We start from the raw sequence: 115343 nt of genomic DNA, 5'->3' as shown, positions 1-115343 counted from the left end.
CGCTGTATTTCTCATTTTTTATCCTTATCTTTGTTCCCGATTTAAGAAGCAATATGGCAAAGAGGAGCATCGTTTTTATTATAAATCCTATATCTGGAACCCAAAGTAAGGACAATATCATAGAACTGATTTCTCAGCATTTGGATCAAGATAAATTCAACTATCAGATAGCCCGGACCGAATATGCCGGACATGCTACTTTATTGGCACAGGAGCATGTTGAAAAAGGTTGTGATGCGGTTGTGGCTATTGGGGGCGACGGTACGGTCAATGAAATAGCCCGTTCCTTAGTACATACGTCCGTGGCCTTCGGTGTCATTCCTTGTGGATCGGGAAACGGATTGGCACGTCATTTACGCATTCCCATGGATCCGCTTGGTTCCATTAAGGTACTTAATCGTTTTGATATTGAGTGTCTGGATTATGGGAAGATAAATGATGTCCCTTTTTTTTGTACATGCGGTGTGGGGTTTGATGCTTTTGTAAGTTCCAAATTTGCTCATTCGGAGAAACGCGGAGTATTGACTTATTTGGAGAACACGCTTCGGGAAGGTTTGAAATATAAGCCGGATACGTACGAGATTGAGATAGAAGGAGAAACGTCCAAGTATAAGGCGTTCCTGATTGCTTGTGCCAATGCATCCCAATATGGGAATAATGCATATATTGCTCCTCACGCTTCCATGTCGGACGGTCTTATGGATGTAACGATAATGGAGCCTTTTACGGTTCTGGAAGCCCCTCAAATTGCCGTCCAATTGTTCAATAGGACATTGTTGCAGAATAATAAAATCAAGACATTCCGATGCAAAAACATCCATATTCATCGTGAACATCCCGGAGTGATTCATTTTGATGGCGATCCCATGTCGGCCGGGACGGATATTGACGTACAATTAATACAAAAAGGTTTGAATATGATTGTGAATACTCAACAAGCCTCAGACACTGCGTTTGGGCGGGTTGTTTCAGAATTATATGACGAACTGATTTCTTTGAGTATAAGCGTACGTAATCGAAATATCCGGCGTATAGACAGCTTTAACAAAGAAGTCATGAGACGCCTGAAATTATAATCAAAAATGTATGTAATATTCTTCTGTGAGCCTTTTGTACTCTTCCGTGTAAATACCATTCCTGTCTCTGATCATGAGCCGTGTGGTTTGAGGGTAAGGCGTACTTCCTTTTTTAAAGCTCAATAAGGCTCTTTTAGGCATACTCTCAGGCAAACTGTGTATCATACATCTTTTGTGGAGATTGAGTCCCCTCTCCCACGCCATTTGTATGAAAGCATCGGCTGACGATGCAGGGAGGACGACGTTGAAACAAGCTCCGTCGTTCAACCATGTATATGCGTTAGCGATGAGTGCATCGAAAGGAAGAGCGTCACTATGGCGTGCATAGTTACGTTTTTCTCCGGGGCATTGCAGTGAATTCGTGAAAAACGGCGGGTTACATGTTATCAGGTCAAGCTTTTTCTGAGGAATGTAAGTGAGAGCATTTTCTACTTCGAAATGCAGACGTTGTGACCAAGGTGTCTTTTTCCCGTTATCTGTGGCTTGGTTTACTGCTTCCTCGTCTATGTCTATTCCTATGATGTATGCGTTGCACTTTTGAGCTAACATGATGGCTATCAATCCGGAACCTGTGCCGATGTCGAGGATATATTTGGAATCGGGACAAACTTCCGTCCATGCGCCCAGCAGTACTCCATCCGTACCAACCTTCATGGCACATTTGTCGTGATAAATTGTGAACTTCTTAAAGTCGAAATGAGTTTTTGCCATAAAATTCGGGTGTAATCTTAGAGTCTATCCTTCGTTTTGCTTGCAAAAGTAGCAAATATTTGTTATTTCCACTGTATATCATACGTAGAGTACACTCTTTTTTTGTATCTTTGCCACGTTTTGTGAAAAAAGTTTTGTTCACTAAATCATTTAAGATTTTTAATATGCATATTGACGATAATCAGAATCCATTTTCATTGGTTGCAGATTTTGAAGGAGATGAATCCAGTGTTTTCGACGTGGAAATGGAGGCCACATTACCGATTTTGCCGTTGCGCAACATGGTGTTATTCCCAGGTGTGGTGATGCCTGTGGCAGTGGGACGGAAGTCTTCTCTTCGTTTGGCGAAAGCCGCAGATAAAAATAAATTGAACATCGGCGTAGTTTGTCAGTTGAGTCCGGAGACAGAGAATCCGGGGTTTGATGATTTGTATCACATCGGGACGATGGCAAAGATTATTCGTATTCTTGAATTGCCAGACCGGTCTACCACTGTTATCTTACAAGGTATGAGTCGTTTCGATTTGAAAGGTATTGTGTCCGACCAGCCTTATCTTACCGGTATGGTAGAGAAGTTGGAAGACACGCTCCCTTCGAAGAATAACAAAGAGTTCGAAATCTTGGTAGAAGCTTGTCGCGAACGTACGATGCAGTATATTCAGATGAGTGACCAGATGCCGAAGGAATCCATGTTCGCGGTGAAAAACGTGAGCAACAATATGTTTTTGGTAAACTTTGTTTGTGCCAATTTCCCTTTCCCTATTGTCCGCAAGATGGAGTTGTTGAGGGAGGGCGCATTGGATTTGCGTACGGTCAACTTACTCAAGCTGTTGAACAAGGAAATCCAATACTCGGAACTTCGGGCTGAGATTCAGCGTAAGACCCGGGAAGATTTGGACATGCAGCAACGTGAGTACTTTTTGCAACAACAAATCAAAAACATACAGGATGAACTTGGCGGTACGCCCCAGGATCAGGACTTGCACGATTTACGTACGCAGGCTCAAAAAAAGAAATGGCCGGAAGACGTTGCCAAGACTTTCCATCGGGAAGTGGACAAGCTTGAACGCTTGAACCCCCAAAGTCCGGACTATAATGTCCAACTCAATTATTTGCAGACGATGTTGAGTTTGCCTTGGCAGACTTATACGGAAGATAATTTGAGCTTGAAGAATGCAGAAAGAGTTTTGAACAAAGACCATTACGGGCTGGAGAAAGTAAAAGAACGCATCTTGGAGCACTTGGCCGTATTGCAGTTAAGAGGCGACCGAAAATCTCCGATAATCTGTCTGTATGGTCCTCCGGGTGTCGGCAAGACCTCTTTGGGCAAGAGTATCGCCTCGGCTTTGAAGCGGAAATATATCCGTATGTCTTTGGGCGGATTGCATGACGAGGCTGAAATCCGGGGGCACCGCCGCACTTATATCGGAGCTATGCCCGGGCGCATTATAAAAAGTATGATAAAGGCAGGCTCTTCCAATCCGGTGTTCATTTTAGACGAGATAGACAAAGTGACCCAGAATACAGTGAATGGCGACCCTTCTTCTGCTCTGTTGGAAGTACTCGATCCGGAACAGAACAGTGCTTTCCATGATAATTTTCTGGATGTAGACTACGATTTGTCCAAGGTCATGTTTATTGCGACTGCGAATAATATCGGTACTATACCCCGCCCCTTGCTCGACCGCATGGAACTGATAGAAGTGAGCGGCTATATTACGGAAGAGAAGGTAGAGATTGCTAAACGTCATTTGGTGCCCAAGGAAAAGGAAAACAATGGTTTGGCCGACCGGTCGGAAATCAAAATCAGCAAGCCGGCATTGGAGTACATTATAGAGAACTACACCCGTGAGTCCGGCGTGCGGGGATTGGAAAAACAAATAAATAAGGTGTTCCGTAAGATGGCATTGGAATACGCCCGAAACGGTATTTTCTCCTGTACGGACGTGAAAGTGGCAGATGTGGAACGCTTGTTGGGCAAACCCTTATATACTCGCGACAAATACCAGGGCAATGGTTATGCCGGTGTGGTAACCGGATTGGCATGGACCTCCGTTGGGGGAGAAATCCTCTTTATAGAAACCAGTCTGAGTAAGGGAAAGGGAAGTAAGCTGACGCTCACAGGAAATTTGGGCGACGTAATGAAAGAGTCGGCGGTGTTGGCATTGGAGTACATCAAGGCGCATGCTGACCATTTACATATTGATGCGCGGATTTTCGACCTGTGGAATATCCATGTGCACGTGCCCGAAGGAGCCGTACCCAAAGACGGACCATCGGCCGGTATCACGATGGCCACTTCTATCGCTTCGGCATTGACCCAACGCAAGGTCCGCCCGAATCTGGCCATGACCGGTGAGATTACCTTACGGGGGAAAGTGCTGCCCGTGGGAGGCATTAAGGAGAAAATCCTGGCAGCAAAACGTGCAGGCATCAAAGACATTGTTATGTGTGAGGAAAACCGCAAGAACATAGAGGAGATACCGGAAATGTATCTCAAAGGACTGTCGTTCCATTATGTGAACGATGTGTCCGAGGTGCTGAATTTCGCTTTGCTGGACGAAAAAGTAAAAAATGCCATCGAGTTTACTTTCGATGAGCCTAAGAACGAAACGAAATGAAGTTTGAACTCCAACATACAGACACCCTTACGTCGGCACGGGCCGGGGTGTTGACCACAGACCATGGCCCGATAGAGACTCCTGTTTTCATGCCGGTGGGTACGGTGGGTTCGGTCAAGGCTGTCCATCCGTGGGAATTGAAGGAAGATATCAAGGCACAAATCATTTTGGGGAATACCTATCATTTGTACTTGCGTCCCGGAATTGAAATACTGGGCAAAGCGGGAGGTTTGCATAAGTTCAACAGTTTCAACGGTCCTATTCTGACCGATAGCGGAGGCTTCCAAGTCTTTTCGTTGACCGGTATCCGTAAATTACGGGAGGAAGGGTGCGAATTCCGTTCGCATATCGACGGTTCAAAGCATATTTTCACGCCCGAGAAAGTCATGGACATCGAGCGTGCCATCGGGGCGGACATCATGATGGCATTCGACGAATGTCCGCCGGGCACATCCGATTACGCATACGCGAAGAAAAGTTTGGGGCTGACCCACCGTTGGTTGGACCGCTGTATTCGTCGTTTTAATGAGACAGAACCCCGATACGGTTACCAGCAATCGCTCTTTCCCATCGTACAGGGCTGTACTTATAAAGACTTGCGTATCCAGTCGGCCGAGTTCGTGGCGTCAAAGGAGGCCGATGGCAATGCCATCGGCGGATTGGCAGTAGGCGAACCGGCGGAGGTGATGTACGAAATGATTGAGATCGTCAACGGAATCTTGCCGAAAGACAAGCCACGTTATCTGATGGGGGTCGGCACGCCGGTGAATATCCTTGAAGGCATAGAGCGTGGAGTCGACATGTTCGACTGCGTGATGCCTACGCGTAACGGGCGTAATGCCATGCTGTTTACACAGAATGGTATTATGAACCTGCGTAATAAGAAATGGGAAGACGACTTTTCGCCTTTGGATCCGGACGGTACCTCTTACGTAGACAAGGCATACAGCAAAGCCTACCTGCATCACCTTTTCAAAGCTCAGGAGTTGTTGGCGCTGCAAATCGCCTCCATCCATAATCTGGCTTTCTATTTGTGGTTGACACGTGAGGCACGCCGCCATATCATAACCGGGGACTTCGCTTCTTGGAAGGCCTCGATGGTAAAACGGGTGGCCGCACGGCTATAATTAAAGAAGGACTGTATATGAAGTGGTATAAACGTCTCATTTCCAAGTTGGATATGTATCTTATCAAGAAGTTTTTGGGTACATATTTCTTTTCCATTGCATTGATTATTTCCATTGCCGTGGTGTTCGACTTCAATGAGAATATCGATAAGTTTACGACCAACCATGCCCCGTGGAAAGGTATCATTTTCGAGTACTACGCCAACTTCGTCCCCTATTTTTCCAACTTGTTCAGTCCGCTGTTCGTGTTCATCTCAGTGATATTCTTCACCTCCAAACTGGCAGAGAATTCGGAGATTATCGCCATGATGGCCGCCGGGATGAGCTTCAAGCGCCTGATGCGCCCTTATATGATTTCGGCTGCCATCATTGCAGTGATGACTTTCCTGTTGGGAGCCTACGTCATTCCTAAGGGAAGCGTCACGCGGCTCAACTTTGAGAACATATACAAGAAGAAGAAAAAGACGGAGTTTGCCCAGAATGTGCAATTGCAGGTCGATACGGGGGTTATTGCGTTTATCGAACATTTCGACGGACGCACCAAGACCGGTTATCATTTTTCGTTGGACAAGTTTGTGAACAAGAAGCTTGTGTCGCACCTTACGGCGGCTTCGGTGTCTTACGACACGCTGTCGGACGAGCGTTACCATTGGCGAATCAACAATTACACGCTCCGCGAACTGAAAGGCATGCGTGAATACATTTCCCATGGTTCGAGGATAGATTCCATCATCGCCATGGAACCGTCGGATTTCTTGTTGACACGAAACCAACAGGAAACCTTGACCAGTCCGGAACTGAAAGAATATATCGTCAAGCAGCGTGCCCGTGGCTCGGGCAATGTGAAACCGTTCGAGGTGGAGTATCAGAAACGGTTTGCCACCCCCTTTGCTTCGTTTATTCTGACGATTATCGGTCTTTCCCTTTCGGCGCGGAAGCGGAAAGGCGGTATGGGACTGTATTTGGGTATAGGATTGGCTCTGAGCGCTTCTTATATTTTGTTTCAGACCGTGTCGTCTACTTTTGCCATCAATGCAGACTGGCCACCGGCTTTGGCGGCGTGGCTGCCCAATATAATATTTGCCTTTATTGCGTTTTTCCTTTATAAAAAGGCACCGCAGTAGAGTGGATGTAGGATTTAAACACAAATTAGAACAGTGGATTTTTACGATTTAGACTTAAGCGACCAAGTGCTCGATGCCTTGGACGATATGAATTTTACCGAGTGCACGCCTATTCAGGAACATGCCATCCCCGTGATACTCGAGGGGCGTGACATGATCGGCGTGGCACAGACGGGGACGGGTAAGACTGCGGCTTTCCTGCTTCCCATATTGAGTAAACTGAGCGATGGCGGTTATCCCGAAAAAGCCATTAATTGTATCATCATGTCCCCCACCCGGGAACTGGCCCAGCAAATAGACCAGGCCATGGAGGGTTTTTCCTATTACATGAACGTGTCGAGCGTGGCAGTATATGGCGGAAACGACGGGATACGTTATGAGCAGGAGAAACGCGGATTGGCTATGGGAGCAGATGTGATTATCGCCACGCCGGGGCGCTTGATCAGTCATTTGAGTTTAGGCAACGTGGATTTGTCGAAAGTGTCTTTCTTTGTATTGGATGAGGCGGACCGCATGCTGGACATGGGTTTCAGCGACGACATCATGCAGATTGTCAAGTATTTGCCTCAAGAAAGGCAGACCATCATGTTTTCGGCCACGATGCCCCGGAAGATTCAAGACTTGGCACGCACCATTTTGCGCGATCCGGTAGAAGTGAAACTGGCCGTATCGAAGCCGGCCGACAAGATCGTGCAGTCGGCTTACGTATGCTATGAGGCACAAAAGGTGTCGTTAGTCAAAAAGCTGTTTGCCGAGCGGCCTCCGCACCGCGTGATTATCTTTGCGTCTTCCAAGTTGAAGGTGAAAGATATGGCCATTGCTTTAGGGCGTGCCGGATTCAAGGTCGGTGCCATGCACTCGGATTTGGAACAACAGGAGCGTGACGAAGTGATGTATAAGTTCAAAGCCCAACAAATCGACGTGTTGGTGGCTACGGACATCGTGGCGCGCGGCATCGACATCGACGATATCCAGTTGGTCATCAATTTCGATGTGCCTCACGATGCCGAAGATTATGTGCATCGCATCGGCCGTACGGCTCGTGCCAACAACGACGGAGAGGCTATAACCTTGGTGAGCGAGAAAGACCAGCAACGTTTTGCTTCCATTGAGCATTTCCTTGAAACCGAAATAGAAAAACGTCCCCTGCCGGAAGGGCTTGGAGAAGGCCCGGCCTATCGGCCGAAAGAAGGCGGTGAGAAAAGATATGGCGGACGTAGGAATCAGGGGCATAGAAACGGTTATAAAAGAAGAAATAAAAATCAAAGCAAGGAGGGACAATCACAAAAGAAAGCTCGCCCGAATGCAAATAGCAGAAGAAGCACTGCAAATCGGGACAAGAAAGCGAAACAACCCCAAGAAAAGAAAGCTTCCGATTGAATTTTAAGTCTTTCTTAAACTTTCGACAATTACCCTTTTCGGGAAGGATGATTGCGATTGGAAACGCTTCCAGATGGGTTCAGCACCTTTTCCGCATAAAAAAGACAAATCGTCCGTTTGCTTCATCGCGAAGACAAACGGACGTTTTTTTTATTTCTCTTTTTTCAGTAAGTCTCTGATTTCCGTGAGCAGTTGGATGTCGGCCGGAGGAGCAGCCGGAGCTTTCGGTTCCTCTTTCTTCTTTTTGTTGAGGGCGTTCATACCCTTTACCAAAAGGAAGATGGCCAGTGCAATGATGATGAAGTCCAGCGTGGTCTGGATAAAATTACCGTAATTCAGCGTGACGGCCGGCGTCACCTCTGCCCCGCCCTTCATGACTGCCTCTTTCAATGTGATTTTCAGGTCGGAGAAATTCACTCCGCCGATGAGCAAACCTACGGGAGGCATGATGATGTCCGCCACTACCGAAGAAACGATTTTACCGAAGGCACCGCCGATAATGATACCGACCGCCATGTCCACCACATTGCCACGCATGGCAAATTGCTTGAATTCTTGCAAGATTTTTTTCATAGTTTCCAGTTTTGTTTATGAATTACCGAGGCAAGTTAAGCAAAATTATTCCAATGGCCAAATTTCGGTCTCATTCTTTTCCTTTTCTTTTCCCTCTTATTGTTTTTCTTTACAGCCATGGCTTCGTGTTTTTTTGTTCTTCTTCTAAAATCATGATTCTATAAACCTTTGTGTAATAGATGTTTATAAATGCAAAATCAATCTCCTGAGATTGAAAAATCAATCGGCTGAGAACGATTTTCCGTTCTGCGGCAAACGATTTTTCATTCTCAGCCGATTGATTTTATGCTTTGAGGAAGGTGTGCGGAGAGGTTCATCGGATATTCTGAAAAACATACAGAACGGACGTACGCTCAATGCCTGAACCGGGAAATATCCACTTCCTTGATTTCCTTTTTCTTATATCCTCCGAAACGGAAACTGAAGTTCAGGGTGAACGTTCTTAGGTAAAAAGAGTTTTCCATTCTCACGTCCTGACCTCCGTAACGTAGGTTACATTCCGGCATACTTGTATTGAATATGTCACTGCAACGGGCAGAGAGTGTGGCTTTGTCTCCGGCAAAGGTCCATTTCACCCCGGCATCTACCGTACCCACCATTTTCAGGTCGTATGTGCCTTGTATGGCCGGAGTCTGCATGAATCCGCGCAATTCGAAAGTCAGATTCTTGTTCAGCTTGAACGTGTTGTCCCATTGGCACTGCAAAATCCACTTTTTCCGGTCAAAAGGAAGGTCGAAAAAGTCGTCGCAACGGTGGCGCGCGTATTGTTCCACCGCTACCCAACGGGAATCCCACCACGTTCCGACCCGGAACGGCACCGTGGCCATGAGACCTACGTACTGCGTGTAGTTCCAGTTCATCATCTTGTAAATCATGGCCAACCGTTCTGTGGACTGATAGGCCGTTTGCATGAACTGATCTTGGGTGTGGGAGAAGTATGCGCCGAAAACATACTTCTGCTTCACTACGTAATTGGCATTCACACTGTAGTTCGTCTGTGGGCGCAATCCGGGTGTGCCCCATATTTCGGAATATCCGTTGATGTAGCTGACGGAAGACTGCATTTCCCAATATCCCGGATAAGTCTTTTGGGTGGAGAGCGAGAGTTGCAGGATGTGTTCGGGAGTCTTCATGTAAGTGAGGGAAGCCTGAGGGTAGAAAGCCCATTTGCGGTAATTGCCGATGGAGTAATATTCCCCTGTGCCCGATACCGACCATGATATTCCGCTGGGGCAATCCTTTCCCAACGATACGTAGAAGTCCGCGGTCTGTTCTTTTAACTTGGAGTCCGTAGAGGGAGTGGCGATGTCGCCTTCCACTTCGGTGTAGGTTTGAAAGTCATGGTTATGGGTTTGGGTATAAGAGACGCCATATCCCAGATTCCATCCTTGGGACAGTTTGTGTTTCTGGTCGGCATACACGTTGTATCGGTCTATCCGTTGCCCGCCAGCCAAGGTGAAACGGTTCCGGTTGCCGTCGGCATACTCGGCGTGCATCCACCGCCGGTTGTCGGTCGTATAGTGCGTATAGTCCCCACCGGCATCCAGACCGAATCCCGAACGGAGGTGCAATGCGATGTTGTGCATCTGGGCTTCGCGACGGCCGTCTATGTCACTGGTTTGGAAATTTCCTGTCGTTTGCGCGTCCTCTTGTATATCCGGCATGTATTTGCCGGTGTAAGCCAAGTCTATGCTGCTGTTCTCGTCGAAGTGGTATTCTCCGGCCACCCGCATGTTATGCCTGTAAGATTTGTTGCGAAGCTGTTCGTTTTCTTCTATGGAATATACCTGTCCGTCCAGGGTGTGCCGTGAAAACAAGTTGTAATATTGCATCGTGTGTACACGGTCTATGCCGTACATGGCATCCAATGCCAGTTTCGGGGTTGAGAAACGGAAATTCCCGGTGGCATTGCCCGCGTTGAAGTAGCAGTTGTCATAACTTGCATTGACTTCGCCCTGAAAGGAATAGTCGTTGGGACGTTTCAGAACGACGTTCAGGGAAGCTCCTCTTACGTGATATTGCGGCGGAGTGCTATACATGACCTCCACTTTCTCCACGCGGCTGACCGGAGTATTCCGCAAAAGGGTCTCCAACTGTCCCGCATCCATTGTAGTGGGTTTGCCGTTCAGGATGACCGTGACATCTCCGGCACCGGCCAAGGTCAATTTGCCTCCTATCTCTTGCACGCCGGGCAACCTCTGCAAGGCCTCGTAGGTGTTGTTGACGACTTTGTCTCGGACGATTTGTTCCAAATCATAGTTCAACCTCCCCTCTTCCACTCTTACTATGGGGCGCTCGGCTTTGATCACAACCTCACCGATGGTGCGGTCAGCCGGTTGCAGTACGATGGTCCCGACATCCTTTCCCGTTCCGTTTACGGTTCGTGAACGATATAAAAGGTGTTGTACAATCAGGCGATACTGCTCCGGTTGGGCCGACAGGGTGAAACGGCCGTCGGCATCTGATACGGCGGCACTGACGAATATGGAATCTGGAGTCTGCAATACTACCGCAGCCCCTGTTACCGGGCTGGATTCCCGGTCCGTGATTCTTCCGGAAACGGTTTGGGCATCCAGTAATTGAATGCCCAAACCATAGCTCCCCAATAAAAGGACGCTTAAAATCTTGTGTGCTCTGTTCATGATGGTGTGGCAGGGGTTAATACTCGAGAAGTTCCATCGTCGGCTTGCCGTCGTATCCTACACAGATATTGACCATATAACAACTGGCGTCGTCGGGAATACATACCGTGGCATTGAAATGGCATCCGCGCGGACCGGCTTCGGAAAATACCATGTTCGACAGGATGGCCTGATTCAGGAAACCGCTCGGTACGAGCCCGGTGAAGCTTTTCCGGGTATAGTCCCGTGAAAACAAACACACCTTTCCTTTGTACACGCAGATGTGAATCACGTTGTCGTAGTACACATTTTCCACGGCGATACCCTCGTCCGTATAACTTGTCTTGTATACTTTCAAGCGCGAGGGGTTGACATAGACATAGCAGTGGTAACGCTCGCCGCCATGGAACACTACTGTGTCTTTTTTTACGACTTCATTGTAGGTGAGCGTGGCGGCTTGCCGATGGATGAAATAGATACTGTCGTTCGGGTCTTCCGATCGGACGAGCTTCACGACGTCGCCCGTGGCCGAATGGAAGTGGAAAAGGTGATTTCCCCTCTTGTCTATGGGATAAGCGGTCGTATCTCCTCCTCCGACCAAAAACAAAGTGTCCTTACGGATAAAAAAACGTACCGGTACGTTGGCCGTATCAGGGTAATAGATGGTGTCCCCTTTGGCGCAGAACGAAACGGTCTCGGTCTCCTGGTCGATCCAGATTCCCTGCAAAGCTTTTTTGGCCTCCTGGTCTTCCGGTTCGGGAGTATCCTTGTTTGGAGTCCGGTTGTCCCTTGTGCCGCAACTTGTCCATGCTGCCACGGACACTAAAAGACTACCGTATATAATATGATGTATCCATTTCATTACTTTCCGATACAATGGTATTCAAATTCGGCTTCGCGTACTTCGTCAGCGTCATATACGTTGCGCCCGTCGATGATGAGCCGTCCGCTCATCGTCTTCTTCAGCACGCCCCAAGCCGGCAGGCGGAATTCCTTCCATTCGGTCACCAAAAGCAGCGCGTCGGCATCCAATGCCGCTTCGTACATGTCGCGGGCATAAATGACCACATCGCCCAAACGGCGGCGGCATTCATCCATGGCTTCCGGGTCGTAGACACGGACCGTGCATCCGGCTTCCAGTAATTTCCGGATAAGAACGAGGGACGGTGCTTCGCGCATGTCGTCCGTCTCCGGCTTGAAAGCCAGTCCCCACAATGTGACGGTCTTGCCAGCCAACTCATGTTGCCATGCCGTGTCCAGCTTGTGGAAGAGGATGGACTTCTGGCGTTCGTTCACGGCCTCTACGGCTTTTAGTACTGTCATTTCGTAGCCGTTCTGTTCGGCCGTCTTGATGAGTGCCTTCACGTCTTTGGGAAAACAAGAGCCTCCGTAGCCGCATCCGGCATACAGGAACTTGCGGCCGATGCGGGTGTCGGCCCCGATGCCGTTGCGCACCATGTTGACATCCGCTCCCACGCGTTCGCACAAATTGGCGATGTCGTTCATGAACGAGATGCGTGTGGCCAACATGGAGTTAGCGGCATATTTCGTCATCTCGGCAGAGGGAATGTCCATGAATATCACTCGGAAATTGTTGATAAGAAAAGGTTTGTAGAGTTTGGTCATCAGTTCCTTGGCTTTTTCAGACTCCACGCCTACCACCACGCGGTCCGGACTCATGAAGTCGCTGATGGCGTTGCCTTCTTTCAGGAATTCCGGATTGGAGGCCACATCGAAAGCAATGTCGACTCCCCGTTCGTCCAACTCTTCCTGAATGGCGTGACGTACTTTCTGCGCCGTACCGACGGGAACGGTACTCTTGGTGACAACCAATTTGTAATCAGTCATATATCTGCCGATTGTTCGAGCAACTTGTAGGACGTATTTCAAGTCCGCGCTTCCGTCTTCGTCGGGGGGAGTTCCCACAGCACTGAATATCACCTGCACCTTGTCGAGCACGCTTTCGAGTGAAGTGGTGAAGTCCAACCGCCCTGCTTTTTGATTCTTCTGGACCAACTCCTTCAGGCCCGGTTCGTAAATAGGAATTTCACCTTGTTTGAGCTTTTCAATTTTATTCCGGTCCACGTCCACGCAAGTGACATTGACCCCTATCTCGGCAAAACATGCACCGGTTACCAAACCTACGTAGCCGCTGCCTACAATCGCTATATTCATACTTTCGTTGCTATTAACTGTAGGCAAAAGTAATGAAAAATAGAGCTATCAACAATACAAGCTGAAATATTTGATAACTTTTTCTGCAAAAATTAGCAATGTCCACGGGAAAGCCGTAAATTTGTAGTGTGAAAGAGTTAGTAAAACATATCGAGATATTGTTGCTGGAACACGATTGTGTGGTGGTTCCGCAAATCGGGGGATTCGTGACTTGCAATGCTCCGGCCAAATACGTGGAAGAAGAAAATCTGTTTTTACCTCCTATCCGTACGGTGGGGTTCAACGAACGTTTGAAGGCCGACGACGGATTGTTGGTTCGTTCATACGTGGAAGCATACGATTGTTCCGACACCGAGGCGAGAGCCATGCTCGGAGAACAGATCCGCGACCTGCAACAGGAATTGTGGGAGACGGGCACGTACGACCTTGGGAGCATCGGGGTATTGATGTTGGATGAGCGGAACAATGTGGAGTTTTCACCTTGTCAGGCCGGTACGGTCTGTCCGGCTTATTATGGTTTGGATGCCTTGCTGTTCGAACCTTTGCAAGCGGAAAAGGCGGTGGAAGCGTCATTGGCCGTCGAGGTGTCGCGTACGGTTCCCGAAAGAAAGCCCGAAGCGGCTGCAACCGAAAGCGAGCCTGTGGCACGCGGCGAAATCACCATCCGGCTGAAGACGGTGTGGCTGCAAAACATTGCTGCCGTGGCTGCCGTGGTGCTCTTGTTTTTCCTGATGTCTCCCGATGCCAAGAACACGGGAGTGTCTTCCTCGAACCAAGCTGATTTCGCCCGTCTGATGTGGATGCCTGCGGTACAGGAAACCGTACCCGAAGCTTTTGGTAAGCCCGAAGAGATACAGGCCAAGGGTATGGAAACGGATGTGGAAGGCGCGGGAACGGCCGTTGCCCGACCGGAACCCGTCCAAAAGACGGAGGGCGCAGCGGCAGTGAAAAGCGGTTATTGCGTTGTGGTGGCCAGTGCCATTTCGGAAAAGAACGCAGAGAGTTATGTCGAACGGCTTCATAAGGAAGGTTACAAAGAGGCGCAAGTATATAAAAAAGGAAATATGGTGCGTGTGGTTTTCCCGGGATTTGCATCCGAAGCAGAAGCGCATGCCAAGATGAACGTTTTGAGCGACCGGTCGGAAGAGTTTGCGTCTGCATGGGTTTATCATATCAAGTAAGGAATACAAGGAATGAAAAGAGTACGCTGTCCTAAATGTGATCATTACATCACTTTTGACGAAACCCAGTACGAAGACGGGCAGTCGCTTGTTTTCGAATGTCCGGAATGCCGCAAGCAGTTCGGCATACGCATCGGGGCATCCAAGTTGCGGGCTACACGTAAGGAAGAGACTGTGGACGAGAACGAGAACGACGACGCATACGGCAGTATCGTTGTGGTGGAGAACGTCTTCCACTATAAGCAGGTGCTTCCGCTGAAGTTGGGCGACAACGTAATCGGAAGGTACGTGAAAGGGACTGCCATTTCTACCCCCATCGAGACAGTAGACCCCAGTGTGGACACCAAGCATTGCATCATCAATGTGAAACGGGACAAGAACGGTCGTCTGGTGTACACCTTGCGCGACGCGCCGAGCAATACCGGCACTTTTTATATGAACGACATATTGACGGACTATGACCGTGTGAGACTGGAAGACGGCAGCATAGTCACTATCGGGGCTACCACGCTGATATTGCGTGCGGCTCGTGAAGAATAATTTTTATCTTATTTTTATGCAACCGGAATTGAGCAAGATGGTTGCCGCTACCCTTTCCATTGCCGAAAGACAAGTGGCACGCACCTTGGATTTATTGGAGGGAGGGGCTACCATCCCTTTTATCAGCCGTTACCGTAAGGAGATGACCGGAGGGCTGGATGAAGTGCAAATCGGAGAAATCAAAAGAGTGTATGACAAATTGGTCGAGACGGGCAAACGCAAGGAAACGATATTGGCTTCCATCGAGGCGCAAGACAAGTTGACCGATGAACTGAAACGGAGAATCGAGGCTTGTTGGAACGCTACGGAATTGGAAGACATCTATTTGCCTTATAAACCGAAACGTCGTACGCGTGCCGAGATAGCCCGGCAGAAAGGACTGGAACCCTTGGCCGTGATTATCGCCATGCAGCGTGAGGCGCACATACGCGAAGTGGCCGGATGTTATGTGAACGGGCAAGTAAAGGATGCGGACGAGGCTTTGGCCGGGGCTTCGGATATTCTGGCCGAACAGTTCAACGAGAACGAACGTTGTCGGAACTCCGTGCGCCAACAGTTCCGCCGTGGAGCCGTCATCAGTTCCAAAGTGGTGAAAGGTAAAGAGGAGGAAGGGGCAAAATACCGTGATTATTTTGATTTCAGCGAACCATTGAAGCGATGCTCGTCTCATCGTTTATTGGCTTTGCGACGCGGAGAGGCGGAAGGTATCCTGAAAGTGGCTATTTCGCCGGACGACGAGGCTTGCGTGGAAAGCTTGAACCGTTTGTGCGTCAAAGGAAACAGCGAATGCAGCAAACTCGTAGCTTCTGCATTGACAGATAGTTATAAGCGTTTGATTAAACCTTCCATCGAAACGGAATTTGCAGCCGCTTCCAAACAGAAAGCCGATGATGAGGCCATCAGGGTCTTCGCGCAAAATCTTCACCAACTGCTTTTGGCTCCGCCTTTGGGGCAGAAACGTGTGTTGGGTTTAGACCCCGGATTCCGTACGGGATGCAAGGTTGTATGCTTGGATGCCCAAGGGAATTTGTTGCATAACGAAGCGATATACCCCCACCCTCCGCGCAATGAATATGCACAGGCGCAACGGAAGTTGCAGAAATTAGTGGAACAGTACGACATACAGGCTATAGCCATAGGGAACGGTACGGCCAGTCGCGAGACGGAGAGCTTCGTGCAATCTGTCCGTTTCGACCGTCCGGTAGAAGCGTTCGTGGTGAGTGAAGACGGGGCTTCCATCTATTCGGCTTCCGAAATCGCCCGTGAGGAATTCCCGGAATATGACGTGACGGTGCGCGGTGCCGTTTCCATCGGACGCAGGTTGATGGACCCGTTGGCGGAATTGGTGAAGATAGACCCGAAATCCATCGGTGTCGGACAATACCAGCACGACGTGGACCAGATGAAACTGCGGGAAACGCTGAACCGTACGGTAGAATCGTGCGTGAATGCCGTGGGAGTCAACTTGAATACCGCGAGTTGCCAACTGCTGACTTACGTGTCGGGGCTGGGGCCGCAACTGGCACAGAATATCGTGGACTACCGCGCGGAAAACGGTCCCTTCCCCACTCGGCGGGATTTGATGAAAGTGAAACGCATGGGGGCGAAAGCCTTTGAGCAGTGCGCCGGTTTCTTGCGCATTCCGGGAGGTGAGAATCCTTTGGACAATACAGCCGTGCATCCCGAACGTTATGCCTTGGTGCAGAGGATGGCCAAGGATGCGGGGGCTTCTGTGGAAGAACTCATCCGCAACAAGGAATTGCGGCGGAGCATTCCGTTGGAACGGTATGCGACGGAGGATTGCGGCCTTCCTACGCTGAACGACATCATGAGCGAACTGGACAAACCGGGGCGCGACCCGCGCAGCAAAATAAAGGCCTTTTCTTTCGATCCCAATGTGCATACGATGGACGACCTGAAGGAAGGGATGGTATTGCCGGGCATCATTTCCAATATTACGAATTTCGGTTGTTTCGTAGACATCGGGGTGCACGAGAAAGGTTTGGTGCATATTTCGCAGTTGGCCGACCGCTATGTGAGCGACCCGAACGAAGTCGTTTCGCTCCATCAACAGGTGAACGTGCGCGTGCTGCAGGTGGACAAGGAACGCAAACGGATTGCATTATCATTGAAAATCTGATGAATTTATGAAATACAAGATTTTGGTCCTGGATTTGGACGGGACTTTGACGAATAAGAAAAAAGAAATCACGGCGCATACGAGGGAAACCCTCATCCGGGCACAGGAAGCGGGCGTGAAGATCGTGCTGGCTTCCGGAAGGCCCACCTACGGCATCGTCCCGTTGGCCGAAGAACTGCGCCTCGGGGACTTCGAGGGTTATATCCTGTCCTACAACGGAGGGCAAATCATTGATTGGAAGACCAAGAAGATGATGTATGAGAATGAACTCGACCCGAAAGTATATCCTTATTTATATGAATGCGCGAAAAAGAACGGTTTCGTAATATTGAGCTACAAGGACGAATACATCGTATCGGAAGACGCGGGGAATCCGTACGTGCAGCATGAGGCTTTTCTGAACAGGATGCCCAGCATTATCGTACCGAATTTCCTGGAGGTGTTCGATTTCCCTGTTCCGAAGTGCCTGATTGTGGGCGACCCGGAACCGTTGTCCGTGCTGGAGCAAAAGATGAAGCAAGATTTGGAAGGGCGGATGAATGTATTCCGTTCCGAACCGTTTTTCCTGGAATTGGTGCCCAATGGTATCGACAAGGCGCGGAGTCTTGCCGTCCTATTGGACGAGTTGGGCATGAAGCCGGAAGAGATGGTGGCTGTGGGTGACGGATTCAACGACTTGTCCATGATTCAGTTTGCAGGTTTGGGAGTAGCCATGGCCAATGCGCAGGATGTCGTAAAAGAAGCCGCCGACTATGTTACTCTCTCGAATGAGGAGGACGGTGTGGCTGCAGTGGTGGAGAAATTCCTGCTTTGTGTTTGACATTTTGGCAAAATGCCATTTTCCCCCATGTAGGATTGTGATATTTCGGGGGCAAGGCAGATGAAGACGAAAACAAGCGATTCTCGTGCGGTCTGGCGGAAACAAAAAGACAACTCCTCAGTTCTTTTCCTTGTATCCTGCAAGAAGAACTGCTGTCCTATGCCTTTCCTGTCGGGGTTCATGATAGCAAAAATCGTGTTTAAGCTTTCATCATGCCGCCCTTTCCACAGTATCAGGTACCGACCAAATAGAAAAAAACGAGGCGTTTTGCGCTGTTTCGTTTGCCGTTTTCAACTGTTTTAAGTGTCGGAATGCGGATGACCTCACTACGACTTGAGGAGATAAAAAATGTTTTCTGCGCCAAACGAAAAAAAGTTCGGCCTCGTTTGAACTTAAAAAACGTTTAATCGTATAAAAAACGAGGCCAAATTGTGAAGAAACGTATCTAAACTCAAACAGAAATCTTGTTTTTCCGTTTTTTCAGCGGCTCACGTCCTATCCGAAGAAACGCTTGAAACTTTCTTTTTGCATACGAAACCCTTATTTCCCTGCCATTTGTCCAAAATGAATGGATGGTGAGAAAAAGGCATCCCATTGCACGTGGTCTCGCATTTTTTATGTAATTTTGTTCTCAGTTTGTGCGGATTCCCTTTGTGTCCGTTAAGGCAGGCCGGCAAGGTCGGGCGGGAATCCGGACCATCCATGTGGAACTTTAAAAAAGCATATCAGGAATGAAATAAAAATAAACGACATATTTAAATATTAACAAAGCATTAGCTATTATTGCGTTCACCGAAAAGTGTAGGAAGCTCATTAGGAAATAGAACATGCAAATAATAGACAAGCTTGCCGTGGGAGGTTGAAGCTTACCAAGAAAGATAGGACTAATGTTTGCGCCGTCAGGGCGTGGACTTGTCTTGTTTTCTTGGGAGGCTTCCTTTTCCTACACTGCCTCGGTGGACGCACAGATAAGGTTCACGCCTTCTTTGTGTGTCCATGCGGATGATAGCAGATGCGTAAAAGCTATCATCTGTTATGAAAGAAAAAATCAGTAGTCTAACATCGAGCACTATCAGTGCGCTCCGGTTTCCGTTGACGGTAGGTGTCGTATTCATCCATTTCAACGTTCTTTCCGATAATTTGGCCGTGCGTGGCACCGGAAACGCCGAACACTTCCCCACGTGGCTCGTATGTATGTTCAACTTGTTTAGCGAAGTCCTGCCGCGCATTGCCGTACCGTTGTTCTTCATTATCTCGGGTTACCTGTTTTTCCGTTCGGGTTTCATGATACGGACTTACACAGACAAGTTACGCAGAAGGGTACGCACGCTCCTCGTCCCATATATCCTATGGAACCTGCTCTACTTGATCAGAACTGCTTTTCGGGACATTCCCGCATTCTCTGGCTTAAGCCACGACACAGCGCAAGCCAACTGGTCGTTGTCTGCGGTGTTGGCGTGTTTCTGGGACAAAAGTCGCGGTGTGTTCCCTGTACCTGCATCGTCATACATTTATCCGCAGGATTTTCCCTTGTGGTATGTTCGCGACCTTATGCTCGTGGTCGTATTGGCTCCTGTATTCTATTGGATGCTCAAAAAGGTTGGATGGTTGGCAGTTGTGGTTTTGGGTATGGTTTGGCTTGCCTTGCATTCCATTTGCAATATAACCTACTGGGGACAGTTCTTCACAGCGGCTTTCTTCTTCTCGTGGGGAGCCTGCTACGGTCTGAAAGGTATGGACTTGGTGGCCTCGATGCGCCACCGCACGTGGATAGCCCTGCTGTATCCCCTTTGGGCGGTGGCTGATATGCTAAAGGTGGAGGGTATATACGGTATTTATATCCACAATATCGGCATCATTTTCGGCATATTCTCAGCGGTCGTGCTGACGGCATACTTGTTGGAACGCGGTGTCATCCGGGTGAACAAGTTCTTGTCGGATGGCAGTTTCTTCCTGTATGCCCTACACGCTTTGCTCATGCTCGTCTTAGCAAGGTGTATCACAAAAGTATTTTTCGTGGACAGTCTTTTTTATACGGTTGCACTTTATTTCGTCGTGCCCTGCTTGACTACTGCCGTCTCATTCGGACTCTACGAGTTGCTTCGGCGATATACACCCCGGATTTGCGCAGTGTTGACGGGAGGGCGATGACGCTGTTCCGGTTTTCGTCAGCATAATGAAAAAATGCCGGAAAGGTTGGAACTTGAAACCTTTCCGGCATTTTCTGTGTTTACGCTCTTCTTTCCAGCATAACCACGTTTTCCACGTGCTGCGTATGCGGGAACATGTCCACGGGGCGTACTCCCATGATTTTGTATTGAGAATCCAGCAAAGCCAGGTCACGTGCCTGTGTGGCCGGATTGCAACTGACGTAGACGATGCGATGAGGTGCGGCAAATAAGATAGTCTCTATGACGTCTTTGTGCATGCCGGCTCTTGGAGGATCCGTGATGATTACGTCCGGTTGGCCGTGTGCCGTGATGAATTCCTTGTTCAGGATGTCCTTCATGTCACCGGCGAAAAACAGGGTATTGCCGATTCCGTTGATTTGTGAATTGATTTTGGCATCCTCAATGGCTTCGGGCACATACTCTATTCCGATGACCTTCCGGGCTTTCCCGGCCACGAAATTGGCAATGGTTCCGGTTCCGGTATACAAGTCGTAAACCAGTTCCGTACCGGTGAGGCCTGCAAAGTCCCGCGCTACCTTATATAATTCATACGCCTGATCGGTATTGGTCTGGTAGAAACTTTTCGGACCGACTTTGAACCTCAGATTTTCCATTTGCAGGTAAATGTGGTCGTTTCCCCTAAACGTGATGACGTCCAAATCGCCTATCGTATCATTGTATTTGAGGTTGTTTACATATAATAAAGAGGTAATCTCCGGGAATGTTTCGGCCAGATAACCCATCAATGCCTCGGCTTGCGCTTTTTCCGTATCGTCGGTGATGCAGAACTGCATAAGAAGCATCAGTTCGCCCGTATTGGAGTTACGGATCATCATGTTGCGCAATAGTCCGGCATGTTCCCGCTGATCGTGGAATGTCAACTGGTGCTCGTACCCGTAGTCACGGATGGCGTTACGGATACGGTTATTGATATCATCCATCAGACGACATTGTTCGATGGGTAAAATCTTGTCGAACGAACCGCTGGTGTGGAATCCTACGGCTCCGTTCTGCGTATATGCGTTTCCGGATGCGATTTCTTCCGGTGTAAGCCATCTCTTGTTTGAAAAACCGAATTCCAGCTTGTTTCGGTATTCTTCCGTTTTCACGGAACCCAATATCGGCTGTATGCCGTCGAGTTCCACCTTGCCGATACGTGTAAGGTTGTCCAGAACTTGCTGTTGCTTGTATTTGAGCTGCTCTTCGTATGGGAGACATTGCCACTTGCAACCGCCGCAAACTCCGAAATGCGGGCAGAAAGGTACGGCCCGAAGGGGAGAATATTGGTGGAACTTCACGGCTGTCGCTTCGCAATAATGATGTTTTTTCTTCTGGATTTTCAAGTCGACCACATCGCCGGGAACGACAAAGGGAACGAAAACCACCATGTCGTCCACCCGGGCCAGGGCTTTGCCCTCTGCTGCCACATCCGTAATTGTAATATTCTCTAATATAGGGAATTCTTTTCTTTTTCGGGTCATATCCGATGAGTTTATTCTGTTTTTTATTTTGATTTCAGGGGACAAAAGTAGCATTTTTTTTGCATTTTTTCTCGTTTTTCCTTTTGCAGCCCATTTTTTTTGAGTAGTTTTGCATTAATTCATTTTGTTAACTAATTCAAAAACAAGCTTTGAAAAATGAGTGAAAAAAGAGTTTATACTTTTGGTAACGGGCAGGCTGAGGGCAATGCCCAGATGAGAGAAAGACTTGGTGGCAAAGGTGCTAATCTCGCCGAAATGAATCTTATCGGTATACCTGTACCTCCCGGTTTTACCATTGCAACAGATGTTTGCAACGAATACTATGAAGTGGGGCAAGAGAAAATCGTAGAAATACTTCAAGCTGAGGTCAATGCTGCGGTGGCCCATGTAGAAAACTTGATGAACAGTAAGTTCGGAAGTACTGAGAATCCGTTGTTGGTCTCGGTTCGTTCCGGTGCCCGGGCTTCCATGCCGGGTATGATGGATACCATTCTTAACTTAGGTTTGAATGATGAAGTAGCCGAAGGAATGGTACGTAAGACGGGTAATCCTCATTTCGTGTACGATTCTTACCGCCGCTTTGTTCAGATGTACGGCGACGTGGTGCTGGGAATGAAACCGGTGAATAAGGAAGATATCGATCCGTTCGAAGCCATCATAGACGAAGTGAAAGCCATTCGCGGGATAGAGTTGGACAAGGATTTGTCGGTGGATGAGTTGAAAGATTTGGTGGCCCGTTTCAAGAAAGCCATCAAGGAACAGACCGGAAATGACTTCCCTACCGACCCGATGGAGCAACTCTGGGGAGCCATCTGCGCCGTATTCCGCAGTTGGATGAACGAACGTGCTATTCTTTACCGTAAGATGGAGGGCATACCCGATGAATGGGGTACGGCGGTTTCTGTCATGGCCATGGTATTCGGCAATATGGGCGAAACGTCGGCTACGGGTGTTTGTTTTAGCCGCGATGCCGCAACTGGCGAGAACCTGTTCAACGGCGAGTACCTTGTGAATGCCCAAGGTGAGGACGTTGTGGCCGGAATCCGTACACCCCAACAAATCACGGTAGAGGGTTCACGCCGTTGGGCTGCCCTGCAAGGTATCTCGGAGGAAGAACGTGCCGCCAAATATCCTTCGATGGAAGAGGCTATGCCTGAGATTTATAAAGAGCTCGATGCCATTCAGACTAAATTGGAAAACCACTATCGCGATATGCAGGATATGGAGTTTACAGTTCAGGATGGCAAACTTTGGTTCTTGCAGACGCGCAACGGTAAACGTACCGGTACAGCTATGGTGAAAATCGCCATGGACTTGGTGCGTGAAGGATTGATAGACGAGAAGACAGCATTGAAACGTTGCGAGCCTCAAAAATTGGATGAGCTTCTCCACCCCGTGTTTGACAAAGATGCGTTGAAGAAAGCCAAGGTGATTACCCAAGGGTTGCCGGCGTCTCCGGGGGCGGCTTGCGGACAAATCGTGTTCCACGCAGATGATGCCCAGAAATGGCGTGAGGACGGCCATCGGGTGGTTATGGTACGTATCGAGACCTCTCCCGAAGATTTGGCCGGTATGTCGGCAGCCGAAGGTATCCTTACCGCTCGTGGAGGTATGACTTCCCATGCGGCCGTAGTGGCTCGTGGTATGGGTAAATGTTGTGTGTCCGGTGCCGGTGCCATCAATGTGAACTACAAGAACAAGACAGTGGAGATCGAAGGCGTTGTATATAAAGAAGGCGATTACATCTCTTTGAACGGTTCTACGGGACAAGTTTATGCAGGAGAGATACCGACGAAAGCGGCTGAACTATCCGGTGACTTCAAGGCACTGATGGATTTGTGTGACAAATATACGAAGCTTCAGGTACGAACGAATGCCGATACACCGCACGACGCGCAAGTGGCTCGTTCTTTCGGAGCAAAGGGTATCGGTTTGACCCGTACGGAACACATGTTCTTTGAAGACCAAAAGATTGTGGCCATGCGCGAAATGATTTTGGCTGGTAGTGTGGAAGGCCGTAAAAAAGCTTTGGCCAAACTGCTTCCTTATCAGAAGAGTGACTTCAAAGGCATTTTGGAAGCTATGGATGGCTGTCCGGTGAACATTCGTTTGCTCGATCCCCCACTCCATGAATTTGTGCCCCATGACTTGAAAGGACAGCAGAAGATGGCCGATGAGATGGGTGTCAGTGTGGAAGAAATTCAGAAACGTGTGGAAAGCCTTGCCGAGAACAACCCGATGTTGGGTCATCGTGGATGCCGTTTGGGGATTACTTTCCCGGAAATTACCGAAATGCAGACCCGTGCCATTTTGGGTGCAGCCTGCGAGTTGAAGAAAGAAGGTAAGGACCCGAAACCTGAAATCATGGTACCGTTGGTAGGCATCCTTTATGAGTTGAAACAGCAGAAAGAAGTTATTTTGGCTACGGCTAAAGAAGTTTTCGCCGAAGAAGGTATCGAAGTGGAATTCGAAATCGGTACTATGATAGAGACTCCTCGTGCGGCTCTGACAGCCAACCGTATCGCTTCGGAAGCCGAGTACTTCTCTTTCGGAACGAACGACTTGACACAGATGACATTCGGTTACTCACGTGATGATATTGCCAGCTTCTTGCCGGTATATTTGGAAAAGAAGATTCTGACAGTAGATCCTTTCCAGGTGTTGGACCAGAACGGTGTGGGCCAGCTCATTAAGATGGCAGTGGAAAAGGGACGCAGCGTACGTCCGGACATCCGTACCGGCATTTGCGGAGAGCATGGCGGTGAACCTTCTTCCGTGAAGTTCTGTGCTAAAATAGGAATGGACTATGCATCTTGTTCTCCTTTCCGCGTGCCTATTGCCCGTCTTGCTGCGGCGCAGGCGGCTCTCGAAGATTGATTCAAATCCATTTGATTGCAATAATTAAAGAAATAGACCTGCGCATCCATTGCACAGGTCTATTTCTTTATGTATGTTCATAAGGGAATCGGTCGTTTTTTGTCGTTATTATCTGAAAACAATCTCTACCTTAGGGGCAAAACTCATACCTACCGCATCAGTTTGATGCGGACAACTTATGAACAATTTTTCTATATGACGCTATTTCTTGTAATTTTAATGGATTGGCGTTTGCCCGTAGAAGTAGCGTATAATCCAATACATATCCCTTTGTTCCGAGAGAGGAGACGTATGTGGTTGTCACCCATTTCGCAGGTTTCCGTTTGCAGAAGCACGCCGGATAACGAGTAAATACGTAATATTCCGGCTTCTTTGCTCTTCAAGTACAACTCTTGCCCGTGGCAGGAATAGCTGATGATGGGATTTACGGTATACTCTGTTTCGTTCCGACAGTCTTTGATGCCGTCAGGGCCGTCCGGTTGTACTTTCCGGATTATGACGAAAGGAAATTCCGAAAACACGCTTCCTTTCGTTACGCTTAAGGCTGGATCGTCGGCATCGGTTTCGAGAAAACCTGAGCCTGCGGTCGAAGAAAGACCGATGGCATACAGGTCTTCATCCGAATATTTGCGGAAGAGATTGAAGGAATGTTTGGAATAATCATTCTTTGTAGTCAGTGTTCCCTCGTCAGACAAATGTTTATTGTTATCCGTTTGGCTGACAAACATGTAACGGTCGCCATAAAGTGGCATGGAACGTATCCTCCACAAGAAAGAGCGGTCGTCGGTTTCGTCCAGACCGGTGAACGTAGCATCCGTATTCCTCAAGTACCGGCCGGTTTGCGGGTCTTTAATATAAAAACTGTCTTTGGCTTGCGGTTCGAGCGTATTGGTCTCATATACCGGCAGGTTGAAATGCAAAACGGTTTCGGCTTTCGAGCCTGTTTGTGAAACGCGGTGGAACATCAACGTGTATTCCATGCAGGTGTCCAACACTCCGACACACAAAGTATCGTTCAGATCGGCCACTTTTCCGCCTAAATCGTTCAGGTGGAAAGTCAATGTGTCGGCTTGTATGGTGTCTTTATCGAGTATCCACTTGTAAACGCGTGTGGAGTTGGCTGACTGGGCGAGCAGGGAGTTCGGCGAGGCGTACAAAGACACGGCTGTGTGGCGTGGCACGGCCAAGGTCGTCCCGCTATAGTTTTTATCGTCGCCATACGCAATGAACGGGTCTATTTCCGACACCTCCACGCGGAACGTTTGTTGTAATCGGGCACCGGCCTGATTGGTCATTGTCACCCGGTAATAAGCATTCGATGAAACGCTCGGCAGCGTCATCAGATTTTCGTTGTGGCTCAGTGCATTCCAATTCTGCCCATTGGTACTTTTTTCCCACTTCCATTCACGCACAGGAGTATCAATATACTCCATCCCAAATGTCAGTTCATCATATTTCTTCACGTAAATCAACGTGTCTGTTCCCGTGGTACCGTTCATTTTATAATAAGGAGTAAAGTTACCGGTCCATCCCTCCCCTTCCACATGAAGGGCGAACAACTGCGTGTTGCTCACGCCTTTTTCATTGGTATAATGCACACGGAAGGTACGCGAAGTATCCAACACGATGTCACGTGTGGAAGAAGTGCATGCCGGGTCATCGTCCCATGCCCATTTACCGGTATCCGTTTCTCCGTCCGGCAATAGGGCCGTCAGGGTCACGGTCGCCCCTTTGGGGATACAGTTCACGTCAGGCCGGTCGATTTCACGACCTTCATACGCGATTTTTCCACTCAGGACCGTGGGGACTTTAGTCTTGTCCTCCAACGGGTCGAGCGTACACATCAGGGTACTGAAACCCAAATGGTCGTATCCGCCGCTGTTTCCTCCGCCGAATCCACCTCCTGCGTCTATGCCGTTTTCGTTCATTTCGAGCATCTTTCTGGAGTAAGGCACCTCTATACCTCGTATGTTTTCATAGTAATTCACGATACGGGCTTGAGCCGGACGGTTGGTTCCCCGTCCTCCGTCCCCCATTCTCATGAAAGTCCCGTCGCAATTCGTATAAGGACTGTTTGGCAAGTCGTCCACTCCGGAATTATAGGCGTTGACGTATTCAAACCCACATACGATACGGTCGTCCTTCAGGGCATAAAAGTCATCGCCTTGGTTTCGCCCCGTGCCGCAAAGGTCTGCGGCCAACGCAAGCGCCATGGCAGCATGCCCTTGGTCGCGGTTGGATTCCTGCATCTGCCCGAAATAGCCGAAGGGGCCGCGTTCGTCCGGATGAAGTTTCCAGACCAAATGATGCAGCGACTCGCCGTAACGGTGGTCTTCCATATACTTATAATACTCCGTGGCTTGGTTGTAGATGAAGACATCGTCGCACAAGATACCGATGCTCATCGCACACAGCACGTTGCACAAGCCCCAATTCGACCAATAATGGTCGTCTTGTGTCCCGTTGCGTCCTTGCAGGAAACCGATTACCCCGTGGTACCACACTTTCAGCATCCATTCTTTGAATCGTCCGAAGTCCGTGGCATCCCATCCCGGATAGTCGCGCATCAGTTCGGCAGCGTTGGCAAACTGGTAGCCATACAGCCCGTATGCCAGACAGGCATTCGTGTCTCCGCTCACCTTCTTGCAGGTCTTGGCCCAAGCATTAAGGATTTGGACGGACTTGTCCGCATACGTCTTATCGCCGGATATGTGCCAGACCAACGCACATTGGTAAGCCGTGGCGGCATCCCGGTAAGCCAACTGGTAATTGTCCGGGTCGGGTTCCCAAATCGTCCGGCCTCCGCGTACGATTTTCTCGACCGGAGCAGCCTTCCAGTCCAAACTGACATGCGGGCTGGTCAGCAGTTTCCTGTAAGCGGAAGCCCAAGGCTCTTCGCCGGCTTCTACCTTGGCTTTTGTCCGGTCCAGGTCGGCCTGCGTATGCAACATGCCGGGATGGATGAAGTTTTGTGCATTCAGCCATAACGAACTGCACAGTGTCATGACTATCAAGTATCTTTTCTTCATGGTAAATGTTTTTAATGAACCGTGGCAAAGTTAGCAGGTAAATACCGTACGGGGACGGATGAAAAAAAGCATCTTTTATGTCGTTCTGAACCAAATGCGCCTGAAGGCTGCTTTTCAGCCACGGCATAAAGGAAAATGTCCGAAAAAGACGGCCGATTCAGTACGATGCAACAAAACAACCTATATTTTGAATCAAAATATCCTACGTCAGGTGGTGCCGATTGCCTATCTTTGTCTAATCATCATTTGTTATTTGAAAGAAAAGCCATGGATACCGTAAAACGAAAAGCAGGAAAGCGTGCCATAAGGACAGTCGTTCCGATGTTGTTCCTATTGTTGGCCTCGTGCCTCCACGCACAAGACCGTCAATACAAATTCCGCCTTATCGATGCTTCGGACGGACTTTCGGACGGACAAATCCGCAGCCTGACGATGACGGAAGAAGGTTGCATCGCCATCAAGACCGGTTTCATTCTGAACATTTACAACGGTGCCACGTTCGACCGATTCCCGTACGACAAGACACGTAAATACATTTGGGCATACGACCGTCCGCCCAAAGAGTATTACGACCGCGAAGGACGGATGTGGCTCAAAGAGTTGGGCTACCTGCTTTTGCTCGATATGAAGAGCGGGCAATATGATTATTCCGTCTCCGAGGTGTTGGCTTCCATGGGAATAAACCGGCGGCTGAAGAACCTGTTTATAGACGATTACAAGAATTATTGGTTCGTGACCGAAGACAATACCGTCTCCTTCTACGACGTGGAACAGGGGCGTTTGCGCACTATAGAGGATGGCGGCAGTGAATTTACCCGGAAATACGGCGTTCCGGTGGAAATGACGCAATACAAGAACCTCTGTTGGATTGTATATGAAAGCGGACTGATTCGCTACTGGGACTACTCTTCGGCCGAGTTCGTGTCGCAAGAGACACGTTTCCTGCATGTCATCAACCGGCTTACCGACCGCATCTACCTGCATCCGGATGCCCAGGGAAACATCTGGCTGATGTACAACAACGGACTATTCTTCTACAATCGCATGGAACGCACTTGGAAGGAGGCATGCGGCATAAGCGGACTTTCCAACTTCTTCACGTGCATGGATTTGGACCGGGACGGCAATGTGTGGGTCGGCACGTCCAAATCCGGCCTCCGCATCATCGATGCCCGGACGTTCGAGGCAACCACACTTCCTGCACTGGAACTGACCGACGGAGGGACATTGGAAAACGATATTTATACGGTATTTTCCGACCGGAACGGGGGTATATGGGTGGGCACCCTTTTTCAGGGCTTGTGTTATTACCATCCCAGCATGCAGAAGTTCTCTCTCGGTCACACCGTGAACCGCTATTCGTCCGTCACCAGCGAGAGCATCCGGTGCTTTTTGGAGGACGCCGACGGGTCTGTACTTATCGGAGGCGTTTTCGGCCTCTTCCGTTTCCGGCCGTCTACCGGTGCGATGGAGCAAGTATTCAAGGCCGAACCGAATGACATTTGCCTTTCCGTTTTTAAGGACAAGGGCGGACGTATATGGGTGGGTACCTTCCTTCACGGTTTTTATTGCATCGAGGGCGGACAGGTTCGCAACCTTCTCCGTTCTACGGTGAATTGGGAACAAGACCCTAACCAGAACATATCCCGTGCTTTGTACGAAGACAGCGAAGGCCGTTATTGGGCCAGTGTGACCGGCGGGGTCGGACGTTTCGATCCGGCTACGGGAAAGATTGCCTATATGTTGCACGACCGTCATCCCGAACTCCGTTCATACGCCGTGGTTCATGCCTTCTATCCGGTGGACGGCCATACGTTCGCCGCTTTGGGCAACAGCGGCATCTACTATTACGACACGCAGAAAGACAGCGTGTGGATTCCGGCTTTTCTGAAAGAACAGCGGTATGCCGACACCAAATATTTCTGCATGCTGAAAGACCGCCACGGCGTGGAATGGTTCGGGACGGAAGACGGCATCTTGGTGTTTGACCCTCGCCACAAGGAGGCCACGGTGCTGACCGAGTCTGACGGACTGCCCAACAATGCCGTCACGGCCTTGTTGGAGGACAACGAAGGAATGGTATGGGCTTCCACGCTGAACGGACTTTGTAAAATCGCACCTCGTGAAGACCCTGCCGGGAAAGGATTTTCCGTGGTGAGCTATGGGGAAACCGACGGGTTGCAGGGCGGCAAGTTTTATGAGAATGCGGCTTTGAAAACCCGGTCCGGGCTTTTGTTCTTCGGCGGGGCCCACGGATTCAATTATTTCAATCCTTCGGAAATCCGATACGACCGAAGCGACAACCATCCCGTCTTCACCCGTTTCTATCTGTTCAACAACCCGTTGAAAGTGAGTGAGGCATACAACGGGCATGTGATTCTGACGCAGACCGTGGACCGAACGTCGGAAATCCGGCTCCGTCACGACGAGAATTTCGTCATGATAGAATTTTCAGGCCTGAATTATGTCAACCCTTCGCACACTTACTATAAGTATAAACTGCTGAATTACGATAAGGAATGGAACGAGGTGGTGGCCGACGGGAGCGGACGCGCCACCTATACCGGATTACAGCCCGGCGAGTACAAATTCGTGGTCTACACCGCCAACGGGGACAAGATTTGGGGGAAGACACCGGCCGAAATAACCATTACCATTGCGCCACCGTTTTGGGCGACGGCATGGGCCATCGCGGTGTACGTCGTGCTGGCTGCCGGTTTGATGGTCTGGTCGTATAGAAGGTTCCGGAGGCGGGCACAGCTCAAAATCCGGATGGCTCAAGAAGCCAACGAACGGAAACAGCGCGAAGAGCTCGACCAGATGAAGTTCCGCTTCTTCACGAACATCAGCCATGAGTTCCGCACTCCCCTCACCTTGATTCTTACGCCTTTGGGGGCACTCATCCACGATACGGGCGAACCGGAGCTGAAAAAGAAGTTGGAACCTATTTACAATAATGCGCGCCGTCTGCTCAATCTGGTAAACCAGTTGCTCGATTTCCGTAAATTGGAAATGAAGGGCGAGCGTCTCAGGTTGAAGATGAACGACATGGTCTTTTTCTTGGAAGAAGCTGTCAGGCAGTTCACCGACTTGGCGGCAAGCCGTGAGATAGAACTTTCCTTCGAGCCTAAGGTGGAACGTCTTTTCATGAATTACGATTCCGACAAGATGTATAAGATGCTCAACAACCTGCTTTCCAATGCCTTCAAATTCACCTCCGCGCACGGGCAGGTACGGGTCACGCTGGAGAAGGTATCGGAAGACGGACGGCCGTATGCGGCGGTCAGGGTGGAAGACACCGGATGCGGCATTGCGGAAAAGGATTTGCCCTTCGTTTTCGACCGTTTTTATCAGACAGCCACGGAGGGACAACCGGCCGGGCAAGGCAGCGGTATAGGTCTCCATCTGGTGCGCGAGTACGCCAAGCTGCATGAAGGAAAGGTCACGGTGGAAAGCCGGACGGGAGAAGGCACGGCCTTCACCCTGTATATCCCGACCGACCTGCATGGCGGAGGGACGGCACCTGCGGCAGAAGAAAAGGCGGAATACCGGGACGAAGAGAGCGAAATCCACGACATGCCGCCCACGGAGACGGGACGGAAGAAGATTCTGGTGGTGGAGGACCACGACGAATTCCGTCATTTCCTGATGGAGCAACTGCAAAAGGACTTTTGTGTGGTGGAAGCGCGAGACGGCGTGGAGGGCGAACAGGCGGCACGGACGGAGTTGCCGGACTTGATTGTGTCCGACCTGATGATGCCCCGCATGGACGGCATGGAACTGTGCCGCAGGCTGAAAGGCGACATACAGACCTCACATATCCCGTTCATCCTGCTTACGGCCCGCAGTTCCGACGATTCGCGCATCGGGGGATACGAAGCAGGAGCGGATTCTTATATCTCGAAACCGTTCAACTGGGAAATGCTGCAAGTGCGCATCCGCCAACTCATCGAGCAGAAAGAACGGCGGCAAAAGATGTTCCGCAAGTCCATCGACGTGTCTTTCGAGGCCATCACCACGACTTCGATAGACGAGAAGCTGATGGAAAAAGCCTTGGAATCCGTCAAGAAGAACATCAGCAATCCGGAATATTCCGTGGGCGACCTGAGCTTGGACGTGGGGATGAGCAAGACCCAGTTGAACCGCAAAATGCAGGCCATTGTCAACGTCACGCCCTTGCAGTTCATCCGTTCCATCCGGTTGAAACGGGCAGCCCAGTTGCTGAAGGCCACCACATGCAGCGTGAACGAAATAGCGGACCTCACGGGATTCAACACCATCAAGTATTTCAACCTGCATTTCAAGGAAGAGTTCGGCATGACACCGACACAGTTCAGGGAAAAAGAAGGAAAGGCGCAAAATGACGTAACAATCGGCTGAAATCATCCCATTCCGTCGCCTGCCTTTAGGCTACTTTTGTGGTAGAAATCAAACGATGTGCCATGGAAGTAAGAAACGACGAAAAAGGACTGGCCGCGTGTTACGTACGGCAAAAGGAGGCTTTGAAGCATTATATCGCATCCCGCATCGATCGTCCCGACGAGGCGGAAGACGTGGTGCAGGATGTGTTTGAGAGACTGTGGAAGCATAAGGATTTCATAAGTCCGGAGGCTGTGGTGTCCTTGGCTTACAAAGTGGCACGTAACCTGATGGCCGACCGCCAACGAAGATACCGCAAGGAGAATGACGTGTGGGGCGAACTGTTTTACACGCAGGAGACCTTGCAAGACACGACGGAGGAAAAAGTCTCTTTCAAGGAATTGAAACTGATGTTCGACCGTTTGGTGTTTGCCCTGCCGGAAAAGCGGCGCAAGGCGTATTGCCTGTCCTTTTTTGAAAACCTCACCCCTTCCGAGATCGCCCGTGAATTGTCTGTTTCAAAGCGTACCGTGGAACAGCATATCTTATTGGCACGCAAGGATATTAAGACGCAGTTGCAAAAGGAATACTTCAGATATGGGTGAAGCGTTTGGAGGGACTTACATTTGTACGTTTTAAAGGACTTTAAGCTGTCAAAAAGACAGTTTTTCCGGAATCTCAGTATTTCAAGAAAAAGGGAAAAAGGGCTTTTTAGGGCTTTTCTCTGTATATTTATACGGTATAAATGCAATATTATGGCATAAATCCTGCATATTCGTGTATTTTTCTCAGCCGAACGGTAAATCGTTCGGCTGAAAGCGATTTTTCATTCTCAGCATGTTGTGCGCCCAAACTCTTCCGAAAGGGGAATCCGGAGGCTGAAAGAGGCAGGAAAAGGCCCTTTGAGGGGGGCTTCAGACGCTATCTGAAGAAAATCCGTTTCGCAAAAACGGAATCAAAGTGTTCCAGATATTCGCGTCCGGCTGACAGGCCGACCGCTTCCTTCCGCATCTCATTCCTTGCTGCCGGGCGAAAAGAAAGTAAAAACAAGTCTATGCTTACAGTAAGTTAAAATCCCGCCCTCGCGAGAATGCCTTATTTATTTCCGGCTTCGGACCAAAGGGCAAATACGCGATTCTCGTGAGGGTGGGATTGACAGATTGACAAAACGATAAAATGAGACAGAAGAACAAAAGGACAAAATATTTTGGCTTGCGCAGCCTTTTGTCCTTTTGTTCTTCTGTCTTATCCCTTTCGTTATCGAGACATCTACTTACATTCGCGTTTTATCCTGATAACCGTGAAGGAATAGGCCGGCATTTCATAGGGGAACTTCTCCCCTATTTCCATTGCGCTTTCCACCGGTACGGCATTCGTGTCGGACGGGCGACCCGAAAGGACGGTCTTCTGCCCTACGGCTTGATGTCCGGCTAACGACGGGATTTCCACATCCGTTTTGACCGCCACCGGGAGCAGGTTCACCAATTTCACGATAAGGTCACCGCTTTCGCCGTCTTTCACCACGGAAACGCCCACGCGGCTACGCACATCATGCCGCCGGTTATCCACCGTCAGCGTAGAGGGCAGGTACTTATTTCCGGCATGCTGCCCGTACATTTGCTGCACGTAATAATCCACAGTGGCTTTCACTTCCGTGTTGTTGAAGTAAATCAAATCCGGCCTCCATTGCGTATGCCCTTCCTTGGCCAAGAGCGGAGCGTATGATGTCATGCTCACCACATCGCCGTTGCGCTCTACCGAAGTCAGGAACAAAGCCGCTGCCAATCCCGTCTCGATATTGCTCGGACGTCCCGGGGCATGGGCCGCATATTCCCCCAAGTAGACCTTGGACTTATGTCGGTCATAATGGTCGTAGTAATCTTGGTTGTAAATGAACCATCCCGGCGTGTTGTAATTATGCTCGTCCACCATGGGTAGTTTCAAACGGTCGGCCAAAGCCCATCCTTCTTCATAGTCTGTCCCCTCGCTGAACGGCCCCGTCGTGCCGATGACTACGATGTCGGGATATTTGGCCTGGATGGCTTCATAAATCATCGTAAACCGTTCCGTGAACACGCGGCTGATGAGGTCTTCGTTGCCCAGTCCGATGTATTTCAGGTTGAACGGTTCGGGATGTCCGGCCTTGGCCCGTTCGCGTCCCCACCGTGTGGTTTTGGCATCACCGTTGGCATATTCAATCAGGTCGAGCACGTCCTGTATGTACTGCCCCATCTCCTCCATCGGGATGCCGCCCTGTTGCCCAAGGCTTGTCACAATATCTTTAGAGTGATGGCTCGGGCCTCCGATACCGGAGTTCTGGCAAGGCACGCCTGCGGCCACGACCGGCAGCGGTTCGGCACCGATGTCCTCGCAGAATTGGAAATACTCGAAGTAGCCCAAACCGCGCGTCTGGTGGTAACGCCAGATGTTGGCCGCCGGTTTTCGGGCTTCCAACGGGCCGATGGTCTCTTTCCAATGATAGATGTTGTCCACCCCGTCCCCATGGGCCAGACATCCGCCGGGGAAGCGGACGAAACGCGGACGGATGTCGGCAATGGCCTGCGCCAGGTCGGCGCGAAGCCCGTTCTTCCGTCCCTTGAACGTCTTTTGCGGGAACAGTGAAATCATGTCGAGGGCATACCGTCCGGCAGACTGCGGGATAATGACGAGCCGGGCCTGAGCCACGGTGGCCGTGGCTTTCAGCACGGCTTCCCGTTTCTTCCATGTTTTCGAGGACAGTGTGACGGTGGTCTCGGCCACGGTCTTTCCCTGCGGGTCGACCAGACGTACCACGGCTTTTCCGCCTCCCTTGCCGTCCGGCGTACGGGTGAAAAGCGAAAAGTCGTACTTCTCGCCTTCCTTCACCGCGATGCCGTCGAATCCCGTATTCGTGAAGCCGCCGCCGGGCTGCGCCACGTCGAGCACGGCGTAATGGGGATTGTTGGGATGGACGGGCTGTTCCGTGGACACGTCGAATGCCATGCCCTCGCCCTCCACGCTCCACGCATAGCGGCTGTTCCAGTTCCGGTCCTTGTTGCCGTCGGCTTCGGAGTATTCGAAATCCCGGTTCTGCACCAGTTCGGCATACAGTCCGCCGTCGGCTGCGTAATTCAAGTCTTCAAAAAACACGCCAATCAGGTTGTCACTGATGGGTTTCGCCCGGCCTTCGTCCACGGTAATCCGTGCATTGACCGTTTGCAGTCCGGCAAACCGGGCCGCGTCGTGCTCGGCACGCTCGCCCCTTTGGGCATTGAGGGCGGAACGGTATATGCCATGGCGTTCCAGCCCCTCAACCATACGGTAAGGCACTTTCAGGGCATATCCCGCAATCGTCTTGTCGCCGACTTGCACCGTGTCAACCACTGGCATACGGCCGTCTTTCACGGCAAACTTGCCTTGTTCCGTGGCCATGAAATATTCTTGGGGTGTCCATTTTATCAGGTCGGTGGACGAAGCATAGCCTATCGCGCTGCCTTCCGGGTCCAAGTCCCAGAAACAGTGCAACCTTCCGTCCTGCCGGTCTTGTATCAGGCGCGGCCTGTACATGTATTTCCAAGCACCGAAGTCGCACCGCATAATGACCATTCCTTCCGCCACGTCCTGCCAGTGCTCCCCGTCCGCGCTCCAGACGAACTGCATGCCGCGCCGTCCGTGGTCGTTGGTCGTGGGATAAGGGAAGACATAAACGGAATCGGGTTGTGCCGCCCGTACGGCACATGGCAAAGCCTGCATGAGGCAAAGTGCCATAAAAGGTTTCAGGATATTCATGTCTTCGGTCAATATAATGGGTAATTGTGAGAAACAGGGGTCATGATGAAGGTGAACTCATAATCTTCATACGGCAGGCGGAATTCCGGTTCGGGCATGGCACCCCAACTGTCGATACAAGCCAGCCCCATCTGTGCCTTGTCTATCAGAACGTTGGTCAGGTCTGCCTTTTCCACTTCCTGCGAATGTCCCTGCTTCTTCACCGGTCCTTCGTCCAACGATTCGATGGTGTAGTGCAGGGAGGAAGCCGAGAACGGGGCATCGGCCACGAACTGCAACCCCGTGCCTTTCACGTCGAGGACTTTCCACCAACGGATGTCTGTTTTCGTGCCCGTCTCTTGCGGACGGATGTAGGGATAGAACTGTTCGTCTACGGTCTGGTGATAAATGCCGAGGTCTGTGCTGTGGTTGCGGTTGCTGTAATTCTCCACCGGCCCGCGTCCGTAGTAAGAAACGTATTCAAAATCCTTGGGCATGACCAGTTGCATGCCGAAGCGGAACATGTCGGATGCCTTTTTTCCCTTGTCGGCCACCATCTTTTGGTTGACCTTTACGGCTCCCCGGTTGTTGATGGTATAGGTCAGGTAAAGCTTGGCCGACACGCTCCTCATGTCGTATTCCGCCGACACGACGACCTGTCCTTCTTTCGTTTCGTGTTTTAACGACGTGAGACGCAGGTCGGGATTTTTCCAAGCCGCATATTTGTGTTGCAGTTTGGCACCGTAATCATTGTCGGTCGGGGCGCGCCAGAAGTTCGGTGTCAGCGCACCGCCTTTCCGGATGAACTCCGTCCGGTTCACGGCATAGCGTTCCATGTATCCGGTCATCTTGTTGAAACGTACCCGGAAGTTCTCTCCCGTGATAATCAGATGGGCCAGATTACGGTCGTTGACTTGCGGGACGACATCCGGAATGTAACGCACGCTTTCGTTCTTCAAAACCATGTCTGGTGCCTGATAGGGCCGGAGTTCGATTTGTGCCTTGGCCACCACGTGACGCGCCGGAATAATGCCTTCTCTTTCCCGTTGCAGGTATCTCACGTTGAGCAACCATTCGCCTTCCCCATCAGTTCCGCCCCAGTCCAAGGTCATCGTGGCGGTTTGTTGCGGTTGGCAATCTATCCGTTCCACCGTTCCGCTGCGCATGACTTTTCCGTCTTTCAGTGTTTCCCACTCCATGACGTATGCTGAAAGGTCGCGGAAGAAATTCTCATTGTATATCTTGATTTCGCCTTTCGACAAATCTCCGGGCGTGGTCCAGATGTTCTGGTAGAAGTATCTCACTTCGTAGCTGTGCGGGTTCGGTACACGGTCGGGACCGAACAAGCCGTTGACCATGTAATTGTCGTCCTTGGTCTTATAATCGTCGAAGTCCCCGTCGTAACCGTATATCATTTCCCCGTTGCGGCCGGTCCATCTCGGCGACTGGTCCACCCAGTCCCAGATGAAACCGCCTTGGAACTTGGGATATTTCCGGATTAAGTCCCAATAGATGTTGAAGTCGCCCAAAGCGTTCCCCATGGCATGGGCATATTCGCACATGATGAAGGGTTTCTGTTTGTTGTCGTCCTCGCAATACTTGATGCAACGGGAGTAAGTGGGATACATCGGACAGTAGACATCGGTATTGGAACCGGTGTCGTAAGCTTGTTCAAAGTGGACGAAGCGGCTGGGGTCTTCCTGTTTGATCCAGTCGTAACAGGCCTCGAAGTTCGAACCGTCGCCACACTCGTTGCCCATCGACCACAAGATGATGCTCGGATGGTTGAAGTTGCACTGCACGTTGCGTTGGTTGCGTTCCAGATGCGCTTTCTTGTAAGCCGGGTCTTTGGCCAACGACTTTTCCTTGAAACCCATGCCGTGGCTTTCGAGATTGGCTTCGGCTACGATGTAAAGGCCGTAACGGTCGCACAGTTCATACCAATACGGATCGTCCGGATAGTGGCAGGTGCGCACGGCATTGACATTGAATTTCTTCATGAGTTGTATGTCTTGGAGCATCCTCTCGCGGGTGACATACGAGCCTCCGTCGGGATCCATCTCATGACGGTTTACTCCTTTGATGAGCACGGGCTGCCCATTTACCAAAAGTTGGCTGTCCTTGATTTCGATTTTCCGGAATCCCACTTTTACGGGTATGACTTCGCGGATGGCGTTTCCGTCTTTCAGTGTAGCCCTGAGGGTGTAGAGGTAGGGTGTCTCTGCCGTCCATTTATGCGGGTTCTTCACCGGCATGACGACGGATGGGGTTCCCGTTTCGCGGACTTCTTTCATGCAGACGGTTTCCCCGCGTGCATCGAGTAATTCGAGTGTAATGCGGGCCTTGCCCTTTACATCCATACGGACTTCCAGTGTCCCGTCCTGATACCGGTCGTCCAAGTCGGGAGTGACCCGAAGGTCTTCTATCCGCTTGGCGTGGCGCACGTAGAGGTAGCAGTCGCGTGATACGCCGCTGTAACGGAAGAAATCCTGGTCCTCCAAGTAGCTGCCGTCGCACCAACGGAACACTTGGAAGGCTATCAGGTTCTTTTGCCCCGGTTTCAGGTAAGGGGTCAGGTCGAACTCCGCCTCCATTTTGCTGTCCTCGCTGTAGCCCACAAACTTTCCGTTGACCCATAGGTACATGTTGGAAGACACGGCACCGAAATGGGCGATGATGTCTTTCCCTTTCCAGTCTGAAGGAATCACCACTTCACGGCGGTAGGAACCTACGTGGTTGTTTTCCGTCGGGACATAGGGCGGCTTCTTGAACGTGCGTCCTTCGTAGCCTTTCCATCCGAAATCCACTCCTGCGTATACCGGGACATCATAACCGTTCAGTTCCCACACGCCCGGAACCGGGAAATCCACCCAACCTTTGTCGTTGAAATCCGTCTTCCAGAAGCCTTCCGGACGTGCATCCGCATGTTCCACCCAGTTGAATTTCCAGTTCCCGTTCAGGCTCATGAAGTTTCCGGACAGTTCTTTCATTCCTTTTGCCGCCAGTTCCGTACTTTCATAGGCAAAAAAGTCGGTGTGCATGGGGGCACGGTTGACGGCATTGATCTCAGGGTCTTGCCACTCCTTGAATGTTTGTGCGTAGGCATGGCATGCGCATACGCCTAATATACCCAATAATATTCGTTTCATCGTATGTCGATTTTGTTTATAAATGTATATGATATGTTCTTTATTATAGACTTGGAACGACTTGTTTTATTGTGCCGTCTTCATTGAAAAACACGCGGTCCATGCAGACTTCGCGGTGATAACCCGCTTCACGCCCCATCGTGATGCCGTCGGGGAACTTGAAGCGGTGGTAGACGATGTACCATTCGTCCGTGCCGGGCACTTGCAGGAAGGATTGGTGGCCTGTGGCATAAATGCCTTGGTCGGGCTTTTTGCAGACTACCACCCGGCTTTCCGACGGGTCGATCGGGCCGACGGGGGACTTGGAGCGCACGTAACGGACTTCGTAGTCCGCGCTCCGCGTGTCGTTTTTAGACCATGTGAAATAATAGTATCCGTCGCGGTAAAAGACGTAAGGCGCTTCACTGTAATGCCGGTCGTTGTCGATGAGTATCTTCGTGGTGTTCGGTTTGATGGATACCATGTCGTCGTTCAGTTCACACACGGCCATGTAATAGTTGCCCCAGTACAAATAAGTCTTGCCGCTCACGGGGTCGGTGAAAACGTCTGGGTCGATATTCTGTCCGCGTTTCATTCCGCCCGGAAGTCCCTTCCCTATCAGCGGTTGGCCGCTGTCCTTGAACGGGCCGAGCGGATGGTCGGCTACCGCCACGCCCACTTGCTTCTCTGCCGTGTAGTAAAAATAATACTTGTAACTGCCGTCTGTTTGTTTTTTCTCGATGATACAAGGTGCCCATGCGTTCTTTTTCGCCCATGAAACCTGTCTCAAATCCAACACGACACGCTCTTCTTTCCACGTTTTCAAGTCGGCGGACGAGAAAGCCTTGAAGCTCGTGCCGCCCCATCCCGGTATACCGTCCGTCGTGGGATAAACGTAGTATTTTTGCGTTTGCTCGGAATACAGTATTTCCGGGTCGGCATAATAACCGGGGAACAGGGGATTTTTCTGTATGGATGCCGTGGAAACGTATTTCCGTTTGTTCTTGAGCCAGTAAGCTTCAAGCTTGTCGGCCTCCTCGGCTGTCAGATGCACCACGGCTCCATGCTTGGGAGCATTGAAATTCGTGGATTTCATCACTCCTTCGTTGAAACGTCCCAAGTTTTTAAACGTGATGAAGTCCGATGTTTCGGTAAAGGCGAAATTGTGCGGCGTGATGCTATATACATCGTACATCAGCACCCATTTGTCCTCTCCGAGGCGTTTCCATACCGTGGGAGCCTCGCAAGATTTCGGTTCAAAGTCGTACCAACGCGGATCGTATTCGTAGTCTCCGCTGATACGGTCGGAAACAGCCTGCTTGATACCCGGCTGTCCGTCGTGAGCCACGTAGAAAAGATGGTACTTATCTCCTACCTTGGTGATGTCGCCGTCGATGGCCGAAACCGTTTCGTCCGGGTATTCGTAGAGCAGTTGGGGCAGGCTCTCGATACGGTCGAAATCATCGTTTACGTACACGTAATACAGTTTGTTACGTTCGTTGCGGAAGCGCATGGTGTAGTAAATCATCAGTTTGCCCACCCGTTCGTCGTAGGCAATTTCGGGTGCCCATGCGCAGCCTATTTCACTCAATCCGGCCGTCAGTTGGTCGAAACGGATGTTGGCGCGTTTCCAGTTTACCAAGTCCCACGACTTCATCAGCACAAGCCCCTTATTGTTTCCCCAACCGTACATGTTGCGGTCGCGCTCCCACTCCGTTTCGCGGTAGCCGTCGCGGCGGGCAAAGACATGGAGGTCGGTCATGGCCAAATAGAATGCGCCGTCCGGTCCACGGTAGATATAGGGGTCGCGTATCCCTCTTTGGTAAGCAATCGTGTCGCCGGCCAAAACGGGTTCCCCGTCGTTCAGAGCCGTGAACGTGTATCCGTCGCGGCTCAATGCCATGTAAAGGCCGTGCGTTTCGTCCTTGTGGAACACCATCAGGTAGGCACTCAGGTCTTTCTCCTGCGGAACGGCGTTTTTATAACGGAACTGGCGGAAAGCGGCTTCACCTTTCCCCATGGAAACCAACCCTATACGTAAGGCATAGAAACCTTTATAGGCGTTGTGGTGCATGCCGGACACATCTATGCCTTCGGCCAGTGTGGTCCATTCCTTTCCGTCCTTTCCAACCGATATGGAGACGTGGTTGCCTTGGTTCTTTATCCGTACCGTGAACTGTGTGCCTAACGTGTTGGGTATTTCTGTCTTTTGTCCGGCGTGCCGGTAGACGGTGAATGTCTTGCCGTCCGACACCAGTCCGGCGTATGCTTTTTCGCTATAATAAAGCAGGAGTCCGGCTGTATTGTTTTTCCCGACCGTGACTTCAACTTGGGTTTCGTAGTTCTTGTCTTCTGCGGTAGCCAGCAACAAACGGGCGTCTGCCGGAGTCTTGCCTTTAGCCTTCAGCCGCAATGTCCGGTTTTCGAGGGTCACGGCTTTCGGGGCATATTCTTTCCAGAACGTCCATTGCAGCCCCAGTTCCGTCCCCTGGAAGTCGTCGGAAAGCTCCAGGCCGTGACGGATGGGAACCTCTGCCTTGGGAAACGTGCCTGTGGACTTGGCACGACACCATCCGTCCGGTGTCCACTCGATCGGTTCGATAAGGGTTTGACGCCCCAAAGTATGGTAACCTTTGGCGTATGCGTGGTACACCACCCACCAGTTTCCGTTTACATCGTCTATCAGTGTGCCGTGCCCTTTGGACCACCAGCTTTCCCTTTCACTGTAAGTGTGCACCAACGGGTTGAACGGAGAGTTCTCCCACGGACCGAGTACGCTTTTCGAGCGTGCCGTCACGACCATGTGACTGGTGCCCGGTCCGGCAGTTCCGCCTTCGGCCGACGTGAGGTAATAGTAGCCGTTGTGGTAGTTCAGTTTCGGAGATTCCAAATACATGCCTTCCGTCCGCCAGTTCCGGGGATAGGGCCAACCGTCGTAGACCTTTCTCACCTCGCCCACCGTAGACAATCCGTCGTCGGAGAGCTGCACAACTTTGCCTTCGGAGAGATACAAGTAACGTTTTCCATCCGAATCGGCCACATGCCCGGGGTCGATGCCGTCCACCTTCAAATCTTTCGGTGCGCTCCACGGCCCGCGGATGTTGTCCGCCCATATTACCCAGTTCGTCCCGGCAGCCGGATAATAGATGTAATACCTATTATTATACTTCACCAAATCCGGTGCCATGGCCGAGCCTTCCCATTGCGCCATGGCACGGCATACCGGTTCCCAATGTTCCAAGTCCTGGGAATGCCAGATGAGGAAGCCCGGCGCATAATAAAAAGGAGAATGCGTCATGTAGTAATCCTTCCCATCGCGCAGGATGGTGGGGTCGGGATAGTCTCCGGCAAGGATGACTTTCGGAAAGTCTTTTGCACAGACGGCCCAACTCAGTAAGGAGAACAAGACAAGAGAAACATACTTTTTCATAAATTCATCGTTGATTATTCTATTTCACTACGTATTTTTTTCCGTCCATGATGTAGATGCCCTTATGCAGACCGCGCAGAGCCTCGGACTTCCTTACTTGTCTGCGTACCATCCGGCCGGACAAGTCATATACATCCACTTCTTTCATCAGGTCATTGTTATCCATGGCGGGAGCCGAGATATTGTCGCCTTTGTTCGGACCTACGTAATAAAGGCGGAAATTATCGGCAAACCAATATTGTCCGTTCCCGGTAATGACGCCGCTTCCCTTGATACCGATGACCAGGCTTCCGTTTTCCACATAAATTTCCGGTATGACCGTGGTGGTAGACAACGTGTTTTGAGCGATGTCCCATGTGTCGGTATCGGCATTGAAAGCAGCTTCCGCGTATACGCTGTCGCTGAATACGTAAACCGTGCTGTCGTTTTGGTTGATGTCGGGTACAATCTCGGTAGACACATTGCGCGTCAAGGCATACAACTGCAACAGTTCCGGAGTCTTCGTACACCAAGTGGCAGCCTCCAAACGGTAAGCTCCATCGGGCAAAGCGACCTTGCTTTCTTGTGCCCCATAGTTGCCCAAAACTTGATGGTAATCGGTAGAAGAAGCGATGTTGTTGCTTTCTTTTCCGGACCAGCTCCAACAATACAACCAAGTGTCGCCGCTCGTCGCTTTGGTACGTTCCTGACTGTCAGCCGTCGTTTGGCACTCCCAACCGTTGGCTACGGTGTTGATTGGCGTATTATTGTCGTCCACTGCATTTTGATAGATATTCGGATTGACAATGAAACTCGTCATGTCCAACGGGTTTTCTTTGGCGCTTTCTTTCACGTCCTGTGTCATGGCTTCCACACATTCCATCTTCAACAGTTCCGTGAATTCGTCGGCATCGATTTGGTCAATCTCATCGCTTTTCAAAAGTGCCACCACGTTTTTATACGCTTCGCTTTCGGTCAATCCGCCGATTTGGTCGGCCAAGGTTTTGGCTTTACCCAACGGGAAGCAGAGCGCGATGGAAGCTTTCAAGGCTTCGGTCGCATCATTCAATACAGTTGTCTTCTCAACGATCCTTTCGTCCAAGTAATTTCCCCATGTCATCTTTTCCGCGTAAGCCGCAGCGTCCTCCAATGCCATGGAGAAATCGGCCGTAACCTTAGGTTGGGCTACAACCAGACCTTCATTTAATTGACTGTCCAAAACGGTACCGTTGCTTAAGAGAGGCGTGAGGGTTTCATAATTTGTAATAATCGTGTTGCCTTCTTCCAACATGCGGTCCATATCCTCGATGGCTAATTGTAACTCTTCTTGTGTTCCGGATTCGATGAAGTCGGGATAACCGTCTTCCGGATCCAAGGCAAAACCGAGTTCGTCGCTGTCGTCGATACCGGCTTCCACCATCTTTTCATGCAGCAGGGCCGCTTCATCCAGTCGGGCTTGCAGACGGTCGCGGTAAGCAGAGATTACATCGCTCTTGATGTAATAAAGGCGGAAGTTGTCGGCATACCAACTTTTACCGTTTCCACCTGTCGTGCCTACGCAAACCATACCGATGTGAAGTTTACCGTCGCGCACTTCGAAGTTCTCTGTTTCCGTCGTTGTAGCCAGAGCGTCGCGTGCTTCTACATAGGTGTCCCAATCTTCGTTGCTTTCCGCAAAGGCGAAATCCACGCTGTCTGTCGAGGCGTACAAGAGTACGTTGGTCGCTCCGGCGTTTGTATAAGTGGCTGCTTTCAATATGTACAGTCCGTCCGGTAACTTCACCGCTCCTTCTTCGTCGTTTCCTATAGTTTGGCCATAGCGTGAGGGGTTCAGACGGGAACCGGTCCAACTGTTGCAGTAAAGATCTGAATTACCTGTACCTTCGGTAGACGTGTACCACGTACCGTCCGCAGCCCCTTTGTCGCAATCCCAACCGGAAGGAGGAGCCATTTCCGATACGGTTTGGAATACGTTCGGATTGACAATGAAACTGGTAAGTTCTATCGGATTGTCATCGGATGCCGTAGAAAGGAACTCCGGCGTCATGGCTGTACGGCATTCTGCATTGAGAGCCTGTGCGGCCAAAGCCACATCGTCGTAAACCAATTCCGTGGAGGCCAACAATTCAGCTACTTTCTTGTAAGCTTCGGTTTCTGCCAAACCGCCGATACGGTCGGCCAATGCTTTGGCTTTCTGTAATGAATAGCTTAGGCTGATGTAAGCCACGGCATTGGATGTTGCCGTGTTCATGGCCGTAATGCCGTCGCCAATTGCTTCAGTGACTTCTTTCATTGTGGACAGTTTCAGAACCTCTTCCGCAGTTCCGATAGCGTCTTGCAGTTCTTGCTTTACGGCATCTGTCACATTATATGTTCCATCTTCCATTTGCGCCAACAGCTCGGTTGCTTTGGCCATGCTTGCTGTCAACTCAGCCCCCTTCGTACAAAGCCCTAAAGCTATGGCTGTGTTTTCTTCGAGGACAACGGATGCGGCGGCGATTTCCTTCTCCGGAGTGTTTTCATTGTAGCTGCCGTACTGTTCGACGAGGGTGCTCAACTCGGAGGCGGACGCTATACCCAAAGTTTCCAATGAATCGCGCAACGTTTCCAATTTTGAGATTTTGACGGAGAAGGCATCAAACGCGCTTCCCTCGAAATACAGTTTGAAGTTGTCCCAACAAGACCATGTTTTACCCGCATTGGTATTGGATGCAATCCCCATCAGCATGTCGCTTCCGTCTTGTTGTACGGTGAATGTCACCTCGTTCAGATAGCTTTCGGGGTATTTGGTCAGCCAAGCGTTCAGTCCTTCCATACCGTCGGGCCATCCGTTCAACTGGTTGGCTACACTGGCATCTGCAGGTTCGCTGTACAAGGACTTTAGCTTCACCGAATCCTTTCCTGCAAACAGGTAAGCATTGATAACTTCCGTGCCGGCGTTGTAGGCCGCTCCATTATCATTTCCGCCTGCACGGTGGAACCCTTGTACCGTAAGTTTGTAATGACCGGCTTTCAACCCTAATACGTTTTGCGAGGCAGAATTATAAGACTGGAAGAACTCTGCATTCAACCATGTGGCATTCACGCCGGGAAGCGCAGTCCCGGCGTCCCACCCGTCCGTCGTACCGGTGGAGAAGTCTGCATTGGTGATGTAAGTGTCTGTCACATCAATCCATTCTTGTGCATACACAGTTCCCGTGCAAAAAGCAGTCCACGCCATTGTGGCCAACAGATGCTTGGCCCCTCTGCGCGGCAAATCCTTAAAAAAGTCGTTTTTTCCCATAATAGTAAAAAGTAAGGTTCAATCTTTTTTCGGACTGTTACGGCTGAACCTGTTGGCCGTAACACCGATTCCAATCACGTTTTATATATAGGACGAACGACGGAGCGAAAATACCTAATTTGCCCTCGATTTTTAACATTTGGCTCGAAATGCCTCTTTAATTGTCAGGAGAAAGCGAAACATACCTGCTTCCTTTACTGTTTTTTTCGTACCTTTGCGCCCAAATTATTAAGGTAGGGTGTTTTTCTACATACCAATCAAACGTACACAAGAAGAAACCAATGGAAGCATCAAACAAGTCCGAATTAAAAGCAGAGTTGATATACGGGTTGAACGACCGACCGCCTTTGCGCGAAACTTTATTTGCTGCCCTACAGCATTTATTGGCCATTTTCGTGGCTATCATCACCCCGCCGCTCATCATCGCCGGGGCTTTGAAGTTGGATATCGAGACGACCAGTTTCTTGGTTTCCATGGCATTGTTTGCTTCCGGCGTGTCTACGTTTATACAATGTAGGCGAATCGGAGGTCTCGGTACGGGATTGCTGTGCATACAGGGCACGAGCTTTTCTTTCATCGGTCCTATCATCTCTGCGGGGTTGACCGGAGGCCTTCCCGTTATTTTCGGGGCTTGTATGGCGGCCTCTACGGTAGAAATGTTAATTAGCCGCTTATTGAAATATACCCGTAAAATCATTACGCCGTTGGTTTCCGGTATTGTCGTGACGCTGATAGGCATGAGTCTTATCAAAGTGGGGATTACGGCCTGCGGAGGCGGTGCGGTGGCCAAAAGCAACGGGACTTTCGGTAGCTTTGAACATGTCGGCTTGGCGGCTTTGGTTTTGTTGCTGATTATTTTCTTCAACAGAAGTTCGAACCGTTACCTGCGTATGAGTTCGATTGTCATCGGACTGGTCATCGGTTACGCGGTGGCTTGGTGTATGGGTTTGGTGGACTTTTCTTCGGTGCAGAGTTATGGAGGGTTCAATATACCTGTTCCTTTTAAATACGGCTTGTCTTTTGACTGGTCGGCTTTTATCGCTTTGGGACTGGTGTATTTGATTACGGCGATTGAAGCCTACGGCGACATCACGGCCAATTCACTCATCTCGGGAGAGCCGGTAGAGGGAAAGACGTTTGTGAAACGGGCTTCCGGAGGAATTTTGGCCGATGGGTTCAATTCTATGTTGGCCGGAGTGTTCAATTCCTTCCCGAACTCAGTCTTTGCCCAAAACAACGGGATGATACAGTTGACTGGAGTGGCGAGCCGTTACGTGGGATATTATATCGCAGGATTCCTTATTTTGCTGGGACTTTTCCCGGCCGTGGGTCTGGTGTTCTCTTTGATGCCCGAACCTGTATTGGGCGGTGCCACGTTATTGATGTTCGGCACAGTGGCTTCCGCCGGAATCCGTATTATTGCAGCTCAGACCATCGACCGCAAGGCCACGTTGGTGATGGCGTTGAGTTTTTCTTTGGGATTAAGTGTGGAATTGGTGCCCGAGATTCTTTCGCAACTGCCGGAAACGGTGAGAAACATATTCTCGTCCGGTATCACGACCGGTGGTGTCACAGCTATTTTGGCCAATGCCTTGATTCGTATTAAAGAATAGGTAGAAAGGAATAGAACGGATTTGGGCAAGGGTAAAAACAACCGGATAGAGGAAGAACAGCGTACGGTGGAATTGATGATTCGTCTCTACTGTCGCTACAAGGAAGGCCACAGGACTTTATGTCCGGAGTGCCGTGAAATGTTGGATTATTCCCGTGTACGTCTATCACGGTGTCCCTTCCAGAAAGATAAGCGTACGTGCCGTCTTTGCACCATACATTGCTACCGTCCGGACATGAAGCGACGCATCCGGAAAGTGATGCGATATGCAGGTCCGCGTATGTTATGGTATCATCCCCTGATTGCTTTGCGGCATTTATGGCGGGAATATAGGGGATAAAGCTACGATTATTCAGAAGGTTTTTGATAGTAATAATACCACCAATACGTATTTCCGTACATGCGTCGGCATTGGTTCGAGCGTTCCGTCGCATGAGTATATTGCATACCGTAGTGGAGGAAGTCGTTCAAGTTTGTTTCTATTACGCTGTTTTTGTACGTAATGGCCGGAGTGGTATGCAAACGGTTATATAGAATGAGAGCCTCTTTGTAATGTAACGGGAGGTTGTCGTTCACTTCATGGCAACGTGGCAGTACGGTGACAAAAGCATCAAGGTTCTTATCCAACAGATAGGCGCAAAGCAAGTAATCTTTTGCAGCAGCAGTGGCCGAAGGCCGTTGGGACAGAAGTTCGAGAAACCGGGTGTTGTCTTTCATATTTTTCCCCGGCTTTCCCCCTAAATGTTTGTATAAGGCCTTCGTCCAATCATGAGCGTAGGTTGTATCAGACAAACTGGGCAACAGGTCTTGGCTACCGTTATATTGAGGAAAATCGAAAAGCTTCTCGCCTAAAAGATTCTCACGGCTTAGTGCAAACACTCTCATGGCAGTCAGGCTCCGGTCTGTCTGCAATGATTGGGCTCCTACTTGCAACGCCAACGAGTCCTGCCCTTCGACGAGGTATCTCTCGGCTTTGAGCCGGTAGTGGTATACATCTTTCGTATTGGCTATGCTGTTTACCATGCAGAACTGCAACGCAAGCCATAGGAAATTCACCCATAGGAAGGAAAAAGCATTCTGTTTTCCGTTTTTACGGTCCGGGAAATGCAGAGCCATCCATGTCACAAGGATATACAAAAAAATACAGACCGTGAGCCATATCCAATTGGTAGACAATTGTACATTCCACCCTGTTTGAGGAACAATGGACGTAAGCAATCCCAACACGACGCACGACGGGAAATAATAGAGTGCATGGAAACGCAACGGATATACCATTATCCGCCGAAAAACTCCCTGCAATAACAGTAGCAGAAAGGTAATGATGACCGTTCCCCACAGCGGAGAATAGACGGTCTGCCCTTTCGACAACAAATGTTGTGCGGTAGCCAATAAATCAGCCTGCATCACAAACAGGTAAAGCAGGGAGAACAAGGTGAAAAGAGAACCGCATACCCATGAAATCATGCGTGCGGTTCTTTTCTTATATGTCGGTTTGTACATCCGGAATCCAGTTTCAGTTTATTTGTTTTTACTCTTATTTATTTTCCGTCTTTTTATCTTCTTGCGCCCTACGGAGTACCATGGCGGAACGTGCCGGAAGATAGAGTTTGAGCCATCCCTTTCCATCGCGGGCCAAAAGCGGGTCGAAGTTGGTCAAGTGGCGGAGGCTGTCATCATTCAATCCGTGTCCGCCGAATGCCGGCGCGTCAGTGTTCAGAATCACGTCGTAAGCTCCTTGAGGCACCATGAAGCCGTAATCCGTATACGAACGGGCATAGTTGAAGTTAAAGACAAATATGAGGTTATTACGGCTATAGGCCAATACCTGGTCGCCATCGTTATGCCAGATTTCCGTCACGGGAGATTTTTGGATATTTTTCTCCTTGCCGATAATATCCAACATCGCCTTGTCGAAGTCACCTAAGTAATGATAGCACAACTCTTTATTATCTACAAGATTCCACTGTCTCCGGGCATACTTGTGACTCCACCCGTTGCCCTCACGCGGAAAATCAATCCATTCCGGATGACCGAACTCATTACCCATGAAATTCAGATAACCGCCGTTGATGGTGGAAGCCGTAAGCAGACGAATCATTTTATGCAAGGCTATGCCGCGTTCTACGGCGTAGTTCTCATCTCCTTTTTTGAAGTGCCAATACATGTCGGCATCTATCAAGCGGAAAATGATAGTCTTGTCGCCCACCAAAGCCTGGTCGTGGCTTTCACAATAAGATATGGTCTTCTCGTCAGCCCGTCGGTTCGTCACTTCCCAGAACATGCTGCTGGGTTTCCAGTCCTCGTCCTTCTTTTCTTTAATGGTCTTTATCCAATAGTCGGGAATGTTCATGGCCATGCGGTAGTCGAAACCGTATCCGCCGCTTTTGAACGGGGCTGCCAATCCCGGCATGCCGCTCACTTCCTCGGCTATGGTAATGGCTTTGGGGTTGACTTCGTGAATCAATGCGTTGGCCAACGTCAGGTAACAGATGGCATTGTCGTCCTCATGCCCGTTGAAATAATCCCCATAGTTGCAGAACGCCTCGCCCAACCCGTGGCTGTAATAGAGCATAGACGTGACACCGTCGAAACGGAAACCGTCGAAATGGTACTCGTCCAACCAGAATTTGCAGTTGGACAACAGGAAGTGTATGACTTCGTTCTTGCCGTAATCGAAGCACAAACTGTCCCACGCCGGGTGTTCGCGCCGTCCGCCCGAATAGAAATACTGGCAGGGGTCACCAGCAAAGTTGCCCAAGCCTTCCACTTCGTTCTTCACGGCGTGGGAGTGCACGATGTCCATAATCACGGCGATGCCCATTTTATGTGCCTCGTCGATGAGTCGTTTCAGTTCCTCCGGCGTACCGAAACGGCTGGAAGCTGCAAAGAAACTCGATACATGATAGCCGAAACTTCCGTAGTAAGGATGTTCCTGTATGGCCATGATTTGTATGCAGTTGTACCCATCGGCAGCGATGCGGGGCAACACGTTTTCACGGAACTCATTGTAAGACCCGACTTTCTCTGCATCCTGCGCCATACCGATGTGGCATTCATAAATCAGCAAGGGAGCCGTATTAGGGCGGAAAGTCTTCTTTTTCCACACGTAAGGCTGTTCGGGCGCCCAGACTTGCGCACTGAAGATTTTGGTCTGTTCGTCCTGTACCACGCGGCGGCACCATGCCGGAATACGTTCGCCGCATCCGCCTTTCCAATGTATTTTCAACTTGTAGAGGTCGCCGTGTTTGAGGGCGTTGCCGCGCAATTTGATTTCCCAGTTCCCGGTGTCCTTTATCCTTTTCAACTGGTATTTCGGCGATTCCTTCCAGTCATTGAAATCGCCTATCAAATAGATTTCGGTGGCATGGGGCGCCCATTCGCGGAACACCCATCCCGTAGCCGTGCGGTGCAGGCCGAAATATAAGTATCCCGAAGCGAAATCCGACAAAGAGCATTTTCCATTTTGTGTGAGTTCGGCGATTTTGTCTTCCGCATGCCGGTGGCGACCCACGATAGCGGCTTCATAATCTTTCAGCCAAGGGTCGTTTTTAATAATATCCAAAGTCTTTGGAGTTGACTTTACCGTTGATTTTGCCATAATAAGAATAGAATTAAGGTGTTATTTTTATTGTTGATTCCAATCATCCGATACCGGAATTTTAAAGACGGCTTTCTTCAAAGCTGTCTGTGTTACGCCCGGCGCATGTGCGTCTTGCGGGAAAAAGATGGCAAACATGCCTTTCTTTACGGTGACGAAATTTCCGGAGCACTCTTTATAGAATGAAATGTCTTTGGTTTCATCGTATGACGTAGGCTTCAATTCTTTTAAGGGGGAATATCCCATGGTTTCATCGCCCGTAAGAGGTATTTGTATGTCTATCATTTTCTTGTGTGATTCGAGAACGGCTTGAGTCGGAGCCTTGGGCGGGATGGTCTGCAAATTTACGAAACATCCGTCGGCATCCCATTCAAAGCGTCCTTCCGGCAAAGCTTGCAAGTCATGGCTGTCCAGAAAGCCGACAACCGTCTTCAACATCGGGAGAAAACGGATATAATCTTTCAGATGTGTTATGTCGTCGATAATCATAATGTCAGAGTTTTATCGTTCTATCGGTGCAAATATAGACGTTTGTCCGGATATCTCACTCATGTTTCAGTAAATTTTTATGCCTTTGGAGCACTTTCAAGAGCTCTTCATGCACTTTTCCGTTCGAAGCCAATACTTCTTTGGCATCAGGACCGTTTGAGTTTCCGCTAAAGTCGGTCATTCGTCCGCCGGCCTGTTTCAGGATGATGTATCCTGCCGCAATATCCCATGGACCTAAGAAGGCTTCGATAAAGATTTCAAAACGTCCCGCCGCCACATAGCATAATTCTGCCGCAGCGGAACCCAGCATGCGTATGCCGCTTACGTGTCCATACAAATCACGCATCAGCGGCAAGATAAAAGGACTATAGCGTTCCGCCTTGTAGGGAAGTTCCGGCATGATAAAAGATTGGTCGAGCACGCTCTGGTCGCTGACGCATATCTCCTTACCGTTCAAGTAAGCCCTACTGTTTTTGTGGGCCCAAAAAAGTTCCTCACGGCCGCATTCGTACACTACACCCAACAGTATTTCCTCGCGGTTGCGCAGGGCAATGCTTACGCAATACGGCGTGCAGTCGTGAATATAATTGCTCGTCCCGTCCAAGGGGTCTACCACCCAACAGTATTCCTGTTCTTCCAGCGAACCGGACCCTTCTTCGGCAATAAAACCGGCTTCGGGGAGCAATTCATGCAACCTCTCCACGATACGTTTTTCAGATGCTTTGTCCACGTACGACACATAGTCATGCGCCGCTTTCTGCTCCACACGGCTACGGTCGAAAGAAAGCCGTTCCTTTTTTAAAAACTCACCGGTCTGTCTGGCCAGTTTCTTGACTTCCTCAGTCAGAAAATCCAAGTCCATTTATGTTCCTCCTATTTTACTATCACTCCGTGGCTGTATTCTCCTTTTTGGACGATATTTCCGTTTTTGTCTTTCATCACGAAAGGACCATCCTTCTCATTGTCCTTGAAGTTCCCCTCGAAGCGCATTCCATTTTCGTCCTCCATGATGCCGGGGCCATTCTTCTCTCCGTTCTTGAACATTCCTTTGAATTTCGATCCGTCTGTCATACGCAAGATGCCTTCCCCGTCCATTTGTCCGTCTTTCCAGCTTCCTTCATAGGTATCGCCGTTGCTCCATACATATTTTCCCTGTCCGTCGCGTTTGTTGGCTTTCCACATGCCGGTGTACGACGCGCCGTTGTGCCATGTGAACGTACCTTTACCGTCTTGGAATCCGTTCTTGAACTGGCCGACGTACTTGTTGCCGTTGGCAAAAGTGAAAATACCTTCTCCCGTGCGTTCGCCTTGCACGTAACCGCCTTCATATTGGTCGCCGTTGTGGAATTTGTACACCCCTTTTCCGTGCTGCACGTCGTCCACCCATTCTCCGGTATATTTGTCCCCGTCGGCATAGTTGAACGTACCTTTACCGTTGCGTTGGTTGTCTTTCCACATGCCGTCGTACCATGAACCGTCGTTCCAGTCGAAGATGCCTTTACCGTTTTTTTGGTCGTTGCTCCATTCTCCCCGGTAGAATGCCCCGTTGGCGTATTTATATTCCCCGTAACCTTCCCGCTTGTCGGCTTCCCAGTTGCCGTTATACACGTCGCCGTTGTAATAGTACATGGTGCCTTGTCCTTGTTGGAAGTCGCGGAACCACAGGCCTTCGTATTTGTTGTTGTTCATGAAATAATATATGCCATGCCCGTGTTGCTGGTCTTGAAACCATTCGCCTTCGTATTTTTCTCCGTCAGGGAATTTATACACGCCGTATCCTTGGCGTTTGCCTTTCACGTATTCGCCTTCATAAGAGTCTCCGTTTTTGAAGTGGGTGATGCCCTTGCCGTAAGGTTTGCCTTTGAACAGCTCCCCTTGGTATTCCGCACCGTCTTTAAAAGTATAATTCCCTATTTTGATTTCTTGGGCGTAGCCTTGCAGGACAGGCCATAACAAAACTATGCCGAAGAGTTTGTGTTTCAATCCCATTGCCGTATTGTCTGTATTTAGAATGTGTTATCGTTTGGTCCTGTTCTTCAGGAAAGCTTCGGCCGCTTCGAGGTCGGCCGGTGTGTCGATGCCGATGGTTTCTATTTCGCTGATGCCCACCTTGATGGTATAGCCGTTTTCCAACCACCGTAATTGTTCCAACGATTCGGCCAGTTCCAACGGCGATTGCGGCAGGGAGGTGAGTTCTTTCAACACGTCGGCCTTGTAGGCATACAAGCCGATATGCTTGTAGTACACATGCCCCTTCAACCACTCCGCTTTGTCCTTGTTGCGTTGGTAAGGAATGATGGAACGGCTGAAATAAAGAGCCTGCATCCGGCGGTTGACCACCACTTTGGGAGAGTTGACATTTTCCAAGGCAGGCCAACCGTCGGCCGGCGTGAAAGGTTTCACCAAAGTGGCGATTTCCGTTTGCGGATCTTCAAAACAAGCCTTTACGGCCTCCAACTGCTGCGGTTGGATGAAAGGTTCGTCGCCCTGGATGTTGACGACCACGTCGTATGGTTTGCCCTGCAATACGTAAGCCTCATAGCAGCGGTCCGTGCCGCTCTTGTGGTCCGCGCGGGTCATGACGGCCTTGCCGCCGAATCCTTCTACCGTCTTGAGAATCCGTTCGTCATCGGTGGCCACGAGCACGTCGTCCATCACGCCGGACACTTGCTCGTACACCCGTTGGATGACAGGCTTGCCGCCCAACATGGCCAAAGGCTTGCCCGGAAATCTTGTGGAAGCATATCGTGCCGGAATAATCCCTATGTAATTCATTTTTTAGCTATTAATAAAGTATGCCATACAAAAATACAAAAAGATTTTGTAAGGGAGGGTAAAACTCCTTATTTTTGTGAATAAAAAGAACGGATGAAGAAGTGTTTCATAGGATTGGGCAGCAATGAACGCACGGCGGCACAGCTTTTGGCTGCGCAGTCCGATCTGCGCAGGTCGTTTCCCGGCATCGTGTTCAGCCGTCTGGTGCGGACCGCCCCTGTGGGCTTCGATTCGCCCCGCATGTTTTACAATCAGGTGGCTTGCTTTACTACTCCGCTCACGGCATCGCAAGTCCGCGAATGCCTGAAAAAGATAGAACGTGACCACGGACGCACACCGGACGATAAGGCGCGAGGCATCGTGAAAATAGACATTGACCTGCTGTGTTACGACGGAGAAGTCCTCAAACCGCAGGACTGGCAGCGGGGCGATGTCCGCGAGGGGGTGGCGGAACTGGCCTCTTCCTGAAGGACGGAATGCCGACACATATTTCAAATCATAAAAACAAAAAAACGTATGAGAACAAGACTTTTATTCATGCTGTTCCTTGCCGGATGGGCATGGGGCACGGCGCAGGCCGCCACGGACGAAGGGCGTTACATTGAAGTGACCGGTACTTCCGAGGTGGAAATCGTACCGGACGAGATACATTACATCATCGAAATCAAGGAATACTTTGCCGAAGAATTCGACGGCAAATCCAAGGAGGAAGATTACCGTACGAAGGTACCCTTGGCCCAGATAGAGGAAGGGCTGCGGGAGGCACTCCGGGAAGCCGGTGTCCCGAATGATGCCGTGCGCATACAGGAAATCGGCGACTATTGGCGCGAGAGCGGACGGGAGTTCCTCGTCTCTAAGCGGTTTGACCTCACGCTGACCGACTTCAAGCAAATCGACCGTATTGTCCGGCATGTGGACACTAAAGGCATCCATACGATGCGTATCGGTGAGTTGAAAAACAAAGACATGCAGCTTTACCATCAAAAAGGAAAAATAGCCACCTTGATGGCCGCCCGGGAGAAAGCCGCTTATCTGGTGGAGGCATTGGGCCAGAAACTTGGAGGTGTGGAGCGCATCATCGAGAACGGAAACAACGGCTTTTCTCCTGTGCTCACGGCACAAAGCAACGTAAGTTCTTCCGACGCGGCTTCTTTCGATGGTTTTCGTACGATTAAGAACCATTATTCCATGTCGGTTCGTTTTGAAATTTTAGACCAATGAAAGCGGACTACGAAATCAGGCAAGAGACGGAGAAAGACTATCCGCAAGTTTTTAAGTTGGTGGAAGAAGCCTTCCGGGACATGAAAGAGAGCGACCATCGCGAACAGTTTCTGGTGGAGCGACTTCGGCATTCCCCCGCATTTGTTCCGGAACTTTCTTTGGTGGCCGACGGGGACGGCGGCGTGGTCGGCTACGGCCTGATGACCCGTGTGTCGATTCGTTCGGGAAAAGTGGATGCGGAATCCTTGGCGCTGGCTCCCGTAGCCGTACGGCCGGACAGGCAATCCATGGGCATAGGCAGCGCCCTGATTCGGGAGCTGCATGCACGGGCCGCCCGATTAGGCTACAAGTCGGCCGTCGTGTTGGGGCACGAAGGGTTTTATCCTCGTTTCGGATATAGGAAAGCTTCGGACTATGGGATAGCATTTCTTTTTGAAGTCCCCTCGGAATGTTGCATGGCTGTCGAGTTAGTGGTCGGAGGCTTGCGGGACATACGGGGCGTGGTATGCTATCCGGAAACGTTTATGGAGTGACGGGGACTGTCCGGGTAGGAATTGACATAAGAACAAAAGGACAAAAGGCTGCGCATGTAAGAAAATGATGTCCTTTTGTTCTTTTGTCTTATCCTATCATTCATTTTGTCATACTGTCAGAATGTCAAATCCGCTCCCGTGAGAATCGCGTGTATGGGGGCAGGGCAAGCCTCCGAAGATTTTAAGCGATTCTCGCGAGTTTTGCCTGATTCAAAAAGAAAGAAAAAATGTGGTCGTGCCTGTCATTTGGGTGGGTCCGGCAGTGTGTCCTGCCGCATGGTGCGCCGTTCCGCGTAAGTCGGATGGGACTTTTCAGGTACAGGATGTTGCGGTGTCCTTGTCGGCCGGACAAGGGCAAATAATTTTGCCATGCGCAGAAAAAGCCGGTAAAAAAGGCTGTGAAGCGACCCTCGGCTTTGATTTTCGGACGTGCGTTTTCACGTCTGCGCCAAATGAAAAATCGCTTTCAGCCGAATGATTTTCCGTTCTCAGTCGAACGATTTCATGCTTTCTACAAAAAATCCGAAAAAACTCCGCTTGTCACCTCTTCAACCCGTGCTTCTTCACAGGACAACCCCAAAAAGGAAGCCTTTTTTCGTGCTTCCCTTTCGGGGTTGTTCTCATGATTTCTATTCTCAAAAATGACCTTCTGTATCTTTTTTAAGGGTTTTGGCGACATTTTGTTTGCAAGACATGGCTTATTCGAAAACTTCGTCGATGCCGCCGTATTCCTCTACCGGAGCCTCTTCCGTCAGGATCGTGTCTTGACAAGGGTCGAATCCTTCGGGAATTTTAAACTTCTCGTCGGGGGAATATCCCAGGTCTTTGTCCTTATATACCTTTTGGAAGAAATAGGCGCAGACGGGTAAAGCCGAAGAGGCTCCCTGTCCGTAGGTCATGCTGTTGAAATGGATGTCGCGGTCTTCGCCGCCCACCCAGCAACCGGCGGAAAGCGACGGCGTGAAACATACGAACCAACCGTCGGAGTTCCGGTTGGTGGTTCCCGTTTTTCCTCCCATGTCGGCATTCACGTTGTAACGGAAGCGCATGCGGCCGCCCGTACCTCCGTTCATGACGCCTTGCAGCATGATAATCATCTTATAAGCGCTTTCCTCGCTGATGACTTCCGTCATGCGGGGCTGGAACTCCCCTACTACATTCCCTTCGTTGTCTTCTATCCGCGACACGAAAAGGGGAGCCGTACGAATGCCGCGGTTGGCAAAGGCCGTGTATGAACTGACCATCTCGGCCACGGAGATTTCACAGGGACCGAGGCACAGCGACATGGAAGGATGGATGTCACGGTTGAGCACGCCGAACTCGTGAATCAGCCTCACCAAAGCCGACGGGCTGAGACGACTCATCAGGTAGGCCGAAATCCAGTTGTTGGACTGGGCCAGTCCCCATTTCAGCGTAACCATTTCTCCGTATCGGGAGCGGCTGCCGTTGCGGGGTGTCCAAGGCTTGCCGGCCACGATATACGTCTGTTGTACGTTCGGCGCAAGGTCGCAGGGCGACATGCCGTTCTCCATGGCCAGCGTATAGAGGAAGGGCTTGATAGTAGACCCGACCTGACGGCGGCCCACTCCGGCCATGTCGTATTGGAAATAGCGGTAATCTGGTCCGCCCACGTAGGCTTTCACATATCCCGTGCGGGTATCCATACACATGAATCCTGCACGCAGGAAACTTTTGTAATAGCGGATAGAGTCCATCGGCGTCATAATGGTATCCACTTCTCCGTGGTAAGAAAATACGGTCATTTTTTGTGGCGTATTGAATGCCTTTTGGATGTCCTCCTCCGTCGCGCCGCCTTTTTTCATCTTGATGTAACGTTCGCTCTGTTCCATCGAACGGCGCATGATTTTTTCCACTTCTTTCGTAGAAAGTTGGTTGGAGAACGGGCGTGTCGTCTGGTGACGCTTTTCTTTGTCGAAGATGGGTTGCAGGTAACCGGCTACATGCTCTTCCACGCTTTCTTCCGCATATTGTTGCATGCGTGAGTCGATGGTGGTGTAGATTTTCAGTCCGTCCGTATATAGGTTATAAGGTGTACCATCCTTTTTCCGGTTCTTGTTGCACCATCCGTATAAGGGATCGGTTTCCCATGCCAACGAATCTTCATAATATTTTTGGTCTTGCCATGAAGCATAATCGCTTCGGTTGGGTTCTTTGGCCATCAGCATCGTGCGCAGCCGCTCGCGCAGGTAAGTGGCCAGTCCTTCCTTGTGGTCCACGCGGTGGAAACGCAGCCCGATGGGCTCCAGCTTGTGCAACTCGGCGTCTGCTTTGCTCAAATATCCGGCTTTGACCATCTGGTCCAGTACCACGTTGCGCCGCTCACGGCAACGCTCCGGTTTCCGCACCGGATTGAAATAAGACGGGTTTTTACACATTCCTATAAGCGTCGCCGCTTCGCAAACCGAGAGGTTCTGCGGTTCTTTGTTGAAGTATGTGCGGGATGCCGTCTTGATGCCCACGGCATTATGCAGGAAATCGAAGTAATTGAGGTACATAGTGATGATTTCCTCTTTGGTATAGTATCGTTCCAGCTTGACTGCAATCACCCACTCTATGGGTTTCTGCAAGGCGCGCTCCATCGTACTCTGTGCCACGTCGCTATAAAGTTGCTTGGCCAGTTGCTGGGTAATGGTACTTCCTCCCCCGGCATTGCTCTGTCCGAGTAAGCCGCGTTTCACTACGGCCCGCGCCAGAGCGCGGTAGTCGATGCCCGAATGGTCATAAAACCGCTCGTCCTCCGTAGCCACCAATGCCTTGACCAACCAGGGGGAAAGGTCGTCGAAGCCCACGAAAATACGGTTGGCCCGGCTGTACGACCAGGTTCCCAAAAGTTTACCGTCGGCCGAAACGGCCTGTGACGCGTATTTATTGACGGGATTTTCTAATTGATATAAGTTCGGCATGTATCCAATCCATCCGTGCCAGATGGCGTAGAAAGCCAGGGAAACAGCACTGATGCAAAGAAACAAAATCACCCACAAAGTGATTACAAACTTCTTCCTCATAAATCTTTTTCTTTCATTTATCAAAGTGGTAAAATGCAAAATTACAAATAAACTTTATAATAGGCTGTCTATTTGTGGAAAAGTTAACGAAATGATGTGCAGTCCTCTTTCGTTCCACTTTTTTTATGTAACTTTGAAAGCTGAAGAAATTCTATATTTAAGCAAAAAGAAATCCGAAATGGAAAACAGGAGTTTGGTGACTATTGCAGACCATTCCAAAGAGAAGATCATGTATCTGCTTCGAATGGCCGGAGAGTTTGAGAAACATACCAACCGGAAGTTGCTGGAGGGTAAAGTCGTGGCTACTTTGTTTTTTGAACCGTCTACGAGGACACGGTTGAGTTTTGAAACGGCAGCGAATCGTCTGGGAGCGCGCGTCATCGGGTTTACCGACCCGAAAGTGACCAGTTCCACCAAGGGCGAAACCCTGAAGGACACCATCATGATGGTAAGCAATTATGCCGATTTGATTGTCATGCGGCATTATCTCGAAGGGGCGGCCCGTTATGCTTCCGAGGTGTCGCCGGTGCCCATTATCAATGCGGGCGACGGGGCCAACCAGCATCCTTCGCAGACCATGTTGGATCTTTACTCTATTTATAAGACGCAAGGCACGCTCGACAACCTGCAGATTTATATGGTAGGTGATTTGAAATACGGACGTACCGTACACTCTTTGCTGATGGCCATGCGTCATTTCAACCCGACGTTTCATTTCATTGCTCCCGAAGAGTTGAAGATGCCGGATGTGTACAAGCAGTATTGCGACATTCATCATATAAAATATGTAGAACACACGGACTTTACCGCCGACACCATTGCCGGGGCGGACATACTCTATATGACCCGTGTACAAAAGGAACGGTTTACCGATTTGATGGAATATGAGCGGGTGAAGGACCTCTACCTGCTCAAACTTTCCATGCTGAAGAAAGCCAAGGACAATATGCGTATCCTGCATCCGCTCCCTCGCGTGAACGAAATCGAGTATGCCATCGACGACGACCCGCATGCTTATTACTTCGAGCAGGCTCACAACGGCCTGTTTGCGCGGCAGGCTTTGATATGCGATGCCTTGGGGCTGACCTTGGACGATGTGATGAACGACCGGACGATTATTGACTAAAATACCGTAAGTATACAATGAAAAGACAAGAACTTTTGGTGGCCGCACTCGAAAGCGGTACGGTGATAGACCATATTCCATCCAGCAAGCTCTTTGAAGTGGTCAACCTTCTCCACCTCGAACAGATGAAGACTTCCATTACCGTGGGCTACAATCTGAAGAGCAAGAAAATGGGACATAAGAGCATCATAAAAATTGCGGGCAAGTTCTTCTCGGACGAAGAACTGAACCAGTTGGCCGTGGTGAGTCCGAATGTGACCTTGTGTATTATCCGCGATTATGAGGTCGTGGAGAAGAAGGAGGTCTTCTTGCCCGAGGAGTTGAAAGGCATCGTGAAATGTGCCAATCCCAAATGTATTACGAACAACGAACCGATGAAGACGTATTTTCACGCCGTACCGGGTAAGGAAGGTGTGCTTCGTTGTCATTATTGTAATAAAGAGGTGGATTTGGATCACGTCAAATTGGTATAATCCTTTGGGCCATGAAGCAAGACTGGAAACCCGGAACGATGATTTATCCCCTGCCCGCCTTGTTGGTCAGTTGCGGCAGTACGCCGGAAGATTATAATTTGTTCACCGTGGCGTGGGCAGGAACCATTTGTACCAATCCGGCCATGTGCTACATCTCCGTACGACCGGAGCGACACTCTTACGCGCTCATCAAGCAGAACATGGAGTTTGTCCTCAATCTGACAACCGAAGACATGGCGTACGCCACGGATTGGTGCGGCGTGCGTTCGGGGCGCGATTACCGTAAATTCGAGGAAATGAAGCTCACTCCGGGAAAGGCCCGAATGGTGGCCGCCCCCATCGTGGAGGAATCGCCGCTGAGCATCGAGTGCCGGGTGAAAGAGATTGTATCTTTAGGGTCGCATGACATGTTCATTGCGGAAGTGTTGAATGTGAAAGCCGATGAGCGTTATTTGGACGAGCAGAGCGGAAAGTGGAGTCTGGACGCCAGTCACCCTCTGGTTTACCTTCATGGGGCTTACTATGGTCTGGGTAGGAAAATCGGTAAATTCGGCTGGAGCGTGGAGAAAAAGAAAGAATGAAATCCAATTATTTAAAGTCAATAAAGATGAAAACAGACACAACAGTATTTGAATTGATTGAGAAAGAGCACCAACGGCAGCTCAAAGGAATCGAACTCATCGCGTCGGAGAATTTCGTGAGCGATGGAGTGATGAAAGCCATGGGGTCTTGGCTGACGAACAAGTATGCCGAGGGGTATCCGGGAAAGAGATACTACGGAGGCTGTCAGGTGGTGGACGAAGTGGAGAGCTTGGCCATCGAACGGGTATGCAAACTGTTTGGTGCCGAGTACGCCAACGTGCAGCCTCACTCGGGAGCGCAGGCCAATGCTGCGGTATTTTTGGCTTGTCTGAAGCCGGGTGACACCTTCATGGGCTTGAATCTGGACCACGGAGGCCATTTGTCCCATGGCTCGGCTGTGAATACTTCCGGTATCCTCTACCATGCCATCGGTTACAACCTCAACAAGGAAACCGGCCGTGTGGATTACGACGAGATGGAGAAACTGGCTCTTGAACATCGCCCGAAAATGATTATCGGTGGCGGTTCGGCTTACAGTCGCGAGTGGAATTATGCCCGCATGCGTGAGATTGCCGACAAGGTAGGTGCCATATTTATGGTAGACATGGCACATCCGGCCGGTTTGATTGCAGCCGGACTGTTGGAGAATCCGGTAAAGTATGCCCATATCGTGACTTCCACCACCCATAAGACGTTGAGAGGTCCGCGCGGGGGTATCATCCTGATGGGCAAAGACTTCGACAATCCTTGGGGATTGAAGACTCCGAAAGGCGAGGTGAAGAAAATGAGCCAACTGCTCAACAGTGCCGTTTTCCCCGGTATCCAGGGCGGTCCGTTGGAGCATGTGATTGCCGCCAAGGCCGTGGCTTTCAACGAGGCGTTGCAACCCGAATTCAAGGAATGGGCCAAACAGGTACAGAAGAATGCCAAGGTTTTGGCCAATGAACTGATGAAACGCGGTTTCGATATCGTAAGCGGTGGAACGGATAACCACTCCATGTTGGTGGACTTGCGCAGCAAATATCCCGACCTGACGGGCAAGGTGGCCGAGAAAGCCTTGGTGGCAGCCGACATTACGGTGAACAAGAACATGGTGCCGTTCGACAGTCGCAGTGCGTTTCAAACTTCCGGCATCCGCTTAGGTACGCCGGCCATTACGACACGTGGAGCAAAAGAAGATTTGATGGTACTGGTAGCCGAGTTGATAGAAAAGGTCTTGAATGCGCCGGAAGACGAAAATGTCATTGCCGACGTGCGCAAGCAGGTGAACGAAGTGATGGCAGGCTATCCTTTGTTTGCTTATTAAACAAAATACAACAACATCATAAAAACGGGACTGTCCGCCCATTGCGGTACAGTCCCGTTTTGTAATGAGGAAGAATGCCCCCTATACTGTTCCGAAAACAATATAGAATATCTTTTCGGCACGTATGGGGCGTATAACGAAGCGGTTTTTCAAGGATGATGGGCAAAACGACGAAAGTTGTTTGTTTATAGGCAGTTACGGACGGAGGTCTGAAAGGGGCAAGTAATTCGAAGCGGTTTTTCTGCTTTACATTGGCTTACATCGGCTTTACATTTCATGGGTATCATTGCCTATTCCGGCTCCATAACTTTACATCGAGGTGCCGATACTGCTTAAATTGGGCTTCTGGGGCGGGTTTCGTGGCCTGTGTCCGTTCCATTAGGGATGCAGTGGACATATACCAGATACGGAGGGTTCGACGGCTTTAAGGCCGTTTTTTGTGGCTTTTCTTCATTTTGTATCATTGATTTTCTTCCAAATAATAATTATTTGGTATATTTGCACATGAAAATCATACGATATGGCAAAGGTTATCCATGTGCATTTACTGCATAACATAGACGGATCGAGGCGAAAGGACTGGTATTTCAGCTCCATTTCGGCCGTTTATACGGTTCTGACGGCCGAACAGGTGGGAGCAACAAAGAATTACTTGCTTCATGCCGGGTTGTCCGGGAATGGCACGGTATGCACGAAAAAGGCTATTATAAAGCAGTCTACGCTTATTTCGGGCGGTAGAAAGGCTGGTGATTAGAACGAAAAAATAACGCCGTTAGATAGGCTTTCGGACGTTATTTCCTTGAATGCTGAATGAGGGGGCGCAATGCCCCCTTTTTTTGTGTCCGTTTCGATTAGGGGTTACCTTTGGGGTTACTGTTAGGGGTTACCCTTTTGTGAAGTTAGGGGTTACCTTAGGGGTTACTTTTCCGCTTTTTTGAGTGTGCGCCCGAAGTAGGAAACTTAGACCGAAATGCAAACAAGTGCCGTTTTTCCACGTTTTCAGAGAGGAAAAACGACACTTATTTTACGCTCACTCCTTATTATATATGGCTGGATATGCCTGATAAATAGTGATTTCCGTCAGTTTTCATGCCCCGATGACCTTAAAAAGGGTGTGCGTGCGCCTGTATTGTGCCGAGTGTGCGGTTATTCGAGGCGGACAAGACCGCGCACGAGAGCGACACCGTGGAACTGGCTTTTCGATAGCTCGAATGGAGGATAGCTGTCGTTATCTGATACAATAAGCACGTGACTGCTGTCAGACCCCGGCATGATACGTTTGATGAGCGGCCCTTGTTTGGTGTCGAGTACGTATGTCTTATTCCACTGAAAGAACAAATCATCAAGAGGAACACGCTGGCAAGCTACAAGGTCACCTGAATAATAGGTGGGCTGCATGGAATCACCTTTGACCTGAATAAGAAAGTCGGCTCCCTTGAACGCAGGAATGACATATCGCTCGCACTCGTACTCCATCACGGACGTGTCGCCTGTGAATGCACCTGCCATTGCGCTAAGAGGAATAAGTGGAATGCCTTCATTGCTATTATCTGGAACACGATGTGCTTTTTCTCGCTTCGGGTATGGAGAAGTTTTTTGACTTTCTAATAATTCGGAAATTCTATCAGGGGAATAAGCTAAGGCCATGCTTGGCTTTGACCTTCCCTTTAATTCACCAGGAATAAGCATCGTTCCTTGCCCCATTAAAATCCAAAACGGCGAAAAACTATACTTATCGCATAAGGCAGCAATGGTATCAGTTCCGGCTTTCATTCTATTATTCAGAATTTCTGAAAATGTAGAAGGCTTTAGACCCAAGCTTTCTGCTATGCCAGCTTTGGTAAGTCCTTTGTCTTTGAATAACGTAGAAACCGCTTTTATAAAGCGCTCATTAATTGCGTTTTTGTCCATAATTGCATTTTTTAATTCAGAAAATCTGTATATTTCTTTGTTGCAATTCAGAAAATCTGTATATTTGCAGCGTGTTTAAGAAGTAAACAGCGGTCAAAGATACAAAATTGCCGCGAGATTAACGAATTTTAGAAATTAAAGAATATGAACGAAGTAATGAAAAACGAGGCAAAGGAATGCTTGGACATGATTGCCAGCCAGGTCAAGGCACGGATAAACCGTTGCGTGGAAGAAGCCGACAAGTACACCAAGGACATGAACGAGGACTATGAACACTTCTTCTGCTGGTATTCGGAGGATATGTACAAAGTGCAGCTCCGGCTGAAGATATACCGTGAGCTTCAAAAGGTGGTGAATGATGATAGTCTGTGCGAAACGCTCGGCTGGATGAACCACATGGTGGAAGGATTTACTGACGACTTGCTGTGCGGGTCGGTGCAGAACCACAGCACGAACGCCTCCTTCAATACGGCCCACCTGTTGGACAGGGAGGTAAAGCAGCAGGTGGTGCGAGAGTTCAAGATGATGCTTGCACGTATAAACAATGGAGGTACTGAAAAATGAAAACGATGATGTGCAGGGACGATGTCTGGGCGGTTATGCTGACGGCCACGGACGGCAGGGTGTGCCGCTGGGAGTTCAAGAAATGTACGCTGACACACGTGAAGGACATTGTGAGGGGCTATGTGGAAAGCTGTCCATACGATTGCGACTGGACAATCAGGGGAGGTGGAATGGTCATACGTGGAATGTCAAGGCAGGATGATTATGGACATGCCTGCGTAAGGCAAACAAAAGACAGATGCGGTAAGAAGATTGCCGGATAACTGGCAGCCCGGAAAGACGGGCAAGGAGCGGCTCGGACAGCGCGGCCGGAAAGTTGGTAAATCGAAAGCGAAAGCATGAACGCGTCGAAAGCCGCCGGGGTTCGACTCCCCGCGCTCCACCATGTGTGACAATCAAAAATGAGAATTATGGCAAAGACATTTGACAAAACAAGGCAAGAGGAGCAGTTCAAGCAGAAACTGCGCACCCTGATTGGCTGCGTGACCCACACGCAGAACATCGCTGACCAGGCAATGACGCTGGGCAGAAGCCTCATGACAGTAGCGGAACAAGACGACTCGGATGCCTTACGGGTGATAGAGAACTTGTCGTGCGTGTGTGAGGAACTGTTGGAAGTAATATACGGAGAACTTAAAAAGGAGAAGAAATGAGAAAGCAGATTTTGACAGACAACGAAACAAAGACCTTCCTGATGAAGGCTTTCAAGTGTTCGCGCCAGGCCGTATGGCAGGCTTTGAACTTCAAGCGTGACAGCGACCAGGCACGCCGGATTCGCCAGCTTGCCCTGAAACGCGGCGGCAAGCTGACTGACGGTTATATGCCGAAATGCGAAACTACGCATGAAGAAGTCGAGAAGACCATGACCCAGACTTTCGGGCCAAGAGTGAAACTTGTGGTGGATAAAGAAACCGGAGATGTTTCGGTGTACGTGGACGGACAACTTAAGGACAGCTACAAGAGCATCACCGTACCCGACCTCATGCAGCTGCAGTACGAAGTTGAGCAGATGGCAGCAGCCTTGTAAAGACGAGAACACGATGGAGTACTACGGAAAGATATTGTGCATATCGCACCATGACCTGACTTGTGAGCCGAATCCCGTCATGTCGGATTCCAACTACAAGAAGCTGTCGGCAAATGGCAAAATCAACGTGGTACGCTCAGGAAGAGGTTTGGGAGGTTACGCATTGGTGGAAATAGCCACGTTGCCCTTACGCTTTCAGGAAAAAATCAAGGAAAAATACGGAGATATGAAAGAGGACATTCTTAAGAACTGGTTCGGCAGCCACTTCCGCATCGACGCGAAGGCACGGGAGTTCTACACCGCCTTCCGTTTCGAGAATGGCGACGCGCTGCCACCGGAGCACATACAGGAGTACACGGTGAACGCATCGGTGATAGAAGCCGTGCTGGCCGTGATGGAGGACACCGTCCTGATGCGAAAGGCGATGAAGGGCGGCCCGGTGAACTGGGGCGAAATGGCCGGTGCCATCAGTTACTACCAGGCAGAGTTCGGGCACACGCTTCCGGTGAGTGCCAACCGCTTCAAGCGCAAGGTAAGCGACTTCAGGACGAAAGGTTACGAAAGCCTGATCAGCGGAAAGTTCATGAACCAGAACCGCCGGAAGGTGACCTACGGCATCGAGCGGTTGCTGCTCGCCATAGACGCGCAGCCGGAGCAGCCGTTCAACACTACGGTATGGGAGCAATACAACATGTTTGTGGAGGGCGACAAAGAACTATTTGACCCGGAAACAGGTGAACTGCTTAACCCGGCAGACTTCACGGATAAGGACGGCAACCCGATAGTGCTGAGCCCTGCCACGGTGGCGGCTTACCTGAACAACCCGAAAAACAAGGCCCTGCGCGCCAAGCTGCACATGAGCCAGTGGGACTTCAACAACGCCTACCGTCCGTACCACCTGCGCCACGTGGGAGAATGGTCGCTCAGCAAGATTTCACTCGACGACCGCGACCTGCCGCGACCGATGAAGGACGGCAATAGGGTGAAAGCCTACTATGCCTACGACGTGGTGAGCGGTGCCGTGGTGGGCTACGCCTACAACCGGCTGAAGACCGCCGAGCTGTTCCTTGACTGCATGAGGAACATGTTCCAGACCCTTGACCGGAACGGCATGTACATCCCTGCCGAGCTGGAGGTGGAGCACCACCTGGTCAGCGACTTCGCCGACGGTCTGATGCAGGCCGGCACGGTGTTTCCCCTGATACGCTGGTGCAACCCCGGCAACTCACGCGAGAAACGCGCCGAGCACTTCAACCGGGCGAAAAAGTACGGCGTGGAAAAGCGCACCCAGGTGGGCATCGGGCGATGGTACGCCAAACTGGAGGCCAACCGCCCGAAAGAGGAGAAGGTGTACGACGAGAAGAACAACACCTACAAGGTAAAGAGTTACACCTACGACGAGCTTGTGGCCGACGACATACGCGCCATCGGCGAGTACAACAGCCAGCTGCACCCGAACCAGAAGAAGTACCCCGGCATGACACGCTGGGACGTGCTCTGCGCCCGTCAGAACCCGAACCTCGCACCCTGGGACAAAGCCGTGCTTTACCGCTACATCGGCTTCCGTACCGACACCACCATCCGCAACAACAGCTACTTCTCGGTGCAGTACAAGAACTTCATCCTGCCCGACCCTGAAATCATCGCAAAGCTGGAGCCGAGGAACTACAAGGTGGAAGCCTATTACCTGCCCGACAAGGACGGCAACATCGACAAGGTGTACATCTACCAGCACGGACGTTATATCGCCACCTGCAAGCCCGTGACGCGCTACAACGAGGCCACGGCCGAACAAACCGAAGCCGACAAGGCCGCCTACACCGAACAAGCAAAATACGTGGCCAAGTTCGACAAGATGATGAAGGACGGCAAGATAAAGAAGGTCGGCATCCTCAACAAGGAAGAAACGAAAGAGATAACGGACATAAAGGCCGAGGCGGTGGAGGTGAAGCCACACACCGGGGAGGACGACTACTCCGCATACCTGGACGTGACACATTACGAAACCGACGCGGTAGCTAAACTTTAACGACATTGGAAAGACATTAAAACAGCATTCAAAATGGAAATAACGAGCGAAGTGAAACAACGGATTGCGGGGGCGATAGCCGCCGACCGTGAGAATTATCCCAGTGACAACCGCCACGCAACAGCATTGGGCATAGCGGCGAGCGTGTACAACGCCATCAAGAAAGGGAACTACGAAAGGCAGGTGAGCGACGCCAACTGGGTGGGCATTGCCCGGAGGCTGGGTGTGCAGTTGCGCACGGAAATGCCGTGGACGGCGGCCAAGACCCCGACCTACGTGTTCATCAGCAAGCAGCTGGAAGCGTGCCAGGACAGCGGCCTGAGCGCCATCCTGTGCGATATGCCGAATATCGGCAAGACCTTCACGGCAAAGGCTTACGTGAAACAGCACAAGAACGCCGTGTACGTGGACTGCTCGCAGGTGAAGACCAAGCTGAAGCTGATACGGTACATCGCCAAGGAGTTCGGCGTAGGCAGTTACGGACGCTACTCCGACGTGTACGAAGACCTTGTTGCCTACCTGCGCACGATAGACACGCCGCTTGTCGTGCTGGACGAGGCCGGCGACCTGCAATATGAAGCCTTCCTCGAACTGAAGGCCCTGTGGAACGCCACGGAACGCTGCTGCGCCTGGTACATGATGGGCGCGGACGGCCTGAAGGAGAAAATCAACCGCGCCATCGAGGGCAAAAAGGTAGGCTACACGGAAATGTTGAGCCGCTACGGCGACACGTACAGCAAGGTGACACCCGACGACGCAAGGGAGCGCGAGAAGTTCCTGAAGGCGCAGGCCGCCATCGTGGCCAAGGTGAACGCGCCTGAAGGCTCGGACATCGCCCGGATAGTGAACGCCACCGGCGGAGGGCTCCGCAGGGTATATACGGAAATAGAGAAACTGAGGAGGATACAGGCATGAGGCTGAAACGGGCATACAGCCCCAAAGAGGTGCTGAACATGAAGATACCGCGCTACGAGTTCACCGGCCCGTGGCTCGCCTCTATCGGGCGGCCGGCCAGGAATGGGGTGTGGATAGTCTGGGGTGCGAGCGGCAACGGCAAGAGCTCGTTCGTGATGCAGCTGGCCAAGTACCTCTGCTCGTTCGGCAAGGTGATATACGACAGTCTGGAGGAAAGCACCGGGCTTTCCTTCCAGATGTCGCTGAAGCGGCACAAGATGGACGAAGTACGCAAACGGCTTGTCATCCTCGACCGCGAGTCGATGGAGCAGCTGGAGGAACGCCTGAAACGCAGGGGCAGCCCCGGCGTGGTGATCATAGACAGCTTCCAGTACAGCGGCCTGAGCTATCCTGAATACAAAGCCTTCAAGGAGCGCCATCCAAAAAAGCTGTTCATCTTCATCAGCCATGCCGAGGGCATGCACCCGGCAGGCAGGACGGCTCGGAAGGTGGAATACGACGCGGACGTGAAAATCATGGTGAGCTGCTTCAAGGCATGGTGCAAGAGCCGTTTCATGGAACACCCCGGCGAGCCATACGTGATATGGGAGGAGGGAGCCTCCAAGGCATTAACAGAAGATAAAATACAGGATGATGGAATGGGAGAATAAGCTGTACCAGTTGCTTCTTCCCAAGGACGAAGCGGCCGAAGTGGCAAGGGATTGGGCGGAACGTAATATTGAAAGCGACCTCCGGCTGCGGAAGGCAAAGACCTGGGGACATATAGTGATAGAAACACGGGACGTGATGTTTGCCAGGAACATACAGGTATGGCATCCGTCGTGCAAGGTAAACATAAAAGATTTGTGACTATGGAACAAAAAGACGAAGAAAAGACATGCTGCATCTGCGGCATGAAGTTTACCGGATACGGTTACAATCCATATCCGATAAAAGAAAGCGGGGAGTGCTGCCGCCAGTGCAATTACGAGGTGGTGGTACCCGAACGTTACAGAAGGCATCTGGAATACCAAAAATCAAAGGAGAATGAATAAGAAGGTTTACATCAGCGGCGCCATAGCGCACTATGACCTGGGCGAGCGCAAGGCTGCGTTTGCCGATGCGGAGAAAGTATTGAAACGTATGGGCTTCGAACCGGTCAACCCGTTCAAGAACGGTCTGCCGGAAGAAGCACACTGGAGGGAACACATGAGGGCAGACATCGCCCTGCTGCTCGAATGTGATTATATCTATATGCTGAAGGACTGGGAACTGAGCAAGGGAGCTAAGCTGGAGCTTGACGTGGCCAGTTCATGCGGTATAAAGGTATTGTTTGAAGTCACGCTAAATGTTTGAGGTATGGAAGCGGAGCGTAATTATGCGAGGTTCTATGCCTTGCTGGACAAACTACCCGGAGCGGATAAGGAAACGCTGGTCTACCAGTTCACGAATGGGCGCACGTCGCACCTGCACCTCATGGATGAATGCGAGTACCGCTCCATGTGCGACGAGATGCAGCGTGTGGCCGGATATGATGAACGGCGCGAGAAGTACCGCCGGGAAATGAGGAAAAAGCGGAGCGCAGTACTTCACCAGATGCAGCTGCTCGGCATAGATACGGCAGACTGGAACAAGGTCGACGGGTTCTGCCGGGACAAGCGGATTGCCGGAAAGGTGTTCCGGGAACTGGACGGGAACGAGTTGTACCTGCTGCTGAAGAAACTGCGTGCCATCAGACGTAAAAGAGAAACCGATAAAAACTGATTAATATGAAACAGGAACTAAGACAGACATTGAAGCTCGTGCAGCAACAGGTAACGGAAGCTACCGAGGGATATGAATGGGACGAACAGGCCGAGTTTTTCGGCGAGTTGGCCGACTGGGCATACGGGAGGCATGAAATTTTGTCTGCACCACCGGAAATGGAAGTGCAGGACTACGAAGAAGAATACAATGTTTAACTCTAAAAGCAAAGACAATGGAACATAACATTCAGAGCGTGGACGTAAAGTCCATGAGTAAGGAACAGAGGGCAGCCCTGCTGGCACAGCTGCAGCAGGAAGAGAAGGACGACCGCATTGCCCGCCGCGAAACATACGAAGCCCTGCGCGGCGAGTTCATGCACGAGGTGAAAGCCAAGATGACCGAACTCGTGACCGACGTGAAAGGCTTCCGCGATTGGCTGGAGAAAGAAACCGAAGGGTTCACGGCCGTCATGAAGGAGTACGGGCAGGTGAAGAGTGATGACCAGCGCAGCTACACCATCACCGACGGTGATTTCCGGTTGGAGGTGAAAAGCAACAAGGTGAAAGGTTTCGACGAGCGTGCCGACATGGCTGCCGAACGCTTGATTGACTACCTGAAACGCTACATGCAAAACAGCGAGAAAGGGGCCGACGATCCGATGTACCAGATGGCGATGACGCTGCTGGAGCGCAACAAGATGGGTGATCTGGACTACAAGAGCATCTCCAAGCTCTATGAGCTGGAGGATAAGTTCGACGAGGAGTATGCCGACATCATGCGGCTGTTCAAGGAGGCCAACGTGGTGCAGCGGAACGCCACCAACTACTACTTCTCCCAGCGCAACCCTGAAAACGGCGTGTGGACGCGGATAGAGCCGAGTTTCTGCCGTCTGTAGGGAAAAACCGTTGACCTCTTAAACGGGAAGCGTCGCAAATTGCATATTTGCGGCGCTTTTGTGTATAAAATAGTCCGAAATCAACTATCTTTGTATTAAGAAATTATGTCATGGGAAAAGGCCGGGATAAAGAACTGATAAAACTACGTGACGCAGCGTTGTGCCGACGTTACTACTATTGGACAGAGGTACAGCGGTTGCGTTTCGACGATGCGCTGCGCGTATTGTCGGAGCGCGAGTTCTTCATATCAGAGGAGCGCATCATGGCCATCATCCGTCGCATGTCCCGTGAAGGGAAGGACAGGAACATCAAGCCCCTGCCCAAGGTGAAGGTGCCACGGCTGACGGCTGCCCAGCTTGAACTGTTCCCAGTCCTATGATTCCATCGCCGACTCGTCATGCAGCGTGAACGAGAAGGTGGTTTCAAAGACCTTGATATAACCAGGCAACGCATAGTCGCGGCTTTTCTCCCTGACAAGCGGCGATGCGTTCTCTGAACATTCCAGACATTGCAGCGCTTTATACAGCTTGTTCGCCATTTGCTGGCGTTCACGGGCCTTGTCGTAGGTGCCGGAGGCATAACTGGTGTCATGGTAACAGTCAATGGCAAGGCGGATGGTGATGAGCGATTCGCTGTTCTGTGCCCCGTAGCCGAGGTCTTGCCAGTTTGAATCCGTGTTCCCTATTAACACGCAGGGGAACGTGACCGGATAGTGGTCTTCTTCCGCTCCCATTTCCAGTTGGCCGTAGTCCTCGTCGATGAGTGACAGTTCCGGCATTTCACGGGCGATCTGCTCCATGATGGCAATAAAAATCTCTTCCATAATTTTATGAGTTTAAGATGTTCCTGATTTCCTTTTCGATTCTCTCATTTATTTTTGTGGTCAGCTCCTTGCTTTCGCCCAGGAACTGCCTTTGCGGGATATGTATGGCCAGCTTCTTTTTTTTGGTGAGCGCAAGCCCTTTCCAGAATGAAGCCTGCGGGTTGGCCGCTTGCTGTTTTTTACCCGCTTTTCGGCCTTTCTTTTGCCCTGTGGCGGCTTTTCTTGCACGTCCTGAAGCCTTGTAGAACTTCGCCCAGGCAAAGCGCCTCATGCGGTCTGTCACGTTCACGGATACCATACCGCCCCAGTTGTGTATAGGGGCATATACAAGTTCGTTGGCGACGGTGACCCGGTAGTCGGATGGCATGTACTTGATGGAGCTGAAAAGGTGGTTGCGTCCGGAAAGCAGCGTGCCGTACTTGCTGGCGGCATCAGTGCCACCCGATGACAGCCTCCTTGCTTTCGGCCACGGGTGCAGTCCTCCGTTGACGAACCCTCCCTGCCGGAAGTTGTCCTGGAAATGGTCTTTGGCCATACGCCCGGCTATGACCGGCATCCTGCGCCGCATGGCCGTATCCAGTTCCTTGCGTTTACGCTCTATCAGTTTCGCGAAATCTTTTATGTCCATAATCAACAGTAATTCAAGAATAATTTGTAACTTTGCAACCGAGGCATACATTTATGCCTGTTATGCGTTATGAATATACCGGAACAAGTAAAGAACGAGGCCCGTCAGCTTATTGAGCAATACGGTGATTCCTTCGAGTACCTTGGTAACTATGAAGGAGCGGATTATTATGTGTTCAAGTTCCCGGAAGATTCATGTACGGGTTTCCCATTCGTATTCCAATATGAAAACGGCTCAGTCTTCACCATTACCGGATTTGAAGCATTGGATACTATCAACTTATTTATCAAAGATACTGACGAAGGAGATGTCGAATAGCTTGTTGTCTATTCTCATTATCCCCCTACATCTGTGTGAGCTTGAAGCCCCGTTGTCACATAAGTATTTGACATCTTTCCACTCGTCCTTTGATCCCTTCGAATTGTCTTTCTGGGGTTCTATATATTTGAGTTCTCCGTTTTTGAACCGTTGCAGAATGGTTGCATGTCCACCTCCGCTTTTCCACCCGATACTCAACTCATAAACTCCTTCATCCTTGCAGACTTCATTGAAAAACTCCATATATCTTTTTGAAGTCATTTTTTTGTACCCTTTATCTGCAAGCCAGTCATTTATACTGGTATGCTTGGCTGGTGTCCCGTCAATGTTTTTCCAGACCTCGAAAGCACGTCCGTTACTCAAGTATTCGAGTTTTGAGCCGGGCGTTTTCCCTTTTGCCGTAACACCGAATCCTCTTAACCGCAGTGCATAGGCCGGGGCGCAGGTCTGGCAGTTTACGCTATATTGCTCATTGTAATTGGGATTGAGGCTGAATCTCTCCTTCGTCCTTCTGTCAATGTAAGCACCTTTGGGGTCAGAAATGAATTTTTCAGTGAACTTCGGATTGGCATTTTGCTTGTCGGCTTTATCCACATCCATCGGCTTCCCTTTTGTGATTTTGAGAGCCTTTTCAATCTCGAGATTATTCTTGGCGATAGCCATTTTCTCCTCACCGGTAAGATTGTCTGGCATTTCCGCTATCATTTCATCAATGCGCGCCGTCAGCCTGTCAACTGCCTTTTTGGAACCCTTATGCGCTTCTTTCTGATACGGATGCTTGTCGGAAAAAAGTTTGGCATCCTTTCCCGGATTGTTTTCCAGTCCGGGCTGCGGATTGTCCTTGTCTGTGGAGCTTGGAACGGGAGTGGCCGGGTCGTCCGTGGACGACAGGCCGCATTTGCAGTTCCACCGGTCGCCTGGGCGGTGCTCATTCCAGAAGGAATCATCGATAGGGCGGACTGTTCCCCAGAACCTCTTGTGGTCTGCTCCCGGATGCACGGACGTGGAGGGCATCCAGCGCAGGTTGGGCAGGATGTCTTTCTCGCGCTCGAACTGTCGCCAGTCGGCCGCCTGGTGGGCGCGTATGACCGCCGTGTCGTATTCCGTGCGTAGCCACGTGCCCACCTGATGGGATGCGATGGGCATAACCTCTTTCCGCCATTGTTCGAACGGTTTTAGATTGCCGTCCGAATCCAGCAACAGACGTGCCATGTCGTTCTGCATCCGGTGTACCTTGAACGCTGAGAACACGGCATTGTTCCGGAGTATGGCATTCCTGAAATCATCGTCTGGGTCTGCGGCTTTCGATTTGCTGAATCCTTTCCGGGCCGCTTCGTTCATCTTCGCCCATATCTCGCCGAACAGGTTGACCTCAATATCCGTGGCCGGGTGGAAGTCTTTGCTGTAAATGTTGAGGAGGGCACGCTTGAGCACCTCGTCGGAAAATTCAAAGCCGGTGGATACATCGCCGTCCTTGGCCCCGTAGAGTTCATCGACTACCAGTCTAAAGCTGCCCCGCCGTCTGACGGGGCTTTCCCGAAAAAACTGGCCAGCCAGTTTCGGAAGGATTTTTTCTGTGCAGGCGTGGGTTCCGTTTCCTTGCCGCTGCCGTCCTCGTCCGTATTCTTTTCATCCTCCTTCTGTTTGCGGATTTGCGCTGCAGCGACCTCCTTCCTTGTCCGTTCATCCTCCTGCTCCTTCTTCATCTGTTCGTAGTTGGCAGGCTTTTCAATGCCGAATTCCTCGTACAGGTAATCGTCCGACACCGGCAGGTTGAAGCTCGTTTTCAGCTGTGTGAGAATATTAGTCTTTGAAGTGGGGTCGATGTCCTTTTTCTCCGGGAAGCAGAACTCGCCGCCGGCCGTATTGATGCCGATGCGTGCGAATATGTCGGCCATGTCATAGTTGAGTACGTCCAGGACATACCTTTTGTCTGCCTGTGCCACCTTGTCCTCCACCTTCTTGTGTACGGTTCCAAGTGCCTGCGTGCCGTTTTCCGACGACTCCGTGGTCAGCGTATTGCCGAGCACGAGCTTTGAAATCTCGTTATTGCACCGTTCGCAAAGATGCTCGTACACGTCCGCAGAGCCTGTCTTGTTCCCGGCTTCCGTCAGCTTGAACTCCGTGTCCTTGGCGTGGAAGAACTGTGCGAGGCTTCCGGCATTGGCTGCATCCTCCATCGCCCTTTGCCTGGACTCCTCGTCGTCCGAGTCGTAGATATACTCCTGTATGGGCATGCCGAACACCTCGGAGAACTGCGACCAGTCACCCGTGGTGTTCCGCTTGTAGATGACCCACGGTGCCGCCTTGGCCAGCAGCCCCAGGTCGTCAGGACTGCCGACAAACAGCAAGTCCGTATAATTGTCCCAGGGAAGTCCTGTCATGTCCGTCTGGTGCCGGAGGATCAGCTTCTTTATGGGGTCAACGTGCTTGCGCGGGATAAGGTCGTAGTCCGCCCATTCACCTTCCTTGTAGAACTGGCAGAGCGTGAAGCCCCAGAACTTGGCGTCGATGATGTCCCCCACCAGCCTGTTGAACCACGGGGAGCGTATCTGTTCGTTCACCGCCTTGTCCGGTTTCCCGTTCCTCTGGAACTCTATTTCGGAGCACAGCACCGCATTCTTGCGCTTTTCCATCACGCAGGAAAGGTGCGTGTCCATGAGGATGTCCGAATACAGGTCGTACAGTTTGTAACGCCGTGAGAAATCCACGTTCTCGGCAGCCCGTATGGCTGCCATGTAGTCCGCTATGTCCAGTCCGAAACGTTTGGGCTGCGTGAGCACGATGACGTTCGGCCGTTTCTGTCCGGGTGCCATGAGGTTGCCTCCCACGGTGATAATCCCCCGTTTGTTTCTGTTCTTTCTCTTGTTCATAACTTTACCAATGGTTTACTCTTTTAGGATTGCTTTGTATGCGGAAAGAGGATTTGCCAGCCCGTTCCTCCTCCGGCAGCAGCGGTGCCCCCTCAATGGAGATTTCCTCGGCGGCCACCGCCTTCATCCATTCCACGGCTCGTTCATACCGGTCTTTCCGTATCTGTGAGAGCTTCTGCGGGTTGTGGATGCAGAAGATGTGGTAGACGGCAATGTCGATGACCATCATCAGCACGAGTTGGTTCCGGTTTGTTCCGGTGGCGGAAAAGATTTTGTCGCAGTCATAACGCTTGGATAAATAACAGCGCATTTCGGCGACGGCCCTGTCCTCGCACACTTCGATTACGGCCTCGTCCTCCCTTACAAGCGCGTCCAGGATGTCACGGTGGATGCTTGCGTCATAGTCTGTCAGTTCTACAAATTGGCTCATATACAAATGAAAAATTAAAAGTTAAAAATGAAGAATTAAAGAAACGTCAGAGCCTTCGGCGGTTACGGCTGCGGAGGTCTTTCCGGGTTTTGAACACCGGCGGCTCCGCCCTCCGCATAAGTTCGTCGATGATGCGGTTGCCGCCCTCGACGGCATCCGGGCCGTCTGCCGGATAGCGCAGGGATAGCGTGAACAGCTTGAACTGGTCTTCCAGCTCTTTCATGTGCGGGTTGTCCTTTTCCGCCTCGTTGAGGATGAGGTTGCCTTCCCTGTTGAGCGGTTCCAAGTTGGCCTCTATGCGCGTGGCCTTGTCGGTCTTTTTCTCCTCGTCGCCCCGGATGTGCAGCGCGATCTTGTGCTCTTTGCGGACTTTGGCCACCAGTGGCTTGAACACCTGCTGGAAGAACGGGTCTTGCAGCTTGTTGTTCTCCATGTAGCAATATACCGTAGACTTCCCGTTCACGAACTCCAGCAACTTGACATACCACCCGATGAACTCCGCGTTCAACGCCTGTGCGAGAAAAGTCTTTATGACGTAAAGCTTTCCTCCGAGCTTGCCGAGCAGGGAGACCGTCTTGAAAGACTTGCCCTTCTTGCCTTTGCTTTCGCCCGGCGCAGGGTCGCCGTATGCGACCAGGAACTTGAACTTCGACAAAGGAGGTACCTTGCCGTAGGTAATGTTCTCAAAAACCTCGCCGACGGAAACCGGGTTGTTGAAGTATTCCCCCTGCACCGCCTTGGTGGATATTTTGGCGAGCGTGCGGTCTATGTGCTCCTCCGAGTTCTTTTCCGGCCAGGTGGAATGCCCGTTCTTGTCGCGTATGTTCACGATGTCCCAATGGTCGGCCATGCTTCCGGCCCGTACCACGCAGCAGTCCTTGGCGATGATGTTTCCGCAGAATATGATAAGCGTCGACTCTGAGATGGAACGTGTCGGGTATAACGCGTTCTCCCACCAGTCCCAACGTTTCTGTATGATGTCAGGGTTCTTGGTATCCTCGTCCGTGTCGAAGTCATCCACGAGAAGTACGTCCGGACGGATGGCCTCATTGCGGGAACCGCGCGGCGACTGTCCTGCACCGAGTGCCCTGAAGGCCACGCCTCCCTTTGTGATGAACTCGTCCTCCGTCCACGAGCCGGGCGTCTCCTGTTTGCCATAGTAAGCCAGTATGCGCCCGTTCGCTTCCAGATTGGCACGGTAGGGCGCCAGCAGCCTGGCTGCGTTGTCCTTGCTGTTGGACGTCATGATGACGTTCTTTTTCCGACCTGTAAGCGTGGCGTACATGACAATGAACATTGTGACGGTAGACTTGGCCAGCTCACGGCTCCATGACAACACCTCAAACCATTCGTCATGGGCGAGGATGCGCTGTATGGCACGTTTCTGGAACCCTGCGAACTCATACTTGGCGTAGTTCGGGAAAAAGAACTTTATCCATTCCACCGGGTGACGTTCAAGGTAAAGACGATGTTTTTCCCTGTCCTGTGCGGACATGGACTTGTCAACGGGTGTAGCCCTTGCGATGTCCTCCTTGAACTTCTCCCAGTCCAGTAGCGCTATCTTATCAGCCTGTTTCATGTGTCCTACGGTTATAGTTTGTCCTTGATGTAAGCGTCTGCCAGCCTTGTCAGCTCCTTTGCCTTGTCAAGGTCGAGCGGGCGCAGCCATTCGACGAAGCCGGTAAGCACGCTGATAATGTCGGCAATGCCCGTTTCCTGCTCCATGTTCCGGATGGATGCCGACAGTTTGCCGAGTATGTCCGCTTCCTTGGAATTAGGGTAGCGCTCCCCTTCGGCGCGTGCCGAGATGGCCCTGTTGATCTCCGCCACCTGCCTGTACAGGTTGGCCACCTGCTCCTGCCTTGTAAGTGTGAGTCCGGCCTTCTGTTCTTCCCACTTCCCGGCGCGTACCCAATTCGATACTGTCACGCGCGACACTCCCACGCGGTCGGCTATTTCCTGCTGCGTGAGGTTCTCGCGCAGGTATAAGGTCTTTGCCCATTCCTTTTTCTGGGCGTTGGTCAAATCTGCTGCCATATTCCTGTCTTTCAGTTATGATTCATAGTGCAAAATTGCTACAAAAAGCCCGCTTTACGAAAAGCCGTCCGCATGATGAAGCCCTGTGCCGTTATCATAACGCCATAGTCCGGCATGATAAAAACGCGGTTTCCATACTCCGTTGATTTATTGCATTTTTGCACCATGAATCGCGGGCAAACCGCAGTAATGACAATAGTACAATGAGCAAGTTTTTCAACATACAGACGGACAGCGACGGCGTGGGCACCATCTTCCTCTATGGTGACATCGGCGACTATTATGACGTGCAGAGCGGGCGTGTCGCAAAGGAACTGATGGAGGCGAAAAAGGTGAACAGGCGCGTCAACGTGCGTATCAACAGCAACGGAGGCGAAGTATATTGCGGCATCGCCATCTACAACGCGCTGAAGAACAGCAAGGCGGACGTGCATATCTATGTGGACGGCATCGCGGCCAGCATGGCCAGCGTGATAGCCTTGTGCGGCAAGCCCGTGGAGATGAGCAAGTACGCACGGCTGATGCTTCACAGTGTCAGCGGCGGTTGCTATGGCAACAAGAAGGACATGCAGAAGTGCATCGAGGAGATAGAGAGCCTGGAAGACAGCCTGGGCGACATATACGCTTCGCGCCTCGGCATGACAAAGGAAGAGGTGAAGGCGGCCTATTTTGACGGTGAAGACCATTGGCTCACCGCGTCCGAAGCCCTGCGCCTCGGTTTCATAGACGGCATTTACGATGCGGAGCCTGTGCCGGAGGACAGCACCCCGGAACAGATTTACACTTTATTCAATAACCGGCTCGTCGAGCCACAAAAAGACAAGTACAAAATGAATCTTGAAGACATCAGGAAGCACCCCTCGTTCAAGGACTGCAAGAGCGAGGAAGAAGTGATTGCCCAGGCCCAGGCCTATGCGCAAGAAGCAGGTCGTGCCGGCAGTCTGGCAGAAGAGAACGCCTCCCTGAAGGCGAGAGTGCAGGAGTTTGAGGACAAGGCGGCAGCTGATGAGGAAGCGGCACGGAAAGCCCTGCTTGATGCGGCCGAGGCCGACGGGCGCATCAATGCCGAGACACGCCCCATGTACGAGAACATCCTGAAATCAAGCCCCGAAGAAGGCAAGAAGGTATTGGCCTCACTGGCCCCGAAGCGCAAGGTCATGGAGGACATCAAGGTGGAGCCGGGCGGAGAGAGCCCCTGGAACAAGCGTATGCGAGAAATCAAGGACAAACTTAACAAGTAAGAGACATGGCAATAGTAGTAAAAAACACCAATTACAGCGGTGAGGTACTGGAGCAGCTTCTGACGCTCGCCGCCACCGGCAACGAAATTGTCGAGAAAGGGCTGATTATGGTCATTCCCGGCGTGGAGAAGAAAATCAGCCTTCCCCGTCTGCGAAGCGGAAAGATGCTGCAGAAGCGCAAGGAGAACCCAGGCGTGGAGGACTCGAAGGGCAACTTCAACTACGACGAGAAGAGCCTTGACCCGAAAGACTTCATGGCATTCACGGTATTCAATCCCCGTGCCTTCGAGCAGATTTGGCGCAAATGGCAGCCCAAGGGTAACCTTGTGTTTGCCGAATTGCCCCCTGAAGCCCAGAACGCACTCCTGGCCGAGCTTGCCAAGCAGGTGCAGTTCGAGCTGGGCGACCATTACATCAACGGGGAGTACGGCGATGACGATGACCACCTGTTCAACGGCATCCTCACCCAGATGACCAAGGACACGGAACTCATCATCGTGGACAGCGAGGAAGAAACCATGCTGGGCAAACTGAAAGCTGTGCGAAGCGCCATACCCAAGGCCATCCGCAACAATCCGAACCTGCGCATCATCATGAGCGTTGACGATTTCGACAAGTACGATGACGAACTGACCGAGCGCGAGGCCAAGAATGCAAGCGAAACAGACGTGAACGCACGCCGTTACAAGGGAATTACCATCGAGACGTTGGCCGCATGGCCTGACGATCTGATTGTGGCCACTCTGTGCTCGCCCGATTCCGACGGCAACCTCTTCGCCGCCGTCAACCTGCAGGACGACGAGAACGTCATCCAGATAGACAAGATTTCAAACGCCAGCGAGCTGTATTTCTTCAAGATGCTGATGAAGGCGGACACCAACATCGCTTTCGGCGAGGAAATGGTGGTACTGGACAGCCGTGACACTCCCGTCTTCAAGCCGGCGGCCAAGACGATTTCGGCCGACCCGAATACGGTGACCATTCCGGCGGAGGGTGGAAGCAAGGATGTGACCATAACGGCCAGCGGTGAATATACCGTGGGAGCGGCCCCGTCCGGATTTGACGTTGAAGAAACGGAAACTGGCGTGACCATCTCGGCGGAAGCTAATGACACCGGAAGTGAAAAAAGCGGTACCCTGACCATTACGTTGAATTCTGACAGCGGCAAGACGGCCAAAGTGACCATTACGCAAGCCAAACAGGGGGAATAACGTATGGCACAGTTGAAACGTTTGGTATTGCACTGCACGGCCACTCCTGAAGGTCGCGAAGTGAGCGCGGCGGACATCCGCCACTGGCACACCGACCCGGTGAGCAAGGGTGGCCGCGGGTGGAAGCAGGTCGGCTACACCGACATAATACACCTGGACGGAAAGGTGGAACGCCTGGTGGACAACAACGAGGACGCACAGGTGGATCCCTGGGAGATTACCAACGGGGCAAAAGGGTACAACTCCACATCCCGGCACGTTGTGTACGTCGGCGGCGTTGCCGCTGACGGCAAGACCCCCAAGGACACCCGTACACCAGCGCAGAAGCAAGCGATGGAAGCCTATGTGAAAGACTTTCACCGGCGTTTCCCCTCCATCCCGGTTGTTGGGCACAATCAATTGGCCGCGAAAGCCTGTCCTTCGTTTGACGTACAGGCATGGCTGAAAGAAATAGGTATAAATCAATAAATGAATGACTAAAATGAAAAAGCTGATTTTGTTTTTTGCGCTGATACTTGGGTTAGTGTCAGCCGCATTTGCCCAGACGGGTGAAATTTCTACCGGCACGGACTATGACGGTATGATTGCTACGTTTGCCGGGTTTGTCGGTTGCGTGGTGTTGCTGACGGAAGGCATCAAGGCCCTGTTCCCGAAAATGGAAAGGTTGGTGACGCAGATAGTAAGCTGGATGGTCGGCCTGGCGGCAGCCATGCTGTTGTGGTGGCTGGACGCAGGATTTGTGGCCGATGTGGAATGGTATATTGCCCTGCTGTATGGTTTTGGTGCCTCGCTTGTGGCAAACGGAATCGCTGACACAGGACTGGTGCAATGGCTCATAGGTCTGATAACGAAGAAGGCCGGGGCAAAATCATAAACAGGACACCAAACAAGTAATCTCATGGAACTCAGTGAAATTCTCAATTTCGTACTGGGTGGCTCCCTTCTGGCGACCGTTGTTGGCATAGTGACGCTCCGCGCGACGGTGCGCAAGGCCAACGCGGAAGCCGAGAAGGCGAAGGCGGACGCCGAGACCGTGCGGATTGACAACGCTGAGCACGCCACCCGGATACTAGTGGACAACATAGTCGAACCGTTAAAAGACGAACTCAATGCGACGAGGAAAGACCTTCAGGCGACGAAACGCGAGATGGCACGCCTTCGCAAGGCCATTGACACTGCCAATTCTTGCAAGCATCATGACGATTGCCCTGTGCTTCGCGGGGTGCGCGAGCACCCGAAAGACAGCGCGGGAAACGGCACAGACGGAAACGGCGACGGGCCGGGCGGACAGCATGAGGAGCGAAGTCCGCCTGATACGGACGGAAACGGTACCGAAGTCGGAGGTGAGTCTGAGGATACCGGCTGACAGCCTTCTGAGGCTTCCTCCGCTGGCCTCATACAGCGGGAAGAGCGGACAGGCCAGCGTGTCGGTAAGCCGTGACAGGGACGTGATAACCGTGTACGCGAGCTGCGACAGCCTGCAGCTCCTGGTGGAATACTACGAGCGGACATCCTCCGTGTGGAAGGAACGCTACGAGGAGATGGCCGGCCTGTACGAAGAGGAAAGAAAACAGCGTTCGAACCCCGTTAAAATCTTTTTCTACGGTTTCGGGGCTGGAATACTGGCAGGGGTTTTAATCACAATATTCATCCAAAAACGAAAGAAAGATGGCAAGTAAGAAATTCATATACGGCATAGCCGTGGTAAAGTTCAACAGCAAGGAAATCGGCTACATCGAGAAAGGCAGCTGGGACTGGGGCGGCACTAAGCCGGAGAGTACGGACGTGGAAGCCGAGCAGGTACCTGACGCTCCGGTGCTGACACTGGCCAACAAGAACGCGACCATCGCGCCGACGTTCAACCTCATCCAGCTGGACTATGAGAACATCCAGGCCGTGCTTGGCGGCACGCTGGTGGGCAGCACGGGCAGCTACACCGGCTGGAAGGCCCCGACCGACCTCGTGGAGCTGCGCGGCCCGTGGGAAATCCAGTTCGTGAGCGGGCAGACGATGAAGATACCCAACGGCACCATCATGGCCAACCTGGGCGGCAAGCTGACGCTGACGGAGGTATCCAAGCTGGAATGCCAGCTGAAGGTGAACAAGCCCGAAGAGCCGGACACCGCTCCCTACGAAATCAACGACACGCCGTCAGAGTAACGTATGGACAAGTCAACGGAACGTCTGGTGCAAGCCGAGGGGACGGCCGCCCTGTTGGACAGGGGCGTGTCCGTCCCCTTGAAGGAACTGCGCATCCCGCTGGTTAAGAAGCCCCTGAAGCTGCGCGTGGTGATGCGCCGCCCCCGACTGGGCGGACTGATACGGCTGGCGAGAGTCTATCTGTCGCTGGGCGTGACGGCAGACGAGATGAAGAAGTTCACCAAGGACGAGGAGATGGCCTTCATCGCCGCGCACGGCAAGGCCGTGAGCCGGATGATCGCCTACACCCTGTGCCGCGGCTGGTGGAGCCGCCACCTGCTGGTGGGGCTGACCGCCTGGTGGGTGCGCCACTTCATGGAGCCGGCCTACATGGACGCGGCGATGCGCAACTTCGTGTTCCTGCTGGGCACCGACCCTTTTACGAGTATTATCAGATCAGCCGGGATGATGAACCCGATGAAGCTGAGACTGAGCCAAAAAAGGAAGGGGAGTTAAAGACGGTCTACGAGCCTTCCCATAGCCCCTTCGGCTTTGTCTGGCAGATAGCGAATGCCACAGGATGGAGCGTAGACTACATCCTGGAAGGCGTGAACTACCAGACCTTCATCATGATGCTTGCCGACGCGCCGCGTTATGTACGCAAAAAGAAAGAAGAGAAGAGCGCGGAGGACGAGGCGAAAGACATTGTAGGATTTTTCCAAAGCAACCTGAAGAAATAGAATGGCAACGAAACCGGTAGAAATAGAGATACTGATGCGCGACCGCCTGTCGGGAGGTCTTGACAAGGCAGGGCGCAAGGTGGACGAGCTGAAGGTGAAGACCGGCAGCGCGTCTGTTGAGATGGCACGCCTGGACAGGCAAGCCGAATCCGTCCGCGGCACCGTGTCGAAGATAGCCGGGGCGTTCGCCGTGAAGGAGCTGGTCAGCAACATCGTCAAGGTGCGTGGCGAGTTCCAGCAGCTGGAGGCCTCCTTCAATACCATGCTGGGCAGCGAGGAGAAAGCCGACGCACTGATGCAGCAGCTCATCCGAACGGCCGCCACGACCCCGTTCGACCTCCAAAGCGTTGCGGGCGGTGCGCGCCAGCTGCTTGCCTACGGCGAGAACGTGGAGAACGTCAACGAAGATCTCATCCGCCTGGGCAACATCGCCGCCGGGTTGAACCAGCCACTCAGCGACCTGATTTATCTCTACGGCACCACCATGACGCAGGGCCGCCTTTATACGGCGGACTACAACCAGTTCGTGGGCCGAGGCATCCCCCTCGGACGGGAACTGGCGAACGTACTCGGCGTGGCCGAGGGCAAGGTGCGCGAGATGGTGGAGGCCGGCAAGATCGGCTTCCCCGAAGTGCAGCAGGCCCTTCAGAACCTCACGAACGAGGGCGGCATGTTCTATAACCTCATGGAGGAGCAGAGCAAGACCATCACCGGGCGCATCAGCAACATCGAGGACAGTATCGGCATGATGATGAACGAGATCGGGCGGCAGTCCGAAGGCATCATCGGGAACTCGCTGGACGCGGTCGCCTACCTGGTCGACCATTACGAGCAGGTGGGCCGCGTGCTGCTCGGGCTGGTGGGCACATACGGCGCGTACAAGACCGCCGTCATGGCCGTCACCGCCATGCAGGCTCTCCAGACGGCCGGCGTGGGCGCACTGACCGTGGCAGAGACCCTGCACTACGGCTGGCTGGTCATTGTGGAGAAGGCGCAGAAGTTGCTCAACGCCACGATGCTTGCCAACCCCTACGTGCTGGTGGCTACGCTGGTTGCCGGCGTGGTGGCCGCGATGGTGTCTATGAAGACCGAGACCGAACGCCTGAAGGAAGCCGAGGAGGAATACCAGGCCGCCAAGCAGAAGACCATCGAGGCCGAGGAGGAACACCGCCGCAGGCTGGAGGAACTCTGCGGCGTGGCCGGTGACGAGAGCCTGGCCACCGACACCCGGCGCGAGGCGTTGAACAAGTTGGAACAGAAATACCCGGACATCTTCGCTAAATACGACACCGAGTATGAGAAGCTGAAGAACATCAAGCGCATCAAGGAGGAAATCGCCGAACTGGAAGCTGGACAGTCCATCACGCGGCCGCAGAACGAGCTGGCCAGCGTGAATGCACGCATCACCGCGCTGGAGGCCAAGAAAGCCACCGAACGCTGGGAGGACGCCAACGGTTCCGGGACGAGGATGCGCAAGGTGGGCGGCCTGACCGGTGACGAGGCCACCGAGCTGCAGAACCTGTACAACAAGCGGAAAGCGTTGTCCGAACAGGTGCGCAAGGAACGGGCCAACTCCTACTTCGAGAACCTGACCGGTATCAGCAACGACACGCTGGAGCAGCAGATAAGGCAGCGCGAGAACCTGCTGGCCCGGATGACCACCGAGCAGAAAAAATACGGGAACATCACCTACGGCAATGAGGCGTTGAGAGGCACATTCAGCCGTGACGAGCTCCAGTACCAACTCAACAAGCTGAATGCCGAGAAGAACCGACGAAACCTGAAACGCGACTCCAGCGCGGACTGGGGCGCACAGGCACGCAAGGAATACGAGCAGGCGTTGAAAGCCTACAACGACTACCTGGCCGACACCTCCAACAGCCTGACGCAGGAGGAGTACGAGAAGAAGGCCAAGGAACTGAAGGACGCGCTCAGCCTGGCCAAGAAGGAATACGACCGGTACAAGCCGGACGAGAACAAGGATGCCGAGAGCGAACGCAAGGCCGCCGACAAGGCCGAGCGGGAAGCAGAAAGGCGCAGGCAGGCAAAGGAAGAACTCGGGCGCGAGCTGGTCGAGCTGCAGCACAGCAACGACGAGGCGGAGACCGGGGCTATGGAAGAAGGCCTTGAAAAGAAACTGCGCCAGATAGACGACTACCAGGCCCGCGCCGACGAAATCGCCAAGATGGAAGCCAAGTGGAAGCGGCGGAACCGCGAGGCCGGCCTGGAAACCGGCACTGACGGGCTGACAGACGCGCAGCGCACCGCGCTCGGGGATGCCGGCGACCGCAACGCGGAAGCGAAGCGCAAGGCCGAACAGGCCGCCTACCAGTCCGAGTTCGAGGCCATGCAGGCAGACATCCTGCGCATCGCCGCCTACAACGGGGAGACGGAAAGGCTCCGCGAGGAACACTGGAAGAGCGAGCAGGAAGCCATCGACCGGATGAAGGAAGGCAGCGACAAGCGCCTCCGGCAGATACGCCTGGACTACGAGCGGGAACTGGCCGAGATAGAGGCCCAGGAGAAACGCCTGCGGGAAGCCCAGGGCGGCAGTCTGACCGCCGACCAGCGGAACGGCATCGTGCAGTCCTACGCCGAGGCACACGGGCGCATGGAGCAAGGCGTGCGCGGCGTGGAAAGCACGGAGGTGAGCCGCGGCAAGGAACGCTACGAAGCCCTGCTGGAGCAGTATCGGACGTTCGACCAGCAGCGGCGCGACATCGACGAGAAGTACCGGGAGGATATGGCCGTGTATGAATCCGAGCGCGCCCGGCTGTCCGGCGCGGGCGGCGACACGTCCGAGGTCGAGGCCTCCATCTCGGCGCGGACGGAAAAGTACAAGGAAGAGATAGCCTCCCTGGAAGAGGATATCCTGCGCGCCTCCGACTTCTACACCAAGCTGTTCGGCGACGTGTCGGAAAAAGGCTACAAAGTCCTTTCCGACTTCTACGCCCAGGCTCAGGAGACCCTGTCCGGCGCCAAGGTGGGTAACAGCGGCGTGAGCCTTTCCGTACCGGCCAAGGACGCGGACGGCAAGTTCGTGAAAAAGCAGGTTACCGTCACCGTGGCCGAGTTCGAGCGGATGCAGCGCCGTGTGAAGGAGATACAGAAAGAGCTCGAGAAAGGCAACCCCTTCAAGGCCTTCAAGACCTCCTGGGACGAGCTGATGAAGTCAGTCAAGAACGACGGCGACGTGTCCGGGGCGTTGAAGTCCATGAACGAGAAGGGGAAGGAGCTCACGTCCACGATACGCGGCTGGGGCGATTCCCTGGGCGCGGTGTTCGGCGACCGCTTCTCACAGTCCATCGGTGAGATGATGACTTTCGTTGACGGCATGATGGACATGGGCACCGGCATCGGGCAGATATTCTCCGGCGACATCGTGGGCGGTGTGACCGGCGTGCTGGGCGGCCTGTCCTCCATCGTATCCCTGTTTACCAGTTGGAAGGAGAAGATGGAGGAGATGAAGCGCGAGTGGTACATCGCCGAGATAGAGACCAACCGCGCCATCCGCGAGCGGAGCGAGGAATACGCTGCCAACCAGAGCCAGATCAGCGACATCATCAAGGACGTGGAGCTGCTGAACTGGCTGGTGGAGAAAGGCTATGCCAAGCCGGCCAGCGTGTCCGTATGGGAGGCGCAGTCCGAACAGCTCGCGCAATACCAGAAAGACCTGGCCGCCGAGGCCGCCGCCTACGACGAGCTGTGGGGCAAGCTGCAGGCCAGCGACGCGCATTGGGAATGGGGAAACTCCCTGAACGGCGGCTCCAAGACGCACAGCCTGCGCGGCATGAGCGCGGAGCAGATAGAGCTGTACTACAACCAGAACAAGCTCAGCGACGCGGCCCGCGACTATTACGAGGCATGGGTGGACAGCGGCAAGACGGTCGAGGAACTGAAACAGAACATCGAGGAGTGCTACGCCACGATGCAGGAGATGGTCATGGGCGTGTCGTTCGACAGCTTCCTTTCCAACGCCAGGGACGCGCTCCGCGAGATGCGCGGCGACGTGTCGAAACTCGGCGAGTTCACTGAGGACACCCTGTCGGAAGCCGTCCTCAACGCTTTCATGTACAAAGACCTCGCCAAGGTGCTCGAGCCGCTGTACGACGAACTTTCCGAAGCCTTCATCAACGGGACGGCTGACAAGGACTACCTCGCTGGGTGGCGCAGACGCTTCGAGGACGCCATGACGGCCGCCGGGGAACGGCTGGACGCGATGGCGGACGCGGCCGGTGTCGACCTGGACAGCGAGTCCGGCACGAGCCAGAGCGGCAAGTCCGGCAGTTTCAACGCCATGAGCCAGGAGCAGGGCACGAAACTGGAAGGCATGTTCACTTCCGGCCTGATGCACTGGTCGAGCATGGACGAGAAGATGAGCGACGTAAGCGAGCAGATGGGAGCGGCGGTTGACAGCCTGCGCCGAATTGAGGAAAACACCGGGAACAGTGCAAGGCACCTCGGAGAAATCAAGGAAGATATTAAAAAGATTATCAGGGACGGACTTAAAATGAAGTGACTATGGCAATGGACGCGATACTCGGAGGCAGGGTGTTGGTGAACGGCACGGACATCTGGGAGGCATACGGTGCTTTCCTGGTGGAGAAGAAACGGGGCGACCGTAACAACCTGAAGGCCATCATGGCCCCGGCGAAGACCAAGACCCACGTGGCGGTTGACATCCGGGAGGAGGACGGCGAGAAATACTCGTCCGTGCTGAAGGTGAGGAACCAGGCACGGGATGTGAAACTCTACTTTGCCCTGTACGCCGACACGCGGGATGCCTGGCTGTCGCAGTACAAGGCGTTCATCGCCTTCCTGAAACAGGGCGACGACGGGTGGCTGGACATCCGCTTCCCCGACCTCGACCTGACGCTGCACGTTTTTTATAAGGAAAGCAGCGACTACGACCCCCTGACCTACCTCTGGCAGGCCGGGAAACAGGCCAGCCGGTTCTACGTGACCTTTCGGGAACCGAAGCCGGCCATCTGAATGACATTAAAACACGGTTAGAACGGCATTATGATAACGATATACGGAAGCGACGGTACGGCCAAGACACAGGTGCCCTGCGACGACAACTCGACGCAGGCGAAGGAGCTGCAGGGTGACAACGTGCTCACCCTGTCGTTCACCCTGTACGAGCACGTGGCGCTGGAGGTGAACGACTATGCCGAATTCATGGGCGAGCGGTACTGGCTCATGGAGCGTTACAAGCCGGAGCAGGTGAGCGCGCAGGAGTGGAAGTACGACGTGAAGCTCTACGGCATCGAGAGCCTGCTGAAACGCTTCCTGGTACTGAACGACACGGACGGGGCGGACGAACCCGTGTTCACGCTGACCGCGCCGCCGAGGGGGCACGTGGCCCTCATCGTCAGGAGCATCAACAACGGCATGGACAACACCACCGACTGGAAGGTCGGCACAGTGGAAGGCACGGACAACATCGTCATCGACTACGAGGGCAAGTACTGCGACGAGGCCCTGAAGGAAGTGGCCGAGAAAGCCGGGAACCGGGCCGAATGGTGGTGTGAGGGCCAGACGGTGAACGTGTGCCGCTGCGAGCAGGGGGAGGAAGTGACGCTGGGCTACGGCAAGGGGCTGACAGGCCTGGAGTGCGACATGGCCGACAACGCCAAGTTCTACACCCGGCTGTACCCGATAGGCAGCAGCAAGAACATCGACCCGGAGAAATACGGGCACAGCCGCCTGCAGCTGCCCGGCGGCGTGAAGCACGTGGACGTGAACGTGGAGAAGTACGGCGTATGGCACCATTACGAAGCGGATGCCTTCTCCGACATCTACCCCAAGCGCACCGGCACGGTCAGCTCCGTGCGCAGCGAGGAGGTGACGGACGAGGACGGCAACCCGTTCAAGATATTCTACTTCAAGGACAACAGTCTGGGCTTCGACCCGAACAGCTACGAGATAGGCGGCAAGGTGAAGCGAGTGTCCTTCCAGGAGGGCAGCGAACTGGCCGGCTTGGGCGACGAGGAGGACGGCACCTACTATTTCGAGGCCAATTATAACAGCGACACCCACGAGTTCGAGCTGATAACGACATGGCCGTATGACGACGACACGCAGCTTCCGAACGACACGCTCTGCCCGAAGCCCGGCGACAAGTACATCCTGTGGAACATCCGCATGCCGGACGAATACTATCCGCTGGCCGAGCAGGAGTTCAAGGAAGCGGTGGACAAGTACAACGAAGAGCACGCCATCGACGTGAGCCGTTACAAGGCCCCGACCGACCACGTGTACATCGAGGAGAACGGCATCGACCTGTACGTGGGCCGCCGCGTGCGCCTGGAAAGCGACAAGTATTTCCCGGAAACCGGCTTCCGCACGAGCCGCATCACCAAGGTCACGCGCAAGGTGAACCTGCCCTCGCAGATGGACGTCGAGATATGCGACGCGACGAGCACCGGCGCGATGGAAACCATCAATGACAGCATCACAGACGCGAAGAGCTACGTGAAGACCGCCACGTCGGGGAGCTTCCCCGACCTGATACGCAGCTGGGACAACACCTATCCGACGGACAACAACGTGTTCTCGGCGCGCCGTACATTGAAGGAAGCCCTGAGCAGGCTGCGCGAGGACACGGCGCAGGAAAGAATCCATTTCCTGAAGGGAGCCGACTTCGGAAGCCACAAGGCCGGGGAGAGCGGCGCGGGAGTGGACGGGGACGGCAACGCCGAGTGGCTGACCGCCGTCATCCGGGAACTGCTGCGCTCGGTGCGTTTCGTGGACGGCATGACCGGCGAGGGCTGGCAGTTGTGGATGGACGCGCTGACGGGGCTGAGCAACCTGACCATTGACAAGGTGACCATCCGGCAGACACTGGTTGCCCTGGAACTGCTCATCCAGAAAGTGCGCAGCATCGGCGGCCAGTTCGTAGTCAGCGCGGCCAGCGGCAAGATAAAGACCGTCACGAAGGACGGCGACAACTACAGGATCACCTTCGAGCAGGAAAACGAATTCGTGGCGCACGATCTGATGCGCTGCGCGGAGTTCACCGGCGCATCCCTGCGCGGATATTGGGTGGAAGTGTCCGCCTCGGACGGGGAAGGCGTCACCGTGCCCGTGAGCGAGTTCGGCGGCGTGGAGCCCAAGGAGGGCGACGAGTGCGTGCTGATGGGTAACACCCAGAACCGGCTGCGCCAGAACCTCATCTCCATCGCGGCGACCGAGGATGGACAGCCGAGGGTGGACGTGCTGGACGGCGTGAGCGGCAAGAACTTCGACGGCTGCCTGCGGGTGCGCCTGGGCAACCTGGACGGCATCAGCGACAGCCGGTTCCCGGCTGACAACCAGCCGCACGGCAACGGCCTGTACGGCGACAACGTGTACCTGATGGGCACGTTCGTATTGACCACTGGCGAGGACATCCTGACGCGTTTCGAGATTACGGAGGGCAAGATTGAGGCCGCCGTGGAGGGGCTTCGCAAGGACTTCACGGAGGACAGGAGCTATCTGGACAACGCCTCGTTCGGCGACGGCATGAACAAGTGGGACACCGAAAACGAGGCCACCTTCTTCCTTTTGGGCAACAAATGGATATGGGCGAACGGTGCACCGCTGTCCGACAAGACGAACTATGCCTGCGTGAAGACCGACGACGGGCGCACCACCGTATATATACGCAACAAATACATCCTGCAGAAAAGCGGAAACTTCCGCTTCATCCCCGACTACACCGACGTGAACGACGAGGGGCAGAAGAAGCCGGAGGCCGTGTACCTGAGCTTCTTCTACCGTGTGGCCAAGGCCGGGCGGCTGACCATCCAGTTCGAGGGCCTGGACAAGACCGGGTTCGAGAACTTCAACGAGTTCAGCTACGACGGCGAGCTGGGCGTGACGGACGGCTACCAGGTGTTCAACCACTCCGGGCTGTGGAACGGCACAGGCGACTTCAAGCTGGCGTTCACGGGCGAGATATACCTGTACATGCTGGTGCTGAGCACGGACAGGGCCGAAGCCCTGGCCTACAAGTACAAGACCCTGTTCGAGCAGTCCGAGAAGCTGGTGAAGATAGCCGCGGCGAACTTCGACAAGGACGGGAACGTCATCGAGTCGTCAAGCATCATCACCACGGCGAAGTACAACGAGATGATGTCGCAGTATTTCGACGAAGACGGGCAACTAAAGAACAAGGCTGGCCTGGTAACAACTGCGATGGCCAACAAATTGTACGCTTTTGATGCCGACGGAAGAATAGTGTCCGTAATAGACCAGACCGCTTCCGATATCAGAATATCAGCTGCCAACATATCACTGGAGGGGCTTGTGACAGCGAACGGGAATTTCAAGATATTGGAGGATGGCAGCATAGAAACCAATAACGCCAAATTGAAAGGTTACTTGTACTCAGTATTCAAACCGGTGGAAATTTGCGATGCGACAAATCTGGGAAATAATGAAACGACCGGCAATAATGAATACAAACTGAACACAAACCTTTTCGTCGATGCGACATTCAGTGGGGTGGTGCTGCCGGTATCTGAGGAATATGAAGGTGCGCGTGTCTTGATTATGGATTCCTACTTTATCAAGACAAGAACGATACATTCTCCAACCACAGTCAGGACGGAAAACGGGAGCGCAATCATCAGCGGCTTATTTGCCCAGACACCCACTTCCATGGAGTTCCGTGCGGATGTGCTTACATTGGATGCCGGTGTCGTGGAGCTGATATTGAAGAACGACTATATAAGAGACGAAGCAACCGGCGAAGTTTCAAGTGGAGGTTTAGGATGGGTGCTTGTAAACAATACCTGCCAGAACCTTTATTGGGAATATGCCGGCAAGCGATACGCATACAGGTATAACTTAAGTCCATATTTATTAGAATGAAAATGAAATTGAACTTCAAGCAATTCACTATTCCTACGGGGATAAGCGGCAGGGAAAGCCGGACTGGCGATGCGAGGGAAAGTCTTGCAGACCTGATATATATGAATGTGAACGGCATCCGTGCCCATGCGCTGGCAATGAAGATATACAAGAGCCAGGGTGCTGAAGAATACGACCGTACCGAGGTTTCCCTGATAACAAGAATCGCGGACGAATATTGCACTCCGGCATTTATAGACGGCTTGCGTAAGCAGATAAAGGAAGGAGGCGGTGATGAAAGTGATATACAACCGGCTGATCCCGTTTAAGGGCTACAAATGCGTGAACCTTTTCGGCGTGCTGTTCGTGCGCGAGGGCTGCACGATGACTGCCACGGACTACAACCACGAGGCCATCCACACGACGCAGATGAAGGAACTGCTCTATGTGCCGTTCTACCTGCTGTACGTGCTGGAATGGCTGTGGCATTTGATACGCCTGCGCGATACGAGGGCAGCCTACCGGGCAATCAGTTTCGAGCGTGAGGCATACGCCCATGAGGGCGAGGCGGACTACCTGAAGACAAGAAAGAAGTTTAACCAATATAAAAAGGACTGACTATGGCCATATCACAGGAAGACATACAGCAGGTGCTCAACGCCATCAAGGCTGAGAGCCAGGGCGTGCAGGAGCTGGAAACGGTATCCTCGCTGAACGGGGTGAATTCCCTGCCGGGCGTGAAAGGGAACGAACTGGTAAACGTACCGATGACGCTGCTACAGAAACCCGCCACGGATGCGGCCGCTGCGGCCAATTCCGCCGCGCAGGCCGCCAATACGGCCGCCCAGACAGCCAATGCAGCGGCCAGTACGGCCACGGAAGCCAAGAACGCGGCCAATTCCGCAGCCGCCACCGCCAACGAGGCAGCCGGCAAGGCCCAGCAGGCCGCCACCCAATATGAATCGACGGCCAAGGCTGCCCTGAAGGGGGCGACCGCCCGGTTCAGCCGCATCGTGGAAAGCGGGGCGGTTGATACCGTATCCGGCGCAAACGTGACGGAGGTCGTCTATATAAAAAGCCTGAAGGTGTTTGCTGGCGTATATACGGACGGCAAATACTGCAACAACTGGGCAGGAGGCAACAACGGCCTGCCGGGAGCGGACATGTATCTTGACGATACGCGGTCTGCCATCCTGAAGGACAAGGTCTATATCTGCGGCGACACGCTGTATGCGTGGAGTGACGAGGACGGCGACCTGGTGAAGGCGGGCGGCGGAGGAAGCGGCAACGGCTTTTATAATGTGACGCAGCTCCATCCGCTTGGCTCCGGCTACTACACGAAGGAAACCGCCGTGGCCGCGTTGGCAGATGCCGACATCGCCGACGAGGACAAGCCCGGCATGGTGATCACTTTCGAGGCGTCCGCCGGCAAGTGGCTCGACTACCGCTTCGAGGGAACGGACGTGTCGTCCTTCCTGACGGCTTCGGCGTGGAACCGGTACGGCGGCGGTGATGCCATCAAGAAAATCCGGGTGACGAAAGGCACAACCACGGAAGACCTTGCCCCCGACGGGCAGGGTGTGGCGAACCTGGACATCCCGGTGGTGGAGGTAGACCAGTCGGTGAACGAGAACTCGACGAACCCGGTCAGCGGCAAGGGCGTGGCGGCCAAGATAAACGAGAAGGCCTCCACCTACGGCACCGCCCTGCAGCTCAATGAAATCGGCGAGGGCACGGACAAGGCCTATTCTCTCTCCCTGCTGAACGAGGCCGGGGAGGTCATCAGCACGAGCGACATGTTCACGGGCGGCGGTGGCGGCATGGTGGCCACGACGAAGGTCGTGCTGACGCGCGTCACCCCGAACAAGACCGTCAAGGCCGGCGACGAGGTGAAGCTGACCTACACCTACGACCAGACGGACACCGCGACCGGAGAGAGCACCGGCAATCCCGGACGGGCCACCGTCACCGTGACCCAGGGCGCGAATACCAGCACGCTGACGCAGACCATATCCGCAGGCAGCACGAACACGGTGGACGTGACGAAGTATATGGGTGTGGGCACCAATACCGTGAGGGTGCGTGTGGAGGTCGGCGAAGGCGCGGAGATGCAGGTGGCCCAGGTGACATGGAGCATCAACGTGGTGCAGCTGACCCTGAGCAGCTCTTTCAACATCGCCACGGCCATAACGAGAGGACAGACCGTCAGTATTCCCTACGCCCTGAGCGGTGCCGGCACGAAGACCCTGCGCTGCTATGTGGACGGCACGGACACCGAGGACAGGAGCATCACCAGCTCGACGGCCAACGGGTCTTTCAGCATAGCGACGACCAACCTGGCTCATGGCACGCACACGGTGCAGCTCGTGGTGGAGCTGGAGCTGACGGACGGCAGCACCATCAAGTCAAACAGCATCCTCTTCGCCGTGGGCGTCAGGGAAGCCGGGAACAACACCCCGTTGGTGTCCGCAAGGTTCGACTATTCCGACGGCACCGTCATAGAAAAAGGCGTCACCCCCTACATCCCGACAAGGCAGTACGACAGCTACACCCTGCAATACGCGGCCTACAACCCGGAGGAAACCCCGACACGGGCGGACGTGTATGTAGGGAGCACGCTGGCCTCGTCCGCCTCCGTGCCGTTCACGGCGCAGAGCCTGACGCTGCGCGCCTCCAACTATGGCGAGGAGCAGTGCCGGATTGTGGTGGGTGACACGACATACAACTACCGGCTCATATCGGAAAAGAGCGACCTGAACATCAGTGAGCCGACGGACGGCATGACGCTGAAACTGTCTGCCCAAGGGCGGAGCAACAACGACGTGAACAGGGAGGAATGGAGCTATAACGGCATCCAGACCGTGTTCGAGGGCTTCAAGTGGGGCGGCGACGGCTGGATGGCTGGCGCCTTGCGCCTGACCGACACGGCAAGGGCCACGGTACGTCACCGTCCGCTGGCGCAACCCGAGCAGAACGTGACTAACGCGATGGCCTTCATCGTAAAGTACAAGGTTAGCGAGGTTGTGGACGAAGATGCGGAGGTGATACGCTGTATGGATGCGGACGGCACCGGCTTCGTAATCACCACGCAGGAAGCGCGCATGGTGACGAGGGGCAAGAGCGAACTGTCAATGAAGATGGCGGCCGGGGAAGTGTACGAGGTGGCCTTCGTGAGCTTCCCCAAGAGCACTGACGGCTCGTCCGACTACGAGAAGCTGAACACGGAGATGGTGTACCTGTACATCAACGGCATCATGTCCGGAAGCGTACAGAGGGCGACGAGCGACAGCGTGTACCAGGCCACGCCTTCGTACATCGGGCTTGGCGCGGACGGCGCGACCACCGACGTGTACCTCATGCGTGCCTACGACACGTACCTGAGCGACTCGCAGGTGCTTGAGACCTACATGATAGACCAGGACAGCTCGGACGGCATGATGGCCTTGTACGACAGCAACGACGTGATCGACGACAGCGGCAACGTAACAGTCGACAGCGTGCCGGACGGCATGAGGTACATCATCATCACCGGACGGCAGGACAACGGCGTGCCCACGGTGCTGCAGGCGGCGGTGAACAACGACAAGGACCCGAAGTACGACGTGGACGAGATGCTGTGCGTGGTGAAGGGCAGCCAGGCGTTGAACTTCCGCTGCGTGGGCGGCTGCATCCGCCTGCAGGGCACAAGCTCGCTTGCCTATCCGATAAAGAACTACCGCATCTACTTCAAGAACGCCTCGAAGGTGGCCGGCGACCTGTACCTCGGCTGTGACGAGCAGGGCGTGGGCGGCGAGCTGCAGGAAGAGGCGAAATACTCCTTCCGCCCGGCAAGCGGCAGCCGGAAACAGGCCGCGCCGGTGGACTGCTTCTGCCTGAAGGCCGACTTCGCGGAAAGCTCATCATCGCACAACACGGGTATGGCCAAGCTGGTGCAGAACATATTGACACAGGCAGGGGAACTCACCCCGGCGCAGAAACACTGCGACAGCAGCTACCCGTATGACGTCCGCACGACGGTTGACGGCGAGCCGTGCTATCTGTTTTACCGTGGCAGCATTGACGAGACACCGCAGTTCCTTGGGAAGTTCAACTTCAACAACGACAAGAGCACGGAGGCCGTGTTCGGCTTCCTGGACATACCGGGCTACCACGACCAGGAATGGGTGACGGAGAAGTTCGGCGGACAGAACCCGACGGAATGCTGGGAATTCCTGAACAACGACTATCCGATGGGCATGTTCCTTGACGACGACTTCACGACGAAGGGGGATGACGGCACACCTAATTGGATGAAAGTGTTTGAGGCACGCTTCCCTGATGATGACGACATCAATGCCCAGTATGAGGCCGGCACGAAAATTCCAACCAATCTGCAAAGGGTTGTATCGTGGGTAAAGTCCACCCAAAACGATGGAGCGAAATTCAAAGCCGAACTGGCCGACTATTTTGATGTGGATTACCTTTGCGACTACTATATGTTTACGGACATTATGGGATGTGTTGACCAACGTGTGAAGAACATGATGATGGCGTTTTGGTATGACCCGGACAAGGACAAGACGCTTGCCTACATGATATTTTACGATTGCGATACAATCCTTGGTGTACGTAATGACGGACGTCTGAAGTATAATTGGGATGTGGACGAAAATACCACGGACCCCGAACTTAGTACGGACGAAAAGACCGTATATGCCTATGCAGGGCATGACAGTGTGCTGTGGAAGAACTTACGTGAGCAATTTCCTGATAAACTGGAAGCGGCATACAAGCGCATAAGGGAACGGATGTCGAACTCTACAATCTTCAATATGTTCGACACGGAGCAGTCGGCCAAGTTCTGCGAGCGCATATACAACTTGGATGCCCAGAACAAATATGTAGAGCCTAAGACGCTGGGCGTGGAAGTAAACCAAGACGGAAGTGTCACCAATGTGAAATATTCCTATCTGGAGGCCATGCAGGGAAACCGTAAGGCGCACCGCCATTGGTGGGTGACAAACAGAATGGGGCTTTTTGATGCACGGTACAGTGCTGGGCAATACACGGCCACGGACATCAGCTTCAAGGGTAACAGCGCGGCAGGAGCGACTGTGAGGGCAACCCCTGCGCGTGACTTCTATTTTGAGTTCAGGCGTGAGGGCGATACGATGACCCACGATGCAGTCGCAAAAAACACTGAATGGAGCTACACCTACGGACAAATGGCGAACATCGGTACAATCTTCCATCTATACGGTGGCGAATGGATGAAGAAATTGGACTTGGGTGACTGGGGAGGTTTCACTGACATGTCGTTGCCTAATCTGCCAGTATTGGAGGAACTTGTCCTTGGCAACAGCTCAAAGACCTATGCTCTGACCGAACTTGTATTGGGAACAAAGTTGCCAATGTTGCGGAAATTGGACGTGGTGAATTATACAAATTTGCCGAGCTTAGACCTTTCGGGCTGTAACCGTTTGGAAGAAGTGAACGCGTCGGGCTGTACGGCATTGAGCACAATCACCTTTGCCGAGGGAGCTGCGGTGAACAGGCTGCACCTTCCAGCGAACTTCCAGACGCTTATGTTGCGCTCGATGCAGTATATAAAGTGGAGTGCGATAACTTTTGACAACAAGCGGAACCTGACCGGCATTTGGATAGAGAACTGCGCCCTCATAGACGGGCTGTCTGTGTTCAAGGAACTATTCTCCCTTGGCGCCAGGCTGAAATATGTCCGCATCACCGGGCTGGAACTGGAAGGCGACGGCAGCGACCTGAAGGAGTGGTACGACGCCGGTCTGGGCGGCTTTGATGCGAGCGGCAACACCACGAACACGCGGTGCAAGCTGGTGGGCACGTACCGGCTGACCAAGTATCTGGACGAGTCGGAGTACCAGAAATACGTGGAACGATTCGACGAGTTGAACATACGGCAGCCGCAGTACACGATGATAGAGTTCGACGACACGGTGAGCGACGACGCCAACATCAGCAATCCCGACAACGAGACCGGTTACAAGTACGGCAACCAGTATGTCCCGAGCGCGCATGTAGCGGCCATATTGCGGCAGCGGCACCGGGTACTCGGCAAGCAGGCCGTAAAGGGAACCATGACAATCGCGCAACTTGACGATGCCGACAGCAACAAGTACGCCGACGGCACGGCGGCGAAGCTGGACGGTACGGAAGGTGACATATTCGTGTATGAGCCGCATTACTGGTACAAGGGCGTGAACGACTACCTGAACAACAAGAAATACGGCTGTTACAGCTCGCAGGACGGGATGCCGGACAGGCCGGAGTGCACGGTGCTGGACCACGACTGGCTGCTGGAACACCGTTTGGTGAAGTCCGGCACGAAGATATTGACGGGTGGCACGGATGTGGACGAATCGTATTCGGTGGACGGGAATTACGAAGCCATAACGGTTGACGTGTCAGGTTACAGGCGTGTGAGGTTCCCGTCAGTATTGGGCAGCAGCCTTGTGGGTGCGGTGTTCGCCGACGACGGCGGCCGGATAGTCAAGAGCGTGATAGTGGAGACGCTGAACGCCCGTTTTGTGGACGGTATGTACTTGATATGCGACATACCGGAAGGTGCGACGAAGCTGCATTTCTCCGTCAGGACGAGTTCCGACTTCGACTGCGTGGTGCTGAGCAACAGCGACAAGATAGAGGACATGGAGCCGGACTGGGTGGAGCACGAGGCGTGCCTGTGCGGGGCGTTGCAGGCCGTGGCGAAGGGGACGAAGTTGTACAGCGCCGTGACCGGGGAAACGAGCGTCGCGAACCTGACGCAGCCGGACATGGTCCGCTATGCAAACCAAAGGGGCTTGCAGCTGGTTGATTGGGAGATGCATAAGGACGTGGCCAACTTGTTCTACGCGAAGTACGGCCGCCGTGATGCGCAGGACCAGTGCGGATACGGGCAGAACACGAACGCGCGCATAATGGGCACGACGGCGATGCTTGGCATGGCGGACACTGTGAACCCGGAGCACAAGACGGAGTGGTGCTGGTATAAGGTACAGGATGAGTATGGCGGCGACAAGTACGTGCAGATAGCTTCGAGCAACTGTTTGGGTTATGAGAACTGGTTTGGCAACAAGGCGGAGTGGATGGACAAGGTGAGCCTTCCGAACAGCCCGTCAAGCGAGCAGTACAAGCTGTATATAGAAATGCCTGACGGCACGACGCGGAAGGTGAAAAGCACGACGACGAGCGGCTATATGACTGCCGTCGTCCACCAGAAGTGGATGGACATAGTAAGCGCTGCCGGTGCTGGAAGCTCCACTACATACTATTGCGACGAGTTCGTTCCGAGCGGTTCCACGGGCCGTGTGGTCTATCGGTCGAACAACAACGCGAATGCGAACGCCGGTGTCGGTCGTGCGAATTGCGGTAACGATTCGTCGAATACGAACGCGAACATCGGTTCTCGTCTCGGTAACAGTCCAAGGGAACTCCAGTCGGCGTACAGGGCCGGGCACGCGTGCCCAATCCGGTGCCGAGGGGGATGAGCCTCGCCAGCAGCGGCCTATGGCCGGAAAGGCGGAACATCAAGTGTCGGGCGATAGGGTTTGGTAGGCCGTATAAACGGCTCGAAGAAGCCTGGCCCGGAGGATTGAAGGCATTAACAGTAAAGCGACAGCAATGCACAGGGAAGGACATCTGATGGAAGAGATAACGGCATATCCGAACATGGAGGAGTCGTTCAGGGCGGTAGTCCGCGGCAGCCGCCGCAAGGGCAGCCGTACCGGCCGTGCGCTTCTTGCCCACAAGGAAGAAGTCATCGCCGAACTGTCGGCACGCCTGGCCGACGGGAGCTACACCATCAGCAACTACCACGAGATGGAAGTGATGGAGGCCGGCAAACTGCGGCGCATCCAGGTGCTTCCCATGAAGGACAGGATAGCCATCCATGCTGTCATGAACGTGGTGGACGAACACCTGCGGCGCAGGTTCATACGCACGACGGCAGCCTCGATAAAGGGACGCGGCATGCACGACCTGCTGGGCTGCATACGGAGGGACATGGAGGCCGACCCTGAAGGCACCGCCTACTGTTACAAGCTGGATGTCCGCAAGTATTATGAGAGTGTCAGCCAGGACAGGCTGATGGAATGTGTAAGGCGTGTTTTCAAGGACAGGACGCTCCTTGTGCTGCTGGAGCGGTTCGTGCGCATGATGCCTTCCGGCATCAGCATCGGGCTGCGCAGCTCGCAGGGGCTCGGCAACCTGTTCCTGTCGGACAACCTTGACCATCATGTGAAAGACAAGTGCGGCGTGCCGTATTATTACAGGTACTGTGACGACATCGTCGTGCTCGGTAAAGCGAAATCGGAATTGTGGAAAGTCCGTGACATCATCCACGGGAGGCTGTCGCTTGCCGGGCTTGAAGTCAAGCCCAACGAGCGCATCTTCCCCGTGAGCGAAGGCATAGATTTCCTGGGATACGTCATCAGGCCGGGCTACACCCTGCTCAGGAAGCGCGTAAAACAGAACTTTGCCCGGAAGATGCACGGCATCCAGAGCAAGCGAAGGAAACGTGAGTTGGTGGCCAGTTTCTACGGCATGGCCAAACACGCGGACAGTATAAGGTTGTTTAACAAATTAACAGGCAAAGAAATGAGAGACTTCAAGAGTTTGAACGTGTCTTACAAGCCGGAGGACGGCAAGAAGCGTTTCCCGGGCACGGTAGTGAGCATCCGCGAGCTGGTGAACCTCCCCATCGTGGTGAAGGACTTTGAGACCGGCATCAAGACGGAACAGGGTGAGGACAGGTGCATCGTCGCCATCGAGCTGAACGGTGAGCCGCGCAAGTTCTTCACCAACAGCGAGGAGATGAAGAACATCCTCGCGCAGATAAGGGAAATCCCCGACGGTTTTCCGTTCGAGACGACCATCAGGACGGAGAGCTTCGGGAAAGGTCGGACAAAGTATGTATTCAGTTAGGCAATGAAGCGAGTGGAAGGAAGTGCCGGTGTGGCGTTGCTGGAATGCACGAACCCGGTGAAAGGGAAATGGCGCGTCCGCTGGGACGTGGAAACAAAGGAGGACGGCTCGGCTTCCTATATGGAGGAAGAGCTTAGCCACAGGCCGGACGCGGAGGAAATACGGTCGCTGGTGTCGCAATGGTACAACGCGAACACGGACGCCCGCATCCTGTCAGGCTTCGAGTACGACGGGCAGCCCGTATGGCTGTCAAGCGAAAACCAGTTCAACTACAAGGCGGCCTACGACCTTGCCGTACAGACGGACGGCCAAAACCTGCCCGTGACCTTCAAGCTGGGCACGGACGATGCGCCGTATTACCGAACATTCGACACGGTGGCAGACCTTCAGGACTTCTACGTGAAGGCAATGAAGCACATACAGAATGCCCTGTCGGAAGGATGGATGAAGAAGGGTGCGCTGGACTTGGCTTTGTATGAAGCCGGGTAGTTCCGGATGAATCCCCACGGGGGAGGGATATAAAAAAGCCCCCGGCCTGTTGATATAAGTAACGCCAATCACTTAATAAACAACGCAAGCGAACTCGCACGACCGGGGGCATGTACCCTCGTCGCGAGTTCGCTTTTTTCGTTGTAATAAGTGATTGGCATTGCAAAAGTAATAAAATGATTGGACATGACACTATTTGAAGCACTTAAATTTAACAGAGAACCGCTGGAGATGCTCATAAAGCTGGGCATAAAGCAGGACGATGTTCGCTATATAGACCTTTATTCGGAGTTTGAGGCGATGAAGAGCAGGGGTGAGAAAACAACTTATGCCGTGCTGTACCTGGCCAACAAGTATTCTGTATGCGAGCGCAAGGTCTATGACCTGATTAAACGTTTCGGAAAACGCTGTACGTTTGGTGCAGTGTGATTTATCTCCATTCTTCTTTTGTCCTGTCCGGTGTGGCTACCTTTGTGCAGACTTAAAATGATGGCACATGAACAAGTATTACCAAATGCTGGGCAAGATACTCAAAGAAGGTAAAGTCCAGACAAACAAAAAAAGGCTGCATCAGGTACCTGCTGAACGAAAGGATGACGCTTATGCCGGCTGACCTGCTCGATATATTCGAGAGTCATGGTATTGCACGCAAGAAGCTGAAGACAGAACTCGGTCTGTTCATGCAGGGTGAACGTGATGTAGAAAGATACCGGGAAGCGGGCATAACATGGTGGGATTATTGTGGCCAGACGCTTGTCAACAGTTACCCGACCTATTTTGAGAAGCTGCCGCCACTCATCGCCCAAATCAATGAGGAAAAGCGCAACAGCAAGAACTATGTCTTGTTCCTCGGTGCAACAGGGGTGGAAACCAACCAGGCACCATGCCTTAGCCTTGTACAGTTTCAGATAGACGAAGGTGAACTGGTGGTGTCGGCCTACCAGAGAAGCAGCGATGCGAACCTCGGGCTGCCGTCGGACATTTACCACCTTTATTTGATGTCGAGGCAGATAGACCTGCCTTTGAAGTCTATAACGCTCGACCTTGGGAACGTGCATATATACGAAAACAATATATCCCGGACAAAAGATTTGCTGGCCGGGGTGGAAAACATAAAATTCGAGTTGAATGTATGAGAAAAATGTATTTGTCAGCTCCGCTGCCGTTTGTGGGACAGAAGCGGATGTTCGCAAGGGAATTTATCAAGGTGTTGGAACAGTTTAACGACAAGACCGTGTTTGTGGATTTATTCGGTGGAAGCGGCTTACTGTCTCACATAACCAAATGCCAAAGGCCGGATGCGACGGTCGTGTATAATGATTTTGATGGTTACAGGGAAAGGTTGCAGGCCATACCCCAGACAAACATCCTGCTGGCGGACTTCAGGAGGTTGGCCGCAGGTGTACCGAAGGATAAGCCAATCAGAGGTGCGGTGCGTGAACGTATATTGGAACGCATCGCAATGGCGGAAAGGGAATGGGGGTACGTGGACTACATTACCGTATCTTCCGCGTTGATGTTCTCGATGAAGTACGCCACGAGCCTTGAAGCCATGCGCAAGGAGACGCTTTACAACAACATACGCAAGACGGATTATCCGCCTTGCCCTGATTATTTGGATGGCTTAACGATAACGTCCTGTGACTACAAGGAACTTTATGAGAAGTACAAGGACGTTCCCGGCGTCGTGTTCTTTGTTGACCCTCCCTATTTGTCAACGGAAGTCGGCACGTACAAAATGTATTGGCGTCTTTCAGACTATTTGGATGTGTTGAACGTGTTAAGGGATAAGCCATTTGTGTACTTCACGTCAAACAAGTCATCGATAATCGAACTGTGTGAATGGCTTGGTGAAAACAAGACGCTCGGCAACCCTTTCAAAAATTGTGGAAAAGTGGAGTTCAACGCACACATGAATTACTCCGCGAAATACACGGACATAATGCTGTACAAGAAGCAAGATGAAAAGCCTTTTAATAAGGCAGCTTGAATATCATTTGAATGCTATTATATTGCCTGTTGAATTGTGCTTGACAAAGCCCAAGCCCGAAATAGAGTGATTTTGGCTCTTATTTCGGGCTTTGTTGTTCGTGTTGCGTGCAAGTCCTTTTTTGGACGTTTCGTTTTGAATGAACTCTCGAAAAATGGACGCTTCGTTTCGAATTCGGCGAAAATTTGGATTTGCGGATTATACACGTACCCTTCCGTCTTCCGACAAGATGGTCACTTTTACTTCGTGCGACTGGCCGTCCATGAATTCGGACACATTCGTAAAGCGGATGATATAGGAATTTTGCATGGCACCTGTCACGGGAAGGCTGTTTAGTGTTACGCCAGAAAAAGTCGGAGACACTTCCATAACAGTTCCTCCCGTATATTCAGATAAAAGCCAAGGTGCCTCTCCGATACTATAATTGAGGCTACTTGATGAACCGCTGAATACCGTATGAATAGTTCCTTTATTCGTATTCCAATTCATGGCATCAGCCACATAAGACACAGATATTTCGTCATCACCTCCCGGATAATTGGCATCATCTGTAAAGTTAACATATACACGGTTCGCTCCCAATCGGAAAGAAAAATGTTCGTCTGCGAATCTTAGAGCCTGAACACCGCATTCTCCCCCTGCACGAGAATAAGAGTTTTCAGCGACCGTATACAGCTCCGAAGCATCATCACCGGCATAACCTTTTGTCCGACTTGTATTGGTAACGGAACGATTATTTAGAAAGTTATTCAACTCCATGTAATCTGTTATATTCAATGCGCCAGTCACACCATAACCATTTACCAAAGAACCATACTGGCGACCGACATTTCCTCCATAACCGACGCAGCCAAACTTGACATCAATATCAGAAGCACTTAATTCTCCTGCCCATGTTACAATATCACGCGCTATCCCATCCGCTTCATCTCCCATGCTCCCAGAATTATCTACAAGAAACACGACATCGACCATAATGGCATTTTCTCCTTGGTTGTCCGAGTTGTTGTATACAGCTATGCCTTTGGGCTTGCCGTCTACAGACACCCACACGTTTTGTTGGTTCACACCGTTGCCGCCTGTTCCAACGAGTTTCAGCCATTCATAGGAGTCCGGATCCTGTATTCCGGTCATATCCAAACGGACAATGGCGTCATTGCCGCTGTTCTCTACGGTGTAGTTCACGTTAGGAATATAAGTCGTGGAAGTCCCTATCTCCGGATTCGGATCGGCATCATCATCGCTAGGAATGCCGTGGGCAGGCTTTCCTTCTTCCAATACAATCGTCTCGTCTCCGCTACCTAAACAAGCAGAGAGCGAAACCACAAACGTCATGACCGGAATATACCACAGTCCTCTAAATTTGTTCCTTTTCATATCGCAATTTATTTAAAAAGTTTTATTTTAAGATTTCAAATTCCACACGACGGTTCATCGTACGCCCTTCTTCCGTATCATTGGTCGTCAGCGGTTTGGACATACCGTAATAACTATAAGACAGTTTGTCTTTGTCCACCCCGCGCCCTATTAGATAATCTACCACGGCCTGAGCACGCTTGTGGGATAGTTTCATATTGAATTCCTCCGTTCCTACATTATCCGTATGTCCCTTCACTTCTATCCGTGCGTGCGTCCTCACCAACGTGTTGGCCAGCCTGTTCAGGTAAGCATAAGACTCTGTTTTTATCGTACTTTTCCCGAAGTCGAAATTAATGGCATCGATGGCACAGATGGTCTTACCTGCGACAGGTTCTCCTTTCTGCATCATATCGTTGATTTCCTCCAATGTATAACAGGGCTTTTCTTTTACAACAGGTATGGGTGTAGGACGCTGTACAATGACCGGAGTCGGAGGGGCGGGAACGGCCTTTTTCTTGAACACGCTAAAAGGAATCCCCAAGGTAGCCTTCACTTCGAATCCGGAGAAATTCCGGTTGCCTTCCAATTCATAAGACGGTAGAGACCAGTTGGTATTCACTTCAGCCTTGCCGTCTTTTTTTTTTCCTCCATAAGTGTCGGTAAAGCCCAGTTCATAGCTGGCATCCACTCCGAAGAAGAAGGTATTTCCCCATGCCTTGAATTGGTATTTCGCACCTATACCTACCATTCCGGCAAAGTACATACTCGCCATATTGGCCTTGGACAGGTCTAATCCGTAGCCCACATATTCCCCGTTGGCAAAGTCCTCTTGCATCCGAATCGTTCCTCTTGTCGCAAAACCTATTACAGGTGCAATATATACGTATGGACGGATACGCGATTCGGCTTTCATAAAGCTATAAACCAACGGAACCCGAATATCCACGAACCGCGACTTCAAAGCGTAATGGATACCGTCGATGTTTTCGTCGTACATATCCTTACCGATATCGACGATCCTGCCGCCACGGCGGAGGAGGGATAATTCCGGACGCACGGAGAAATGCCGTTCCTTGCCAAAATCGTACTGTGCAAAAACTGTAAAAACACCGCTATTCAGGTTCTTGTGGTCAGAAAACAACTCTTCATCCAAGTCTGAATACCGCATGGTATTGCTGTGGAATCCTACTCCCACACCAAAGAACCATTGCCCTCCTTCACGGGAAGGACTTATTTGAGTGGTGAATTGGGCTTGAATGGACAAGCCGAAAGACAAAGCCAAAGTTGAAAATAGTACTCTCTTCATCATACAAAATATTATTAATGTTCATTTACTCTGTATCTTAGCCATCGCTCTCTTAGGAAGAGAGCGACTGGAGGAAGTAAATCCTTGTAAATGAAGAAGAAAGAAAGAAGAAGGAGAAGAACTCTCAATTTTTTAGAGGAAAATAGAACAAAAAGTTAAGGTCTAATTTGCATCTTCTTGCTTTTTTTATTTATTTTGCCTTTTGTTGGTCGCTCTCTTCCTAAGAGAGCAATTTATATCCAACTGTTACTGATTTACAAGAGAATTGTTCTTATCGAATAGTGAACAATAATATCCAACCTTATAAAAGGCAAAGAAATACAAGTTTGGATGCTTGCTATACAAGTTTCGTCGTATCATCGGTCTGCACAGACGATACAAGAGGGATACAAAAAGGACGAGGTGTAATCGTTGAAGAGTGCCATACAAACGGTGCACCCCCGAACTTCTTTCCAGTTTGTCACGGTGGACATATAATGTCCTCAAGGACTCTTCTGTTTTTCGTAGTACATTCCTATTGGTGTCTAATCCGCAATTCATTAAAGGGTTGTCTATATGCAGAATTTTGATGCCTTCTTTTTTTAATACCAATCCGAATAAAGTGTCTTCGTGCCCATAGTGCGTGATGGTTTCATCAAAAGGGTGTTTGAGGAATGTTTCGCGGAGAATCATGAAATTAAACGTTCGGAATACTTTATAAGGGTGCAAAGCTCGTTTTTCTGCCGTGAAGTGAGGTTCGGCATGTTTTTCGTAGGAATATGCCAAAGAAACCTTCGGTGACGGAAGCTGTTCCGGATGCACCAAGCCTCCGTAAACGACTTCAGCCGCGTTACGTACTGCCATGTACCGAGACAGAAACTCGTTACTGACTACCGACGCATCGCAATCCATAAAAATAAGGTAGTCATATCGGGCGAGGCGCCCCAAGATATTGCGGATACGCGAACGGCCCACGTTCTCTTGCAATTCTATATATTTGCAGTTGGGAATACCGTTGATTTTACGGTTTTCACGCTTAAAGGCATCTTCCGAAGCATCGTCGGCCACCAATATCTCGTAGGGGCATTCCAGTCTTTCAGCTTGTTGTTGCAGGTCGGTCACCAATTTAACGCACACGTAGTTATACGTCGGAATCAAAATGGAAAGCATATTCTGTTTTATGGTATTCGGTCTTCAAAACTTTATGAGGTTCACGGGTTTCTTTGGCATTGTATGATGAGTACATGGTTCGTCTTGTCATCTATCCGGAAACGGTTGTCGCTCCGTTCGTTGACCAACCAAGCGATGCGCTCTCCGCTGCATACGACTAACTGCCTTTCTTTTTCGAACAGATTTTTCTGGCAGTTTGTCAGATAGTCGCTTACCAATTTCTGCCCCGTCATACCGAAAGGGACAAAACGGTCTCCTTCTTGCGCGAACCTCACCGTTATGGGATATTCTATTTTGTCCAGGTCCATGCACACCGTATCTTTGCTTCGAGGTATCGTAAAATGCCGGTCATAATGCACCCTACGGATGAGGAACGTAAGGTCTTGTGTTACTTTCACACATCCTTCCAATGGAAGGACATGGCACAAACACTTATATTGTTCGTCTTTACGGCTAAGCACAAGCGTTTTTCTGTCTCGAAGCAATCGCCATTCATGGCTTTCATAAACTTTTCCGGAACCGCCATCCAAGTGGTCGAAAACCTCTTCCGTCTGTACGCTGTTGAAACCGTATGAGGACAACAGTTCAAAGAGTACGGTACGCGCAGCAGGAATAGTCTTCAAGGTTTGTATGTCGATACGGTTGTTCCGGCATATACGCGCCTTCAAATCCTCTATGGCTATATTATATAAGGTATAGGCATCTTCCAGATGACGTATCGTGTCTTGTAAGGTGTCGAGGATAGACGGGTTCACGGTTTTCAGTATCGGCAAGAACTCCAGACGGATTTTGTTACGGACGGCTTCCGTTTCCAGATTCGTGCTGTCCGTGACGTAAGACTGCCCTTCTCCGGCCAGATACCGCTCGATTTCCTCACGGCTCGTGTCCAGCATCGGGCGTATGACATAGCCGTTGCGGTAGCGCATGCCCGTCAAGCCTTTCAGTCCCGTGCCGCGGACCAGATGCAACAACAGTGTTTCCACGTTGTCGTCGCGGTGGTGTGCCACAGCAATTTTGTCAAACCGCCAATCCGTACGTAACTCTTCAAAATATCCGTAACGCAATTCACGGGCAGCCATTTCTATGCTGATGCCTTTTTCACGGGCGTATGCCATCGTATCGAAATCTTTCGTATGCAAACGTATGGACCGTGAACGGCATAAATCGCGTACAAATTTCTCATCGCGGTCAGACTCCTTCCCACGCAGATGAAAATTACAGTGTGCGGCCTCGCAATGGAAACCGGCCTGTAGCAGCACCAAAAGCAAAGCCACGGAATCGGCTCCTCCGCTCAAGGCTACAAGTATCTTGTCATCCGGTTCCACCAATTGGTGCTCCCGGATACATAGCATAACGCCGTCATAAAATTTTCCTTCCTTCTCCATATCCCCTTGTCTAAAACAAACAAATCCATTGCAGGAGTATGCAAAGATAACAAATAAGCCTCAAAAAAATAGTGGTGAAAGCATTTTATTCGGTTGCTCCCAATCCTCTTTTTCATAATATAAGGTAAAAAGACGGAATTTATCCCCCACGGTTCATCCTGTTATCCGTTTTTGCATTATTTTTGTTCGGTACATTTTTATATGTTTTGATTTATGTGGCATGAATACATAGCTTACCTCATTATCGTAGTGGCTTTCTGTTGGTTCGGAAGGCGTATCTACCGGTTCATACGTCATCCGGAAGACACGTCCTCATGTGCAAGTTGTACGGCAGACTGTAAATTGAGGGGCTTAAAACGCCCTACAAGAAAAGAAAAACAGAGAAACTGCACCAAAAAGGAGGAAAATGCGCATAAATAATTGCGGTTTTCAAAAAAAGTTGTACCTTTGCAACGCAAAACGGAAATGGTTCCCTGACCGAGTGGTTAGGTAGCGGTCTGCAAAACCGTCCACAGCAGTTCGAATCTGCTGGGAACCTCTTCCGAGGTGCGAAAATGTTGGTTCCCTGACCGAGTGGTTAGGTAGCGGTCTGCAAAACCGTCCACAGCAGTTCGAATCTGCTGGGAACCTCCTGAAAAGAAAGCCGTTTCCATCTGAAACGGCTTTTTTATATCCTCTACTCCAAATTCAGGCTCTTTTCATTGGGATTGTACTTCCCGTCAGCTACCGATTGCGATTTGGCTTCCCGTCGGTATTCATTAGGTGTCATACCGGTAATCTTCTTGAAAACCCGGTTGAAATAAGAGAAGTCCTCGAAACCGACCAAATAAGATGTTTGTTTCACCGGAAGGTCGTTCGTGATAAGCAATAACTGAGCCTTTTCTATTTTGCGTTGGATGATGAAATTGGCAGGCGTTGTCCCCGTTTCCTTTTTGAAGATACGGATAAAGTAATTTTTAGATACACATAATGTTTCCGCAACTTTGTCGATGCAGAGTTCGTCTGAAATGTGATTGCGGATGTAGGTGATGGCTTTTTTTACACGGTCGTCCGTCACTGTGGATTTGAGATGAGCCGTCTTAAAAAAGGGAGCGAGTAATTGATAGATGATACCGCGTGATATCATTTTGTTGTAAAGTGGCCGTTGTTTGTTCTTCAATAAATTGGATGCCAGCGTAGAGCTGTTATCATAGGTGGAGGGATCCGATTTACTTAGCTTCATAGTCGGGTTCAAAGAATACAACTCCTGAAAAATAGAAAGTTCAAGAGTGTCACCTTGAATTTCCTCCGGTAGGACCCAATCTTCCAGGAACAAGTATTTGGCTTGAGGGTCTTCATATATATGGGCATAATAGTGGGTAAAAGATGAAGTACACTCATAGCTGTGCGATGTAAATGCAGGGATAAAATACATGTATCCTTTGCGAAGCGACACGGTATGGTCGGGTAATATAATTTTGGCTGAACCTTCTATGACATAATAAAGGCGTGCGAAAGGGCTACTTACGTTTTTCCAGTTCCAGTCAGCGTTGTGCTGAGCCAGTCCTATGTTGAGGACAAAAGGGTGAAAAGTGTCTATGTTAAATTCCATGGCGTATAAATTTACGCTCAAAATTGGCAATAATATTCATTACTTGATACTCTTTTTAGTTAATTTAGCATAAAATATTTCTGCTTTATATACTTTAGTCGATATTGTTCTTATTAAAGGCTATAAAGTCCAATAAAAGTAAAATGTTATCTCCTACTTTTGCACAAGCTATTTACAGGCTAAATAGCGAAGTAAAAGAATAGAAACCGATAAAAACAATGATGTGATGAAATATTCATATTTAGGAAAAACGGGAATGAAAGTGCCCGTATTGAGTTTTGGAGCCTCTTCATTGGGAGGTGTGTTTCACTCTGTCCGTGAAGCAGAAGCAATTCGAGCCGTATTTACGGCGATAGAACATGGCATGAATTTCATAGACGTGTCACCTTATTATGGACATACGAAAGCCGAGACTGTATTGGGAAAGGCCCTGACGGAATTGCAGCGGGAGTCGTTCCTCTTGTCTACCAAAGTCGGACGTTACGGTGCCGGCGGAGTGAACACGTGGGATTATTCTGCAGGGAGGACTCGGGAAAGCGTTTTTGAAAGTATGGAACGGTTGCATGTGGACTACATCGACCTTATCAACGTGCATGACATAGAGTTTGCAGACCTTTCCCAAGTGGTCGATGAAACCCTGCCGGCATTGGTGGAACTTCGTGAGAAAGGGCTTGTAGGGCATGTCGGAATCACCGACTTGCAACTCGAAAATCTGAAATGGGTCATCGACCACGTGCCGGAGGGAACGGTGGAAAGCGTGCTCAATTTCTGCCATTACACGCTGAACGATGACAAATTGGTTGACTTTCTGGATTATTTTGAGGAAAAGGGGGTCGGGGTCATCAATGCATCGCCTTTTGCCATGGGATTGTTGTCGCAACGCGGTGTGCCGGAATGGCATCCTGCTCCGGCTGCATTGGTCGAAGCTTGCCGCAAAGCCTCGGACTATTGCCTGTCTCAGGGTTATCCTATCGAAAAGTTAGCGATTCAGTATTCGGTTAGCAATCCCCGTATCGGCACGACCCTTTTCAGTTCTGCCAATCCGGACAACGTGCTCAAGAATATACAATATATCGAGGAGCCGATAGACTGGGATTTGGTGGCCAAGGTAAAAGAGATCATCGGAGACCAGCAACGTGTAACGTGGAAAAACACATAAAATCGGGAAGAGATGGAATATACAATCATTGATGCCCATTCCCATTTATGGCTCAGGCAAGATACCGAAGTCGACGGACTGCCCATCCGTACCCTTTCGGGAGGCAAATCGCTTTTCATGGGTGAAGTCCGGCAAATGCTTCCTCCTTTTATGACGGACGGGAGAAACACGGCAGAAGTGTTCCTCTCCAATATGGACTACGCGCAAGTCAGTGCCGCCGTGGTCACACAAGAATATATCGACGGCATACAGAACTATTATCTGATGGATGTACAGACCCGTTACCCCGATCGCTTTTTGGTGTGCGGCCTCTGTGAGTTCCGTAGACCGGGATTCCTGACGCAGGCCAAGGAGCTGATAAGGAAAGGATTCAAAGCCATCAAGATTCCGGCCAACCGCTTGGCTTTGTCTACAGGTAGGGTTCCGTTGAACGGTGACGAAATGATGGCCATGTTCCATCTCATGGAGGAACACCGGCTCATCCTGTCGATAGATATGCTGGAAGGCGACACCCAAGTGGAGGAACTGAGAGACGTGATTACGGAATGTCCGGATCTGAAGATTGCCATCGGACATTTCGGGATGGTGACTTTTCCCGGTTGGACGGAACAAATCAAATTGGCACGCTATTCCAACGTATTTATAGAGTCCGGTGGTATCACCTGGCTTTTCAACGATGAGTTTTATCCTTTCAAAGGAGCCGTGCGTGCCATTCGGGAAGCTGCCGGACTCGTCGGGATGGAAAAATTGATGTGGGGTTCGGACTATCCGCGCACCATCACGGCGATAACCTATCGCATGTCCTACGACTTCGTTGTAAAGAGCAATGAGCTGAGCGATGAGGAAAAATCCCTATTCTTGGGAGGCAATGCAAAAGCATTCTACGGCTTCGGTGCCTTGCCCGTATTACCTTATATTAAAAACATGTCAGAATGAAAGCATTTCAGATTATATCGCCGCTTCATACGGCTTTAAAAGAAATAGATGCGCCTGCCTGCCGGGCGGGCGAAGTGTTGTTACGTATCCGTTACGTGGGTTTCTGCGGTTCCGATCTCAATACCTACTTGGGACGGAATCCGATGGTACGGATGCCTGTCATCCCCGGCCACGAAGTGGGTGCTACGATAGAGGCTGTGGGTACGGATGTCCCCGACTTTCTGCGTCCGGAACAGCATGTCACCGTCAATCCTTACACGAATTGCGGCAAGTGCGCCGCCTGCCGGAACGGACGTGTCAATGCTTGTGAACATAACGAGACTTTTGGCGTACAGCGGGACGGCACCATGACGGAATTCGTAGCCGTGCCCTGGCAGAAGGTGGTGACGGCCGACGGACTTTCCGTCCGCGACTGTGCTTTGGTGGAACCCATGAGCGTGGGCTTCCATGCCGTGTCGCGCGCCCAAGTGACGGACATAGACACGGTCATGGTCATCGGCTGCGGCATGATCGGCCTCGGGGCTATTGTCCGTGCCGCCCTAAGAGGGGCAAAGGTGATTGCCGTGGATTTGGATGATGAAAAACTTGAGGTGGCACGTTCGTTGGGGGCAACCTGCCTTCTCAATTCTAAAACAGAGGATGTACATGCCCGGCTGATGGAATACACCGGAGGCTTAGGCCCGGACGTGGTGATTGAAGCGGTGGGCAGTGCACCCACATACGTCATGGCCGTTCAGGAAGTAGCCTTTACCGGACGTGTGGTGTATATCGGATATGCCAAAAGCGATGTCTCTTTCCAGACGAAGTTGTTCGTACAGAAGGAGTTGGATATACGCGGTTCGAGAAACGCATTACCGGAAGATTTTCGTGCCGTGGTCCGTTATTTGCAACAGGGGCACTGTCCGACGGACAAGCTCGTTACCTATGAAGCCTCCCTTGAGCAAGCCGGGGAAATGTTGCAACGGTGGGCGGATGATCCGGCTAAGGTTTTCCGTATCTTGGTGAAGTTTTAAAACAAATACAGGTCAATTAAATCAATGTATCCATGCGTGAATTGAATAGTAAGACGGCTCCTAAGACAGTGAGACCGGAGAGAATCATACAGTTTGGCGAAGGCAATTTCCTGCGCGCCTTCGTGGATTGGATTATATCGAGTATGAATGAGCGTAGCGACTTCAACGGCAGTGTGGTCGTGGTACAGCCTATCGAAAAAGGCATGGTGGATGTGCTCAACCGGCAGGACGGCCTTTACCATGTCAATCTGCAAGGGCTTGAAAACGGACAGGTGGTAAACACATACCGCCTGATAGATGTCATCAGTCGTGCGCTTAACCCTTACAGCCATTTTGACGAGTATATGAAACTGGCCGAACAGCCGGAAATTCGTTTTGTCGTTTCCAATACGACCGAGGCCGGCATCGCATTCGATCCGGCTTGCAGGCTCGACGACCGTCCGGCAGCCTCCTACCCCGGGAAACTGACGCAACTGCTCTACCATCGTTTCCGTCATTTCCATGGCGACAAAAGCAAGGGACTGATTATTTTTCCCTGCGAATTGATTTTCCAGAACGGGCATCATCTGAAAAGAATCATCCGGCAATACATCGACCTCTGGCAGCTCGGCGAGGATTTCGCGACATGGTTCGAAGAGGCATGCGGCGTGTATGCCACGTTGGTGGACCGTATCGTGCCGGGCTTTCCCCGCAAGCACATTGAAGAGATTCAGGAGAAACTGCAATACAAAGACCAGCTCGTCGTGCAGGGCGAAGCATTCCACCTTTGGGTCATCGAAGCACCGGAAAGCGTGGCGCAGGAGTTCCCGGCTGCAGAATGCGGCCTGAACGTGCGCTTTGTGCCCGATGAAGAGCCTTACCACCGGAGAAAGGTGACTTTGCTGAACGGGCCGCATACGCTACTCTCCCCCGTGGCCTATCTTTCCGGCGTAGACATCGTGCGTGAGGCCTGTCAGGATCCGGACGTGGGGCGGTATATCCGCAAAGTGATGTTCGACGAACTCATCGAAACGATAGACTTGCCACGGGAAGAACTCCGGACGTTTGCCGACAGCGTGATGGAACGGTTCACCAACCCGTTTGTAGACCATCAGGTCACGTCCATCATGCTGAACGCCTTCCCCAAGTTCGCCACACGGGATTTGCCGGGACTGAAAGAATACCTCCGTCGCAAAGGCACGCTCCCGTCCGGGATTGTGTTCGGCCTGGCAGCCCTGATTACCTATTATAAAGGCGGCCACCGTGAGGATGGCACTCCGATTGTCCTGTCCGACTCTCCCGACATCATGGAACACGTGGCCCGCTTGTGGCAGGAGGGCGACGAGCAAAAGGTGGCCTCAGGCGTGTTGGAGCGTACGGACTGGTGG

Annotated in this window: 92 protein-coding genes, 3 tRNA genes and 1 pseudogene (1 of these 96 only partly in view); 65 read left to right on the top strand and 31 right to left on the bottom strand. The window is 51.8% G+C overall.

The window, feature by feature from the left end:
• Positions 1-53: 53 nt before the first annotated feature.
• Positions 54-1076, top strand: a complete 1023-nt coding sequence (locus HMPREF9441_RS15940) for a diacylglycerol/lipid kinase family protein (protein WP_008622909.1) — start codon at positions 54-56, stop codon at positions 1074-1076.
• On the opposite strand, the gene HMPREF9441_RS15935 is transcribed toward HMPREF9441_RS15940, so the two are convergent.
• Positions 1077-1787, bottom strand: coding sequence for a tRNA1(Val) (adenine(37)-N6)-methyltransferase (locus HMPREF9441_RS15935; RefSeq protein WP_008622908.1), 711 nt, complete (start codon positions 1785-1787; stop codon positions 1077-1079).
• A 164-nt stretch (positions 1788-1951) separates the two neighbouring features.
• On the opposite strand from HMPREF9441_RS15935, the gene lon reads away from it, so the two are divergent.
• Genes lon through HMPREF9441_RS15915 form a run of 4 tightly spaced genes read left to right on the top strand, consistent with a single transcriptional unit; the run spans position 1952 to position 8039 of the window.
• On the top strand, positions 1952-4408 hold the full coding sequence (gene lon, locus HMPREF9441_RS15930; protein ID WP_050806184.1) for an endopeptidase La: 2457 nt from the start codon (positions 1952-1954) through the stop codon (positions 4406-4408).
• Entirely contained in the window at positions 4405-5535 is a 1131-nt protein-coding gene (gene tgt, locus HMPREF9441_RS15925; RefSeq protein ID WP_008622906.1) for a tRNA guanosine(34) transglycosylase Tgt, read from the top strand. The genes lon and tgt overlap by 4 nt, the downstream gene beginning before the upstream one ends.
• 17 nt (positions 5536-5552) lie before the next feature.
• Positions 5553-6659: an LptF/LptG family permease gene (locus HMPREF9441_RS15920; RefSeq protein WP_008622905.1), complete on the top strand. Its 1107-nt coding sequence runs from the start codon at positions 5553-5555 to the stop codon at positions 6657-6659.
• 33 nt (positions 6660-6692) lie between these two features.
• Positions 6693-8039 carry a DEAD/DEAH box helicase gene (locus tag HMPREF9441_RS15915; RefSeq protein ID WP_008622904.1) on the top strand — a complete coding sequence of 449 codons (1347 nt, stop codon included), beginning with the start codon at positions 6693-6695 and terminating at the stop codon, positions 8037-8039.
• 150 nt (positions 8040-8189) lie between these two features.
• Here HMPREF9441_RS15915 and mscL read toward each other — a convergent pair whose 3' ends face one another.
• From mscL to HMPREF9441_RS15895, 4 genes are all read right to left on the bottom strand, one after another.
• On the bottom strand, positions 8190-8612 hold the full coding sequence (gene mscL, locus HMPREF9441_RS15910; protein ID WP_008622903.1) for a large-conductance mechanosensitive channel protein MscL: 423 nt from the start codon (positions 8610-8612) through the stop codon (positions 8190-8192).
• A gap of 353 nt (positions 8613-8965) precedes the next feature.
• On the bottom strand, positions 8966-11254 hold the full coding sequence (locus tag HMPREF9441_RS15905; RefSeq protein WP_008622900.1) for a TonB-dependent receptor: 2289 nt from the start codon (positions 11252-11254) through the stop codon (positions 8966-8968).
• A gap of 16 nt (positions 11255-11270) precedes the next feature.
• Positions 11271-12095 (bottom strand): DUF4738 domain-containing protein, encoded by an 825-nt coding sequence (locus tag HMPREF9441_RS15900; protein WP_008622899.1) that lies wholly within the window; start codon positions 12093-12095, stop codon positions 11271-11273.
• Positions 12095-13408, bottom strand: coding sequence for a UDP-glucose dehydrogenase family protein (locus HMPREF9441_RS15895; RefSeq protein WP_008622898.1), 1314 nt, complete (start codon positions 13406-13408; stop codon positions 12095-12097). Before HMPREF9441_RS15895 ends, HMPREF9441_RS15900 begins: the two co-directional genes overlap by 1 nt.
• A 128-nt stretch (positions 13409-13536) precedes the next feature.
• Here HMPREF9441_RS15895 and HMPREF9441_RS15890 point away from each other — a divergent pair, with 128 nt between their 5' ends.
• The 5 genes from HMPREF9441_RS15890 (at position 13537) to HMPREF9441_RS15865 (ending at position 20240) form a co-directional block, all read left to right on the top strand.
• A complete protein-coding gene (locus HMPREF9441_RS15890) occupies positions 13537-14589 on the top strand; it encodes an HU domain-containing protein (protein WP_008622897.1) in 1053 nt (350 codons plus the stop codon).
• Positions 14590-14601: 12 nt separating this feature from the next.
• Positions 14602-15129, top strand: a complete 528-nt coding sequence (locus tag HMPREF9441_RS15885; RefSeq protein ID WP_008622896.1) for an FHA domain-containing protein — start codon at positions 14602-14604, stop codon at positions 15127-15129.
• Positions 15130-15145: 16 nt separating this feature from the next.
• Positions 15146-17269, top strand: a complete 2124-nt coding sequence (locus HMPREF9441_RS15880) for a Tex family protein (protein WP_039865526.1) — start codon at positions 15146-15148, stop codon at positions 17267-17269.
• Between the two features lie 7 nt (positions 17270-17276).
• Positions 17277-18089 carry a Cof-type HAD-IIB family hydrolase gene (locus HMPREF9441_RS15875; RefSeq protein ID WP_008622894.1) on the top strand — a complete coding sequence of 271 codons (813 nt, stop codon included), beginning with the start codon at positions 17277-17279 and terminating at the stop codon, positions 18087-18089.
• A gap of 1035 nt (positions 18090-19124) precedes the next feature.
• A complete protein-coding gene (locus HMPREF9441_RS15865) occupies positions 19125-20240 on the top strand; it encodes an acyltransferase family protein (protein WP_008622889.1) in 1116 nt (371 codons plus the stop codon).
• A gap of 79 nt (positions 20241-20319) precedes the next feature.
• On the opposite strand, the gene rlmD is transcribed toward HMPREF9441_RS15865, so the two are convergent.
• A complete protein-coding gene (gene rlmD, locus HMPREF9441_RS15860) occupies positions 20320-21741 on the bottom strand; it encodes a 23S rRNA (uracil(1939)-C(5))-methyltransferase RlmD (RefSeq protein WP_039865523.1) in 1422 nt (473 codons plus the stop codon).
• A gap of 156 nt (positions 21742-21897) precedes the next feature.
• Here rlmD and ppdK point away from each other — a divergent pair, with 156 nt between their 5' ends.
• Complete coding sequence (gene ppdK, locus HMPREF9441_RS15855) at positions 21898-24618, top strand: pyruvate, phosphate dikinase (RefSeq protein ID WP_008622887.1); 2721 nt, start codon at positions 21898-21900, stop codon at positions 24616-24618.
• A 191-nt stretch (positions 24619-24809) separates the two neighbouring features.
• Here ppdK and HMPREF9441_RS15850 read toward each other — a convergent pair whose 3' ends face one another.
• Positions 24810-27647: an alginate lyase family protein gene (locus HMPREF9441_RS15850; RefSeq protein WP_008622886.1), complete on the bottom strand. Its 2838-nt coding sequence runs from the start codon at positions 27645-27647 to the stop codon at positions 24810-24812.
• 267 nt (positions 27648-27914) lie between these two features.
• Here HMPREF9441_RS15850 and HMPREF9441_RS15845 point away from each other — a divergent pair, with 267 nt between their 5' ends.
• Positions 27915-32027: a hybrid sensor histidine kinase/response regulator transcription factor gene (locus HMPREF9441_RS15845; protein ID WP_244949815.1), complete on the top strand. Its 4113-nt coding sequence runs from the start codon at positions 27915-27917 to the stop codon at positions 32025-32027.
• 62 nt (positions 32028-32089) lie between these two features.
• A complete protein-coding gene (locus tag HMPREF9441_RS15840; RefSeq protein WP_008622883.1) occupies positions 32090-32611 on the top strand; it encodes a sigma-70 family RNA polymerase sigma factor in 522 nt (173 codons plus the stop codon).
• Positions 32612-33275: 664 nt separating this feature from the next.
• On the opposite strand, the gene HMPREF9441_RS15835 is transcribed toward HMPREF9441_RS15840, so the two are convergent.
• From HMPREF9441_RS15835 to HMPREF9441_RS15820, 4 genes are read right to left on the bottom strand one after another with little or no spacing between them, the layout of a single operon-like run.
• A complete protein-coding gene (locus tag HMPREF9441_RS15835; protein ID WP_039865557.1) occupies positions 33276-35753 on the bottom strand; it encodes an alpha-L-arabinofuranosidase C-terminal domain-containing protein in 2478 nt (825 codons plus the stop codon).
• 29 nt (positions 35754-35782) lie between these two features.
• Positions 35783-38902, bottom strand: a complete 3120-nt coding sequence (locus HMPREF9441_RS15830) for a glycoside hydrolase family 2 TIM barrel-domain containing protein (protein WP_008622878.1) — start codon at positions 38900-38902, stop codon at positions 35783-35785.
• A gap of 43 nt (positions 38903-38945) precedes the next feature.
• Positions 38946-42311 (bottom strand): family 43 glycosylhydrolase, encoded by a 3366-nt coding sequence (locus HMPREF9441_RS15825; RefSeq protein ID WP_008622877.1) that lies wholly within the window; start codon positions 42309-42311, stop codon positions 38946-38948.
• A gap of 19 nt (positions 42312-42330) precedes the next feature.
• Positions 42331-45573: a hypothetical protein gene (locus HMPREF9441_RS15820; protein WP_008622876.1), complete on the bottom strand. Its 3243-nt coding sequence runs from the start codon at positions 45571-45573 to the stop codon at positions 42331-42333.
• A gap of 281 nt (positions 45574-45854) precedes the next feature.
• On the opposite strand from HMPREF9441_RS15820, the gene HMPREF9441_RS15815 reads away from it, so the two are divergent.
• Positions 45855-47186: a nucleobase:cation symporter-2 family protein gene (locus tag HMPREF9441_RS15815; protein WP_008622874.1), complete on the top strand. Its 1332-nt coding sequence runs from the start codon at positions 45855-45857 to the stop codon at positions 47184-47186.
• A gap of 21 nt (positions 47187-47207) precedes the next feature.
• A complete protein-coding gene (locus HMPREF9441_RS15810; RefSeq protein WP_008622873.1) occupies positions 47208-47525 on the top strand; it encodes a nitrous oxide-stimulated promoter family protein in 318 nt (105 codons plus the stop codon).
• Between the two features lie 8 nt (positions 47526-47533).
• On the opposite strand, the gene HMPREF9441_RS15805 is transcribed toward HMPREF9441_RS15810, so the two are convergent.
• Genes HMPREF9441_RS15805 through kdsB form a run of 6 tightly spaced genes read right to left on the bottom strand, consistent with a single transcriptional unit; the run spans position 47534 to position 54050 of the window.
• Complete coding sequence (locus tag HMPREF9441_RS15805; RefSeq protein ID WP_008622872.1) at positions 47534-48688, bottom strand: DUF6057 family protein; 1155 nt, start codon at positions 48686-48688, stop codon at positions 47534-47536.
• Positions 48689-48722: 34 nt separating this feature from the next.
• Positions 48723-50786, bottom strand: coding sequence for an alpha amylase C-terminal domain-containing protein (locus HMPREF9441_RS15800; RefSeq protein WP_008622871.1), 2064 nt, complete (start codon positions 50784-50786; stop codon positions 48723-48725).
• 27 nt (positions 50787-50813) lie between these two features.
• Positions 50814-51275 (bottom strand): YhcH/YjgK/YiaL family protein, encoded by a 462-nt coding sequence (locus tag HMPREF9441_RS15795; protein WP_008622870.1) that lies wholly within the window; start codon positions 51273-51275, stop codon positions 50814-50816.
• A 55-nt stretch (positions 51276-51330) separates the two neighbouring features.
• A complete protein-coding gene (locus HMPREF9441_RS15790; RefSeq protein ID WP_008622869.1) occupies positions 51331-52137 on the bottom strand; it encodes an inositol monophosphatase family protein in 807 nt (268 codons plus the stop codon).
• A gap of 11 nt (positions 52138-52148) precedes the next feature.
• Positions 52149-53264, bottom strand: a complete 1116-nt coding sequence (locus tag HMPREF9441_RS15785) for an MORN repeat-containing protein (protein WP_008622867.1) — start codon at positions 53262-53264, stop codon at positions 52149-52151.
• 27 nt (positions 53265-53291) lie between these two features.
• Positions 53292-54050: a 3-deoxy-manno-octulosonate cytidylyltransferase gene (gene kdsB / locus HMPREF9441_RS15780; protein WP_008622866.1), complete on the bottom strand. Its 759-nt coding sequence runs from the start codon at positions 54048-54050 to the stop codon at positions 53292-53294.
• 93 nt (positions 54051-54143) lie between these two features.
• Here kdsB and HMPREF9441_RS15775 point away from each other — a divergent pair, with 93 nt between their 5' ends.
• From HMPREF9441_RS15775 to HMPREF9441_RS15765, 3 genes are read left to right on the top strand one after another with little or no spacing between them, the layout of a single operon-like run.
• Positions 54144-54518 (top strand): 2-amino-4-hydroxy-6-hydroxymethyldihydropteridine diphosphokinase, encoded by a 375-nt coding sequence (locus tag HMPREF9441_RS15775; RefSeq protein WP_008622863.1) that lies wholly within the window; start codon positions 54144-54146, stop codon positions 54516-54518.
• Between the two features lie 48 nt (positions 54519-54566).
• On the top strand, positions 54567-55271 hold the full coding sequence (locus tag HMPREF9441_RS15770; protein WP_407946635.1) for an SIMPL domain-containing protein: 705 nt from the start codon (positions 54567-54569) through the stop codon (positions 55269-55271).
• Complete coding sequence (locus HMPREF9441_RS15765; RefSeq protein WP_008622861.1) at positions 55268-55804, top strand: GNAT family N-acetyltransferase; 537 nt, start codon at positions 55268-55270, stop codon at positions 55802-55804. Before HMPREF9441_RS15770 ends, HMPREF9441_RS15765 begins: the two co-directional genes overlap by 4 nt.
• A 698-nt stretch (positions 55805-56502) precedes the next feature.
• Here the strand turns inward: HMPREF9441_RS15765 and HMPREF9441_RS15755 are convergent.
• Positions 56503-58830 (bottom strand): transglycosylase domain-containing protein, encoded by a 2328-nt coding sequence (locus HMPREF9441_RS15755; RefSeq protein WP_008622856.1) that lies wholly within the window; start codon positions 58828-58830, stop codon positions 56503-56505.
• 178 nt (positions 58831-59008) lie between these two features.
• Here HMPREF9441_RS15755 and pyrB point away from each other — a divergent pair, with 178 nt between their 5' ends.
• From pyrB to HMPREF9441_RS15730, 5 genes are all read left to right on the top strand, one after another.
• On the top strand, positions 59009-59956 hold the full coding sequence (gene pyrB / locus HMPREF9441_RS15750; protein WP_039865552.1) for an aspartate carbamoyltransferase: 948 nt from the start codon (positions 59009-59011) through the stop codon (positions 59954-59956).
• 17 nt (positions 59957-59973) lie between these two features.
• Positions 59974-60429, top strand: coding sequence for an aspartate carbamoyltransferase regulatory subunit (gene pyrI, locus HMPREF9441_RS15745; protein WP_008622854.1), 456 nt, complete (start codon positions 59974-59976; stop codon positions 60427-60429).
• Between the two features lie 11 nt (positions 60430-60440).
• Entirely contained in the window at positions 60441-61010 is a 570-nt protein-coding gene (locus HMPREF9441_RS15740; RefSeq protein WP_008622853.1) for a flavin reductase family protein, read from the top strand.
• Positions 61007-62317: a serine hydroxymethyltransferase gene (gene glyA, locus HMPREF9441_RS15735; RefSeq protein ID WP_008622852.1), complete on the top strand. Its 1311-nt coding sequence runs from the start codon at positions 61007-61009 to the stop codon at positions 62315-62317. The genes HMPREF9441_RS15740 and glyA overlap by 4 nt, the downstream gene beginning before the upstream one ends.
• A 520-nt stretch (positions 62318-62837) precedes the next feature.
• Positions 62838-63071: a hypothetical protein gene (locus HMPREF9441_RS15730; RefSeq protein ID WP_008622850.1), complete on the top strand. Its 234-nt coding sequence runs from the start codon at positions 62838-62840 to the stop codon at positions 63069-63071.
• A gap of 392 nt (positions 63072-63463) precedes the next feature.
• Here HMPREF9441_RS15730 and HMPREF9441_RS15725 read toward each other — a convergent pair whose 3' ends face one another.
• The gene (locus HMPREF9441_RS15725; protein ID WP_008622849.1) at positions 63464-64228 is read right to left on the bottom strand and encodes a LexA family transcriptional regulator; all 765 of its coding nucleotides are present in this window, start codon (positions 64226-64228) and stop codon (positions 63464-63466) included.
• Between the two features lie 144 nt (positions 64229-64372).
• Between HMPREF9441_RS15725 and HMPREF9441_RS15720 the strand changes: the two genes are divergently transcribed.
• The 15 genes from HMPREF9441_RS15720 to HMPREF9441_RS15655 all read left to right on the top strand — a co-directional run bounded on the left by HMPREF9441_RS15720 (position 64373) and on the right by HMPREF9441_RS15655 (position 71763).
• Positions 64373-64792 (top strand): hypothetical protein, encoded by a 420-nt coding sequence (locus tag HMPREF9441_RS15720; RefSeq protein WP_008622848.1) that lies wholly within the window; start codon positions 64373-64375, stop codon positions 64790-64792.
• Positions 64789-65055 carry a hypothetical protein gene (locus tag HMPREF9441_RS15715; protein ID WP_008622847.1) on the top strand — a complete coding sequence of 89 codons (267 nt, stop codon included), beginning with the start codon at positions 64789-64791 and terminating at the stop codon, positions 65053-65055. The genes HMPREF9441_RS15720 and HMPREF9441_RS15715 overlap by 4 nt, the downstream gene beginning before the upstream one ends.
• Positions 65056-65079: 24 nt before the next feature.
• A tRNA-Ser gene (locus tag HMPREF9441_RS18480) sits at positions 65080-65177 on the top strand.
• Positions 65178-65202: 25 nt separating this feature from the next.
• Entirely contained in the window at positions 65203-65445 is a 243-nt protein-coding gene (locus HMPREF9441_RS15710; RefSeq protein WP_039865512.1) for a hypothetical protein, read from the top strand.
• On the top strand, positions 65442-65819 hold the full coding sequence (locus tag HMPREF9441_RS15705) for a hypothetical protein (protein WP_008622845.1): 378 nt from the start codon (positions 65442-65444) through the stop codon (positions 65817-65819). Before HMPREF9441_RS15710 ends, HMPREF9441_RS15705 begins: the two co-directional genes overlap by 4 nt.
• Positions 65820-65832: 13 nt before the next feature.
• Entirely contained in the window at positions 65833-67848 is a 2016-nt protein-coding gene (locus tag HMPREF9441_RS15700; RefSeq protein WP_008622844.1) for a hypothetical protein, read from the top strand.
• A 33-nt stretch (positions 67849-67881) separates the two neighbouring features.
• Positions 67882-68763 carry an AAA family ATPase gene (locus tag HMPREF9441_RS15695; RefSeq protein WP_008622843.1) on the top strand — a complete coding sequence of 294 codons (882 nt, stop codon included), beginning with the start codon at positions 67882-67884 and terminating at the stop codon, positions 68761-68763.
• A complete protein-coding gene (locus tag HMPREF9441_RS15690; RefSeq protein WP_008622841.1) occupies positions 68760-69413 on the top strand; it encodes an AAA family ATPase in 654 nt (217 codons plus the stop codon). The genes HMPREF9441_RS15695 and HMPREF9441_RS15690 overlap by 4 nt, the downstream gene beginning before the upstream one ends.
• A complete protein-coding gene (locus HMPREF9441_RS15685; RefSeq protein ID WP_008622840.1) occupies positions 69394-69612 on the top strand; it encodes a hypothetical protein in 219 nt (72 codons plus the stop codon). The genes HMPREF9441_RS15690 and HMPREF9441_RS15685 overlap by 20 nt, the downstream gene beginning before the upstream one ends.
• A 2-nt stretch (positions 69613-69614) precedes the next feature.
• A complete protein-coding gene (locus tag HMPREF9441_RS15680) occupies positions 69615-69797 on the top strand; it encodes a hypothetical protein (RefSeq protein ID WP_008622839.1) in 183 nt (60 codons plus the stop codon).
• Positions 69790-70098 carry a DUF4406 domain-containing protein gene (locus HMPREF9441_RS15675; RefSeq protein ID WP_008622838.1) on the top strand — a complete coding sequence of 103 codons (309 nt, stop codon included), beginning with the start codon at positions 69790-69792 and terminating at the stop codon, positions 70096-70098. Before HMPREF9441_RS15680 ends, HMPREF9441_RS15675 begins: the two co-directional genes overlap by 8 nt.
• 3 nt (positions 70099-70101) lie before the next feature.
• Entirely contained in the window at positions 70102-70506 is a 405-nt protein-coding gene (locus HMPREF9441_RS15670; RefSeq protein WP_008622837.1) for a hypothetical protein, read from the top strand.
• A gap of 5 nt (positions 70507-70511) precedes the next feature.
• The gene (locus tag HMPREF9441_RS15665; protein WP_008622836.1) at positions 70512-70703 is read left to right on the top strand and encodes a hypothetical protein; all 192 of its coding nucleotides are present in this window, start codon (positions 70512-70514) and stop codon (positions 70701-70703) included.
• A gap of 17 nt (positions 70704-70720) precedes the next feature.
• Positions 70721-71383 (top strand): DUF3164 family protein, encoded by a 663-nt coding sequence (locus HMPREF9441_RS15660; RefSeq protein ID WP_008622835.1) that lies wholly within the window; start codon positions 70721-70723, stop codon positions 71381-71383.
• Between the two features lie 110 nt (positions 71384-71493).
• Entirely contained in the window at positions 71494-71763 is a 270-nt protein-coding gene (locus HMPREF9441_RS15655) for a hypothetical protein (RefSeq protein ID WP_008622834.1), read from the top strand.
• Here HMPREF9441_RS15655 and HMPREF9441_RS15650 read toward each other — a convergent pair.
• The gene (locus HMPREF9441_RS15650) at positions 71758-72207 is read right to left on the bottom strand and encodes a hypothetical protein (protein WP_008622833.1); all 450 of its coding nucleotides are present in this window, start codon (positions 72205-72207) and stop codon (positions 71758-71760) included. The two genes, HMPREF9441_RS15655 and HMPREF9441_RS15650, sit on opposite strands and share 6 nt — an antisense overlap.
• Positions 72208-72211: 4 nt before the next feature.
• The gene (locus HMPREF9441_RS15645) at positions 72212-72835 is read right to left on the bottom strand and encodes a phage virion morphogenesis protein (protein ID WP_039865549.1); all 624 of its coding nucleotides are present in this window, start codon (positions 72833-72835) and stop codon (positions 72212-72214) included.
• A 69-nt stretch (positions 72836-72904) separates the two neighbouring features.
• On the opposite strand from HMPREF9441_RS15645, the gene HMPREF9441_RS15640 reads away from it, so the two are divergent.
• Positions 72905-73153 carry a hypothetical protein gene (locus HMPREF9441_RS15640; protein ID WP_039865506.1) on the top strand — a complete coding sequence of 83 codons (249 nt, stop codon included), beginning with the start codon at positions 72905-72907 and terminating at the stop codon, positions 73151-73153.
• Here the strand turns inward: HMPREF9441_RS15640 and HMPREF9441_RS15635 are convergent.
• From HMPREF9441_RS15635 to HMPREF9441_RS15615, 5 genes are all read right to left on the bottom strand, one after another.
• A complete protein-coding gene (locus HMPREF9441_RS15635; RefSeq protein ID WP_008622831.1) occupies positions 73115-74587 on the bottom strand; it encodes a toxin glutamine deamidase domain-containing protein in 1473 nt (490 codons plus the stop codon). The two genes, HMPREF9441_RS15640 and HMPREF9441_RS15635, sit on opposite strands and share 39 nt — an antisense overlap.
• A 62-nt stretch (positions 74588-74649) precedes the next feature.
• Positions 74650-76026: a phage portal protein family protein gene (locus HMPREF9441_RS15630; protein ID WP_008622830.1), complete on the bottom strand. Its 1377-nt coding sequence runs from the start codon at positions 76024-76026 to the stop codon at positions 74650-74652.
• 4 nt (positions 76027-76030) lie between these two features.
• Positions 76031-76456: a phage protein Gp36 family protein gene (locus HMPREF9441_RS15625; RefSeq protein WP_008622829.1), complete on the bottom strand. Its 426-nt coding sequence runs from the start codon at positions 76454-76456 to the stop codon at positions 76031-76033.
• Between the two features lie 46 nt (positions 76457-76502).
• Positions 76503-78035 (bottom strand): hypothetical protein, encoded by a 1533-nt coding sequence (locus HMPREF9441_RS15620; protein WP_008622827.1) that lies wholly within the window; start codon positions 78033-78035, stop codon positions 76503-76505.
• Positions 78036-78046: 11 nt separating this feature from the next.
• On the bottom strand, positions 78047-78493 hold the full coding sequence (locus tag HMPREF9441_RS15615; RefSeq protein ID WP_008622825.1) for a helix-turn-helix domain-containing protein: 447 nt from the start codon (positions 78491-78493) through the stop codon (positions 78047-78049).
• A 203-nt stretch (positions 78494-78696) separates the two neighbouring features.
• Here HMPREF9441_RS15615 and HMPREF9441_RS15610 point away from each other — a divergent pair, with 203 nt between their 5' ends.
• The 20 genes and pseudogenes from HMPREF9441_RS15610 to HMPREF9441_RS15520 all read left to right on the top strand — a co-directional run bounded on the left by HMPREF9441_RS15610 (position 78697) and on the right by HMPREF9441_RS15520 (position 104078).
• Positions 78697-79734 carry a head maturation protease, ClpP-related gene (locus HMPREF9441_RS15610; protein WP_008622823.1) on the top strand — a complete coding sequence of 346 codons (1038 nt, stop codon included), beginning with the start codon at positions 78697-78699 and terminating at the stop codon, positions 79732-79734.
• Between the two features lie 5 nt (positions 79735-79739).
• Positions 79740-80945 (top strand): BACON domain-containing protein, encoded by a 1206-nt coding sequence (locus HMPREF9441_RS15605; protein ID WP_008622822.1) that lies wholly within the window; start codon positions 79740-79742, stop codon positions 80943-80945.
• Between the two features lie 3 nt (positions 80946-80948).
• A complete protein-coding gene (locus HMPREF9441_RS15600) occupies positions 80949-81413 on the top strand; it encodes an N-acetylmuramoyl-L-alanine amidase (protein WP_008622821.1) in 465 nt (154 codons plus the stop codon).
• Positions 81414-81426: 13 nt separating this feature from the next.
• The gene (locus HMPREF9441_RS15595) at positions 81427-81819 is read left to right on the top strand and encodes a hypothetical protein (RefSeq protein WP_039865503.1); all 393 of its coding nucleotides are present in this window, start codon (positions 81427-81429) and stop codon (positions 81817-81819) included.
• A 24-nt stretch (positions 81820-81843) separates the two neighbouring features.
• Entirely contained in the window at positions 81844-82311 is a 468-nt protein-coding gene (locus tag HMPREF9441_RS15590; protein ID WP_008622819.1) for a hypothetical protein, read from the top strand.
• A complete protein-coding gene (locus HMPREF9441_RS15585) occupies positions 82238-82624 on the top strand; it encodes a hypothetical protein (RefSeq protein WP_244949813.1) in 387 nt (128 codons plus the stop codon). The genes HMPREF9441_RS15590 and HMPREF9441_RS15585 overlap by 74 nt, the downstream gene beginning before the upstream one ends.
• Positions 82614-83105, top strand: a complete 492-nt coding sequence (locus HMPREF9441_RS15580) for a hypothetical protein (protein ID WP_008622817.1) — start codon at positions 82614-82616, stop codon at positions 83103-83105. The genes HMPREF9441_RS15585 and HMPREF9441_RS15580 overlap by 11 nt, the downstream gene beginning before the upstream one ends.
• Positions 83106-83108: 3 nt before the next feature.
• Positions 83109-83600 (top strand): hypothetical protein, encoded by a 492-nt coding sequence (locus HMPREF9441_RS15575; protein WP_008622816.1) that lies wholly within the window; start codon positions 83109-83111, stop codon positions 83598-83600.
• Positions 83601-83692: 92 nt separating this feature from the next.
• Complete coding sequence (locus HMPREF9441_RS19200; protein WP_272869429.1) at positions 83693-83824, top strand: hypothetical protein; 132 nt, start codon at positions 83693-83695, stop codon at positions 83822-83824.
• Position 83825: 1 nt separating this feature from the next.
• Positions 83826-88343 carry a tape measure protein gene (locus HMPREF9441_RS15570; RefSeq protein WP_008622815.1) on the top strand — a complete coding sequence of 1506 codons (4518 nt, stop codon included), beginning with the start codon at positions 83826-83828 and terminating at the stop codon, positions 88341-88343.
• Between the two features lie 8 nt (positions 88344-88351).
• A complete protein-coding gene (locus tag HMPREF9441_RS15565; protein WP_039865547.1) occupies positions 88352-88816 on the top strand; it encodes a hypothetical protein in 465 nt (154 codons plus the stop codon).
• Positions 88817-88846: 30 nt separating this feature from the next.
• On the top strand, positions 88847-92683 hold the full coding sequence (locus tag HMPREF9441_RS15560) for a hypothetical protein (RefSeq protein WP_008622813.1): 3837 nt from the start codon (positions 88847-88849) through the stop codon (positions 92681-92683).
• A complete protein-coding gene (locus HMPREF9441_RS15555) occupies positions 92680-92991 on the top strand; it encodes a hypothetical protein (RefSeq protein ID WP_008622812.1) in 312 nt (103 codons plus the stop codon). Before HMPREF9441_RS15560 ends, HMPREF9441_RS15555 begins: the two co-directional genes overlap by 4 nt.
• Positions 92957-93280, top strand: coding sequence for a hypothetical protein (locus tag HMPREF9441_RS15550; protein WP_039865498.1), 324 nt, complete (start codon positions 92957-92959; stop codon positions 93278-93280). Before HMPREF9441_RS15555 ends, HMPREF9441_RS15550 begins: the two co-directional genes overlap by 35 nt.
• Before the next feature lie 2162 nt (positions 93281-95442).
• Positions 95443-100164: a CotH kinase family protein gene (locus HMPREF9441_RS15545; RefSeq protein WP_407946637.1), complete on the top strand. Its 4722-nt coding sequence runs from the start codon at positions 95443-95445 to the stop codon at positions 100162-100164.
• 133 nt (positions 100165-100297) lie between these two features.
• Positions 100298-101599, top strand: coding sequence for a reverse transcriptase domain-containing protein (locus tag HMPREF9441_RS15540; RefSeq protein ID WP_039865495.1), 1302 nt, complete (start codon positions 100298-100300; stop codon positions 101597-101599).
• A 3-nt stretch (positions 101600-101602) separates the two neighbouring features.
• On the top strand, positions 101603-102088 hold the full coding sequence (locus HMPREF9441_RS15535; RefSeq protein ID WP_008622807.1) for a DUF4376 domain-containing protein: 486 nt from the start codon (positions 101603-101605) through the stop codon (positions 102086-102088).
• 186 nt (positions 102089-102274) lie between these two features.
• Entirely contained in the window at positions 102275-102517 is a 243-nt protein-coding gene (locus HMPREF9441_RS15530; protein WP_008622806.1) for a hypothetical protein, read from the top strand.
• Positions 102518-102584: 67 nt separating this feature from the next.
• Positions 102585-103224: pseudogene (locus HMPREF9441_RS15525) on the top strand (thymidylate synthase).
• Positions 103221-104078 carry a hypothetical protein gene (locus tag HMPREF9441_RS15520; protein ID WP_008622804.1) on the top strand — a complete coding sequence of 286 codons (858 nt, stop codon included), beginning with the start codon at positions 103221-103223 and terminating at the stop codon, positions 104076-104078. Before HMPREF9441_RS15525 ends, HMPREF9441_RS15520 begins: the two are co-directional and overlap by 4 nt.
• Positions 104079-104276: 198 nt before the next feature.
• On the opposite strand, the gene HMPREF9441_RS15515 is transcribed toward HMPREF9441_RS15520, so the two are convergent.
• The 4 genes from HMPREF9441_RS15515 to tilS all read right to left on the bottom strand — a co-directional run bounded on the left by HMPREF9441_RS15515 (position 104277) and on the right by tilS (position 109277).
• On the bottom strand, positions 104277-105455 hold the full coding sequence (locus HMPREF9441_RS15515) for a vWA domain-containing protein (RefSeq protein ID WP_008622800.1): 1179 nt from the start codon (positions 105453-105455) through the stop codon (positions 104277-104279).
• A 22-nt stretch (positions 105456-105477) separates the two neighbouring features.
• Positions 105478-106746 (bottom strand): OmpA family protein, encoded by a 1269-nt coding sequence (locus HMPREF9441_RS15510; RefSeq protein ID WP_008622799.1) that lies wholly within the window; start codon positions 106744-106746, stop codon positions 105478-105480.
• A gap of 243 nt (positions 106747-106989) precedes the next feature.
• Positions 106990-107892 (bottom strand): glycosyltransferase family 2 protein, encoded by a 903-nt coding sequence (locus HMPREF9441_RS15505; RefSeq protein ID WP_008622798.1) that lies wholly within the window; start codon positions 107890-107892, stop codon positions 106990-106992.
• Between the two features lie 41 nt (positions 107893-107933).
• On the bottom strand, positions 107934-109277 hold the full coding sequence (gene tilS, locus HMPREF9441_RS15500; protein ID WP_008622797.1) for a tRNA lysidine(34) synthetase TilS: 1344 nt from the start codon (positions 109275-109277) through the stop codon (positions 107934-107936).
• A 467-nt stretch (positions 109278-109744) separates the two neighbouring features.
• On the opposite strand from tilS, the gene HMPREF9441_RS18470 reads away from it, so the two are divergent.
• Together HMPREF9441_RS18470 and HMPREF9441_RS18465 are read left to right on the top strand one after the other, a co-directional pair.
• Positions 109745-109815: transfer RNA gene (locus HMPREF9441_RS18470), tRNA-Cys, on the top strand.
• A 21-nt stretch (positions 109816-109836) separates the two neighbouring features.
• Positions 109837-109907, top strand: a tRNA-Cys gene (locus HMPREF9441_RS18465).
• Between the two features lie 46 nt (positions 109908-109953).
• Here the strand turns inward: HMPREF9441_RS18465 and HMPREF9441_RS15490 are convergent.
• Positions 109954-110868, bottom strand: a complete 915-nt coding sequence (locus HMPREF9441_RS15490; protein ID WP_008622793.1) for an AraC family transcriptional regulator — start codon at positions 110866-110868, stop codon at positions 109954-109956.
• A gap of 226 nt (positions 110869-111094) precedes the next feature.
• On the opposite strand from HMPREF9441_RS15490, the gene HMPREF9441_RS15485 reads away from it, so the two are divergent.
• The 4 genes in view from HMPREF9441_RS15485 to HMPREF9441_RS15470 are tightly spaced (at most 32 nt apart) and all read left to right on the top strand, a layout consistent with a single transcriptional unit that may run on beyond the window.
• Positions 111095-112027 carry an aldo/keto reductase gene (locus HMPREF9441_RS15485; protein WP_008622792.1) on the top strand — a complete coding sequence of 311 codons (933 nt, stop codon included), beginning with the start codon at positions 111095-111097 and terminating at the stop codon, positions 112025-112027.
• Positions 112028-112039: 12 nt separating this feature from the next.
• Positions 112040-112963, top strand: coding sequence for an amidohydrolase family protein (locus HMPREF9441_RS15480; protein WP_008622791.1), 924 nt, complete (start codon positions 112040-112042; stop codon positions 112961-112963).
• The gene (locus tag HMPREF9441_RS15475) at positions 112960-113976 is read left to right on the top strand and encodes a zinc-binding alcohol dehydrogenase family protein (RefSeq protein ID WP_008622790.1); all 1017 of its coding nucleotides are present in this window, start codon (positions 112960-112962) and stop codon (positions 113974-113976) included. The genes HMPREF9441_RS15480 and HMPREF9441_RS15475 overlap by 4 nt, the downstream gene beginning before the upstream one ends.
• 32 nt (positions 113977-114008) lie before the next feature.
• On the top strand, positions 114009-115343 hold the 5' portion of the coding sequence (locus HMPREF9441_RS15470) for a tagaturonate reductase (RefSeq protein WP_008622788.1). The gene runs 111 nt beyond the window's last position; only the first 1335 of its 1446 coding nucleotides appear in the window; it begins with the start codon at positions 114009-114011; the stop codon falls past the right edge of the window.

The organism is Paraprevotella clara YIT 11840 (genome assembly GCF_000233955.1).
Taxonomy (GTDB): domain Bacteria; phylum Bacteroidota; class Bacteroidia; order Bacteroidales; family Bacteroidaceae; genus Paraprevotella; species Paraprevotella clara.
The sequence above is the reverse complement of the archived record's forward strand: the minus strand, read 5'-3'. Positions and strand labels throughout refer to the sequence as shown.

Excerpts from the sequence above, each read along its gene's own strand:
- HMPREF9441_RS15940 (WP_008622909.1), top strand. The coding sequence starts at position 54 with ATGGCAAAGAGGAGCATCGTTTTTATTATAAATCCTATATCTGGAACC.
- HMPREF9441_RS15935 (WP_008622908.1), bottom strand. The coding sequence starts at position 1,787 with ATGGCAAAAACTCATTTCGACTTTAAGAAGTTCACAATTTATCACGAC.
- lon (WP_050806184.1), top strand. The coding sequence starts at position 1,952 with ATGCATATTGACGATAATCAGAATCCATTTTCATTGGTTGCAGATTTT.
- tgt (WP_008622906.1), top strand. The coding sequence starts at position 4,405 with ATGAAGTTTGAACTCCAACATACAGACACCCTTACGTCGGCACGGGCC.
- HMPREF9441_RS15920 (WP_008622905.1), top strand. The coding sequence starts at position 5,553 with ATGAAGTGGTATAAACGTCTCATTTCCAAGTTGGATATGTATCTTATC.
- mscL (WP_008622903.1), bottom strand. The coding sequence starts at position 8,612 with ATGAAAAAAATCTTGCAAGAATTCAAGCAATTTGCCATGCGTGGCAAT.
- HMPREF9441_RS15905 (WP_008622900.1), bottom strand. The coding sequence starts at position 11,254 with ATGAACAGAGCACACAAGATTTTAAGCGTCCTTTTATTGGGGAGCTAT.
- HMPREF9441_RS15900 (WP_008622899.1), bottom strand. The coding sequence starts at position 12,095 with ATGAAATGGATACATCATATTATATACGGTAGTCTTTTAGTGTCCGTG.
- HMPREF9441_RS15895 (WP_008622898.1), bottom strand. The coding sequence starts at position 13,408 with ATGAATATAGCGATTGTAGGCAGCGGCTACGTAGGTTTGGTAACCGGT.
- HMPREF9441_RS15885 (WP_008622896.1), top strand. The coding sequence starts at position 14,602 with ATGAAAAGAGTACGCTGTCCTAAATGTGATCATTACATCACTTTTGAC.
- HMPREF9441_RS15880 (WP_039865526.1), top strand. The coding sequence starts at position 15,146 with ATGCAACCGGAATTGAGCAAGATGGTTGCCGCTACCCTTTCCATTGCC.
- HMPREF9441_RS15875 (WP_008622894.1), top strand. The coding sequence starts at position 17,277 with ATGAAATACAAGATTTTGGTCCTGGATTTGGACGGGACTTTGACGAAT.
- HMPREF9441_RS15865 (WP_008622889.1), top strand. The coding sequence starts at position 19,125 with ATGAAAGAAAAAATCAGTAGTCTAACATCGAGCACTATCAGTGCGCTC.
- rlmD (WP_039865523.1), bottom strand. The coding sequence starts at position 21,741 with ATGACCCGAAAAAGAAAAGAATTCCCTATATTAGAGAATATTACAATT.
- ppdK (WP_008622887.1), top strand. The coding sequence starts at position 21,898 with ATGAGTGAAAAAAGAGTTTATACTTTTGGTAACGGGCAGGCTGAGGGC.
- HMPREF9441_RS15850 (WP_008622886.1), bottom strand. The coding sequence starts at position 27,647 with ATGAAGAAAAGATACTTGATAGTCATGACACTGTGCAGTTCGTTATGG.
- HMPREF9441_RS15845 (WP_244949815.1), top strand. The coding sequence starts at position 27,915 with ATGGATACCGTAAAACGAAAAGCAGGAAAGCGTGCCATAAGGACAGTC.
- HMPREF9441_RS15840 (WP_008622883.1), top strand. The coding sequence starts at position 32,090 with ATGGAAGTAAGAAACGACGAAAAAGGACTGGCCGCGTGTTACGTACGG.
- HMPREF9441_RS15835 (WP_039865557.1), bottom strand. The coding sequence starts at position 35,753 with ATGGCACTTTGCCTCATGCAGGCTTTGCCATGTGCCGTACGGGCGGCA.
- HMPREF9441_RS15830 (WP_008622878.1), bottom strand. The coding sequence starts at position 38,902 with ATGAAACGAATATTATTGGGTATATTAGGCGTATGCGCATGCCATGCC.
- HMPREF9441_RS15825 (WP_008622877.1), bottom strand. The coding sequence starts at position 42,311 with ATGAAAAAGTATGTTTCTCTTGTCTTGTTCTCCTTACTGAGTTGGGCC.
- HMPREF9441_RS15820 (WP_008622876.1), bottom strand. The coding sequence starts at position 45,573 with ATGGGAAAAAACGACTTTTTTAAGGATTTGCCGCGCAGAGGGGCCAAG.
- HMPREF9441_RS15815 (WP_008622874.1), top strand. The coding sequence starts at position 45,855 with ATGGAAGCATCAAACAAGTCCGAATTAAAAGCAGAGTTGATATACGGG.
- HMPREF9441_RS15805 (WP_008622872.1), bottom strand. The coding sequence starts at position 48,688 with ATGTACAAACCGACATATAAGAAAAGAACCGCACGCATGATTTCATGG.
- HMPREF9441_RS15800 (WP_008622871.1), bottom strand. The coding sequence starts at position 50,786 with ATGGCAAAATCAACGGTAAAGTCAACTCCAAAGACTTTGGATATTATT.
- HMPREF9441_RS15795 (WP_008622870.1), bottom strand. The coding sequence starts at position 51,275 with ATGATTATCGACGACATAACACATCTGAAAGATTATATCCGTTTTCTC.
- HMPREF9441_RS15790 (WP_008622869.1), bottom strand. The coding sequence starts at position 52,137 with ATGGACTTGGATTTTCTGACTGAGGAAGTCAAGAAACTGGCCAGACAG.
- HMPREF9441_RS15785 (WP_008622867.1), bottom strand. The coding sequence starts at position 53,264 with ATGGGATTGAAACACAAACTCTTCGGCATAGTTTTGTTATGGCCTGTC.
- kdsB (WP_008622866.1), bottom strand. The coding sequence starts at position 54,050 with ATGAATTACATAGGGATTATTCCGGCACGATATGCTTCCACAAGATTT.
- HMPREF9441_RS15775 (WP_008622863.1), top strand. The coding sequence starts at position 54,144 with ATGAAGAAGTGTTTCATAGGATTGGGCAGCAATGAACGCACGGCGGCA.
- HMPREF9441_RS15770 (WP_407946635.1), top strand. The coding sequence starts at position 54,567 with ATGAGAACAAGACTTTTATTCATGCTGTTCCTTGCCGGATGGGCATGG.
- HMPREF9441_RS15765 (WP_008622861.1), top strand. The coding sequence starts at position 55,268 with ATGAAAGCGGACTACGAAATCAGGCAAGAGACGGAGAAAGACTATCCG.
- HMPREF9441_RS15755 (WP_008622856.1), bottom strand. The coding sequence starts at position 58,830 with ATGAGGAAGAAGTTTGTAATCACTTTGTGGGTGATTTTGTTTCTTTGC.
- pyrB (WP_039865552.1), top strand. The coding sequence starts at position 59,009 with ATGGAAAACAGGAGTTTGGTGACTATTGCAGACCATTCCAAAGAGAAG.
- pyrI (WP_008622854.1), top strand. The coding sequence starts at position 59,974 with ATGAAAAGACAAGAACTTTTGGTGGCCGCACTCGAAAGCGGTACGGTG.
- HMPREF9441_RS15740 (WP_008622853.1), top strand. The coding sequence starts at position 60,441 with ATGAAGCAAGACTGGAAACCCGGAACGATGATTTATCCCCTGCCCGCC.
- glyA (WP_008622852.1), top strand. The coding sequence starts at position 61,007 with ATGAAATCCAATTATTTAAAGTCAATAAAGATGAAAACAGACACAACA.
- HMPREF9441_RS15730 (WP_008622850.1), top strand. The coding sequence starts at position 62,838 with ATGGCAAAGGTTATCCATGTGCATTTACTGCATAACATAGACGGATCG.
- HMPREF9441_RS15725 (WP_008622849.1), bottom strand. The coding sequence starts at position 64,228 with ATGGACAAAAACGCAATTAATGAGCGCTTTATAAAAGCGGTTTCTACG.
- HMPREF9441_RS15720 (WP_008622848.1), top strand. The coding sequence starts at position 64,373 with ATGAACGAAGTAATGAAAAACGAGGCAAAGGAATGCTTGGACATGATT.
- HMPREF9441_RS15715 (WP_008622847.1), top strand. The coding sequence starts at position 64,789 with ATGAAAACGATGATGTGCAGGGACGATGTCTGGGCGGTTATGCTGACG.
- HMPREF9441_RS15710 (WP_039865512.1), top strand. The coding sequence starts at position 65,203 with ATGGCAAAGACATTTGACAAAACAAGGCAAGAGGAGCAGTTCAAGCAG.
- HMPREF9441_RS15705 (WP_008622845.1), top strand. The coding sequence starts at position 65,442 with ATGAGAAAGCAGATTTTGACAGACAACGAAACAAAGACCTTCCTGATG.
- HMPREF9441_RS15700 (WP_008622844.1), top strand. The coding sequence starts at position 65,833 with ATGGAGTACTACGGAAAGATATTGTGCATATCGCACCATGACCTGACT.
- HMPREF9441_RS15695 (WP_008622843.1), top strand. The coding sequence starts at position 67,882 with ATGGAAATAACGAGCGAAGTGAAACAACGGATTGCGGGGGCGATAGCC.
- HMPREF9441_RS15690 (WP_008622841.1), top strand. The coding sequence starts at position 68,760 with ATGAGGCTGAAACGGGCATACAGCCCCAAAGAGGTGCTGAACATGAAG.
- HMPREF9441_RS15685 (WP_008622840.1), top strand. The coding sequence starts at position 69,394 with ATGATGGAATGGGAGAATAAGCTGTACCAGTTGCTTCTTCCCAAGGAC.
- HMPREF9441_RS15680 (WP_008622839.1), top strand. The coding sequence starts at position 69,615 with ATGGAACAAAAAGACGAAGAAAAGACATGCTGCATCTGCGGCATGAAG.
- HMPREF9441_RS15675 (WP_008622838.1), top strand. The coding sequence starts at position 69,790 with ATGAATAAGAAGGTTTACATCAGCGGCGCCATAGCGCACTATGACCTG.
- HMPREF9441_RS15670 (WP_008622837.1), top strand. The coding sequence starts at position 70,102 with ATGGAAGCGGAGCGTAATTATGCGAGGTTCTATGCCTTGCTGGACAAA.
- HMPREF9441_RS15665 (WP_008622836.1), top strand. The coding sequence starts at position 70,512 with ATGAAACAGGAACTAAGACAGACATTGAAGCTCGTGCAGCAACAGGTA.
- HMPREF9441_RS15660 (WP_008622835.1), top strand. The coding sequence starts at position 70,721 with ATGGAACATAACATTCAGAGCGTGGACGTAAAGTCCATGAGTAAGGAA.
- HMPREF9441_RS15655 (WP_008622834.1), top strand. The coding sequence starts at position 71,494 with ATGGGAAAAGGCCGGGATAAAGAACTGATAAAACTACGTGACGCAGCG.
- HMPREF9441_RS15650 (WP_008622833.1), bottom strand. The coding sequence starts at position 72,207 with ATGGAAGAGATTTTTATTGCCATCATGGAGCAGATCGCCCGTGAAATG.
- HMPREF9441_RS15645 (WP_039865549.1), bottom strand. The coding sequence starts at position 72,835 with ATGGACATAAAAGATTTCGCGAAACTGATAGAGCGTAAACGCAAGGAA.
- HMPREF9441_RS15640 (WP_039865506.1), top strand. The coding sequence starts at position 72,905 with ATGAATATACCGGAACAAGTAAAGAACGAGGCCCGTCAGCTTATTGAG.
- HMPREF9441_RS15630 (WP_008622830.1), bottom strand. The coding sequence starts at position 76,026 with ATGAACAAGAGAAAGAACAGAAACAAACGGGGGATTATCACCGTGGGA.
- HMPREF9441_RS15625 (WP_008622829.1), bottom strand. The coding sequence starts at position 76,456 with ATGAGCCAATTTGTAGAACTGACAGACTATGACGCAAGCATCCACCGT.
- HMPREF9441_RS15620 (WP_008622827.1), bottom strand. The coding sequence starts at position 78,035 with ATGAAACAGGCTGATAAGATAGCGCTACTGGACTGGGAGAAGTTCAAG.
- HMPREF9441_RS15615 (WP_008622825.1), bottom strand. The coding sequence starts at position 78,493 with ATGGCAGCAGATTTGACCAACGCCCAGAAAAAGGAATGGGCAAAGACC.
- HMPREF9441_RS15610 (WP_008622823.1), top strand. The coding sequence starts at position 78,697 with ATGAGCAAGTTTTTCAACATACAGACGGACAGCGACGGCGTGGGCACC.
- HMPREF9441_RS15605 (WP_008622822.1), top strand. The coding sequence starts at position 79,740 with ATGGCAATAGTAGTAAAAAACACCAATTACAGCGGTGAGGTACTGGAG.
- HMPREF9441_RS15600 (WP_008622821.1), top strand. The coding sequence starts at position 80,949 with ATGGCACAGTTGAAACGTTTGGTATTGCACTGCACGGCCACTCCTGAA.
- HMPREF9441_RS15595 (WP_039865503.1), top strand. The coding sequence starts at position 81,427 with ATGAAAAAGCTGATTTTGTTTTTTGCGCTGATACTTGGGTTAGTGTCA.
- HMPREF9441_RS15590 (WP_008622819.1), top strand. The coding sequence starts at position 81,844 with ATGGAACTCAGTGAAATTCTCAATTTCGTACTGGGTGGCTCCCTTCTG.
- HMPREF9441_RS15585 (WP_244949813.1), top strand. The coding sequence starts at position 82,238 with ATGAGGAGCGAAGTCCGCCTGATACGGACGGAAACGGTACCGAAGTCG.
- HMPREF9441_RS15580 (WP_008622817.1), top strand. The coding sequence starts at position 82,614 with ATGGCAAGTAAGAAATTCATATACGGCATAGCCGTGGTAAAGTTCAAC.
- HMPREF9441_RS15575 (WP_008622816.1), top strand. The coding sequence starts at position 83,109 with ATGGACAAGTCAACGGAACGTCTGGTGCAAGCCGAGGGGACGGCCGCC.
- HMPREF9441_RS15570 (WP_008622815.1), top strand. The coding sequence starts at position 83,826 with ATGGCAACGAAACCGGTAGAAATAGAGATACTGATGCGCGACCGCCTG.
- HMPREF9441_RS15565 (WP_039865547.1), top strand. The coding sequence starts at position 88,352 with ATGGACGCGATACTCGGAGGCAGGGTGTTGGTGAACGGCACGGACATC.
- HMPREF9441_RS15560 (WP_008622813.1), top strand. The coding sequence starts at position 88,847 with ATGATAACGATATACGGAAGCGACGGTACGGCCAAGACACAGGTGCCC.
- HMPREF9441_RS15555 (WP_008622812.1), top strand. The coding sequence starts at position 92,680 with ATGAAAATGAAATTGAACTTCAAGCAATTCACTATTCCTACGGGGATA.
- HMPREF9441_RS15550 (WP_039865498.1), top strand. The coding sequence starts at position 92,957 with ATGAAAGTGATATACAACCGGCTGATCCCGTTTAAGGGCTACAAATGC.
- HMPREF9441_RS15545 (WP_407946637.1), top strand. The coding sequence starts at position 95,443 with ATGACGCTGAAACTGTCTGCCCAAGGGCGGAGCAACAACGACGTGAAC.
- HMPREF9441_RS15540 (WP_039865495.1), top strand. The coding sequence starts at position 100,298 with ATGCACAGGGAAGGACATCTGATGGAAGAGATAACGGCATATCCGAAC.
- HMPREF9441_RS15535 (WP_008622807.1), top strand. The coding sequence starts at position 101,603 with ATGAAGCGAGTGGAAGGAAGTGCCGGTGTGGCGTTGCTGGAATGCACG.
- HMPREF9441_RS15530 (WP_008622806.1), top strand. The coding sequence starts at position 102,275 with ATGACACTATTTGAAGCACTTAAATTTAACAGAGAACCGCTGGAGATG.
- HMPREF9441_RS15520 (WP_008622804.1), top strand. The coding sequence starts at position 103,221 with ATGAGAAAAATGTATTTGTCAGCTCCGCTGCCGTTTGTGGGACAGAAG.
- HMPREF9441_RS15515 (WP_008622800.1), bottom strand. The coding sequence starts at position 105,455 with ATGAAAAGGAACAAATTTAGAGGACTGTGGTATATTCCGGTCATGACG.
- HMPREF9441_RS15510 (WP_008622799.1), bottom strand. The coding sequence starts at position 106,746 with ATGATGAAGAGAGTACTATTTTCAACTTTGGCTTTGTCTTTCGGCTTG.
- HMPREF9441_RS15505 (WP_008622798.1), bottom strand. The coding sequence starts at position 107,892 with ATGCTTTCCATTTTGATTCCGACGTATAACTACGTGTGCGTTAAATTG.
- tilS (WP_008622797.1), bottom strand. The coding sequence starts at position 109,277 with ATGGAGAAGGAAGGAAAATTTTATGACGGCGTTATGCTATGTATCCGG.
- HMPREF9441_RS15490 (WP_008622793.1), bottom strand. The coding sequence starts at position 110,868 with ATGGAATTTAACATAGACACTTTTCACCCTTTTGTCCTCAACATAGGA.
- HMPREF9441_RS15485 (WP_008622792.1), top strand. The coding sequence starts at position 111,095 with ATGAAATATTCATATTTAGGAAAAACGGGAATGAAAGTGCCCGTATTG.
- HMPREF9441_RS15480 (WP_008622791.1), top strand. The coding sequence starts at position 112,040 with ATGGAATATACAATCATTGATGCCCATTCCCATTTATGGCTCAGGCAA.
- HMPREF9441_RS15475 (WP_008622790.1), top strand. The coding sequence starts at position 112,960 with ATGAAAGCATTTCAGATTATATCGCCGCTTCATACGGCTTTAAAAGAA.